Genomic DNA, 112705 nt, shown 5'->3' with positions numbered 1-112705 from the left:
TCGGGATGATTTCCGCCTGGGCATTAAGGCGCTCGAGGATCGCCATCAGCTCTTCGCGCTCGCGGCTGCTGATCAGGTCGATCTTGCTGATCAGGATGACGTCGGCGAACTCGATCTGCTCGATCAATAGGTCAGTGATGGAGCGCTCATCCTCTTCTCCGAGGGTTTGGCCCCGTGAAGCCAGGCTTTCAGCAGCCTGGTAGTCGAGCAGGAAGTTCATGCCGTCGACCACGGTGACCATGGTGTCCAGCCGCGCAATGTCAGCCAGGCTTTGCTCGTTTTCATCGCGAAAGGTGAAGGTTTCGGCCACGGGCAGAGGCTCTGAAATACCGGTGGATTCAATCAGGAGGTAATCGAACCGACCTTCCTTGGCGAGTTTTCCTACTTCTTCGAGCAAGTCTTCACGCAAGGTGCAGCAGATGCAGCCGTTGCTCATCTCCACCAGTTTTTCTTCCGAGCGATTGAGCGTGACGTCGCGCTGTACCTCGCTGCCGTCGATGTTGATTTCGCTCATGTCATTGACGATCACCGCTACCCGCAGGTTGTCGCGGTTACGCAAGACGTAGTTGAGCAGCGTGCTTTTTCCGGCGCCGAGAAAGCCGGATAACACGGTCACGGGGAGACGATTGGGCATCAGGTATTCCTCATCAAGGGTGGCCGGTCAAACTGCCCGTTTATGGCGTTCGCGCAGCTCTTCACGTTCTTTGGCTTCAATGCACAGGGTTGCGGTGGGGCGCAGCAGCAGGCGTTGCAGGCCAATGGGCTCGCCGGTTTCACGGCACCAGCCGTATTCACCGCGGGCCAGCAATTCCAGGGCATCGTCGATCTTGTCCAACAGCTTCTTTTCCCGCTCCAGCAGGCGTAGTTGCCATTGACGTTGCTCTTCGGCACTGCCGATATCCGCCAGGTCGCTATTGGTTTCCTGCTCGCGCAGCGCCTGGAACTCAGCGTCGATACGCGCTTGCAGCTCATCGCGCTGAGCCAGCAGCAGCCCGCGGAAGAAGCGCTGTTGGGTGTCGTTCATGTAGTCGGCAGGCGGTTGGGCCAGAAGGTCTTGTTCGGTCATGGGAAGCGGTTCACGGGTCAGGCTGTGTTTTTATGTTATAGTATAACAATGCAAATAAGCCAACCCCCTTGTTCGACGCGACGAAGGGCGCAATGCTTGATCATCTTCTTAGCCCGAGAAACACGATGAGATACCTGATGTGTGCCCTGCTCGTGGCAGCCGCAGGGCCTGCCTGCGCGCAAGCGCCCAGTCTGTTGGCCAACTGCACGCGCAGCGCCAACCTGCTGGCGTGCGTAGACCCGTTGGGAAACGCCTATAGCGTGGCGACCGTGGGCAGCACCACGTATTTGCGCGGCTTTGAAGTGATCGGTAAACGCTACTGGGCGCAGACCAACAGCCGCTATGGGCAGCTGACGTTCTTTACCGGGTTGGCATCCGATGGCGAGGCGTGGGTCGGTTACACGCGGCGTGTGGGCTGGACCACCCTCAACCGCTTTTCCAGCTCAGGTGGTGCCAGTGCCAAGTTCACTTGCAGCCGAATGACCGGCTGTTAGGCCTGGGCTTTCTTCTGCTCCTGCACCCAGGCCATGTAGCTATTCATCGGTGGGTTCTTCTGGAAGTAATTTTTCAAACCGTCGAAAAGTCCATTCGCCACCGCTTGCTGGTGGCGCGCGGTGACCAGTCGCTGGGCATCCCGCGCATTGGAGATAAACCCGGTTTCCACCAGGATCGAAGGTACGTCCGGTGACTTGAGTACCGCAAACCCTGCTTGTTCCACACGCTTCTGATGCAGGCTGGTGATGCTTTGCAGGCTGCCCAATACCGAGCTGCCCAATTGCAGGCTGGAGGCGATGGTAGCGTTCATCGACATGTCCAGGATCACCCCGGCCAGCATTGGGTCCTTGTCCTTCAGATTGAGCAAGGTGGTGGCGCCCAGCAGGTCGGCGCCGTTTTCGCGCTGGGCCATGAAACGCGCCGTGGCAGAAGTGGCGCCGCCTTCAGACAGCGCATACACCGAAGCGCCCGATGCGCTAAGCCGTGGGGCAGCGTCGGCATGCACCGAGATAAATATATCGGCCTTGTGCTGGCGGGCGATGTCCACGCGTTTGCGCAGCGGCACAAAGAAGTCGTCGTTGCGTACCAGTTTGACGGCAAAGCCCTTTTCACGCTTCAAACGTTTAGCCAGCAATTGGGCGATCGACAACACCACATCCTTTTCGCGCTGGCCCTTGGAGCCGACAGCACCCGGGTCTTTACCGCCATGCCCAGGGTCGACCACCACGATGATGTCGCGTTTGGAATGCCCCTTGCCCACCGGCGTCACTATTGGCGGCGGTTCAGCAGCGATTTGACGGGGGGCGCGAGTGGCGTTGGTCAGGTCCAGCACCAGGCGATGGCCTTGGCCATCCTGAGGCGGCAGCAAGAAACTGTTGAGCTGCATCGGCGCGGCCAGGTCCAACACGATGCGCGTGTCGCTCTTACCAAAATGCCCGGAGCGGATCGACGTGATCCCACTGTTCTTCAATACCAGTTGGGAGAAGTCACCGCTCAGGCCCGCACCGCTTAAGTCGATGATCAAGCGGTCCGGAGCCGTCAGGGAAAAGGTCTTGTATTGCACCGGGCCGCTAAGGTCGAACACCAGGCGCAGCTTGTCGTCCGAGCGCCACAGGCGTGCGTTTCGAATCTGCGTGGCATAGGCCCCCAAAGGCAAGGTGAACAAGGGGCTGACCAGCAGCAGGTTGAGGAGCTGACGTCTGTGCATGACATATACCGCAGATAAAGGAGCGTCCCTGCTCGACATGACTGAACAAAGGCTGGAGTAGAAATTTCATCGTAGCGACTATTGTTATACTATAACATGACGAATTATTTCCAACGATGGACCTGCTTATGAATGCGCTGACTCTGCCGGATATCGCCGCGCAGGCTTCACGCCAAGCCTTGCCACTCGACTGGGTGGGCATGTGCGGCATCGCCCTGCCTATTTTGATTGACGGTCAGCGCCTGACCGCCACTGCCGATGCCGGCGTCAGCCTGGACGACGGCACGGCCCGTGGCATTCATATGTCACGCCTTTACCTGGCCCTGGAAATGCTCGATCAGCAGCCGCTCACATCTGCACTTCTGCGTAATGTACTGCTTCGATTTCTCGCCAGTCATGAAGGTTTATCTAATAACGCCTACCTGCGTATCCACACCGATCTGCTGCTTAAACGCCCGGCGCTGGTCAGCCCCCTGGCGGGCTGGAAAAGTTACCCGGTGAGCATCGAAGCACGCTTGGAAAACCAGATGTTCCACGTGGAACTAAAAATTGACGTTACTTATTCCTCAACCTGCCCATGTTCTGCCGCCCTCGCCAGGCAGTTGATTCAGCAGCAATTTCTGGAGGATTTCGCCAATTCACCGTTGCAGCACGAAGACGTGTTTGCCTGGCTCGGCAGCGCCAATGGGATTGTCGCCACGCCTCATAGCCAGCGCAGCAGCGCGCAGTTACACGTTCACCTACAAGGTAATGAGCTGGCGATAGTCGACTTGATCAACAGTGCCGAAACCGCCCTCGGCACCGCTGTGCAAACCGCAGTGAAACGTGCGGACGAACAAGCCTTCGCCCTGGCTAACGGGCAGAACCTGATGTTTTGCGAAGATGCCGCTCGCCGCCTGAACCTCGCCTTGAAACGCTCGGATGCGGTCAAAGCCTTCCACCTCAAAGTAATCCACGCCGAAAGCCTGCACGCGCATGATGCCGTGGCTGAAAGCCGCTGGACGAGAGACCTGGCATGATCACTTGTAACGCTCTGCGCTGGGGCGCTCCCGGTCAACCACTGACGCCGGCACTGGATTTGACGCTGGAAAAAGGCAGCCTCACCGGCATCATAGGCGCCAACGGCACGGGCAAAAGCAGTTTGCTCAAGGTCATTGCCGGCCTGCAAAAGCCATTGTCGGGAAAGGTCAGCATGGATGTTCCACGCCGTGGTGGCCTGTCGTTCCTGCCCCAGCAACAACATTTGGATCGCCAGTTCCCCATCAGCCTGCAAGAATTGGTCGCCGCCGGTTTTTGGGGCACCCGCCACACCAGCGAGGAACGCAGCCAACGCCTGCAAGCGGTATTGAACGACTGGTGCCTCAGTGGCCTGGAACATCGGCCGTTGATGGCGCTGTCCGGAGGTGAACTGCAACGTGCCCTGCTCGCCCGCATGAGCCTGGCCGATGCGCCGATCCTGTTGCTTGACGAACCCCACGCCGCCCTCGACGAGGACGGCCAGGCCCTGTGCTGGCAACATATCCACGCCTGGCATAGTGAGGGCCGCACGCTGGTCGTTGTCTGTCATGACCTGGCATCTGTGCGCTATCACACCCAGCAGGTGGTGCAGATCAAGAACACCGGCTGCGTCTTCGGCCCCAGCAAAGCGCTGATCCGCCCACAACCACAGATGCAGGTGGCCTGATGCACCTTAGCGCCCACCTGTGGTTGCCGTTCCATGACTTCGTGTTTATGCGCCGTGCACTTATCGGCGGGTTGGTGCTCGCCTGCAGCACCGCGCCGCTGGGGGTGTTTCTGATCCTGCGGCGCATGAGCCTGATCGGTGACGCGGTGGCCCACGGCATCTTGCCCGGCGCCGCCCTGGGCTTCTGGTTCGCAGGCCTGAGCCTGCCCGCGCTGACCATTGGCGGCCTCGGCGCCGGCCTGAGCATGGCCGGCCTGGCCGCGTGGATCACCCGACGCACCGGCCTGCGCGAAGACGCCAGCCTCGCCGCCATCTATCCCATTTCCCTCGCTGCCGGCGTACTGATCCTGGGCCTTGCCGGCAAACGCCTGGACCTGCTGCACCTGCTGTTCGGTTCAGCCCTGGCGGTGGATCAAACCACCCTCACCGGCATGCTCTGGGTCTCAGGTTTCAGTCTGATCGCCATGGCGCTGATCTACAAGCCGCTGCTGCTCGACACCCTTGATCCGCTGTTCCTGCAGACCGTCAGCTGCCTCGGCCCACTGGCCCATGGCGTGTTCCTGACCCTGGTGGTGCTGAACCTGGTGATCGGTTTCCAGGCCATCGGCGCCTTGATGGTGGTGGGCTTGATGATGCTGCCCGCCATCGCTTCACGCTTCTGGAGCCGACGCCTGCCGGTATTGATTGCGGTATCGGCAGTGCTGGGATGCCTGTCGGTATGGCTGGGGTTGTTGCTGTCGTTCTACTACTCACTGCCCAGCGGCCCGGCCATTGTGCTGGTGGCGGGCGCCGGGTATCTGCTGTCCGTGGTGTTCGGTCCGGTGCACGGCTTGTTGCGCCGCCCGCCTTTGCTTTCATCCCAATGAGGTGTTTCCCGATGCGCGCCCTACTCGTGCTGTTCAGTCTGCTACTGCCATTTTCGATGGCCCACGCCGCGGACAAACTCCAGGTGGTCACCAGCTTCAGTATTCTCGATGACATCACCCACCAGATCGGAGGCGATCATATCCAGATCAGCAACATGGTCGGCCCGGACGCTGACGCCCATACCTATGAACCCACCCCTGATGATGCCAAGGCTTTGCTCAAGGCCAAGGTCATCATCAAGAACGGTCTTGGTTTCGAGCCGTGGCTGGATCGCCTGGTCACCAGTACCGAAACCAAGGCCACGGTGGTCACGGCCAGCAAAGGCGTGATTTCCCACACCATGGAAGAAGATGGTGAAACCATTCCCGACCCGCACGCCTGGCACAACCTGGCCAACGCCGAAATCTATGTGAGCAACATCACCAAGGCGCTGGTGGCCGCCGACCCGGCCAACACCGACACCTACCTGCGTAATAGCCAGGCCTACCTGAAACAAATCCACCGTCTGCTGGCCGATGCCAAGGCCAAGTTCGGCGCGCTGCCGCCGGGCAACCGTCGCATCGTCACCTCCCATGACGCTTTCGGTTATCTGGGGCAGGCCTATGGTATTGAGTTCCTCGCGCCCCAAGGCTTATCCACCGAGCGTGACCCCTCGGCCGCCGAAGTCGCAGCACTGATCACCCAAATCCGCAAGGACAAAGTCAAAGCCGTGTTCATGGAAAACATCAAGGATGCGCGCCTGCTCAAGCAGATCGCTGATGAAAGCGGCGCACAGATCGGCGGCACGCTGTACTCCGACGCCCTTGCCGCAGAAGGCCCGGCCAGCACCTTTACCGGGCTGTTCGAATACAACCTCAATACCCTCTGCGCAGCCTTGAGCAAGCCATGATCCGCAAGAACCCTTCCGGCGACCTGCCGGTGATTGCTGAATCGGCCTACGTCGACAAAACCGCGATCATTTGCGGCAAAGTCATCATCGGCGAGAACGTGTTCGTCGGCCCCTATGCCGTGATCCGTGCAGACGAAGTCGACGCCAGCGGCGCCATGGACCCGATTACCATCGGCGCCAACTCCAACATCCAGGACGGCGTGGTCATCCATTCCAAGTCTGGCGCGGCGGTGACCATCGGCGAGTTCACCTCGATCGCCCACCGCTCCATCGTCCACGGCCCCTGCGCGGTCGGTGACCGCGTGTTTATCGGTTTCAACAGCGTGCTGTTCAACTGCGCCGTGGGCGATGGCTGCGTGGTGCGCCACAACTCAGTGGTCGACGGCCGCGACCTGCCCGCCGCCTTCTACGTGCCCTCCACCACCCGCATCGGGCCCAGCACCGACTTGTCGCAATTCCCGCCGGTGAGTGTCAGTGCCTCGGAGTTTTCCGAAGACGTGGCGCGCACCAACGTGGACCTCGTGCGCGGTTACAAAGCCTTGCAAAACGAGTTCTGAGCCACACGCGCTGGTTTCCGGGCACCTGGCCTGTCACAACGGCCAGGGACGTCCCTGCATGTTCTGCGTTAAGCGCGTGGCTTGACTGTTCCGCAATCGTTGCCCAGCCATTGGGCGTGGCTGTCCAGGCTGCCCTTCTGCTGGATGCCGGTGGCATTGAACGTACCGTTGACGGTGGTGGTGAATTCTTTCTGGCTCTGGAACGTCGCTACGCCTGTGCCTTGGGCTTTCGGGCAGCTGAAACGGAATTTCCACTGGTTGCCGCTCTTGTCGGTCACTTCCTGTTTGCAACCCGATTGAGGGTCGGTCAACGGGATGGAGTCGGACGCAACCTGGGCTGGGGTCAGGCACACCTGCACGCCCTTACCGGCCATGTTGATGCCTTGCTTTTCGAGCATGGCGCGCTGTTCAGGGGTCATCTGTTGCTTGAGCTGACCGAGGATCAGCGACAGATCCGGCAGGTCCTGGTTATCGACCTTCATATTGCTGGTGGTCAATTCCCACAAGCCCGGCGCCAACATCTGCGCCTGCGCCGCCACCGGCAGCGACAACCCAACAACCATGGCCAAACCTAGCAGACGAGCATTCATCGGGTAACTCCTGGGTAATTGTCGGCGTTAGACGCCGCAAAGCGGCCAGTGTTGCACGGCAAATAAAATAGCGACATTCGCCGTCGTTCATGGTCTGTTACGCACTGGACTGCCTGGAGTTACGTCGTTCATGGATTTCTTTGGCCCGCACCTGCTCGCCTACTTCATTGCCACGCTGCACGTTCTCGGGAGCCTCGCCGCAATTCACGCGGTACTGACTGTCCGCACCGCTCAAGGCTCGATCGCCTGGGCCTTGTCGCTGATGTTCATGCCTTACCTGACGCTGATCCCCTACCTGATTTTCGGCCGCAGCACCTTCGACGCGTACATCCAGGCCCGTCGCCAGGCCAACCAGGAAATGCACACGGCGATCACCGAACTGAACTGGCGCCCATGGGTAGAGGAAGCCCTAGCGGCACGCAACTCCAGCGCCTATGCCTCCCTGCGCGCCATGCCCAAGCTGGGGCGCATGCCGTGCCTGGCCAATAACGAAGTGCGCTTGCTGATCAATGGTGATGCCACGTTCGGCGCGATCTTCGAGGCCATTGGCAACGCCAAGACCGCCGTGCTGTTCCAATTCTTCATCATTCATGATGATGAACTGGGCCGCCAGTTACAGGCCCTGCTGAAGAAAAAAGCCGCCCAAGGCGTGGCGATCTACGTGCTGTACGACCGCATCGGCAGCCATGCACTGCCTCATCGCTACGTGCAGTCTCTGCGCGACGCCGGGGTGCAGGTCAAAGCGTTCGCCACCCGCAGCGGCTGGCTCAATCGTTTCCAGGTCAACTTCCGTAACCACCGTAAGATCGTGGTGGTGGACGGTCTTACGGGGTTTGTCGGCGGGCATAACGTCGGCGATGAATACCTGGGCAAAAAACCACCGTTGGCGCCATGGCGCGACACCCATGTGCAAGTCACCGGCCCGGTGGTGGCGTGCCTGCAGGAATCGTTTGCCGAGGACTGGTTCTGGGCTGCACGGGAACTGCCGCCACTGATACTGCCGGACGCTTATCCTGAAGACGGCGTGCTTTGCCAACTGCTCGCCAGTGGCCCGGCCGATCCCTATGAAACCTGCTCGCTGTTTTTCGTCGAGGCCATCCACGCGGCGACCGAACGGGTCTGGATCACCAGCCCCTACTTCGTTCCCGACGAAGCCGTGTTTGCAGCCCTGCGCCTGGCAGTGCTGCGTGGGGTGGACGTGCGCCTGCTGCTGCCATCGCGGCCCGACCACCGCATCGTATATGCCGCCTCGAGCCTTTACGCCATCGAAGCGGTGCGCGCAGGCGTGCGGGTCTTCCGCTACACGCCAGGGTTTCTGCATCAGAAGGTGGTGTTGGTGGACAGGGAAATCAGCGCTATTGGCAGCGCAAATATGGACAACCGTTCATTCCGGCTGAATTTCGAAGTGATGTTGCTGACGGTGGACGAAGCCTTCGCCAGCCAGGTTGAACACATGCTGCTGGACGATTTCGCCCTGTCCCATGAGGTCAGCCAGGAGGAAAGCCGTGAGACTCGCCGCCTGCAACAATTGGGGATGCGGGTGGCACGCTTGATCTCACCGATCCTGTAACAGACAAAATAGGGAAAAGTGGGAGGGGGCAAGCCCCTCCCACATTTGGATCTCCAGTATTCTGGAAAGCGGCTTAGCGATAGAGATCTTCCCGCGTCCAGGGCAGTTCATGGCTGCCATCGGCGTGAGGTTTCACCGCCAGGATCTGATGCAGGTTGATCCAACCCCGGGCAAACGCATAGGCGCAACCGGCCAGGTACAGGCGCCAGATGCGCAGTGCCTGCTCCGGTACCATCTTCGCCGCCGCTTCCAGGTTGTCTTCCAGGCGCTCGCTCCAATGGTCCAAAGTGCGTGCATAGTGCAAACGCAAACTTTCGACATCGACCACTTCCAGCCCGACTTCACTGATCTCAGCGGTCATCATCGCCAGGTGCGGCAGCTCCCCATTGGGGAACACGTAGCGTTCGATAAAGTCCCCGGCACCACGGCCTACTGGGCGGCCATCAGTGTGCTTGGCGGTAATGCCATGGTTCATCACCAGGCCACCTTCGCGTACGGCGCCAAACAGGGTTTGGCAATACTGCGCCAGGTTGGCGTGGCCGACGTGTTCGAACATGCCCACGCTCACCACTTTGTCGAAACGACCGTCCTGGGGCAGGTCGCGGTAATCAAGGAGTTGCAGGTCGACCTGATCTTCCAGTCCTTCGGCTTTCACGCGCTCCTTGGCCAGCGCCAGTTGCTCCTTGCTCAGGGTGATGCCAAACACCTTGACCCCGAATTCCCGCGCCGCAAACCGCGCAAGTCCGCCCCAACCACAACCCACATCGAGCAGATACTCACCCGGTTGCAGCCGCAATTTGCGGCACAGGTGGCGGAATTTGTCTTGCTGGGCCTGGTCGATTGATTCGCTGCCGGTTTCGAAATAACCGCAGGAATACGCCATGTCCTGATCCAGCCAGAGCTGGTAGAACTCGTTGGACAAGTCGTAGTGATAGGAAATGGCTGCCGCGTCGGTGGCCTTGTCATGGATCGAGCGCACCGGCCGGCTGCCTTCGTCGTCATCGACCAAGGCGTGACTCAATTCATCACAGACCCGGATTACTTCGGAGATGGAGCCTTCCAGCTCCAGTTTGCCTTCGACGAAAGCTTCGCCCAGAGCGTCGAGCGTTGGATGGCTAAGCTTGGACACGACCGTGGGATCCTTGACCACGATGGTCACACTGGGCTCGGGGCCCAAGTTGAATTCATGGCCGTCCCAGAGTCGAAGACGCAGCGGTAGCTGAAGATTCTGTAAGGCCGGTGGAAGTTGCGCGAGCATGAGTAGTCCCCCCTTGTTTCAGACGTCTGCAGTGAGGGTAGACCATCCCAAACAAAGTAGGAAGCTATCGATCGATAGCACCTTTCTATGGCACTCGTCGCTCGAGCAAACCGTCCTGGATCCACTGTTTCAGCCATGTGACCGCTTGCAGTGGTGCGCCCTCTTCATAAGTGACTGCCAACTGGGCACACAGTTCTGAAAAACTCCAACCGGCGGTCACCATCCCCGCCAGAGCAAAGGCTTCTCCGGGCTCCAGGCTGCGGTAGTGGCACACATTCTCATGGCGCCACACCAGGCAGAGTTGCGCCAGATTCAGAGCTTGGCTGCCGGGGAAATCCGATTCATCCTTGCTGGCCCGCCAGATCGCCACCGTATTGAAACGGCAAAGCAACTGCTGCACTGAAGGCGCGAGGATGACCTGCAACGTCGGCCAGTCTTCCGGCGCCAGTTGCGCCATGTCATTCAGGGTCAGCGGCGCACCCTGGGGCGCATCAAACGCCAGGGTGAACGCCCACTCCAAGCGCGCCATTTCAGCCAGCGGCGCACTTTGTTCTGCGACCAGGTACTCAAGGATAAACACTGCAAAGCGCTCACCCAGCCAGCGCAGGCTGTAGTGGGCCGAGGGATATCGACGGATATAGGCTTGGGTCAGCAAGGCAAACTCATCATCTCCCAGCCAATACCAAATGGCGCCGAAGTCATGGCGCAGCACTTCCTGCAATCGCGACAGGTAGGCGTTGTGATAAATGGCCAGCCCCGTGTCTACGTCCAGCGTCGGCCCACCCAGCAAGGTGGCGGCAAAGCTACTATTGGCGACGGACGTTTCGGATAACAGATGCTGCTCAAAAGCCAATTGCCAGTCGATCAGGCGCATAGCGATCTCCGGGCCAAGGCGCTGGCACCCAGTTCACGGGCCTTGCTCAATTCGGTGAGTAACTCTTCGAACGGCGGGAAATGGTCATCGCGCTCCAAGAGTGTCGACACCGGACCAAAATGCTCCAGGGTCTGCTGATACAGCGCCCATACCGGGTCGCACACCGGATGGTCATGGGTGTCGACCACGTAGTGGCCGTAGTCCATATGCCCCGCCAGGTGCAGTTGGCGGATGCTCTCGGGCGGCAGGTTGCGAATAAACGTCCAGGCATCGAACCCATGGTTACGCGAGCTGACGTAGACGTTATTGACGTCCAACAACAACTGGCAACCGCTCAGGTGGGCCAGGGCGTTGAGGAATTCCCACTCGGTAAAGTCATCGGCCTTGGAGCGCACATAGCTGGAGACGTTTTCCAGTACCAGCGGGCGCTGCAACACATCCTGCACCTGACGCACACGCCCGGCCACCTGGTAGAGGCTTTCTTCGGTGTAGGGCAGAGGCAGCAGGTCATGCAACTGGTGCGCGTTGCCGCGGCTCCAGCACAGGTGATCGGAAATCCACGCCGGCTGGATGCGCTCGGCGAGCTGTTTGATTTGCTCCAGGTATTCGGTATCGAGGGCATGGGGCCCGCCGATGGACAAGGACACCCCGTGCATCACCAAGGGATAGCGCTCGGCTATGGCATCCAGGTAGTACAAGGCTTTGCCGCCCGGCACCAGATAATTCTCGGAAATCACTTCGAACCAATCCACCGCAGGAGATTGCGCCAGGATCTGCTCATAGTATTCGTTGCGTAAACCCAGGCCATAACCCAGGGAGGGGAAGGAACTGCTCATCATGAACTCCCGCAAAAGTGTCCGCAGCGGTGGAGCGGGACCGCTACGGTTGCACTCGGTTGTCGCTTACTCGCCGACTTTGCCGCCAGCCTCGTCGCAAGCAGCCTTGGTCATAGCCTTGAAGCCGTGGCCTTTGCAGACAGCCTGGCCTTTGCAAGCGTTTTCGGCGGTCTTGCAATCGTTCATGCCTTTGCAGGAGGTGACGCCGTAGCAATGAACCGAAGCGTCGGCAGCCTGTACCTGGGTGGCGACACCGGCAAACATGGAAGCGGCAGCGATTGCCAGGGCTGCACCGGAAACGGCTTGTTTGATGTTCATTGTGTAGTCCTCATAAATCGGTAGTGGAGTCGGTCTGAACGGATTGCTCAGTCTCGACACACCACTAGAGTGAGGCCCCCCAACGGCGTTACAGCCGTATGCAAATATTTCTGAAATTACTCATCGAGCTTCAACAGCGGCTCCTGGAAGCGCAATAAACGCCCGGCGTTACCCAGTACCAGCAAGGTACTGAGATTATGCAGCACCGCCGCAATCATGGCGCCCGCCGCACCCAGCCAGCCAAAGGCAGCGAACACTACGATGGCCAGGGTCCAGCCCAAGCCGATGATCACGTTCACCTGCAACGTCTGCCGGCACTGGCGACTCAAGCGCACACAGGTGCCCAGGCGGCGCAAGTCGCTGCCGATCAACACCACGTCCGCCGACGCCAGGGCGATGTCGGCGCCGCCCGCACCCATCGCCACACCGACCACACCGGCCTTGAGCGCCAGGGAGTCGTTGATGCCATCGCCCACCACCATCGGCCGGAAGCCGCTGCTGATTTCTCCCAGCACGCGGTTGAGCTTGTCTTCCGGCAGGGCCTGGGCTTCAACATCACTGATGCCCACATCCAGCGCCAGGCTATCGGCCACGCTTTGGCGGTCACCGGTCAGCAGCAGTTGGCGGCCCAGGCCCAAGTCGCGCAGTTCTTGCAGGGCCTGGCGCGCTTCCGGCTTGACGCTGTCGGCCAGCAGCAACCAGGCCAGGAACTCGCCGTTCAACGCCAGCCCGGCGATCGGGCCGTCATGGGTGGGAACGCCGGTAGTGACGATGCCCAACTGTTCGAACAATTCCGGGCGCCCGAGCGCCGCTTCGCCCTGCTCGGTCTGTGCCATTACGCCCAAGCCTTGGCGCTCGCGAATGTCGGTGAGTGCCAGCATTTGTTCCTGGGTCGCCAACCCCGCTAACGCTCGGCTGACCGGGTGACTGCTCGCAGAACCGAGGCTGGCCGCCAGGTTCAGCAACGCCTGGCGATCCGGCGCGGTGGTGTCGATAGACTGCAGGCGCAAAGTGCCGAAGGTCAGGGTGCCGGTCTTGTCGACCACCAGCGACGTCAGGTCGGCCAGCTCTTCAAGGAACGCCGAGCTACGAATCAGAATCCCGTGGCGCGCCGCCACGGCGATCCCGGCAATCGCGGTGGCCGGCGCCGACAATACCAACGCGCACGGGCACGCTGCCACCAACACGGCAAGCATGGCCTGGGCGTCATTGGTGACAAACCAGGTCACCGCCGCCAGCAACAGCACCAGCACCATATAGCTGCCGGCATAACGCTCCAGCAGCCGGGTGATCGGCGGCTTGGAACGCTCGGCGTTCTGCATCAGTGCGATGACTTTGCCCAGGGTCGACTCATTGCCGGTGCGCGTCACTTCAAGGCGTAACAAACCATCGAGGTTGATCGCGCCTCCAAACACCTGCACGCCGACGTTGGCTTCCAATGGCACCGACTCGCCGGTAATCGGCGCCGTATCCAGGCTCGCCTGGCCGGACAGCACTACACCATCGGCCGGCACGCGGTCACCGGCGCGCACTTCGACGATATCGCCGGTATTCAGGGTGCCGTTATCCACTTCGGTAATGGTGCCGTCCGCCTGCACCAGGCGGGCGTGGCTGCGGGTGAGTTTGCCCAAGGCATGGATCGCTTCCTGGGAGCCGATCACACTGCGCTCTTCCAGCACATGCCCGAAGATCATGATGATCGGCAACAGCGCTGCGGTGAGCAGATCGCCGGTAGCCCAGGCGCCGAGCATGGCCAGGGCAATCAATTGGTCGGTAATGCCGTGCAGGCTCGGGAAGCGCAGGCTGTACCAGGCCGAACGCATCACCGGTACCGCCACCAACAGCGAGGCCACGCCCAGCAGCAACTGGCTCACGCCGTTCTGGTCCGGCGCCAGCCAGCGCCAAACCAGGCCCAGTACCAGCAGCCCCAAGGCGAGCATGGCCAGGGTCAATTGCCGGGCAGCGCTACGCTGCTCGGCGGAAGTCAGCATGGGTGCGCTCATTGTTCGGCTCCCTGGATGATCAAGCGGGAGTCGTCTTTGGGGTCGACGGTGGTGACGGAGCCGGCCTGACCGAGAATCTTCGGCATGCGCTCGCGGTACAGGCGCAACAGCAGGCCTGGGTCTTTTACCTGGGCCAGGCTGGCGACAGTAGCCGTTTGCGCCTGGGCATTGGCCAAGCGTTCGCTGGCCTGGGCGTGGGCGACTTGCACCTGGCGGTCAGCTTCCTGATTAGCGCTCTGGGTGAGTTTTTCCGCTTCGGTGCGCGCATTGGCCACGGCTTTATCGGCTTGCTGGCTGGCGGTCAGTACCGCATTGAAAGCATTCACCGCCGGGCCCGGCAGGCTCGATTGCACATCGACGCGGGTGACTTCGACGCCCAGGCCCAAACCGCTGGCGGTCAACTGCGCCAGGCGTTTGTTAATGCCCTGCACCAGATCGCCGCGCAGCCGCTCGCGGCGTTCGGCGGCGCCATTGTCGCTGCCGATCAGTTCCGGGCGGGCTACCAGGATGGTGTCCAGATCCCGCGCCGCGGTGAGGGCCACAGCGCTGCGGGTCACCAGCCGATCCAGGGCAGGCAACACGTGCTCGCCTTGCAATACGAAAGCGTAGGGCTCGGTCACCTTATAGAAAACCCGCACGTCCAACTGCACTACCCCGGCATCGCCAGTCAGCAGATAACCGGAGCCAGCCAAGGCATCGCTCAACGGCGTAGCGAAACTGGCCACGCGATCAGCCTGCAGCGCCGCGTCGGAACGTAGCAGGTTTTCTACCCGGCGCTCGATCACCCGGTCCGCCGCCGGCAGCAACACCACCTGCTCAAAGGGTTGCGGCCAAGCCAGCAACAGACCGGCGTTCTGAATGCGATCAAGGGCGCCAAAGTGCAAGACCACGGCACGGTTCTGCGGGTCGATCTGACGCACATTGGAAAAGGCCCAGGCCAACGCCGCCAACACGGTGACCGCGTACAGCGCCAGGAAAGTCAGGCGCCCGGCCTGGATCCATGGGCTGTCCGGGCTGTCACGCTCGCTCATGGCTGGATGTCCTTCGGCCCGTCCACCAGGGCGCGAAACGGCGCAGCGTCGGTACGCAGGATGATCTTGGTGCCCGGGGTAACCACAGTACCCAAGGTGTCCAGCGAGCGCAGCAGGTTGTACAGCTGCGGATTACCGGCGTAGGCGCGGCCATAAATCTGCGCGGCTTCGACCCGCGATTGCGCTTCGATATCGGCGGCCTTCACCGTGGCATCGGCCTGCACGATGCGCGCATCACGCTCGGCGGCGGAGCGGATTTGCGCCGCCTCGCGCTTGCCCACGGCAGTGCGTTCAGTGGCGATGGTTTCCCGCTCGGCGCGCATGCGGTCGACCGTGGCGGTGAGGGTCACCGATGGCAACGTCAGGCGCTCGATGCCGACTTGGGCCACACGCACGCCATAAGTGGTGAGCAATTGTTGATCAATCTGCTGGCGCAACTGCGCTTCGAAATCAGCAATGCGCACTTGGCTGGCATCGGTATTGATCAGGCTGGACAAGTCAAAGCTGGCCGCGGTGGTCTCCAGCGCCGAACCGACGAAGGTGCGGATCTGCCGTGCCGCTTCATCCGGCTGGTTCTGCACCGCGCGCATAAAGCGCTGCACATTGTCGGCATCGCCCTGTACCTGCCACGCCACATAGGCCTGCACGATAATCCGCAGGCCATCGCGGGTGCCCACATCCTGCAAGCCGCTGGACGTGGTGCGCAGGCGCAGGTCCACCGGGATCGCCGCTTCGAACGGTGCCGGCCAGCGCCAGCCCAGGCCCGGTTCCAACAGCACTCGTGCGGGGTTGCCGAAGCGGGTAATCACCGTGGCCTCGCCGGAGCGCACCTGCACCAGGCTCGCCGCTGCCGCGGCAAACAGTACCAGCAACACCGCCCAGGCCATGCGGCGCCAAGGAAAAGGCCCGCTCGCCTGCTCATCGCCGTGATGATGATGGTGGTGGCCGTGATGATGGTGATGACCGTGATCGTGAGAATGAGCGCTCAACAGACAGACTCCTTATTGAACGGCTTTGCGCGGCACCGACGGATCGGCGGGCAAAGTAAAAGAACGCAGATCGATCGTCGGCGCGCTGCCGGCGCCCAAACGATGATCCAGAATAAGCAGCTTGGCGTGGGCCAGGCCCTGGCTCAGTTGCCCCAGGTACTGTTCCAGCACAAAAGCCTGGCCGGCAGCGGCATAGGCTTTTTGTTCGGCAGCAAAGCGCAGGTTCGCCGCTTGCGCGCCGGCATTCACTTCACGGGCGCTGGCCTGGGCTTGATCCCGGGCTGTGCTGGCTTGCAACAGCGCCTGGTTGGTCTGCTCGCTGGCTGCACCGCGTTCCCGGGCGATCAGGGCCTGGACGCCGATCTGCGCGGCTTGCACACCGTGGTAAGCGTTGGCGGCACCGGCCGGCGGGTGGATCGCCTCCACCACCGTAGCGAGGATTTCCACACCGCTGTCGAGTGTTTGCAGGTCGGCTTGCACGCCGCGACCAATTTCGTCGGCGAGGCTGGTGCGTTGTTCACCGAGCAATTCGTCAAGGGTGCGCGAGGCGAAGTCATGCACCAGGATGCGGCTGGCGGTGCTGCGGATCAGGGTCGGGATATCAGCGCTGTTATAGGTGGCGGCGAGCGCGGCCTGGTCGGTAAGGCCGATACGGTAGACTAAACGCACGTCCATATTGACGATCTGGAAGCCCTGCTTATCGCCGCTGCTGCTGGCAATGACCTGGGATTTGTCGTTCACATGGCTGGCGTCCCACAGGCGGTTGGCGATCAATGGCGCCGGGCCTTCGGCAGCGGCCAACTCTGGTGTGGCGGCTTCGCTGACGTTGGTCGCCAGCTCGTGCACCACGCCGTTTTCGACGTTCAGCACACGGCCCAACGGCCACGGCAAACCCGCATGCAAGCCGGGGCCGAACACTTCGACCGGTTTGCCAAAGCGCTCATAAATCCCACGCCCTTGCAGGGGCACCTCATGCACGCCGGTCAGCGCCCAGCCGACCGCCAGCACCGCCAGCAGCACCGGCAAAAACGCCCGGCGCATGTAGGTAAAGGCCCAGATCTGGCGCAGATCGATACCGAAACGGTTGTGCAGCTCATGTTGCAACGCCAGCAAGGGTTGTGGCGGCCAACGCAGCAGGCCGGCGATAAAACTCTGCGCCATCAAGCGCGGTTCGAGACGCGGCTGGCGTGGGCTGAACAGCGACAGTACGCCTCTGAGCAAGAACTCCAACGCCACCAGCGTCGGCAACAGGCCGACAAGTGTCGCCAGACGCAGTGGCCAAACCGACTCGGCATTGGCAAACAGCAGGCAGATTGCACTGACCAGCAGGCAGATAATCGCCACCCGGCTCAACTGCGCCAGCTGTGAAGCTTCCGGCCATTGGGCGGCGGTTTCCTGGGCGAGGCGACGTTCAAACACCAGCAGACCGAACGCCAGCGCCAACGCCAGCGCCGCGCCGATGCTTGCCGATTGACCGACGGCCGCCGCGGGCAAGGCCAGGTTCCAGAACTGGGTAACACTGACCAACGCCAGCAGGGCCCAGCCACCCAACCACAATACCGGCGCGCCGACCTGGGCCAGCAGACCATTGCCGAAACGGTTGATCAGGCCCTTGTGCCAAGTGGTGGGCTCGCTGGGTTCTTCGTTCAGTTCGGTGCTTGGCGCCTCCAGCGCCTGGGCGCGCCAATCGGCCACCCACCAGGCCGACTGTAACCCGGCTACCAGCACCAACAGGGCCGAAGCGCAGTTGATCAACACCACCGGCCAGATCGACAGTGGCGCAAACAACGCCACGAACAACGCCAGTACCCAAGCACTGATGGCCAGGGCCGTCAGGCTGATGCCGGCCTGGCGCAGTCGGCGGGCATGGAACAACCCCTGCTGAAAACGTGCAAGGCCCTCAACCGAGGCGCCGTCAGCTTCTAGATCCACTTGCATCCACTCAACGCCCGCTTGTACATAATTCGTTACGATATAACACGAAGCGTGAAATTTTTGTTCGCTTTTGAACCCAGCCTGGATCCCCTGTGGGAGGGGGCTTGCTCCCGATGGCATTGGGTCAGTAAGTAGATGGGTTGGCTGATGCACCGCTATCGGGAGCAAGCCCCCTCCCACATTTGTCTCACGGTGTTCTCTGGATTGTGACTAACCCCCTATAAACACGAGCTATCACTAGTGTCGGCGGCAATAAGTCGGCACACTCCTGAACAGTTTTTCGCGGGCCCACGGACAAGGAAGCGCCACCCCCCATGATTTCCATCTACCAACTCAAACCGCGGTTCCAGAACCTGCTGCGCCCCCTCGTGCAGCGTCTCTACGACAACGGCACCACCGCCAACCAGATCACCGTTCTGGCCGGGGTGATTTCTCTGCTGGTCGGCGCCTTGATTGCCGGCTTTGCCCAGCACCTCTGGCTGTTTGCGCTGATCCCGCTGTGGATGATTGTGCGCATGGCGCTCAACGCCATCGACGGCATGCTCGCCCGGGAGTTCGGCCAGCAGTCACGCCTAGGCGCCTACCTCAATGAACTGTGCGACGTGATTGCCGACAGCGCGTTGATCCTGCCCTTTGCCTTGATCCCCGGCGTGAGCCTGGCGCCGGTACTGCTGGTGACGCTGCTGGCGGTATTCAGCGAGTACGCCGGAGTGCTGGGGCCGATGGTGGGTGCATCGCGCCGCTATGACGGGCCGATGGGCAAGAGTGATCGCGCCTTCGTACTCGGTGTGCTGGCCACCGGTGTGGCGTTGGGCTGGCTCGGCGCGGGCTGGGTCGAGGCGGTGATGTGGCTGGTGGCTGCCCTGCTCGCCTACACCTTGGTCAACCGGGTACGTCAGGGCCTCAAAGAACAACAACACACTCCCCCTTCTGCATAAGGATTTTGCGATGCGCGAACAGCAACAGCACACCTGCAGCACCCATGATGGCGTCGAGCTTTTCTATCGGCACTGGCCGGCGACCGCCACCGCGGGGCCGCGCAAGGCAATCCTGTTGTTCCATCGCGGCCATGAACACTCCGGGCGTATTGCCCACCTGGTAGATGAATTGGGCTTGCCGGAGTTTGATTTTTTCGCCTGGGACGCCCGCGGCCACGGCCAGTCGCCCGGCGAGCGCGGTGACAGCCCCAGCTTTGCCACCAGTGCCCGTGATGCGCAGACCTTCTGTGACCACATCGGCGCCACGTATGGCATCGAAGAGGAAAACCTCGCCGTGATCGCCCAAAGCGTCGGCGCGGTGATAGCGGCCACCTGGGTCCACGACTATGCGCCGAAAATCCGCGCCCTGGTGCTCGCCTCGCCGGCCTTCAAGGTCAAGCTGTACGTGCCCTTCGCCCGCCCAGGCCTGGCCTTGATGCGCAGGTTCCGGGGCAACTTTTTCGTCAACAGCTACGTCAAGGCCAAGTTCCTCAGCCATGACCCGGAGCGCGTAGCGTCCTACGACAGCGATCCGTTGATCACCAAGGCTATCTCGGTGAATGTGCTATTGGGCCTCTACGAAGCAGCGGATAGGGTTGTAGCCGATGCCCAGGCGATCCAGGTGCCAACCCAGCTGCTGATCTCCGGCTCCGATTTTGTGGTGCACCGTAAACCCCAGCAGCAATTTTTCGACCGGCTTGGCAGCCTGAAAAAAGAGCTGCATATCCTCCCCGGTTTTTTCCACGACACCCTCGGCGAACGTGACCGTGCCGTGGCCGTGAACAGCGCCAAGCGCTTTATCCTGCAGAACTTCGCTCTCCCGCTGGATCGCGCCTGTCTGCTGGACGCCGACAAACTTGGCGCCACCTGCGCCGAATCCGAATCCCTTGCCGCACCGTTGCCACGCAATTCCCTGCGCGACCTGTACTGGCGCATGACCCGCGCCAGCATGGGCCTGGGCAAGAATCTGTCGGACGGAGTAAAGCTGGGCTTTGACACCGGTTTCGACTCCGGCAGCACCCTGGACTACGTGTACCGCAACAAACCCACCGGCAAGGGCGGCCTGGGGCGGATGATCGACACCAACTACCTCAATTCCATCGGCTGGCGCGGTATTCGTCAGCGCAAGCTGAACGTCGAAGAGCTGCTGCGCCTGGCGATGGCCAAGCTGCGTGAGGATGATCGCCAAGTACGTATTGTCGATATTGCCGCCGGCCACGGCCGTTACATTCTGGAGGCTTTGCAGGGCGTGTCGCCGTTGCCGGAATCGATCCTGCTGCGCGACTACAGCGACATCAACGTGCGCGACGGTGGCGCACTGATCCTCGAGAAGGGCTTGGGGGACATCGCCCGGTTCGTCAAAGCCGATGCGTTCGACCGCGCCGACCTGGCCGCCCTGGAACCCAAGCCGACCTTGGCCGTGGTGTCGGGCCTGTATGAATTGTTCGCCGATAACGCCATGGTCGGCGGCTCACTGGCAGGCTTGGCCGAAGCCGTGGAACCGGGCGGTTATCTGGTGTACACCGGCCAGCCATGGCACCCGCAACTTGAGCTGATTGCCCGTGCACTTACCAGCCACCGCCAGGGCCAGGCCTGGGTGATGCGTCGGCGCAGCCAGGCGGAAATGGACCAGCTGGTCGAGGCCGCGGGTTTTCGCAAGATCACCCAGCGCGTGGATGACTGGGGCATTTTTACGGTGTCCCTGGCACAGAAGATCTAAACATGCGTGAACCCGGTTTATTGAAACCAGCGGTCCTCTGGCTGCTGCTGTTGGCGCCACTGTTTTTCAGCACCTATGGCTTTGCCAACTGGGTCACCAGCCAGCGCAGCGACGTCGGCACGCTGGTGTTTGGCTGGGAAACCCATATGCCGTTCTGGGCCTGGACTATCGTGCCCTATTGGTCCATCGACCTGCTCTACGGCTTCTCACTGCTGTTGCCCAATACCCGTCATGAGCTGAAACAACATGCGCTGCGCCTGCTGAGCGCGCAGGTCATAGCCGTCGGTTGCTTCCTGATCTGGCCGCTGCGCTTCACGTTCGAACGGCCGGAACTGGACGGCGTGTTCGGCTGGCTGTTCGCGGTGCTGGCCGGTTTTGACAAGCCCTTCAACCAGGCGCCGTCCCTGCATATCGCGCTGCTGGTGATCCTGTGGGTCATGTATCAGCGGCACACCCAGGGGGTATGGCGCTGGCTGGTACACGGCTGGTTCGCGTTGATCGGCATTTCGGTGCTGACCACTTATCAACATCACTTTATCGACTTACCCACAGGCGCCCTCGCAGGATGGTTGTGCGTATGGCTATGGCCAGTAGAACACCCAAGCCCCTTGTTGAATGCGCGACTGACGCGCAATCCCCAACGCTGGCGACTGGGAGTGCGCTATGGGCTAGGCGCATTGATATTGGCGGTGCTTGCCTTCGGCCTCGGCGGCGGCTGGCTGTGGCTGCTGTGGCCGGCGGTTTCCCTGGTGTTGATCAAGGCCAACTACTTCGTGCTAGGCGCGTCAGGCTTTCAAAAACGCGAAGATGGCCGTCTTACTCCCGCCGCGCGCTGGCTATATGCACCCTATCTAGCTGGCGCGTGGATCAATTCACGCCTGTGGACACGCAAACATCCACAGCCCGATGTGATTGTGGATAACGTCTGGCTCGGACGTATCCCCACATCGCGCCAGCAGGGTTCATTCAAGGCCATTGTCGATCTGTGCGCCGAACTGCCGATTAATCCACAGGGCCGTGCTTATGCCTGCGTGCCCGTGCTTGACCTGATCGCACCAACACCCGACGAATGCCTGAAAGCTGCGCACGCTATCGAGCAACTACGCCAGCAAGGCCCTTTGCTGGTGTGCTGCGCCCTTGGTTATTCTCGCAGCGCCACGGCCGTCGCCGCCTGGCTGTTGAACACGCGGCGCGCCGCCACGGTTGATCAAGCACTGACTATCATTCGTACAGCACGGGCCAATGTGGTCCTACACCCCGCACACCGTGAAGCTTTGGAGGGTTTGCCCCATGCCGGCTGATATGGAACTCCAAGTGGTCGCCAGCTTACTGCGCCGTGGCCGTTCGCTGGATCAGTTATCCACAGGCCTGACGCTGCTCGGCGTACTGTTCGGCCTTGCCCAGCTATTGTTGGCGAGTATCTCGACGATCTGCCTGCTGCTCGCCCTGTGGATGATCGTACTGGGCCTGCTGCAAAAATACTGGGCATTGCGCGTGGCCTTCGACGCCGACCTGTTCGCCCTGCTGGCCCGCGACACCACACGCACACCGGATCTCGACCAGGCCCTGCAAACCCTTGGCCTGCAATCGCCCAAACGCGCCGACCGGCCCTGGACCGAACGCCGTCGTGGCGCGCTCAAACTGTTGCGCAAACAAGCCTGGTTGCTGGGCGCACAAGCGCTGCTGACCCTGGGCGTCATCCTCGCCAGCCCTTGGCTGCCTTTCGCCGGATAAGGAATCCCCATGTTCGAACCCGTGGTCGCCACGCTGATTACCTCCATGGCCCGCACCGTCACCGGCGCTCGCAGCCTGTGGCTGGGGTGCGCGCCAGTGCCGGTGCAGCGCATCTATTTCGCCAACCACAGCAGCCACGGCGACTTCGTGCTGGTATGGGCGTCGCTGCCGCAGAACCTGCGCAAGTTCACGCGCCCGGTGGCCGGCAGTGACTACTGGAACAAGAGCGCCTTGCGCCGCTACATCATCAACCGGGTGTTCAACGGTGTGCTGATCGACCGCGAGCGCAAAGAGCCAGTGGATAACCCACTGATGCCCATGCTCGCGGCCCTGGAAAGCGGCGATTCGTTGATCATCTTTCCAGAAGGCACGCGCAATCTGGAGGATGGCTTGCTGCCGTTCAAAAGCGGCTTGTACCACTTGGCAAAGAGTTACCCACAGGCCGAATTGGTCCCTGTGTGGATAGCCAACTTGAACCGGGTCATGCCCAAGGGTCGCGTATTGCCATTGCCGTTGTTATGCACCACCAGCTTCGGTGCCCCCCTGCAACTGGAAGAAGGCGAAGACAAAGCCGCCTTCCTTGCCCGCAGCCGCGACGCCCTGCTCGCCCTTGCCCCGGAGCATTCCTGAGATGGATAGCCAAACCCTGATGTTATTCGGCGGCATCGGCGCGATCCTGGTCATCGCCTCGTTGATTGGCCTGATCCTCAAACTGCGCACCCGTGGAAGCCCCAATGCGGTGATCGACAACCTCAACGCCCGCATCAACGCCTGGTGGGTGATGGTGGTGGTGATCGGCATCGCCTTCTGGCTCGGCACCGGCGCGGTGATCCTGTTGTTCTATGCCGTGTCGTTCTACGCCCTGCGAGAATTCCTCACCCTCACCCCAACCCGCCGCAGCGACTACCCGGCCCTGGTGGCCGCGTTCTACCTCGCCCTGCCGCTGCAATATGTGCTGATCTACGCCGACTGGTATGGGCTGTTCTCGATCTTCATCCCGGTGTACGTGTTCCTGCTGCTGCCGATCCTCGCCTCCCTGGGCGGCGACAGCACACACTTCCTGGAACGCGCCTCGAAGGTGCAATGGGGGCTGATGATCGCGGTGTTCTGCGTGTCCTTCGTCCCCGCCCTGCTGACGCTGGACATTCCTGGCTACGAAGGCCGCAACCTGTTGCTGATCGCCTACCTGGTGATCGTGGTGCAACTGTCAGACGTATTGCAGTACGTATGCGGCAAGCTGTTCGGCAAACACAAGATCGCGCCCAACCTGTCACCGTCGAAAACCGTGGAAGGTTTTGTCGGCGGGATACTGTTGTCGTCACTGATCGGTGCAGCGCTGTGGTGGACCACGCCGTTCAACCCTTGGCAGTCGTTCCTGATCGCGCTGCTGATCAACTTGCTGGGCTTTGCCGGCGGGATTGTGATGTCGGCGATCAAGCGTGACCGCGGCGTGAAGGATTGGGGGCATATGATCGAAGGGCACGGCGGGATGCTGGATCGGCTCGATTCGGTGTGCTTTGCGGCGCCGATATTCTTTCACCTCGTACGCTACTGGTGGACCTGAGCCACCCCTTTCTCAAACCCAATGCCCCATGTAGGAGCGAGCTTGAACTGGTCAAGTAATCTTGGACACTGATTAAGGTTCACGCCGCCAACCTTTCCTTCGAGACCGGCGACCGGTAGTCGTTGTAGCTATGAGGTCTGCTGATGTTGTAGCGCGAGACATAGCGCTGCACGTCTGCTCGGGCCTCATGTTCGAGTTTGTAACCCGCTTCAGGCACCCACTCCGACTTCAAACTGCCAAAGAAACGCTCCATTGGAGCGTTGTCCCAGCACTCGCCTTTACGACTCATGCTTTGCCTAAATCCATGTTTCAGCAGCAAATTTCTGAATTTATGACTGGTGTACTGACAACCTTGGTCAGAATGAAACAACACATCCTGAGGATGGCCACGTAGCTCCACTGCCATGCCTAGTGCTTCGCAGGTCAGGTTGGCATCGGAAATCATCGAGAACGACCAGCCTACGATCCTGCGAGCGTACAGATCCAAAATGGCTGCGAAGTACATCCACCGCTTGCCGACCTTGATGTAAGTCACGTCGCCACACCACACCTGATTAACCGCCGTCACGTCAAATTTCCGCTTGAGCATGTGCGGCGCTACCAAGGCCTCCACGCCCGGCGACTTGTACTTATGGCGCCTGCGCTGACGACTAGCGATGCCAGCTTCACGCATCAAACTGCGAGCCATGTAACGTCCGATACGATGCCCTTTGGCTTGTAGCTCCTTGGACAAAGTACGTGCGCCGGCCGACTCTCTGGACGCCTTGTGGTGCCTGACCAGCGCGGCTTTGAGCTTGTCCCGTTCGGGATTTGCTCTGCCTTTGCGCTGGCGCCAGGCGTAGAAGCTACTGCGGTTGATCCCAAACACCCGACAACACCTTTTAACGCCGTACTGCTCGTCCAGCTCATCGATCAGCGTGAATGATCTTTGGCGTCCAAAAGCAGGAGAGCACTGGCCTTTTTTAGGATTTCGATATCCAGGTCTTTCTCTCTAAGCAGAGCTTTGAGCCTCTGGATTTCTCGTTGATCAGCGGTAATCGCCTTGGCCCCTACCGGAGTCGAGCCCAAGCGTTCTTTTTGCACTTGATCGATCCAGCGGCGTAGGGCTGTGGGGCCGATATCCAGGCTGGCACAGACCTCAGTAACCGGCTGGCCTTCATCCAGCACCATGCTGGCAGCCTTGAGCTTGAACTCACTCGAATAAGATTTACGCATATCCAAACACCTCATATTTGGGCGCTATCATAGCGCCCGATTGAAGTGTCCAAAATCATTAGGCCAGTTCAGCTTGCTCGCGAAAAACTCACAGGCGCCGCGTTTATTCAGAAAGCACGCGTTATTGTTGACGTTTTTCGCGAGCAAGCTCGCTCCTACAGTAAATGCGGCTGCGGGCTCTTTAAACAGTGATCTCGATATAGCTGGACTCGCCGCCGCCTGTCGCACCTGACAGCCAGCCCCAAACGAAACTCAGCGTGGTGCGCCCGGTGTGATCCACACCGACCGTGCCGCGTGACCACCCAGCGAGCAATTCCCCTTCCAAGGTCAGGCAGTGATAGAGCAGCTCGATGGTATCTGGGCCGGTCACCCTTCCGATCTGCGTACCCAGACGAATCCGGCCACCCTGGTAAGTGCTGGAAATCACGCTGTCTTCGACGTGGTAATGAAACACGGTGCCGGTACCGGACAACCCTTGGGCGTTGTTGGCGACCACGAACCGACGATTGTGCAAAAGTGCGTGGACGATAACAGGAGGGTTTTGCATCAATACGCATCCTTGAATTGAGCGAATCCAAAACGTAAAAAAGGGGCTGTTGAAAACAGCCCCTTTTGGGTACGTCAGTAAGGCTTACTCCACTGTCACCGACTTCGCCAGGTTACGCGGCTGGTCAACGTCAGTGCCTTTGAGCACGGCAACGTAGTACGACAGCAACTGCAGCGGGATGGTGTAGAGGATCGGCGACAGGGTGTCGTGGATGTGTGGCATGTTGATCACGTGGGTGCCCTCACCATTGGTCATGCCCGCCTTCTCGTCCGCGAAGACGATCAGTTGGCCGCCACGGGCGCGGACTTCCTGCAGATTGGACTTGAGCTTCTCCAGCAGTTCGTTGTTCGGCGCGACGGTGACCACCGGCATGTCATCATCCACCAGGGCCAATGGGCCGTGCTTGAGCTCGCCGGCCGGGTAGGCTTCGGCGTGGATGTACGAGATTTCCTTGAGTTTCAGCGAACCTTCCATCGCCACCGGGTATTGCGCGCCACGGCCCAGAAACAGGGTGTGGTTCTTGTCAGCGAACAGCTCGGCGACTTTTTCCACGGTGCTGTCCATGGCCAAGGCTTCACCCAGGCGGGTCGGCAGACGACGCAGTTCTTCTACCAGAGTGGCTTCGACGCCCTCGGCGAGGGTGCCGCGTACTTGGCCCAAGGACAGGGTCAGCAGCAGCAGGCCCACCAGTTGGGTGGTGAAGGCTTTGGTCGAGGCTACGCCGATTTCGCGACCGGCCTGGGTCAGCAGGGTCAGGTCGGATTCACGCACCAGGGAGCTGATGCTGACGTTGCAGATGGCCAGGCTGCCGAGGAAGCCGAGTTCCTTGGCGTTGCGCAGAGCGGCCAGGGTGTCGGCGGTTTCGCCGGACTGGGAGATGGTCACGAACAGGGTGTCGGGCTGCACCACCACTTTGCGATAGCGGAACTCGCTGGCGACTTCGACCTGGCACGGAATGCCCGCCAGTTCTTCCAGCCAGTAACGGGCGACCATGCCGGCGTGGTAGCTGGTGCCGCAGGCGACGATCTGCACATTGCGCACTTTGGCGAACAGTTCGGCGGCTTGCGGGCCGAAGGCGTTGACCAGCACTTGGTTCTGGCTTAGGCGACCTTCCAGGGTGCGCTGCACCACCGATGGCTGCTCGTGGATTTCCTTGAGCATGAAGTGGCGGAACTCGCCCTTGTCAGCGGCTTCGGCACCGTCGCGGTATTGCACGGCTTCGCGCTCGACGGACTGGCCGTTAACGTCCCAGATCTGCACGCTTTCACGGCGTATGTCGGCAATGTCGCCTTCTTCCAGGTACATGAAGCGGTCGGTCACCTGGCGCAGGGCCAGTTGGTCGGAGGCAAGGAAGTTCTCGCCCAGGCCCAGGCCGATTACCAGCGGGCTGCCGCTACGGGCTGCCACGACGCGGTCAGGCTGGCTGGCGCTGATTACCGCCAGGCCGTAGGCGCCATGCAACTCCTTGACGGTGGCCTTGAGGGCGGTGGTCAGGTCACTGTGGTCCTTGAGCTTGTGGTTGAGCAGGTGGGCGATCACTTCGGTGTCGGTATCCGAAGTAAATACGTAGCCCAGCCCCTTGAGCTGTTCGCGCAGCACTTCATGGTTTTCGATGATGCCGTTGTGTACCACCGCCAGGTCACCGGAGAAGTGCGGGTGAGCGTTACGCTCGCAGGGCGCACCGTGGGTGGCCCAACGCGTGTGGGCAATCCCTAGGCGACCTACCAGCGGCTCGCCAGCCAGGGCTTGGTCCAGCTCGCTGACCTTGCCCGGGCGGCGCATGCGCTCCAGCTTGCCGGCGTTGGTGAAGACGGCCACACCGGCGCTGTCATAGCCGCGGTACTCCAGACGCTTGAGGCCTTCGATCAGGATGGCAGTAACGTTACGTTCGGCGACTGCGCCAACAATTCCACACATGGTATTTCTCCTAGATGATGGCCGCGCATATCAGCGTAATGCCGCGGGCTTGGATCTGGTCGCGGGCCTCAAGCGGCAGGCGATCATCGGTAATCAGGGTATGGACGCTGCTCCAGGGCAGTTCCAGGTTGGGAATCTTGCGGCCGATCTTGTCGGATTCGACCATCACCACCACTTCACGGGCGACCTCGGCCATGACGCGGCTCAAGCCCAGCAATTCGTTGAAGGTGGTGGTGCCACGCTGCAGATCGATGCCATCGGCACCGATGAATAGTTGGTCGAAGTCGTAGGAGCGCAGCACCTGCTCGGCGACCTGGCCCTGGAACGAGTCCGAATGCGGGTCCCAGGTTCCGCCAGTCATCAACAGCACAGGTTCATGTTCCAGTTCGCTCAAGGCGCGGGCCACGTTCAGGGAGTTGGTCATCACCACCAGGCCGGGCTGATGGCCCAGTTCGGGGATCATGGCGGCGGTGGTGCTGCCGCTGTCGATGATGATGCGTGCGTGTTCGCGCAAACGCACCACTGCCGCACGCGCGATGGCGCGCTTGTAAGCCGAGATGGGTTGTGCGGCGTCGCCTACCAGCTCCTGGGGCATGGTGATTGCGCCACCGTAGCGACGCAGGAGCAGGCCATTGCTTTCGAGGGCGGCAAGATCCTTGCGGATGGTCACCTCCGAAGTTTCGAAACGCTTGGCCAATTCGTCCACACTGACTTCGCCCTGTTCATTGAGCAAAGTGAGGATATTGTGGCGTCGTTGGGGTGTATTTCGTTTCGACATGGTGATGATAAGTTTCGTTTCGAAAGATAACGAAGGCAATCAAAACCTATTGGCGAAAGATCGTCAAGTGAGATCTCTAAATAATGCAGGCAAAATGTGGGAGGGGGCTTGCTCCCGATGGCGGTGTGTCAGCCAATGTATATGTGACTGAACCACCGCTATCGGGAGCAAGCCCCCTCCCACATTGGAGTCTTGCTGCTGGCGAGGCTGTGGATAAATCAGGTCTTCTTGATTTTTACCGGGCGCTTCCAACCGTCGATATTGCGCTGACGGGCACGGGCGACGGCCAACTGAGATTTATCCACATCCTGGTTGATGGTGGAACCTGCCGCAGTGTTTGAACCATCACCAATGGTGACCGGCGCAATCAACGAGTTGTTTGAGCCGATAAATACGTCTTCACCAATAGTCGTCTGGTATTTGTTGGCGCCGTCGTAGTTACAGGTGATTGCACCGGCGCCAATGTTGCTGCGAGCACCGATCACTGCATCACCGAGGTAAGCCAAGTGGCCGGCCTTCGCTTCGTCACCCATTTTCGCGTTTTTCAGCTCGACGAAATTGCCAACGTGCGCTCTCACGCCCATCACAGTACCCGGACGCAACCGTGCAAACGGCCCCGCATCGCTACCCTCGCCCATCACGGCACCGTCGATATGGCTGTTAGCCTTAACCACCACGCCTCTGCGCAAGGTGCTGTCCTTGATCACGCAGTTCGGGCCGATGACCACGTCGTCTTCAATGATCACGCGGCCTTCGAGGATCACGTTGATATCGATCAGCACGTCGCGGCCCACCGACACTTCGCCACGCACATCGAAACGCGCCGGGTCACGCAGGGTCACGCCCTGGGCCATCAGACGCAGGCCTTCACGCAGTTGGTAGTGACGCTCCAGCTCTGCGAGCTGCTTGCGGTCGTTGGCGCCCTGCACTTCCATCGGGTCGTGGGGCTGCTCGGTGGCGACCAGCAGGCCATCACTCACAGCCATTTCGATCACATCGGTGAGGTAGTACTCGCCTTGGGCATTGTTGTTGGACAGACGGCTCATCCAGTCGCCCAGCTTATCGGCAGGCACGGCAAGAATGCCCGTGTTGCCTTCAGTAATGGCGCGCTGGGCTTCGCTGGCATCCTTATGCTCGACGATAGCGGCAACCTTGCCGTCGGCATTACGCACGATGCGGCCGTAACCGGTAGGGTCGTCCAGCTCAACGGTGAGCAGGCCCATCTGCCCAGGCACGACATGCTTGAGCAGACGTTGCAGGGTTTCGACTTCGATCAGCGGTACGTCGCCATATAGGATCAGCACGGTATCAGCTGTGATGAAGGGTACAGCCTGCGCAGTGGCGTGGCCGGTGCCGAGTTGTTTGTCTTGTAGAACGAAATTCAAGTCGTCTGCGGCGAGGCGTTCACGCACCACATCGGCACCGTGACCGATCACCACGTGAATGCGCTGCGGGTCCAGTTGGCGGGCGCTGTGGATAACATGGCCCAGCATGGAATTGCCGGCAACCGGGTGCAGCACCTTGGGCAGGGCCGAACGCATACGAGTGCCCTGGCCTGCGGCGAGAATGACGATTTCAAGAGACATGAATGGCTACCAATCCTGGGCGGTCCGGGTTCAGACCAAAGAAGTGTTTTGCAAAAAAAGAAAAAGGGTAGCCGAGGCTACCCTTTTTAATCAATCACGCATGAAGCGTAACGGCATGGCCGCTTACTTCTTGCGGATCTGCTGGAGCGTGCGCAGCTGAGCTGCAGCCTCGGCCAGACGAACTGCAGCAGCGCTGTAGTCGAAGTCTGCGCCTTTTTCGTTCAGCGCCTTCTCGGCAGCCTTGACGGCTTCCTGAGCGGAGGCTTCATCCAGGTCGCCAGCACGTTGCACGGTGTCGGCAAGTACCTTGACCATGTTCGGCTGAACCTCGAGGAAACCACCAGAGATGTAGAACACCTCCTTTTCCCCGCCTTGCTTGGTCAGAGTGATCGGACCTGGCTTCAAGCTGGTGATCAATGGCGCGTGGCCCATGGCAATACCCAGGTCACCGAGTTCGCCGTGTGCAATCACCATTTCTACCAGACCGGAGAAGATTTCCCCTTCCGCGCTGACGATATCGCAATGGACTGTCATAGCCATCTGATTGCCTCAACCTGATGAGCGCCCGTTTCCGGGCGCCAGGATTACAGTTTCTTGGCTTTCTCGATCGCTTCTTCGATGCCGCCGACCATGTAGAACGCTTGTTCTGGCAGGTGGTCGTAGTCACCGTTGAGGATGCCTTTGAAGCCAGCAATGGTGTCTTTCAGGGAAACGTATTTACCCGAGGCACCGGTGAAGACTTCAGCCACGAAGAACGGCTGCGACAAGAAACGCTGGATCTTACGAGCACGGTTTACCAACTGCTTGTCGGCTTCCGACAGCTCGTCCATACCCAGGATCGCAATGATGTCCTTCAGTTCTTTGTAACGCTGCAGCACGTACTGAACGCCGCGAGCGGTGTCGTAATGCTCCTGGCCGATCACGTTCGGGTCCAGCTGGCGCGAAGTCGAGTCGAGTGGATCGACCGCCGGGTAGATACCCAGGGAAGCGATGTCACGGGACAGAACGACGGTGGCGTCCAAGTGGGCGAAGGTGGTGGCTGGCGACGGGTCGGTCAAGTCATCCGCAGGTACGTATACCGCTTGGATCGAGGTGATCGAACCTTCCTTGGTCGAAGTGATACGTTCTTGCAGAACGCCCATCTCTTCAGCCAGGGTCGGCTGGTAACCTACTGCCGAAGGCATACGGCCCAGCAGTGCGGATACTTCAGTACCGGCCAGGGTGTAACGGTAGATGTTGTCGACGAACAGCAGAACGTCGTTACCTTCGTCACGGAACTTCTCGGCCATGGTCAGGCCAGTCAGGGCTACGCGCAGACGGTTTCCCGGCGGCTCGTTCATCTGACCGTAAACCAGTGCCACTTTGTCCAGAACGTTGGAGTCCTTCATCTCGTGGTAGAAGTCGTTACCCTCACGAGTACGCTCACCAACACCTGCGAACACGGAATAACCGCTGTGCTCGATGGCGATGTTACGGATCAGTTCCATCATGTTTACGGTCTTGCCTACACCGGCACCACCGAACAGACCGACTTTACCGCCCTTGGCAAACGGGCAAACCAGGTCGATAACCTTGATGCCGGTTTCCAGCAGGTCGTTGCCGCCTGCTTGCTCGGCGAACGAAGGCGCGGCGCGGTGAATGCCCCAGCGCTCTTCGGTGGCAATCGGGCCAGCTTCGTCGATCGGGTTGCCCAGTACGTCCATGATCCGGCCCAGAGTCGCTTTACCGACCGGTACGGAGATGGCAGCGCCAGTGTCGACAACGTCCAGACCGCGCTTCAAGCCTTCGGTGGAACCCATCGCAATGGTACGAACTACGCCGTCGCCCAGCTGCTGCTGAACTTCCAGGGTAGTTTCCGCGCCTTGTACTTTCAGCGCGTTGTAGATGCTCGGTACGCTGTCGCGTGGAAATTCCACGTCGATAACGGCGCCGATGATTTGAACGATACGTCCGCTACTCATAGCTGGATCCTCTGAATATTTGAACCGTTAAACCGCGGCAGCGCCGCCGACGATTTCCGAGATCTCTTGGGTGATCGCAGCCTGACGCGCCTTGTTGTAGATCAGCTGCAAATCGCTGATCAGATCACCGGCGTTATCGGTAGCGTTTTTCATCGCGATCATCCGCGCCGCTTGTTCAGCTGCGTTGTTCTCGACCACCGCCTGGTACACCTGCGACTCCACGTAGCGCACCATCAAGCCGTCAAGCAGCTCTTTGGCGTCTGGTTCGTAGAGGTAGTCCCAGTGGTGCTTGAGTTCCTGATCCGGGGTCGCCACCAGTGGAATCAATTGCTCCACGGTTGGCTGCTGGGTCATGGTGTTGATGAACTTGTTGGATACCACGGACAGGCGGTCAATCCGGCCTTCCAGGTACGCATCCAGCATCACCTTCACACTGCCGATCAAATCATTGATCGACGGCTCTTCACCCAGATGGCTGATAGCTGCAACGACGTTACCGCCGAAGTTGCGGAAAAAGGCCGCACCCTTGCTACCAACAACACACAGATCGATCTCGACGCCGTTTTCGCGGTTTACCGCCATGTCCTTGACCAGGGCCTTGAACAGGTTGGTATTCAGACCACCGCACAAACCACGGTCACTGCTCACTACCACATAACCTGCACGCTTTACGGCGCGCTCGATCATGAACGGGTGGCGGTATTCCGGGTTGGCGTTGGCCAGATGCCCAATTACCTGGCGGATACGCTCCGCATAAGGACGGCTAGCAGCCATGCGCATTTGTGCCTTGCGCATTTTGCTGACCGCCACTTTTTCCATGGCGCTGGTAATTTTTTGCGTGCTTTTGATGCTCGCAATCTTACTGCGAATCTCTTTTGCGCCTGCCATGTAACACCTATCAGGTTAGCAAGCGGGAGCCTTGCGGCTCCCGCTGCGGCTTACCAGGTTTGGGTGGCCTTGAACTTCTCGATACCGGCTTTCATGCCAGCGTCGATATCGTCATTGAAGTCACCCTTCACGTTGATCTTCGCCATCAATTCGGCGTGATCGCGGTTGAAGTAAGCAATCAGCGCTTGTTCAAAGCTGCCGACCTTGGCGATTTCAACGTCGGTCAGGAACCCACGCTCAGCGGCATACAGCGACAACGCCATGTCAGCGATCGACATCGGGGCGTATTGCTTCTGCTTCATCAGCTCGGTAACGCGCTGACCATGCTCAAGTTGCTTACGGGTCGCTTCGTCCAGGTCAGAAGCGAACTGGGCGAATGCCGCCAGTTCACGGTACTGAGCCAGAGCGGTACGGATACCACCGGAGAGCTTCTTGATGATCTTGGTCTGAGCGGCACCACCCACACGGGATACCGAAACACCGGCGTTCACAGCAGGACGGATCCCGGAGTTGAACATGGCCGATTCCAGGAAGATCTGACCGTCGGTGATGGAAATCACGTTGGTCGGAACGAACGCGGAAACGTCGCCAGCCTGGGTTTCGATGATCGGCAGTGCGGTCAGGGAACCGGTTTTGCCGGTCACTGCGCCGTTGGTGAACTTCTCTACGTATTCTTCCGAAACGCGGGATGCGCGCTCCAGCAGACGGGAGTGGAGATAGAACACGTCGCCTGGGTAAGCTTCACGGCCTGGTGGACGGCGCAGCAGCAGGGAAATCTGGCGATAAGCCACTGCTTGCTTGGACAGATCGTCATAAACGATCAGCGCGTCTTCACCGCGGTCGCGGAAGAATTCACCCATGGTGCAGCCGGAGTACGGTGCCAGGAATTGCAGCGCAGGAGATTCCGAAGCACTGGCAGCCACGATGATCGTGTTGGCCAGGGCGCCGTTTTCTTCCAGCTTGCGAACTACGTTGGCGATGGTCGATTGCTTCTGACCGATAGCTACGTAGACGCAGAAAATGCCGCTGTCTTTCTGGTTGATGATCGCGTCGATCGCCAGAGCGGTTTTACCGATCTGACGGTCACCGATGATCAGCTCACGCTGGCCACGGCCGACTGGGATCATGGCATCGACAGCCTTGTAGCCAGTCTGTACAGGCTGGTCTACCGACTTACGCCAGATCACGCCTGGAGCAACTTTCTCGACCGCGTCGGTCTCGGTGTTGCCCAGTGGACCTTTACCGTCAACAGGGTTACCCAGTGCGTCGACTACGCGACCCAGCAGTTCCTTACCAACCGGAACTTCCAGGATGCGGCCTGTGCACTTGGCGCTCATGCCTTCAGCCAGACTGGTGTACGCGCCCAATACAACGGCACCTACGGAGTCTTGCTCCAGGTTGAGGGCCATACCGTAGACGCCGCCCGGAAACTCGATCATCTCGCCGTACATTACGTCGGCCAGACCGTGAATCCGCACGATGCCGTCAGATACGCTGACGACAGTGCCTTCGTTACGGGCTTGGGAGGTCACATCGAGCTTGTCGATGCGGCCCTTGATAATTTCACTTATTTCGGAAGGATTGAGTTGCTGCATTGCTCTGCTGCCCCTTCAAACTCAAGATTTCAATGCTTCGGCAAGTTTCGCGATTTTGCCGCGAATCGAGCCATCGATAACCAGGTCGCCGGCACGGATAACAACACCACCAATAAGCGATGCGTCCTCCGAAGCTTGCAGGCGCACTTCCCGATTGAGTCGTGCACTGAGAACCTTGGCGAGTTTGTCTTGCTGTTCTTGGTTCAATGCGAAAGCACTGGTCACTTCAACGTCTACCGATTTCTCTGCTTCGGCCTTGTACAGGTCGAACAGAGCGGCGATCTCCGGCAATAGCGGGAGACGGTCGTTTTCGGCAATGACGTGGATGAAGTTCTGCACCTTCACATCAAACTTGTCGCCGCACACTTCAATAAAAGTGGCGGCCTTGTCTGCGCTCGTCAGGCGCGGGGCCTTGAGCACGCGCTGCATGGTGTCGTCTTGCGACACGGCTGCAGCCAGGCCGAGCATGGCTGACCAAGAGGCCAGCTGCTGGTGGGCCTGGGCGTGCTCGAAGGCTGCCTTAGCGTAAGGTCGGGCCAACGTGGTCAGTTCTGCCATGATCGCCCTCGCTTAAATTTCAGCAGCCAGTTTGTTAACCAGCTCCGCGTGCGCGTTTTGATCGATTGTGGCACCGAGGATCTTCTCAGCACCGCCGACCGCCAGGGCACCCAGTTGGGCACGCAGCGCGTCTTTGACACCGTTCAGTTCCTGTTCGATCTCGGCATGAGCCGAAGCCTTCACACGGTCAGCTTCGACGCGGGCTTTTTCAACAGCCTCTTCGACGATCTGGTTACCGCGTTTCTTGGCTTGCTCAATGATCTCGGCTGCCTGTGCTTTAGCTTCGCGCAGTTGCTGACCCACTTTCTCGTGGGCCAACTCCAGGTCGCGAGCTGCACGGCTGGCAGCGTCCAAACCATCCGCGATCTTCTTCTGACGTTCGTGCAAAGCCGCGATGACCGGAGGCCACACGAACTTCATGCAAAACACTACAAAAATGAAGAACGCAACGGATTGGCCAATCAGGGTTGCATTAATGTTCACGCCAACACCTCGCTCATTCGTTGTCCATCACCCCAATCACTCGAAAATTCGAGTGATTAGCCAGCGAGTTGACCAACGAAGGGGTTCGCGAAGGTGAAGAACAGTGCGATACCAACGCCGATCATGGTCACGGCGTCGAGCAGGCCGGCGACGATGAACATTTTAACTTGCAGCATTGGGACCATTTCTGGCTGACGCGCTGCGCCTTCCAGGAATTTGCCGCCCAGCAGGCCGAAACCAATGGCAGTACCCAGGGCGCCCAGGCCGATCAACAGTGCAACAGCGATAGCGGTTAGACCAACTACAGTTTCCATCTTTCCTCCCGACTTTTACGTCGTATGGTTTAGGTTTTTTAGATTTTAAAGCGGTAAAACAAATCGTTTCATAGCCCTGGTGGGCCACCTTCCCGTTTGACCGGGAAGGACATCAGACTAGTCGAGACTGGTCTTAATGGTTCTCTTCGTGCGCCATCGACAGGTAGACGATGGTCAGCATCATGAAGATGAAGGCCTGCAGGGTAATGATCAGGATGTGGAACACAGCCCACGCCCACTGCAGTACTACGCCCAGGCCGCTAAGCCAGAGCAGGCCGCTGCCGAACATCACAGCGATCAGAATGAACACCAGCTCGCCGGCATACATGTTGCCGAACAGTCGCAAAGCCAGGGAAATCGGTTTGGCGATCAGGGTGACGAATTCCAGCAGGAAGTTCACCGGGATCAGCAGGGCTTGAACGAAGATGTTCTTGCTGCCAAAAGGGTGCAGGGTCAGTTCGCCGATGAAACCGCCGATACCCTTGACCTTGATGCTGTAGAAAATGATCAACGCGAACACCGACAGGGCCATGCCCAGGGTAGCGTTCGGATCAGTGGTCGATACGGCACGGAATGGAATGTGCGCATCGCCGGAGATCAGGATGGCCAACTGAGGAATCCAGTCCACCGGGATCAGGTCGATGGCGTTCATCAGGAACACCCAGACGAAGATGGTCAGTGCCAGCGGTGCAATCACCGGGCTACGGCCATGGAAGCTGTCTTTCACGCTTCCATCGACGAATTCGACCAATACTTCAACGAAGTTCTGCAAAGCACCTGGCTGACCGGAAGTCGCCTTCTTTGCCGCCATGCGGAAAATCAGGACGAAGATCAGACCCAATGCGACCGACCAGCCCAGAGTATCCAGGTGGAAAGCCCAGAACCCCATTTCTTTGGCCTCTGCTGCGGTGTGGGCAAAGCCCCAGCCGCCATTAGGAAGCTGACCGAAGGTCAGGTTCTGCAAGTGGTGCTGGATATAGCCCGAAGCGGTTGTTTCTGCCATGGTTGCCTCAAACGCCCTAAGGTTTCGAAAGTCTTGTTTTCATTAGCAGGGGAGCGAACCAGCTGACCAGTTGGGTCAACACGAAGACGCCGAATACAGCCAGCGGCGCCAATGGCTTCACACCTGCAAAGGTCAGTGCAAACAGCACTGCCGTCAAAATCAGTTTCCCCGCCTCGCCGGCATAAAAAGACCGGACGATAGCCTGGGCTGCTCGGGCGCCGGAAAACCGAAAGGCCCTATGAGCAAAATACATATTGGGCAGCAAGGCTATCAGGCCTCCGCAGAGTCCTGAATATCCGGCTACGACTCCATGCCAATACCAAAGCGCCAAAGCGGCGATCAGCAGAATGACAAGTTGAGCCAATAAAACCGGGAAAACAGCCAAGCGATGGAACGGCAACGTGTTTGGCGTGCGGGTTTCCATCACTCTTGCTCCTCAATGGTCGGCTGCCGGAAATCAATAACTTGGCATAATTTGTGCCGACAAAATGCGCGCAGAGTATAGGGGCGGTTCAGCCCCTATTCAACTGTCGGGTAGTGATTTCCGATCACACGCTACATAAGCAAATGTTTCAGCGGATGTGGGCAAGGACGCCCTGAAGCTCATCCAAAGAGTTATATCCGATGACCAATTGCCCTTTGCCCTTCTTGCCGTGACGAATTTGTACCGCAGAGCCCAGGCGCTCGGCCAGGCGCTGCTCAAGCCGTGCGATATCCGGATCAGGTTTGGCCGCTTCGACCGGTGCAGGTTTGCCGCTGAGCCATTGGCGTACCAAAGCCTCGGTCTGACGCACGGTGAGACCTCGTGCGACAACGTGTCGCGCCCCTTCAACCTGTTGATTTTCCGGCAAGCCGAGCAAAGCACGGGCGTGACCCATTTCCAGGTCACCGTGGGACAACATGGTCTTGATAACTTCCGGCAGTGCGATCAGGCGCAGCAAGTTGGACACGGTGACGCGGGATTTTCCCACTGCGTCGGCCACTTGTTGCTGGGTCAGTTGGAACTCGTGCTGCAAACGTTGCAACGCGATTGCTTCTTCGATCGGGTTGAGGTCTTCGCGCTGGATGTTCTCGATCAACGCCATGGCAATGGCGGTTTCATCCGGCACATCGCGCACCATCGCCGGGATGGTGTCCTTGCCGGCCTGTTGGCTGGCGCGCCAGCGACGTTCACCGGCGATGATCTCAAAGCGGCCACCGCCAATCGGGCGCACCACAATCGGTTGCATCACGCCCTGGGCCTTGATCGAGTTAGCCAGTTCTTCCAGCGCCTGGGGATCCATGTCCCGGCGTGGCTGGTATTTGCCACGCTGGATCAGGTCCAGGGGCAAGTGCTGCAGCTCGCGCTCGTCGGCCTGCACCGCTTGCTCTTCAAGCGATGTGACGGTCGGACCACTCAGGAGTGCATCCAGACCACGTCCGAGACCTCGTTTCTTGACGGCCATGGGGATTCCTTAAGTTGGCTGGGCTGCAGCAGTGCGTGAATTGCGGCGTTGTCGGCGAACCAACTCACCGGCCAGCGCCAGATAGGCAATGGCGCCACGCGAGGACTTGTCGTACGCCAGCGCGGGCATGCCATAGCTTGGCGCTTCGGCCAGGCGGATGTTGCGTGGGATCACGGTGTCATACAGCTGATCGCCAAAATGTTCCTTGAGCTGCGCCGACACATCGTTCATCAGACTCAGACGCGGATCGTACATGGTCCGCAGCAGGCCTTCGACTTTCAGGTTCGGGTTGAGCAGCTCGGCGATACGCTTGATGTTATCCACAAGGTCGCTCAAGCCTTCGAGGGCGAAGTACTCGCACTGCATGGGGATAATCACCCCGTCGGCGGCCACCAGGGCGTTCAGCGTGAGCATCGACAGCGACGGTGGGCAGTCGATCAGAATGTAGTCGTAATTCTCGCGAATGGGCGCCAGGGCGCTGCGCAGACGGCTTTCTTTCATCTGCATTTCCAGCAGCACCACTTCCGCGGCGGTCAAATCGCGGTTGGCCGGCAGCAGTTGGTAACCACCATGCTCGGAATAGTGCATGGCCTGGGCCAGGTCGCATTCGCCAATCAGCAAATCGTAGACCGAGTTTTCCAGGCCGTGTTTATCCACACCGCTACCCATGGTGGCGTTGCCCTGTGGATCGAGATCGATCAACAGCACCCGACGCTTGGTGGCGACCAGGGATGCTGCGAGGTTGATACAGGTGGTGGTCTTACCCACGCCACCTTTCTGGTTCGCAATCGCGAATACCTTAGCCATTCTTGCTTGTGTTCCCAATCATGCCGTGCGGCGCAGTATCAGCAGATGGCGTTGGCCTTGGCAACCGGGTACGGCCAAAGCGTGTTCGCTATCGAGGTGGAAGTCTGCCGGCAATGCTAACAGCTCGTCGCTTGGATGGACGCCCTTCATTGCCAGCCAACGGGTGTCGCGGTCGCCGAGGTGGCGGGTCCAGTTGCTGAAGTTCTCCATGCTGCTGAACGCCCGGGACACAATGCCGTTGAAAGGCTGCTCAGGCGTAAAGGCTTCGACGCGACTGTGGATAACTTGCAGGTTATCCAGCTTGAGTTCGAGTTTGACCTGGGTCAGGAAGCGGGTTTTCTTGCCGTTGCTGTCCAGGCAGGTTACCTGAGACTCGGGAAACAGTATCGCCAAAGGAATCCCGGGCATGCCGCCGCCACTGCCGACGTCGAGCCAACGACCGTTTTCGATGAACGGCATCACGCTGAGGCTGTCGAGTAAATGCCGCGACACCATCTCGTCCGGATCACGCACAGCGGTGAGGTTGTACGCCTTGTTCCATTTGATCAACAGGGCCAGATAGCCCAGCAGCAGCTCATGCTGGGCTTCGGTGAGGACCACGTCCAACTGGCGTGCTCCTGTGGATAACTCTTCGGCGTGTTGCGAGGTGACCAACGAACTCAAGCGCTTTGCTCCAACTGACGGCCCGCGCCGCGTTTTTTCAAATGAATCATCAACAGCGAAATGGCTGCAGGAGTGACGCCCGGGATGCGTGAAGCCTGCCCGAGTGTTTCAGGCCGAGTTATCCCCAGCTTGCTTTGAATTTCTTTCGACAGCCCGGAAATCCCGGTGTAGTCGATATCCACAGGCAACTTGGTATCTTCACTGGCACGCAGGCGGGCGATTTCATCCTGCTGGCGATCAATGTAACCGGCGTACTTGGTCTTGATCTCGACCTGTTCGGCGACCTGTGGGTCTTCTGCACCCTGGCCGGTCACTTCGACCAGACCAGCGTAGTCGATTTCTGGACGGGACAGCAGGTTCAGCAGGTTGTATTCATGGGTCAGCGGCGTGCCGAATTTTTCCGCAATTGCATCTCCCTGCTCGGTGCCCGGGCGAACCCAGGTGCTTTTCAGGCGTTGCTCTTCAAGCGCGATGCTTTCGCGTTTCTTGCAGAACGCAGCCCAACGCGCGTCATCGACCAGGCCCAATTCGCGACCTTTTTCGGTCAAGCGCAGGTCGGCGTTGTCTTCGCGCAGGATCAGACGGTATTCGGCCCGGGAAGTGAACATCCGGTACGGTTCCTGGGTGCCCAGGGTAATCAGGTCGTCGACCAGAACGCCGATGTACGCTTCATCCCGACGCGGGCACCAGCTGTCTTTGCCTTGTGCCCGTAATGCAGCGTTGGTTCCGGCCAGCAAACCTTGCGCGCCAGCTTCTTCGTAACCGGTGGTGCCATTGATTTGCCCGGCAAAGAACAAGCCGCCAATTACTTTGGTTTCCAGGCTGTATTTCAAATCACGCGGGTCGAAGTAATCGTACTCAATGGCGTAGCCCGGCCGCACGATGTGCGCATTTTCCATACCGCGGATCGACTGCACGATCTGGATTTGCACGTCGAACGGCAAGGATGTGGAAATCCCGTTCGGGTACAGCTCGTGGGTGGTCAACCCTTCGGGTTCGATGAAGACCTGATGGCTTTCCTTGTCGGCAAAACGGTGGATCTTGTCTTCGATCGATGGGCAATAACGCGGGCCAATGCCTTCGATCACCCCGGAATACATTGGCGAACGGTCGAGGTTTGCGGCAATGATTTCGTGGGTTCGGGCGTTGGTATGGGTAATCCAGCAGCTGACCTGTTTTGGGTGCTGTTCTTTGGAACCCATGAACGACATGACCGGAATTGGCGTGTCACCGGCTTGCTCGGTCATCACCGAGAAATCCACAGAACGCCCGTCGATACGTGGTGGCGTACCGGTTTTCAGGCGACCAACACGTAAAGGCAATTCACGCAGGCGTTTTGCCAGGGCAATCGACGGCGGATCACCGGCGCGCCCACCGGAATAGTTCTGCATGCCGATGTGGATAAGTCCACCCAGGAAGGTACCGGTAGTCAGCACGACGGATTCTGCAAAGAAACGCAGGCCCATTTGGGTGACCACGCCTTTAACCACGTCCTGCTCGACGATCAGATCATCGGCGGCTTGCTGAAATATCCACAGGTTCGGCTGGTTTTCCAGGGTTTCACGTACGGCCGCCTTGTACAGGATGCGGTCAGCTTGAGCCCGGGTTGCACGCACCGCCGGGCCTTTGCGGCTGTTGAGCACGCGAAATTGAATACCACCTTTGTCGGTGGCCATGGCCATCACACCACCAAGGGCGTCGATTTCCTTGACCAGGTGGCTTTTGCCAATCCCGCCAATAGCGGGGTTGCAACTCATGGCACCGAGGGTTTCCACGTTGTGCGTGAGCAACAGGGTTTTTACGCCCATGCGTGCTGACGCCAGTGCTGCCTCGGTACCGGCATGACCGCCGCCGATGACGATCACTTCAAAACGGGAAGGGAAATCCACCACGCACCTCGTGCCTGCTTATGTAGGTAATCAGGAATTGTTTGTTGAAAGAGTTTTAGAGCTTTGGCGGCAAGTATAGGGACTTCGCCCTTCCTAAAGAACCCTTTGCACAAAATTTAACCAGCTGTGGATGAATCGCAGACAATAGAAATTAAAAGAGAGAAATTTATTAAATCTTTGTTTTTATGTTTATTTCTACTGAACCACTTTTCTGTGGATAGATTGCTATAGGCCTTTATTTACAATATGTACAGAGGTTCAAAAGTCTGTGGTCATGTGCCAATGAGGCCCTTGGATAAGTGCTTTAAGCCTGTGGATTAAACAGGTTGTTATCCACAGAGGGGTTTTTACTCAGGTTTCAGGCCCTGTTATCAACTGGGCACAGGGGCGGTTATTCACAGGGCTTAATCCGTAGAAAACTGCAAATCCGCTGGTATTTCCTCCATTCCGAAGGCAGCCATATCCTCTACCTCGGTGGTGAGCGCTTCAAAAAGAGATCTATTGTGAGAAAACGGCAGGGCAGTTAATAATAGCGATTATCATTAACCTGCCTTGTCATGCCCTATGTCCCTTCCTTCACACACGGCTGCGGTCCAGAACATCTATGAGCAACACCATTGCTGGTTGCACGGGTGGCTCAAAGGTAAGTTGCATAACGCCTGCGATGCCGCCGATGTGGCGCACGATACGTTCGTGCGTATTCTGGGCGGGCGACATGCGGCGCAGATCATTGAGCCGCGGGACTATCTGGCGACCATCGCCAGGGGCCTGGTGATTGATCGTTACCGTCGACACGCCATTGAGCAGGCCTACAAGAAAACCTTGGCCGAACGTCCTGAGGCCAACGCCATTAGCGAAGAAGACAAGGCCGTCATCATTGAGACTCTGGTGGCTGTGGATAAAGCCTTGGCCGCACTCGGCGAGCGAGCACGGCGGATCTTTATGCTGTCGCAGCTCGAGGGGCTGACTTATCAACAGATCGCAGATCAGCTGCAGGTATCACTCACCACGGTGAAGAAGCACATGATCCGTGCATTGACTGAATGCTCGCTGATCGTGGCCAGCCTGTAATGGCGGTGCCGGATCGTAAGACCTTCGAAGCCGCTGCCAGCTGGTATGTACGGTTCCACTCCCAGACACCTACGGCCGCTGACCGCCTGGCCTGGCAACAATGGCTGAACGGCGATCCGTCCCACCAGGCTGCGTGGGACCAGATTGAGCAATTGCAGCGCAGTCTTGGCGCGCTGCCCCAGGATTTCACCCGCCGTGCATTGTCGACCACGCAACAACGCCGCCAAGTACTGAAGTGGATGCTGGTGTTGGGCGGTACCGGCTATCTCGGTTGGAATGTTCAGCAACGCACGCCCCTGGCCAATGTCTGGGCCGATTACCGGACTTCCATGGGTGAGCGCCGGCGTGTCGAGCTGGCTGACGGTACGCGGATAGATCTTAATACCAGCACCGCGATTGACGTGGTTTTTGATGGGCGCCAGCGCTTGATCCGTTTGCGCGAAGGTGAAGTACTTATCCACACCGGCAAGCTCGGCGGGCAAACGCCGTTTTATGTCGAAACCCTTCAAGGCCGCGTCCAGGCATTGGGCACTCGGTTCACGGTGCGCCAGTTGCCAGACTCCACGCGTGTCGGCGTCCTGGAAGACCGGGTGAGCGTGTCTCCAGGTGATCAGCCCAACCACGCGCGGCTGCTAGGGGCTGGTGAGAGCGCTGATTTTGATCGCCAAAACGTGGGTCCCAACACGAGTTATCGCGGCTCCGAAGCTGCCTGGGTCGATGGGCAGTTAATCGTATTGGATGCTCGCCTCGCAGAGGTGATGGACGAACTCGCCCGCTATCGCCCAGGTGTCCTGAAATACGATTCGGCTTCAGCGCGCTTGCGTATCTCCGGGACCTTCCGACTGGATTCAACCGATGCAGTACTGGCCAACCTGCAGGCGACCCTGCCGATTCAGGTGAAGTACTTCACTCGCTACTGGGTTTCGGTAACGCGAATCGGTTGAAAAAAATTCGCACGCGGGGGTTATCTTTTTTTCACCTGATGCGGCCCTACAGGTAATCACGACCACCTTCAGGGCTTACCCACTTATGCGCCTCCCCACCAAGCTCCGCTTGCGACTTTCCTGCCACGCTATGATGTACGGCCTGCTGCTCGGCACAGCAACCATCGCCAGTGTCTTGCTTGCCCCTGGCGCCATGGCCGCCAACGGGGTGCAGCATTTCGTCATCCCGGCTGGCCCACTGGACAATGCCTTGAGCCAATTCGCTGCCAGGGCGAATGTCATTCTGTCTTTCTCGCCTCAGCAAACCGCGCAGCTGACTACAGCAGGGCTGGAAGGCGATTATTCGGTGGAACAAGGCTTTGCACTGTTGCTGCAGAACTCGGGGCTACACGTGCTATCCCAGGCGCCCGGCAGTTATGTTCTGCAGGCCATTCCCACAGGGCAACTGGTGCTCGCCCCTACCACGGTCAGCGGTTATCAACAAGCAGGGTTCAACCAAGACATCGCCGGGGATGTAGGCTACAAGGCGCAAAATAGTCGCATCGGTACCAAGACCAGCACGCCTTTGTCCGAAACACCACGTTCGGTATCGGTGGTCACCGGCCAGCGCATAAAGGACCAGAAGTCACAAACGCTCACTGAGGTGTTGGGCTATGTGCCAGGTATCTTCGCACCCCCTTTTGCTGCCGGTGACAGCCTGGCAGGCGACCTGTTCTTTATTCGCGGTTTCAATGCCACGGATTACGGCTACGGCCTTCTGCGAGATGGGCTACGAGTACAAGGCAATCGCTACGATACGACCAGTGAGCCTTATGGCTTGGAACGCGTCGAAATCTTTCGCGGCCCCTCGTCCCTGCTCTATGGTGAGAATGCGCCTGGCGGCTTGGTGAATCTGGTGAGCAAACACCCCACCGCCACTCCGCAAGGTGAGGTGCAAGTGGGGTATGGCTCGAATAATCGGCGCCAATTGGGTGTGGATATATCGGGTCCGCTCAACGACAGCGACAGCATCCTTGGACGCGTGGTGATGCTGGGCCGTAAATCCGACACGCAAACTGACCATGTTCCAGATGATCGCCTGTATATCGCGCCGTCCCTGACCCTGAATTTCGACGATTACAACAGCCTGACCCTGTTGGCCAATTACCAAAAAGACCACACTAATCTCGAGTTGGGCCTACCCGCCGCTGGCACCTTGCTTACCAACCCCAATGGCAAACTGTCCAAGCACACCATGCTCGGCAACCCGGACTGGAATACGTTCGAACGTGAAGCCTGGAGCACCGGCTACGAGTTCAGCCATAGTTTCAACGACGATTGGCAGTTCCGCCAGAACTCACGCTATATGCAGTCGCGCATCAACCGCCATGAAACCTGGCCTGGCGCGCTGAATAACCGTGGCTTCGGTACTCAGCTGAACATGACTGCCTATGACCGCTACAACAAGTCGATGGTCTATTCCCTGGATAACCAGTTGGAAGGCAAATTCCAGCTCGGTGGTCTCGACAATACTGTGCTGTTTGGCGCCAGTTACGACCGCACCTCGTTCAACCAGGATTGGGACGCTGGCTCTGCCGGCACCATCAATGTGTATAACCCCGTCTACCTGCGTGATCCATTGACCCCGATTGCGGTGCAAAACACTTTGCTCCAACAGCAGATGAAAGGGGTTTATGCACAAATCCAGAGCAAATACGACCATTGGCTGTTCTTGCTTGGAGGCCGTCAGGACTGGGTGCACAGTGATTTTCGCGACAAGGTCAACAAGGCCAGCAATACCGACTCTGATGACCGCAAGTTCACCTACCAGGGCGGGGTGATGTATCAATTCGACAACGGCCTGACGCCCTATGTCAGCTATTCCACTGCCTTCGTTCCCGTGCAGCAGATCTCCAACGCCGGATCCCCCTTAAAGCCGATCACCAGCAGCCAGTACGAAGTGGGTGTGAAGTACGAGCCGATCGGCTGGGATACCGCGATGACCCTGTCGCTGTATGACTTGCGCAAGCAAGACGATACCTACCTGGACGCCACCACCAACAGTTACCGCCAGGTGGGCGAGAGCCGGGCCAAGGGTATAGAAGTCGAGGTGAACAGCAATCTCACGCCCAATCTCAATGTGACGGCGGCTTACACCTATACGGACGCCCGGATTACCAAGGATTCGGCGACCTCATTGGTCGAAGGGCATCAGATGACGGGAGTGCCGCGCAACCAGGCCTCGATCTGGGGCAAGTACCGTTTCCTCGATGGCCAACTCAAGGGTTTATCCCTGGGCGGCGGCGTGCGTTATTTCGACAGTGCCTTTTCTTACACCGCCCCTACGCTGTACGGGAAGTTGGACGCAGGTAGCGTCACCTTGGTGGACGCAGCGGTTGGCTATCAGATCGATAAACACTGGTCAGTCGACCTGAACGCCAAGAACCTGTTCGACAAGGAATATGTAGCCGGCTGCAACGACGCCGGCCGTTGCTACTGGGGGGACAGCCGTACCCTGCTCGGTACGGTGTCGTATAACTGGTGAAGGCCTGTGGATAACCTGGCTATTTGCCGATGCAGAAGCTGGAAAAGATCCTCCCCAATAAATCATCGGAGCTGAATGCGCCGGTGATTTCCCCCAGCAGCTGCTGAGCCTGACGCAGATCCTCTGCCAGCAGCTCCCCGGCTCCCGCCAAGGTCAATTGCGCACGACCGTGCTCCAACGCCGCGCTCGCATGATGCAACGCCTCCAAGTGCCTGCGACGTGCACTGAAGCTGCTTTCCGAGGTCTGTTCGTAGCCCATGCAGGCCTTGAGATGCTCACGCAGCAATTCCAGGCCCTCACCTGCCGATTTCGCGCTCAGGCTGATCGTGACATGCCCGTCCTCACTGGTTTCCAGGGCGATTGCTTCACCTGTCAGGTCGGCCTTGTTACGAATCAGGGTGACTTTGGCCGGGTCCGGGCGTTGCTCAAGGAATTCAGGCCACAGTGCAAAAGGATCTGCAGCTTCCGGTGCGGTGGCATCGACTACCAACAACACCCGATCGGCTTCGCTGATAGCCTTGAGCGCGCGCTCCACGCCGATTTTTTCCACCTGGTCATCGGTGTCGCGTAAGCCCGCGGTATCGACCACGTGCAGCGGCATGCCATCGATGTGGATATGTTCGCGCAATATATCCCGGGTAGTGCCGGCAATCTCGGTAACGATCGCCGCCTCGCGCCCTGCCAGGGCGTTGAGCAGGCTGGATTTTCCGGCATTGGGCCGACCGGCTATCACAACGGTCATGCCATCTCGCAGCAGGGCGCCCTGCCCGGCTTCACGCAGCACTGTGGATAATTCCTCGCGGACTTTATCCAACATGGCCAACACATGGCCATCGGCCAGGAAGTCGATTTCTTCTTCCGGAAAATCAATCGCCGCTTCCACGTAGATACGCAGACTGATCAGTTGCTCGGTCAAGTTATGCACACGCAGGGAAAAAGCCCCTTGCAGTGAACGCAATGCGTTACGGGCAGCCTGTGCAGAACTGGCTTCGATCAAATCGGCGATGGCTTCGGCCTGGGCCAGGTCGAGCTTATCGTTCAGAAAAGCACGTTCGCTGAACTCCCCAGGTCGCGCCAGGCGGCAACCCAGTTGCAGGCAACGCTGCAAGAGCATATCCAGTACGACAGGGCCGCCATGGCCCTGTAATTCCAGGACGTCTTCTCCAGTGAAGGAGTTGGGTCCAGGGAAGTAGATAGCCAACCCTTCATCCAATACGCTTTGGTCGGCATCCAGGAATTGGCCGTAATGGGCATAGCGCGGTTTCAGCTCTCGGCCACTGATAGCCTTGGCTGCTACACCCGCAAGCGGCCCGGAAATTCGAACGATACCCACACCGCCTCGACCTTGAGCGGTGGCCACAGCAGCGATGGTTTCACGGGGAGCACTCATCAGCAGGTTCCAGAACAAAAGTGACGGAAAGCAAAACGCCCCACTAGGGGGCGTCTTGAGTGGTTATCCACAGAGTAAATTACGCCTCGGCTTTTTTGGTAGCCGCTTCGATTTTACGCGTGATGTACCACTGTTGAGAGATCGACAACACGTTGTTGACCACCCAGTACAGTACCAAGCCGGCTGGGAACCACAGGAAGAAGAAGGTGAAGATGATTGGCATCATTTTCATTACCTTGGCCTGCATCGGATCCGGCGGGGTTGGGTTCAGGCGCTGCTGGATGAACATGGTCGCGCCCATGATGATCGGCAGGATAAAGAACGGGTCTTTGATCGACAGGTCAGTTATCCACAGCATGAACGGTGCCTGGCGCATTTCCACGCTTTCCAGGAGTACCCAGTACAGCGACAGGAACACCGGCATCTGCACCAGAATCGGCAAGCATCCACCCAACGGGTTGATCTTCTCTTTCTTGTACAGCTCCATCATGGCCTGCGACATTTTCTGCCGATCATCGCCATGTTGTTCTTTCAGTGCCGCCAGTTTCGGGGCAACAGCACGCATACGCGCCATCGACTTGTAGCTGGCTGCCGACAGTGGGAAAAAGATCCCCTTGATCAGCATGGTCAGGAAGATGATCGACCAGCCCCAGTTACCGACGATGCTGTGGATATGTTGCAGCAACCAGAAGATCGGCTGGGCAATGAACCACAGAATGCCGTAATCGACAGTCAGTTCCAGGCCTGGGGATAACTCTTTCAGCACGGCCTGGCTTTTCGGGCCGGCGTACAGTGTAGCGCTGGTTTCAGCCTTGGCACCCGGAGCGACGTTCAACGCCGGCCCAGTAAAACCAATGATGTAGTTGCCTTGGCTGTCTTTACGGGTCTGAACCAGGTTGGCTTCACCCTTGTTCGGAATCCAGGCGGTCACGAAGTAGTGTTGCAACCAGGCAACCCAGCCGCCTTGTACAGTTTCTTTCAGCGAACCCTTGTCGATATCTTTCATCGACACTTTTTTGTACGGCTCGCCACTTGTCCACAGGGCTGCGCCCAGGTAAGTCGCGGTGCCGGTGGCAGTGCTGGAAGAAGGATCGGAGCTGCCATCACGCTTGAGCTGGGCAAACAGGTTGCCGCTCCAGGGTTTGTCGCTTTCGTTGTCGATCAGGTAAGTGACCTTCAAGTCGTACAAACCACGGGTGAAGCTGAAGCGCTTGATGTAGTTGACGCCATCGAGGCTGAATTTCAGGTCGACGTTCAACTGGTTCTGGCCGTCAGCCAGTTGATAAGTCTTCTGTTCGGTCGAATAAACCGGACGACCGGTAGCACGTGCATCCGGACCGTTGGTGCCGGTCAGGCCACTTTGTGCCAGATAAACACGTTCGCCACCGTTATCAAACAGTTGGAACGGGACATCCGGATGGTCTTGGCGACGTGGATACAGCGGCAGTTTCAACTGCGCAATATCACCACCTTGCGGGTCGATGGCCAGGTCGAGCACATCCGTTTTCACGTGGATGAGGTCTTTGTTGGTGACCACTGGCGTTTCTAAAGGGGCGCTGGTCTCGCCATTCGCGCTGGGAACATCGGCACTCGCGGACGCATTATTATTACCCAGCGGGGCGTCCGGAATAGCCGGCGCGGCCTGATTGGTAGCAACATTCTGAGTCGGCAGGGCAGCTTGGCCGTAGTCCTGGTTCCACTTAAGAACCATGACGTAGGACACGATTGCCAGGGCGACGATCAGGATCGTGCGTTTAATATCCATGATTACTCGGCCATCGAAGAAGAACGGGAGGTAGGGATAGGTGGAACCGGGTCATAACCACCGGGATTCCACGGATGACAGCGACCTAAACGACGAAAGGTCAGCCAGCCACCGCGCAGAAGACCATGATTTTCTATGGCCTCTAACGCGTAGCAGGAACAGCTGGGGTAGAAACGACAGTGACTGGCCATCAGGGGACTAATGGCATAGCGATAAAACTGGATCGGAACGATTGCCAGTTTACGCATCAAGACTGTCTACCCCTACAGTTTCGGTGCTGACTGCTGGTGCTGGCTTGTGGGTACGCGCCAAACGTTTCCAGAGCTTGCCGAAATGCTGAATCAATTCGGGGTTTTCTACATCACCCAAGCCTTTGCGCGCGACGATAACAATATCCCAACCAACCAGAGTGTCCTGGTGGAGGCGAAACGATTCGCGCATCAGACGCTTGAGGCGATTGCGCTCAACGGAGAGCTTTACGCTCTTCTTGCCGATCACCAACCCGAGACGAGGGTGATCAAGATCGTTGTTACGCGCAAGGAGCAGGAGATTTTTCCCCGGAACCTTGCCGGTGGGGGAGTCAAAGACTGCCTTGAAATGCCGGGGGGTTAGCAGACGCTTTTCCCGACTGAAGTCCTGACTCACCACCAGTACCGGATTATCAAACTGCCAGACGCGCACGACCTTTGGCGCGGCGACGCGACAGGACAGCACGGCCGTTCTTGGTAGCCATGCGAGCACGGAAGCCGTGAGTACGGGCGCGTTTGATGGTGCTTGGTTGGAAAGTACGTTTCATGGCGTTGTTACCTGGTTCGTCCACAACGGGCCGGAATGGCCCCCGTTTTAAGAGACCGGCGATTCTAGAGAAAGCAAGCCTCTAGGTCAATTTCCAACCAGCTTTTCCTTTAATTAGTTCTTCATGGCGTCATGACGCGTTTCGGGTCGTCCGGCTTCCATCAGCCTTGGCATAGATATAAAAATAAAGAAGGAAGTTATTTAAAGCTTTTCTGTAAAGCTTATAAAAGCTAGGCACGCGATCCTCTGTGGATAACTACCTTTAGCCCTTATTCCACGTGATGTACAGAGAATGACAACACGGGGGAGAAGCGGTGCTCTGCCTGTGCTGCGCTGTCGGATAAGCTGTGTGTGGAATGGGTTTTTATCCACAGGCCAGTTACCCACAGAGTTTCGACCCCACTTGTACAACGAGCTCAGGGTGGCTTATCCACAGAGCTTATGCACAGACCATTGGTCGCCTTTTTTGCAGTTAAGACATTGTTTTTGGCTGGCCTGTGAGCAACCTACATGTGGATAAGTGGACGTCTGGCCGCTACAATGGCGGCTGTTTTTGCCTCACCGGCTTTCAACTTAGGGGATATCCGTGTCAGTGGAACTTTGGCAGCAGTGCGTGGAGCTTTTGCGCGATGAGCTGCCTGCCCAGCAATTCAACACCTGGATCCGTCCGCTACAGGTCGAAGCCGAAGGCGACGAGTTGCGTGTCTACGCACCTAATCGTTTTGTTCTCGACTGGGTCAACGAGAAATACCTGGGCCGCGTTCTCGAATTGCTCGATGAACATGGCAATGGCCTCGCGCCCGTGCTCTCCTTATTAATAGGCAGCAAACGCAGCTCGGTACCACGGGCTGCGCCGAATGCGCCCTTGGCTGCCGCGGCATCGCAAGCCCAGGCCGCGGCGGCACCGGTTGCCGCCTCCCCTACCCCTGCTATGACGTCTTCCAAATCCTCAGCGCAAAAGAATGCGCCACAGAACGAAGAGCCATCCCGTGACAGCTTCGACCCGATGGCGGGTGCCAGCTCCCAGCAGGCACCGATCCGTGCCGAGCAACGCACCGTTCAGGTTGAGGGTGCGCTCAAGCACACCAGCTACCTGAACCGCACCTTCACGTTTGAAAACTTCGTCGAAGGTAAGTCGAACCAGCTGGCTCGGGCAGCCGCCTGGCAGGTCGCTGACAATCCCAAGCACGGTTACAACCCGCTCTTCCTTTATGGGGGCGTTGGCTTGGGTAAGACGCACTTGATGCACGCCGTGGGTAACCACCTATTAAAGAAGAACCCGAATGCCAAGGTTGTGTACCTGCACTCGGAGCGCTTCGTGGCTGACATGGTCAAGGCTTTGCAGCTCAATGCAATCAACGAATTCAAGCGCTTCTACCGTTCCGTTGACGCTCTGCTGATCGATGACATTCAATTTTTCGCGCGCAAGGAACGTTCCCAGGAGGAGTTTTTCCATACCTTCAACGCCCTGCTCGAAGGTGGCCAGCAGGTCATCTTGACCAGTGACCGTTACCCGAAGGAAATAGAAGGCCTGGAAGAACGCTTGAAGTCGCGCTTCGGCTGGGGCCTGACCGTTGCGGTGGAACCGCCGGAGCTGGAAACCCGCGTCGCGATCCTGATGAAAAAGGCCGACCAGGCCAAGGTCGACCTGCCCCACGACGCAGCGTTTTTCATTGCCCAACGTATTCGTTCCAACGTGCGTGAGCTGGAGGGTGCGCTCAAGCGGGTCATCGCTCACTCGCACTTCATGGGCCGCGATATCACCATCGAGTTGATTCGCGAATCCCTGAAAGACTTGTTGGCCTTGCAGGACAAACTGGTAAGTGTGGATAACATCCAGCGCACCGTGGCCGAATACTACAAGATCAAGATTTCCGACCTGTTGTCCAAGCGTCGGTCGCGCTCGGTCGCGCGCCCCCGTCAGGTAGCCATGGCACTCTCCAAGGAGTTGACCAACCACAGCCTGCCGGAAATCGGTGATGTATTTGGCGGACGCGACCACACCACGGTCCTGCACGCATGCCGCAAGATCAACGAACTTAAGGAATCCGACGCGGATATTCGCGAGGACTACAAGAACCTGCTGCGTACACTGACTACGTGATGACACCAGTGCAGCTTATTAAGGCAAGGGACTAGACCATGCATTTCACCATTCAACGCGAAGCCCTGTTGAAACCCCTGCAACTGGTCGCAGGCGTCGTCGAGCGCCGACAGACCTTGCCGGTGCTTTCCAACGTATTACTGGTGGTCGAAGGCCAGCAGTTGTCCTTGACCGGTACCGACCTGGAAGTTGAGCTGGTGGGTCGCGTACAGCTCGAAGAGCCCGCCGAACCCGGCGAGATCACCGTGCCCGCGCGCAAGCTGATGGATATCTGCAAAAGCCTGCCGAACGACGCGCTGATCGATATCAAGGTCGATGAGCAAAAACTGGTGGTCAAGGCTGGTCGCAGCCGTTTTACCCTGTCGACCTTGCCGGCCAATGATTTCCCTACCGTGGAAGAAGGCCCGGGCTCGCTGACCTGCAGCCTGGAGCAGAGCAAGCTGCGTCGCTTGATTGAGCGTACCAGCTTCGCCATGGCCCAGCAGGACGTGCGTTACTACCTCAACGGCATGCTGCTGGAAGTATCGGAAGGCATCATCCGTGCCGTGGCCACTGATGGCCACCGCCTGGCAATGTGCTCGATGCGCGCCGATATCGGCCAGCCGGATCGCCACCAGGTGATCGTGCCGCGCAAAGGTATCCTCGAGTTGGCGCGCCTGCTCACCGAGCCGGACGGCAACGTCAGCATCGTGTTGGGGCAGCATCACATCCGCGCAACCACTGGCGAGTTCACCTTCACTTCCAAGTTGGTTGACGGCAAGTTCCCGGATTACGAACGCGTGTTGCCTAAAGGTGGTGACAAGCTGGTAGTTGGTGATCGTCAGGCGCTGCGTGAGGCATTCAGCCGTACAGCCATTCTGTCGAACGAAAAGTACCGAGGTATTCGCCTGCAACTGGCCAACGGCCAACTGAAAATCCAGGCCAACAACCCGGAACAGGAAGAAGCGGAAGAAGAAGTCGGCGTCGACTACAACGGCGGTTCACTGGAAATCGGTTTCAACGTGAGCTACTTGTTGGACGTATTGGGGGTGATGACGACTGAACAGGTTCGCTTGATTCTTTCTGACTCCAACAGCAGTGCCCTGGTGCAAGAATCCGACAACGACGACTCGGCTTACGTTGTCATGCCGATGCGCCTGTAACCATGCTCAGCAGAAGCTAGATGTCCCTCAGTCGCGTCTCGGTCACCGCGGTGCGCAATCTGCACCCGGTGACCTTCTCCCCTTCCCCTCGCATCAATATCCTCCATGGCGCCAATGGCAGTGGCAAAACCAGCGTGCTGGAAGCCATCCATTTGTTGGGGCTTGCCCGTTCGTTTCGCAGTGCCCGCCTGTTACCGGTGATTCAATACGAGCAATTGGCATGCACAGTGTTTGGCCAGGTTGAACTGGCTGAAGGCGGTCATAGCAGCCTGGGGATATCCCGTGATCGCGGCGGTGAGTTTCAAATCCGAATTGACGGACAAAATGCTCGCAGCGCAGCGCAATTGGCGGAAATATTGCCACTGCAGCTAATCAACCCAGACAGTTTTCGATTGTTGGAAGGTGCACCGAAAATTCGGCGGCAATTTCTCGATTGGGGCGTGTTCCACGTGGAACCACGCTTTATGGCTACTTGGCAGCGCCTGCAGAAGGCCCTGCGGCAGCGAAACTCATGGCTGCGGCATGGTACACTTGACGCCGCTTCGCAAGCGGCCTGGGACCGGGAACTGTGCCTGGCCAGCGACGAAATAGATGAATACCGCCGTGCCTATATCAAAGCCTTGAAACCAGTCTTTGAACAGACCTTGAGTGAGTTGTTGGATCTCGAGGGGCTGACGCTGAGTTATTACCGCGGTTGGGACAAAGAACGCGAGCTGAGCGCAGTGCTCGCAACGTCCCTGCAGCGGGATCAGCAAATCGGCCACACCCAGGCCGGACCCCAACGCGCTGATTTGCGCCTTAGGTTAGGTGCACACAATGCCGCGGATATCTTGTCCCGCGGCCAGCAGAAGTTGGTGGTCTGTGCCTTGCGTATCGCGCAGGGGCATCTGGTTAGCCAGGCCCGACGCGGTCAATGTATTTATCTGGTGGATGACTTGCCGTCGGAGCTCGACGAGCAGCACCGCCGCTCGTTATGCCGCTTGTTGGAAGACTTACGCTGCCAGGTGTTTATTACCTGTGTAGACCACGAATTATTGAGGGAAGGCTGGCAGACGGAAACGCCAGTCGCTTTGTTCCACGTGGAACAAGGCCGTATCACCCAGACCCACGACCATCGGGAGTGAAGGCATGAGCGAAGAAAACACGTACGACTCGACCAGCATTAAAGTGCTGAAAGGTTTGGATGCCGTACGCAAACGTCCCGGTATGTACATTGGCGACACCGATGATGGTAGCGGTCTGCACCACATGGTGTTCGAGGTGGTCGATAACTCCATCGACGAAGCTCTGGCCGGTCACTGCGACGACATCAGCATTATCATCCACCCGGATGAGTCCATTACCGTGCGTGACAACGGTCGTGGCATCCCGGTAGACGTGCACAAAGAAGAAGGCGTTTCGGCGGCAGAGGTCATCATGACCGTGCTCCACGCCGGCGGTAAATTCGACGACAACTCCTATAAAGTATCCGGTGGTTTGCACGGTGTAGGTGTGTCGGTAGTGAACGCTCTGTCCGAAGAGTTGATTCTCACCGTTCGCCGTAGTGGCAAGATTTGGGAACAGACCTACGTCCACGGTGTGCCACAGGAACCGATGAAAATCGTTGGTGACAGTGAAACCACCGGCACCCAGATCCACTTCAAGCCATCGGCTGAGACCTTCAAGAACATCCACTTCAGCTGGGACATCCTGGCCAAGCGGATTCGTGAACTGTCCTTCCTCAACTCCGGTGTCGGTATCGTCCTCAAGGATGAACGCAGCGGCAAGGAAGAACTGTTCAAGTACGAAGGCGGTCTGCGTGCATTCGTTGAATACCTGAACACCAACAAGACTGCGGTCAACCAGGTGTTCCACTTCAACATCCAGCGTGAAGATGGCATCGGCGTGGAAATCGCCTTGCAGTGGAACGACAGCTTCAACGAAAACCTGTTGTGCTTCACCAACAACATTCCGCAGCGCGACGGCGGTACTCACTTGGTGGGTTTCCGTTCTGCGCTGACGCGTAACCTGAACACCTACATTGAAGCGGAAGGCCTGGCGAAGAAGCATAAAGTCGCCACCACCGGTGACGACGCCCGTGAAGGTTTGACCGCGATCATCTCGGTCAAGGTGCCGGATCCGAAGTTCAGCTCCCAGACCAAAGACAAGCTGGTGTCTTCCGAAGTGAAGACCGCTGTTGAACAGGAAATGGGCAAGTACTTTTCCGACTTCCTCTTGGAAAACCCGAACGAAGCCAAGCTGGTCGTTGGCAAGATGATCGATGCTGCCCGTGCCCGTGAAGCCGCACGTAAAGCCCGTGAGATGACCCGCCGGAAAGGCGCGTTGGACATCGCCGGCTTGCCGGGCAAGCTGGCTGACTGCCAGGAGAAAGATCCTGCCCTCTCCGAACTCTACCTGGTGGAAGGTGACTCTGCTGGCGGTTCCGCCAAGCAGGGTCGCAACCGTCGCACCCAGGCCATCCTGCCGTTGAAGGGTAAGATCCTCAACGTCGAGAAGGCTCGCTTCGACAAGATGATTTCCTCCCAGGAAGTCGGTACTTTGATCACGGCGTTGGGCTGCGGTATTGGCCGTGACGAGTACAACATCGACAAGCTGCGCTACCACAACATCATCATCATGACCGATGCTGACGTCGACGGTTCGCACATCCGTACCCTGCTGCTGACCTTCTTCTTCCGCCAGTTGCCTGAGCTGATCGAGCGTGGCTATATCTATATCGCGCAGCCGCCGTTGTACAAAGTGAAAAAGGGCAAGCAAGAGCAATACATCAAAGACGACGACGCCATGGAAGAATACATGACGCAATCGGCCCTGGAAGACGCCAGCCTGCACCTGAACGACGAAGCCCCGGGTATTTCCGGTGAGGCGCTTGAACGCTTGGTCAACGACTTCCGCATGGTGATGAAGACCCTCAAGCGTTTGTCGCGCCTGTACCCTCAGGAGCTGACCGAGCACTTCATCTACCTGCCCTCCGTGAGCCTGGAACAGTTGGGCGATCATGCGCACATGCAAGATTGGCTGGCCCAGTACGAAGTGCGCCTGCGTACTGTCGAAAAATCCGGCTTGGTGTACAAAGCCAGTCTGCGCGAAGACCGTGAACGTAACGTCTGGCTACCAGAGGTCGAGCTGATCTCCCACGGCTTGTCGAACTACGTTACCTTCAACCGTGATTTCTTCGGCAGTAACGATTACAAGACGGTAGTTACCCTCGGTGCGCAATTGAGCACCCTGCTGGACGACGGCGCTTATATCCAACGTGGTGAGCGTAAGAAGGCAGTCAAGGAGTTCAAGGAAGCATTGGACTGGTTGATGACCGAAAGCACCAAGCGCCATACCATCCAGCGATACAAAGGTCTGGGTGAGATGAACCCGGATCAGCTGTGGGAAACCACCATGGACCCGGCTCAGCGTCGTATGCTGCGCGTGACCATCGAAGACGCCATTGGCGCAGACCAGATCTTCAACACCCTGATGGGTGATGCGGTCGAGCCTCGCCGTGACTTCATCGAGAGCAATGCTTTGGCGGTGTCTAACCTGGACTTCTGATCAGGTAAATCGGCTAAAACGAAAAAGGCCAACGCTTAGCGTTGGCCTTTTTTATTGGACGCATTTTAAAATGCTCCACGTGGAACATCATGAAATTTAACTTTGGGAGTTCGTTGCCACACTCTCCAACCGATACCCGTACCCATAGATCGTCAACAGCTGCCAACCGCGGTCCGCGGTCAGTCCCAGCTTATTGCGCAGACGGTAAATGTGCGTATCCAAAGGCCGAGAAGAAACCATTTCTTCGTGGCTCCAGAATCGCTCATACAGGTACTCGCGAGACAGAGGTCGGGCCAAATTAGCGAACAGGCAACTGGCCAGGCGATACTCTCGCTCGGTCAGGTTGATAGGTTTGCCTGCGCGGGTGACGGTCAATTCAGCATCGTCGAAGGTCAGATCGTTGAAGCTCTGCACTTCCTGAGTAGCCGACTTCTGCAGGCCATGGCGCCGCAAGACAGCACTGACTCGGGCTTTGAGTTCATTCGGCCGAAAGGGCTTGCTGACGTAATCGTCCGCGCCGCTGTTCAATGCTGTGACTATATCGCTCTCGGCATCACGGCTGGTGAGCATGATGACGGCGGGGGGCGATTCCATGTGTTCGCGGGTCCAGCGCAACAATGCAATGCCCGAGATATCCGGCAGTTGCCAATCGAGTATCAGCAGGTCGAAGGTTTCCCGACGCAGTTGGCGTAGCAGATCTTCACCGCGCTCAAAGAAATGCAGGGACCAAGGCTGTTCCGCTTGGCCGGGAATCTGTCGCAGTGTCTGTTCCACCCGTCTCAATTCGGCGGGCTCGTCATCCAGTATTGCGACACGCATGGGTGGGTCCTTCCTACAAAAATACAAGAGCTTGAATGGGAGGCACTGCTGTGCAAATGCCGGCCTCTGAATCTGAATAATTATGGACGGATTCTACACTTCGGGAATCTCTCGATACGCTGATATCAAAGGGCTGTTAATTTGACGCGCTCTCGATGCTCAAAGGAAAGATACCGGCTCCTGTGAATAAGGAAAAGACGCGGTGCCGATAGCCTACCGGGTACGTCTGTTTGGTGGGCCTATACAAAGCCCTCCGATGAGACCGAAATAAGCTTCACTGGTTTCAGAGCATCGTATGTGCTTCATCGTAACCACCTGAGAGGGAGCCTGGGCCTATGGCAGCTTTACCTGCAAACCATCTTCGCTTTTGTCTAAGTGCGGCGGTAGCCCTGTGAAACTATGGCGCAAAGCCGAGAAACGCCAACCTACCCGAGCACAGCTGTTGTTTCATGGGCTGGTGCGGGAATGGCTGCTGATCGGCTTGGTACTGCTGCCCTTCACCGTGTACTTGTCCCTGAGCCCAGGCTTGGCCCTCAATAACCCCCTCTACGATAGCTTGCGTCGGCTGGCACCTTTGCCGGTAGATCCACGGATCCTGCTGGTGACCATTGACGCCCCCAGCCTTGAAGCACTCGGCCCATGGCCTTGGCCGCGTAGCGTGCATGCCGACCTGATCGGACGCCTGAGTGCCGCCCAGCCTGCGGCCATTCTGTTTGATGTCATTTTCAGTGAGTCCGGCAAGGACGCCGATGGCCAGCGATTGGCCGACGCCGTGTGTGAAGCCGGGAATGTATTGCTGCCTATCATTGGTGATAGCAGCGGGAGCCCGAGCCCGCCGCAAGAGCCGTTATCGCCATTGCTCAAATGCGCCAAGGGTGTCGGGCATATCAACGTCGAGGCGGATAACGACGGTGTGGTGCGCAGTGTGTATCTGCGCGAAGGCCCCCCCGGAAGTACGCTTCCACAATTGGCCTGGCTGGCATTCACGTTGAGTGGGCAAGCCCCGACCATGCCTGGATTTTCTCACGCGCCCAGCAATGTGCGATGGCATCAGGAGCATGAGATTCGTGTTCCATTCACCTCTGAGGCCGAGCACTTTCCCAGTGTCTCCTATGTCAGCGTGTTACGCGGTGAAGTACCTCCAGAGTCGCTGCGTGGCCGGCTGATTCTGATAGGTGCCACAGCCTACGGAATGGCTGATCGTTTCGTGACGCCGCTCTCCTCCACGGTTGGTACTACAGCTGGTGTGGAGATCCAAGCCGACGTGCTCAATGGCTTATTGCAGGGCCGCAGCATTGTCGACTTGCCCGGATGGCTGGCAGCGTTGTTGGCAACATCACTGGTAACGCTGCTGTTGGGTCTTTTGCTTTATCGCCCACGTTACGCCCTGTGGATGACGTTGGCAGGCATGGCCGCCGCGTTGCTGGGGTCGTGGGCCTTGTTACGCCTGGGACACTGGTGGTCCCCTGCGGCTTGCTTGATTGGTTTGTTGCTCAGTTATCTGATCTGGAACTGGCGACGCTTGAGCGTGATCCTCGCCTACTTTGGCTGGGAATTGGCCCGTCTGGATAACGAACCGAAGGTGCTTCCTGAACGTCGCCGTGCGCCTGCCAGTAAGGGCGACGTACTGCAGGGAAGGATCTTTGCCCTTGAGCAAGCCGTCAGCCGCACGCGAGATACACGGCGCTTTATGGCCGACGGACTCGAATGCCTGCCGGTCGCGACGCTGATCACCGATCCCCAGGGCAATATTCTGTTGGCCAACCGTGTGGCCCGTGACGTATTCGGCAATGACATGGTCGGCGAAAACCTCGTCGAACAACTCGCCGATTTGGGGTATCCCCCGCTGCACAACGGCGTACGCCCTGCCCTGTCAGCGTTGGAACTGGTGGAGTTCCGCGACATCCACCAACGTAGTCTGCGCATGGAGCTTGCACCTTTGCTTCCCGCCGAAGGTGATTTTGCCCTCGGCTGGTTGCTGAGCCTGACGGATCTAAGCAAAGAGCGCGAAGCCCAGCAGCACCGCGAGACCATGTTGCGTTTCCTTTCCCATGACCTGCGTGCACCACATTCGGCAATCCTCGCCCTGCTGGACGTGCATAACGGCGAATCTCCTGTCTTTGCCCAGATAGAGCAGCAGGTCCGCCGGGCCTTGAGCCTTACCGAATCCTTTGTGCAATTGGCCAAGGCTGAGGCTGACGGTTATCAGTTCCAACCGACCTTGTTCGCCATGCTGGTGATGGACGCCTTTGATCAAGTGGCAGTGATTGCACAACTCAAGGGCATCCATTTGGTCCACGACTTGGATGAAGCCGACGAGGCCATGGTCTACGCCGACCAATCACTGCTCACCCGGGCGTTGTTCAATGTGCTGGAGAACGCGATCAAATATTCGCCATCTGGTACTACCGTGAGACTCAAGCATGCCAGCGAGCAGGGTTGGTTGGAGTGCCGTATCAGCGACCAGGGGCCAGGAATTGCTCCTAAGGATTTACCGGAGCTGTTCAGTCAATACCGGCGCTTCGATTCCGCCCAAGGCAGCGACGGTCTTGGACTGGGTCTGACGATGGTTAAAGCCGTCATAGAACGACACGGCGGGCGCATTACTTGTGAAAGTGAGCTGGGCAAAGGCTCAACATTCATATTGCAACTGCCCCAATTGGCGACTGAAAAGCACCCTTTTCTGTTGTGCATAAAAACCGGTCACAAGGACCGGTTTTTTTATGAAGAAAAAACTTATGCACGTTTTTCCTGGTTTTATGAGGTCCAGAAATATGCAATTAAATCAGCTGCTTATCGAGTAAAACAGTCAATTCGCCAACAAAGCGTACACAGCTTATCCACAGATGCTCAAACCACTGGTGTCTCTACCACTATGGGTTCAGGAGGCAAGGAGCCCATGGCCCTCTGTTGCGCTTCATTCCAAGCCGCTGCGCGGTCGTTCAGTGCGGCAATGGCGCGTGGCCCTTCGCCTTCTGCGTACATCGGTTCGCCGATTACCACGGTGATGGTTCCTGCGCGTTTGGCCCAGCCGGTCTTGGGCCAGAACTTGCCGGCGTTATGCGCAATCGGCAACACAGGCAAGTTGGCATTGACCGCCAGTGCGGTACCGCCACGTGAGAACTTGCCCACCGTACCGAAGGGCACCCGTGTGCCTTCCGGGAAAATCAGTACCCACACGCCATCCTTGAGCAGCTCATCTCCCTTCTTGGCGACATGCTTGAGCGCTGCCTTGGGGTTGTCGCGGTCGATGGCGATCGGCCGGAGCATAGCCATGGCCCAGCCGAAGAACGGCACATATAGCAGCTCGCGCTTGAGCACCTGGCTCAGTGGCGAGAAATAGGCCGAGAGGAAGAACGTCTCCCAGGTGCTCTGGTGGTTCGACAGAATCACACAGGGCTGCTCCGGGACGTTTTCAGCGCCCTTGATCTCGAAACGGATATTGAGGAATACCTTACTCAGCCACAACGCGCAGCGGCACCAATAAACGTTGATGAAACGATAGCGCGCCTTGAAAGGCAGGAACGGTGCGATAAAAAAGCTCAGGGTGCACCAGAGAAACGAACTGGTGCCCAGCAGCAGGTAAAAGAAAAAGGTTCTGATGGCCTGCAAGATCGACATGGCGGCATTTACCGTTGCGGGACACGGCCCGCCTGTTAAAAGCGCACTCCCGAACAATCCTTGGTCAGGAAGTCGAGGGCGGCTAGTTGTTGATAAGTTCTGCGGCAACGGCCGCCAGATCGTCAAAAATCAAGGTGCCTACCGGCAGGTTTTTCACCTGGGTCTTCTCGCCCTTTCCGGTCTTAACCAAAACTGGCTGAGAGTCGACGGCCTTGGCCGCCTCCAGGTCACCGAGGCTGTCCCCGACGAACCATATCCCAGCTAACGGCACCTTGTAATGTTCTGCAATGATTTTCAACATGCCAGGCTTGGGCTTGCGGCAATCGCAGCCCTCATCCGGCCCGTGGGGGCAGTACACCACCAGCCCTACCTCGCCCCCCTGCTCAGCCACCAACCTGCGCATACGCGCATGCATGGCCTCCAGGGTAGGAATGTTGTAGTAACCACGGGCGATGCCGGACTGGTTGGTGGCAATGGCCACCGTCCAGCCAGCTTTGCTCAACTGCGCGATGGCCTCGATCGAGCCGGGCAGTGGGATCCACTCATCCACCGACTTGATGTAAGCGTCGGAGTCGTAGTTGATCACCCCGTCCCGATCGAGAATCAGCAGTTTCAACATGATCAGCCCAGTACGGAAATGTCAGCGATATTGATGAACAGGCCACGCAGGCGCGCGAGCATGGCGTAGCGGTTTTTCCGCACGCCGGCATCGTCGGCATTGATCATCACTGCTTCGAAGAACGCATCCACCGGCTCACGCAACGACGCCAGGCGCGCCAACGCTTCAGCGTAGTTACGCTCGGCGATCAGCGGCTTCACGGCGTTTTCGGCCTTGGCAATGGCCGAGTTCAGCGAGAACTCCTTGGCGTCGGCAAACAGGCCAGGGTCGACTTCGGCATTGCCGAGGTTGTCGGCCTTGCTCAGCAGGTTCGACACGCGCTTGTTCACGGCGGCCAGGGCATCAGCTTCCGGCAGCTTGCGGAATGCCTGTACGGCTTGTACACGCTGGTCGAAGTCCAGGGCCGAACCCGGTTGCAAGGCACGCACCGACAGGTAGACGGAAACGTCCACGCCTTCGTCTTCGTAACGCGCACGCAGGCGGTCGAACACGAACTCCAGCACTTGCTCGGCCAGGCCGGCTTGCTTGACCTTGGCGCCGAACTGGCCGACGGCGAACACCACGGCCTGGGTCAGGTCGAGGTCCAGCTTCTTGTCGATCAGGATGCGCAGTACGCCCAAGGCCGCACGACGCAGGGCATAGGGGTCTTTGCTACCGGTGGGCAGCATGCCGATGCCGAAGATGCCAACCAACGTATCCAACTTGTCGGCAATCGCCACTGCCGCACCGGTCAGGGTGGTCGGCAGCTCTGCACCGGCACCGCGCGGCATGTACTGCTCGTTCAGGGCCAGGGCGACTTCTTGCGGCTCACCGTCGTTGAGGGCGTAGTAGTAACCGGCAACGCCTTGCATCTCGGGGAACTCGCCGACCATCTCGGTGGCCAGGTCGCACTTGGACAGCAAGCCGGCACGTGCGGCCCAGGCCGGGTCGCCGCCAATGCGCGGGGCAATGTACGCCGCCAGTTTGGAAACCCGTGCGGCCTTGTCGTAGACACTGCCGAGTTTTTCCTGGAACACCACGTTCTGCAGGCGCAGGTTGAAGTCTTCGAGCTTCTGCTTCTTGTCTTGCTTGAAGAAGAACTCGGCGTCGGTCAGGCGCGGGCGAACGACTTTTTCGTTACCGGCGATGATCTGCAGCGGGTCCTTGCTTTCGATGTTGGCCACGGTGATAAAACGCGGCAGCAACTTGCCGTCCGCGTCGAGCAGGCAGAAATACTTCTGGTTGTCCTGCATGGTGGTGATCAACGCTTCTTGCGGCACCTCAAGGAAACGCTCTTCGAACGAGCACACCAGCGGCACCGGCCATTCCACCAAGGCGGTCACTTCGTCCAGCAAGCTTGGCGGCACGATGGCGGTGCCTTCCTGCAGGCGCGCCAGCTCTTCGGTGCGCTTGCTGATCAGCTCGCGACGCTCATTGGCATCGGCCAGCACATAAGCAGCGCGCAGGTCGTTGAGGTAGTTGGCCGGTGAGGTGATACGCACGCTTTCTGGATGGTGGAAGCGGTGCCCACGGGAATCACGACCGGCCTTTTGGGCGAGGATGGTGCAGTCGATGACCTGATCGCCGAGCAGCATCACCAGCCATTGGGTCGGACGCACGAACTCTTCCTTGCGCGCACCCCAGCGCATGCGCTTGGGGATGGGCAGGTCGTTCAGGGAGTCTTCAACGATGGTCGGCAACAGGCTGGCGGTCGGCTTGCCGGTGATGACCTGGCTGAAACGCAGTTTTGGACCGCTCTGGTCGATCTCGCTCAGATCTACGCCACATTTCTTGGCAAAGCCAAGGGCGGCCTGGGTCGGGTTGCCTTCGGCATCGAAAGCCGCCTGGCGCGGTGGGCCGTCGAGGTTGATGCTGCGATCCGGCTGCTGGGTTTCCAGCGCGGTCAGCAGCACTGCCAGGCGACGTGGCGCGGCGTAGACTTTCTTGGCTTCAAACTTCAGGCCGGCGGTCTGCAGGCCTTTTTCGATACCGGCCAGGAACGCATCGGACAGGGTATTGAGCGCCTTGGGTGGCAGCTCTTCGGTGCCCAGTTCAACCAGGAAATCTTGAGCACTCATTGTGCAGCCTCCAGCTTAGCCAACACTTCATCACGCAAATCCGGGGTTGCCATCGGGAAGCCCAGCTTGGCGCGAGCCAGCAGGTAGGCTTGGGCGACGGAACGCGCCAGGGTGCGTACACGCAGGATGTATTGCTGACGCGCAGTTACCGAGATGGCACGGCGGGCGTCCAGCAGGTTGAAGGTATGGGACGCCTTCAACACCATTTCATAGCTTGGCAACGGCAGCGGCTGGTCGAGTTCGATCAGGCGCTTGGCTTCGCTTTCATAGAAGTCGAACAGTTCGAACAGCTTGTCGACGTTGGCGTGCTCGAAGTTATAAGTGGACTGCTCCACTTCGTTCTGATGGAACACGTCGCCGTAGGTGACTTTGCCGAACGGGCCGTCAGCCCACACCAGGTCGTAGACCGAATCCACGCCTTGCAGGTACATGGCCAGGCGCTCCAGGCCGTAGGTGATTTCGCCGGTAACCGGGTAGCACTCGATGCCGCCGGCTTGCTGGAAGTAGGTGAACTGCGTCACTTCCATGCCATTGAGCCAGACTTCCCAGCCCAGGCCCCAGGCGCCCAGGGTTGGCGATTCCCAGTTGTCTTCGACAAAACGGATGTCGTGCACCAGTGGGTCCAGGCCGACATGTTTCAGCGAGCCCAGGTACAGTTCCTGGAAATTATCCGGGTTGGGCTTCAATACCACCTGGAACTGGTAGTAGTGCTGCAGACGGTTCGGGTTTTCGCCGTAGCGGCCGTCAGTCGGGCGACGACTGGGCTGCACATAAGCGGCGTTCCAGGTTTCCGGGCCGATGGCCCGCAGGAATGTGGCGGTGTGGAAAGTGCCGGCGCCTACTTCCATATCGTAGGGCTGAAGTACCACACAACCTTGCTCGGCCCAGTATTGCTGGAGGGCGAGGATCAAGTCTTGGAAGGTACGCACGGCTGGCGTAGGCTGGCTCACGAAATTCACCTGTTACTTGGGCTGCGATTTAAAGAGCGGGAGTATACCCGATTCGGCCCTGCCACCACTCCCTGGAGCCTTATGCCACGCTGCTTTTGGTGTTCTGAAGATCCGCTGTACATGGCTTATCACGATCAGGAGTGGGGAACGCCGCTGCGCGATGCACAGGGTTTGTTCGAGTTGCTTTTGCTCGAAGGGTTCCAGGCAGGCCTGTCCTGGATCACCGTTTTACGCAAACGCGAGCATTATCGAAAGGTGTTGTTTGGCTTTGATGCGCAGCGTCTGGCGCAACTGAGCGATGACGAGATCGAGGTGTTGATGCAGGATCCAGGCATCGTGCGCAATCGCTTGAAGCTCAACGCCACTCGGCGCAATGCCGCCGCCTGGCTGGCGTTGGAGGATCCGGTGGGTCTGCTCTGGTCGTTTGTCGGCGGTAAACCCAAGGTCAATCATTTCATGGATCGCAGCGAAGTCCCGGCGATTACCGCCGAGGCCGAAGCCATGAGCCGCGCCTTGAAAAAAGCCGGCTTCACCTTCGTCGGCCCGACCATCTGCTACGCCTTCATGCAGGCCTCGGGCATGGTCATGGACCACACCCAGGACTGCGACCGCTACGCGGACTTGGCCAACGCCGGTTAGAATGCCGGCTTTGCGCACCACACACGATCAGGAGTGACCTGTGGAAAAGTTTAAAGGCGCCTTGCTGGTAGGCGCTCTCCGGTTGTTTGCCCTGCTGCCCTGGCGCGCCGTACAGGCCGTCGGCACGGGCATCGGCTGGATCATGTGGAAAACCCCCAATCGTTCCCGCGACACGGTGCGGATCAACCTCTCCAAATGCTTCCCGGACATGGACCCGGCCGAGCGCGAGCGCCTGGTGGGCCGTAGCCTGATGGACATCGGCAAATCCCTCACCGAAAGCGCCTGTGCGTGGATCTGGCCGGCGCAGCGTTCCATCGACCTGGTCCGTGAAGTCGAGGGCCTTGAGGTGCTGCACGAAGCCCTGGCCTCCGGCAAAGGCGTAGTGGGGATCACCAGCCACCTGGGCAACTGGGAAGTGTTGAACCATTTCTATTGCAGCCAGTGCAAGCCGATCATTTTCTATCGCCCGCCCAAGCTCAAGGCAGTGGACGAATTGTTGCGCAAACAGCGTGTGCAACTGGGCAACCGCGTGGCGGCGTCGACCAAGGAAGGTATTCTCAGCGTGATCAAGGAAGTGCGCAAAGGCGGCCAGGTGGGCATTCCTGCCGACCCGGAGCCGGCTGAGTCGGCCGGCATCTTCGTACCGTTCTTTGCCACCCAGGCACTCACCAGCAAATTCGTGCCGAACATGCTCGCCGGCCACAAGGCGGTGGGCGTATTCCTGCATGCCCTGCGCCTGCCGGACGGCTCGGGCTACAAGGTGATCCTGGAAGCGGCGCCGGAAGACATGTACAGCACAGACACCGCCACCTCCTGCGCGGCGATGAGCAAGGTGGTGGAGCGCTATGTCGGCGCCTACCCGAGCCAGTACATGTGGAGCATGAAGCGCTTCAAGAAGCGCCCGCCGGGTGAGGCGCGGTGGTACTGATTACACCTGACTTAAAGTCGATGCAAAACTAATGTGGGAGGGGGCTTGCTACCGATAGCGGAGGTTCAGTCAACATGCATTGACTGACACACTGCTATCGGGAGCAAGCCCCCTCCCACATTTGGATCTGCCTAAGCCTGGCGGTCGAGTTTTTTCAGGAACACGGTCATCTCTTTTTCGGCTTGTTTGTCGCCATGGGCCTGGGCCGCTTCGATGCCCTTCTCCCAAGCCTGTCGTGCTGCGGCGTTATCACCCAACCCTTGCTGCGCCTTACCCAACAGCTTCCACGCTGCCGAATACTTCGGATCGAACTCGACGCACTTGGCTAGATGCTCGGCCGCCTTGGCATTGTCCTTCAAGTCCAGATAACCCTTGCCCAACCCAAAGCGCAGCAGCGAATTATCCACACCCTTGGCGTGCATTTTTTCCAGGGATTCGAGCATGTCGGCCACTCCGTCTGATCAGAAAAAGCTCAAGCCCACGTGGAACAGTTTCTCCACGTCGCGGATATGTTTTTTATCCACAAGGAACAGAATCACATGGTCACCGGTGGCGATCACCGTGTCGTCGTGGGCAATGATCACTTCTTCATCACGAATAATTGCGCCTATGGTCGTGCCAGGCGGCAAGCCGATATCGCGAATGGCCTTGCCGATCACCTTGCTCGACTTCGAGTCGCCGTGGGCAATCGCCTCGATGGCTTCCGCCGCGCCCCGGCGCAATGAGTGCACGCTGACGATATCGCCACGGCGCACGTGGGCGAGCAAGGTGCCGATGGTGGCCAGCTGCGGGCTGATGGCGATATCGATATCGCCGCCCTGGATCAGGTCGACGTAGGCCGGGTTGTTGATGATAGTCATCACCTTCTTCGCCCCCAGCCGCTTGGCCAGTAGCGACGACATGATGTTGGCTTCGTCATCGTTGGTCAGGGCCAGGAAAATGTCGGCGTCGGCGATGTTCTCTTCCATCAGCAGGTCGCGGTCCGAGGCGCTGCCTTGCAGTACGACGGTGCTGTCGAGGGTGTCGGACAAATGCCGGCAACGCGCCGGGCTCATCTCGATGATCTTCACCTGGTAGCGGCTTTCGATGGCCTCGGCCAGACGTTCGCCAATTTGCCCGCCGCCAGCGATGACAATGCGTTTGTAGCTTTCATCGAGCCTGCGCATTTCGCTCATGACAGCGCGAATATTCGCTTTGGCGGCGATGAAAAAGACCTCGTCGTCGGCCTCGATCACCGTATCGCCCTGGGGCAGGATCGGCCGGTCACGGCGGAAAATCGCCGCTACGCGGGTTTCCACATTTGGCATGTGTTCGCGCAGCTGGCGCAATTGCTGGCCCACCAACGGCCCACCGTAGTAAGCCTTCACTGCCACCAATTGTGCCTTGCCTTCGGCGAAGTCGATCACCTGCAAGGCGCCCGGAATTTCGATCAGGCGCTTGATGTAGTGGGTCACCACCTGTTCCGGGCTGATCAGTACGTCGACGGGAATGGCATCGTTATCGAACAGGCCGGCACGGGTCAGGTAGGCCGCCTCGCGCACACGGGCGATCTTGGTCGGGGTATGGAACAAGGTGTGGGCCACCTGGCAGGCGACCATGTTGGTTTCGTCGCTGTTGGTCACTGCGACCAGCATGTCGGCATCGTCGGCGCCCGCCTGACGCAGCACCGTCGGAAACGATGCGCGGCCTTGCACCGTGCGGATGTCCAGGCGGTCGCCCAGGTTGCGCAGGCGCTCGGCATCGGTGTCGACGATGGTGATGTCGTTGGCTTCACCGGCCAGATGTTCGGCCAGCGTGCCACCGACCTGCCCTGCCCCAAGGATGATGATTTTCATCCGGTCACTCCCTTAAAACCATTCAGCCGCGCGCGGCGGCGATCTTGATCAGTTTGGCGTAGTAGAAGCCATCGTGCCCACCTTCCTGCGCGAGCAGTTGGCGACCGTGAGGCTGCTTGATGCCTGCGGTGGTCGCGAGATCAAGCTCACGCGCGCCGCTGGTGCGGGCGAGGAAGGCTGCGATGACCTCGGTATTCTCGGTGGGCAAGGTGGAGCAGGTGGCGTAAAGCAGGATGCCGCCGACCTCCAGGGTCGGCCACAGCGCGTCGAGCAGTTCGCCTTGCAGCACCGCCAGGGCGGCGATGTCGTCGGGCTGGCGGGTCAGCTTGATGTCCGGGTGCCGGCGTATGACCCCGGTGGCCGAGCACGGCGCGTCCAGCAAGATGCGCTGGAACGGCTTGCCGTCCCACCAAGTGCCGGTGTCGCGGCCATCGGCGGCAATCAGCTCGGCGCTCAAGCCCAGGCGTGCGAGGTTTTCTCGTACGCGTACAAGGCGCTTGGCTTCAAGATCCACGGCCACTACACCGGCCAGGTCTTTTTCGACTTCAAGGATGTGGCACGTCTTACCGCCAGGCGCACAACAGGCGTCGAGTACACGTTGGCCGGGCGCCAGGTCGAGCAAGTCGCCGGCCAATTGCGCGGCCTCGTCCTGCACGCTGATCCAACCGTCAGCAAAACCCGGCAGGCTGCGCACATCGGTGGCGGCTTCGAGCACGATGCCGTCGGTGCTGTACACGCAGGGTGTGGCGTTGATGCCAGCGTCGACCAGCAACTGCAGATACGCATCACGGCTGTGGTGACGACGGTTGACCCGCAGGATCATCGGCGGGTGCGCGTTGTTGGCTACGCAGATGGCTTCCCATTGCTCAGGCCAAAAGGCTTTCAGGGACTTTTGCAGCCAGCGCGGATGGGCGGTGCGCACCACCGGATCATGTTCCAGCTCGGCCAGCAGCGCTTCGCTCTCGCGCTGGGCGCGGCGCAACACGGCATTGAGCAGGGCCTTGGCCCACGGCTTTTTCAGCTTATCGGCGCAACCGACGGTTTCCCCAATGGCGGCGTGGGCTGGCACTCGGGTATAGAGCAACTGGTAGAGACCCACCAGCAACAGCGCCTCGACGTCGGCGTCCGCGGCCTTGAACGGCTTTTGCAGCAGCTTGGCCGCCAGCGCCGACAACCGTGGCTGCCAACGGGCGGTGCCAAAGGCCAGGTCCTGGGTGAAGCCGCGGTCGCGGTCTTCGACTTTATCCAGCTGGGTTGGCAGGGAGCTGTTCAGCGAAGCCTTGCCGTTGAGGACAGCAGCGAGAGCCTTGGCGGCGGCCAGACGCGGGTTCATTGAGCGGCCACCCCAAGGAGGGTGCCCAGGGCAAATTTCTCACGCCGACTGTTGAACAAATCGCTGAAGTTCAGCGCTTTGCCGCCGGGCAATTGCAGGCGAGTCAGACACAGCGCCTGTTCACCACAAGCCACCAGCAGACCATCTTTGCTGGCGCCGATGATCTGGCCGGGAGTGCCTTTGCCGTCGGACAAGGATGCGGCGAGTATTTTCAAGGCTTCGCCGTTGAGGCTGCTGTGGCAGATCGGCCACGGGTTGAACGCACGCACCAGACGCTCCAGCTCCGCGGCGGGGCGGCTCCAGTCGATGCGCGCTTCGTCCTTGTTCAACTTGTGGGCGTACGTGGCCAGGCTGTCGTCCTGTACTTCGCCTTCCAGGGTGCCCGCCGCGAGGCCGCCGATGGCCTGGATCACGGCAGGCGGGCCGAGTTCGGCCAGACGGTCATGCAGGCTGCCGCCGGTGTCTTGGGCGGTGATGGGCGTGGTGACCTTGAGCAGCATCGGGCCGGTGTCCAAACCCGCCTCCATGCGCATCACGGTCACACCGCTTTCCCCATCACCCGCTTCCACGGCGCGCTGGATAGGCGCCGCACCACGCCAGCGTGGCAACAGCGAGGCATGGCTGTTGATGCAACCCAGGCGCGGGATATCCAGCACCGCCTGGGGCAGGATCAAGCCGTAGGCCACCACCACCAGCAGGTCCGGCTTCAGCGCAGCCATTTCGGCCTGGGCCTCGGCATTACGCAGGGTCGGTGGCTGCAGCACTGGGATATTGTGCTCCAGCGCCAATTGCTTGACCGGGCTCGGCATCAGTTTTTGCCCGCGACCGGCCGGGCGATCCGGCTGGGTGTACACCGCGACGATGTCATAAGGGCTGGCAAGCAGTGCCTTGAGGTGTTCGGCGGCGAATTCAGGGGTGCCGGCAAAAACAATGCGCAATGGCTCGGTCATGGGCGTTCTCGGTTAAAAGCAGTCACAAAAGAAAAAGGCTTGCCGCAGCAAGCCTTTGGAAGAAGGGTATCAAGCTTGCTGGCGATGCTTTTTTTCCAGCTTCTTCTTGATCCGGTCACGCTTGAGCGTGGACAGGTAATCGACAAACAGCTTGCCGTTGAGGTGGTCGCATTCATGCTGGATGCACACCGCCAACAGGCCTTCGGCAACCAGCTCGAACGGTTTGCCATCACGGTCCAGGGCCTTGATCTTCACGCGCAGCGGGCGTTCGACGTTCTCGTAGAACTCCGGCACCGACAGGCAGCCTTCCTGGTATTCGCCCATCTCGTCGGTCAGCGGTTCGAACTCGGGGTTGATGTATACCCGAGGTTCGCTGCGATCTTCCGACAGGTCCATGACCACGACGCGCAGATGCACGTTGACCTGGGTGGCGGCGAGGCCGATGCCCGGGGCTTCATACATTGTTTCAAACATGTCATCGACCAACTGACGAACCTTGTCGTCCACTACGGCCACCGGCTTGGCGATCGTGCGCAGGCGCGAGTCGGGAAATTCGAGGATGTTCAAAATAGCCATAAGCGTAATTGCTGCACATGTGAGGTAGAGACCAATCGGCGGTGGGATGGACCCACACGGCCGGTGTGAAACGCTCGGAAGCCGCGAAGGCCATGACATTTCACGCGAACGCACATAATAAAGGAGATTGACCCCATGAGGAAATCGCTACTCGTCTTGCTGCTATGGGCCCCGCTTGCCACGGCACTGATTGCACAGCCCACCGAGCGCCTGGGGCAGGCCATCCAGCACTTCCTGCTGCATAACCGGATTCTCGATTCACCCCAGGACCTGGACAACGCACCTTACATAGTCGCGGTACAAGGCGGTCGTGTGCTGGGCGCCAACGGCGAGCGTATACATGCTCGCGGTAGCCTGGACCCGGCCCAGCCCAGCTACGGGATCTTTCGTCAGGGCAAGGCCTACATCGACCCCGACACCCAGGAGCTACTGGGCATCAATGCCAATGACATCGGCACTGCACGCTTTTTGCTCGCCGACAACCTCACCACCTTGGCGGTGCAAAGGGTTACCCAGGAAATCCGCCCGGGCGACCGTTTGCTCCGTGCCGAACCGCCTGTCGAGCTGGCCAACCTGCAAGCAGGCAAATCAGCACCCTTCATCGAAGGGCACATTATCGATATTCCCAGGGGCATCACTCAGTTCGGCGTGCTGGATGCCGTGACCCTGAACAAGGGACGTCGCGATGGCCTGGTGGAGGGCCAATTGCTCACGGTGATCAAGACTGGCGCCACTGTGCGAGACGCCCTTACCGGCGTGCCGACCCGACTTCCTGATGAGCGGGCCGGCACCCTGCAGGTCTTTCGCACCTATGAAAAGCTCAGTTATGCCCTGGTGCTCAGTGCTTCACGCGCCCTGGCGATAAAAGACCGTTTTGAGACGCCTCAACAATCACAATAAATAGCCTGCTAAATAAGTTACCAACAGAGTTATCCACAGCTTGTTCCGGTCAAGGATGATCAAATGAATCCGATAAACAGTAGTGAAATTTCTCCGGCAGAGCTGGAAGCCCGGCTACGCTTGCACAGGCTGCCGGAACTGGGCCCGAAGCGTTTTCATACGTTGATCGATGCCTTCGGCTGCGCCTCCAAGGCCATCAGTGCGCCTGCCAGTGCCTGGCGTTCCCTCGGCTTGCCCACCATCAGTGCCGATGCCCGACGTAGCCCGCAAATCCGTGATGGTGCCAGTGAGACATTGGCTTGGCTGGGCCACCCGGCCCAGCATTTGCTGATGTGGGACCAGCCTGAATACCCTGCACTGCTCGCCCAGATCGATGACGCGCCGCCGCTGTTATTTGTCGCGGGCAATCCTGGCATTCTGGAAAAACCCCAGTTGGCCATGGTCGGTAGTAGGCGGGCCTCGCGCCCTGGAATGGACACGGCCGCTGCGTTTTCCCGCAGCCTGGCGAGCGCCGGTTTTGTCATCACCAGCGGTCTCGCATTGGGTATAGACGGCGCGGCGCATCAGGCGGCACTGGATGTGGGCGGCCATACAATCGGCGTGCTCGGTACTGGCCTGGAAAATTTTTATCCACAGCGCCATCGCAAGCTCGCGGCGGCGATGATTGCCCAGGGCAGCGCGGTGGTTTCCGAGTTTGCGCTGGATGCGCCGCCTCAGGCCGGCAATTTCCCACGGCGCAATCGGATTATCAGCGGGCTCTCGCTGGGCGTCCTGGTGGTGGAAGCCAGCATGGCCAGCGGTTCGCTGATCACCGCACGGCTGGCGGCGGAACAAGGGCGTGAGGTGTATGCGATCCCGGGCTCCATCCATCATCCCGGAGCCAAGGGCTGTCATCAGCTGATTCGCGATGGCGCAGTGCTGGTGGAAACCATCGAACACATTCTGGAAGGCTTGCGCGGTTGGCAAGCGGTGTCGCGTCCCGCGCCGCTTCCGGTTATCCACCCATTGGTGGCGCTGCTGCATGCGGCGCCGCATAGCAGCGAAGCCCTGGCGATTGCCAGCGGCCGACCGTTGTCCCAGGTGCTGGCAACCCTTACGGAACTGGAGTTGGAAGGCCAGGTGACCTGTGAAAGCGGACGCTGGCTTGCGCGTTGCCAGCTTTTGTAGCCGTCAGTTCTTTGAAGCTAGGTTTTGTAACGAAGATCGGTAAACTGCCCAGAGCTTTAGTTCGGAGAGTAAACAATGGTCAACAGGTGGCGTGTGCTGGAAGCCGCACGAGAAATTCGCGCAGGCGCGGTGATTGCCTATCCGACCGAAGCGGTCTGGGGCCTGGGCTGCGACCCGTGGAATGAAGAAGCGGTGGATCGGCTGCTGGCGATCAAGAACCGGTCAGTGGACAAGGGTCTGATCCTGGTGGCGGACAATATCCGTCAGTTCGACTTTCTGTTTGAAGACTTCCCGGACACCTGGATCGAACGCATGGCCAGCACCTGGCCTGGTCCTAACACCTGGCTGGTGCCCCATCAGGACTTGCTGCCGGAATGGGTCACAGGCTTGCATGACACGGTGGCCTTGCGGGTCACGGACCACCCGCTGGTGCGGGATTTGTGCGCGCAGGTCGGGCCGCTGATTTCCACGTCGGCCAATCCTCAGGGGCGTCCGGCGGCACGCACGCGGATTCGCGTGGAACAGTATTTCCGCGGGCAACTGGATCTGGTATTGGGTGGCGCCCTGGGTGGGCGCAAGAACCCGAGCCTGATTCGTGACCTGGTAACCGGGGATGTTGTGCGGCCCTCCTAAGACCGAGGTGCGGCCATCGCGGGCAAGCCCCCTCCCATAATTTGACCGCGTTGTCATGACGGACGCAGATCAAATGTGGAAGTGGGCTTGCCCGGGATGACTCGCTTAAGGCAACAGGATTGTTGAGCCGGTCGTACGGCGCCCCGACAACTCCGTCTGCGCCTTGGCTGCATCCGCCAACGAAAACCGCTGGTTGATATCAATCCGCACCTTGCCGCTCTTGATCATCGAAAACAGGTCATCGGCCATCGCCTGCAAGGCCTGCGGGTTGCTGGCATAGGTCGCCAGCGTCGGCCGCGTCACGTACAGCGAGCCCTTGGCCGACAGGATGCCCAGGTTCACACCATCCACCGCGCCTGAAGCGTTGCCGAAGCTGACGACCAAACCCCTTGGCGCCGTGCTGTCCAGGGAGGTCAGCCAGGTGTCCTTGCCGACGCCGTCGTACACCACTGGGCACTTCTTGCCGTCAGTTAATTCCAGCACGCGTTGTGCGACATTTTCCTTGCTGTAGTCGATGGTTTCCCAGGCACCGAGGGATTTGGCCAGGGCGGCCTTTTCCGGGGAGCTGACCGTACCAATCAATTTCACCCCCAGGGCCTTGGCCCACTGGCAGGCCAGGGAACCGACGCCACCGGCAGCGGCGTGAAACAGGATAGTCTCGCCGCCTTTCAGCTCGTAGGTCTGGCGCAGCAGGTACTGCACGGTCAGGCCCTTGAGCATGGCGCCGGCGGCCTGTTCAAAGCTGATGTCCTCCGGCAAGTGCACCAGGTTGGCTGCGGGCAGCACATGTAACTCGCTGTAGGCTCCCAGCGGGCCGCTGCCGTAGGCAACGCGGTCGCCGACCTTGAACTGGGTAACTTCACTGCCAACGGCATCCACCACACCGGCGCCTTCCGCGCCCAGGCCCGATGGCAGGGCGGGCGGTGCGTAGAGGCCACTGCGGAAATAGGTATCGATGAAGTTCAGGCCGATCGCCTCGTTACGCACGCGAACCTGCTGCGGGCCAGGCTCCGCCGGCGTGTAGTCCACATATTCGAGAACTTCGGGGCCGCCATGGGCGCTGAACTGGATACGTTTGGCCATCTGCACTTCTCCTGAGGTTGCATTCGCGTAGCCCCCTATCCCACTCCTAAGCTTGATCTTCGTCAACTGCGATGCAATGGAATGCAGTGGTATCCTGTGCGCCCATTTGCCGCCGACGCCCAGTGGCCTCGCGTAGCTTTGCCCGATTCAAGGTGATGCCATGACTACCCGCACCGAGGCTGTTAAAGCCTATCTGCTTGACCTGCAAGATCGCATTTGCAGCGCCCTGGAAACCTTCGAGACGGACACTCGCTTTATCGAAGACGCCTGGACCCGGCCTGCCGGTGGTGGCGGTCGCACCCGTGTGATCGAGAACGGTACGGTGATTGAAAAAGGCGGCGTCAACTTTTCCCACGTGTTTGGCAGTGGCCTGCCACCGTCGGCCAGCGCCCATCGCCCTGAGCTGGCCGGTCGCGGCTTCGAAGCCCTGGGCGTGTCGTTGGTGATCCATCCGCACAACCCGCATGTACCGACTTCCCACGCCAACGTGCGCTTTTTCATCGCAGAAAAAGACGGCGAAGAACCGGTGTGGTGGTTTGGTGGCGGCTTTGACCTGACCCCGTACTATGGCAATGAAGAAGACTGCGTCCACTGGCACCGCGTGGCCGAGCAGGCCTGTGCGCCGTTTGGCCCGGACGTCTATCCGCGTTACAAAGCCTGGTGCGACACCTACTTTCACATCAAGCATCGCAATGAGCCCCGTGGCATCGGTGGCCTGTTCTTCGATGACTTGAACGAATGGGGCTTCGACACCTGCTTTGCCTTCATTCGTGCTATCGGCGATGCCTATATCGACGCTTACCTGCCGATTGTGCAGCGCCGCAAGGCCATGGCCTATACCGAGCAGCAGCGCCAGTTCCAGGAGTTCCGCCGCGGCCGCTACGTTGAGTTCAACCTGGTCTATGACCGTGGCACCTTGTTTGGCCTGCAATCGGGTGGGCGCACCGAGTCGATCCTGATGTCGCTGCCACCCCAGGTACGTTGGAGCTATGACTGGAAGGCCGAGGTCGGCAGCGAAGAAGCGCGCCTTACCGACTATTTCCTGCAAGACCGCGATTGGCTCGGCGTCGTCGCGCCCAAGGCGGCGGTGTGATGGATCGGTATGTCGTGTTCGGCAACCCCATCGGCCATAGCAAATCGCCGCTGATTCACCGTATGTTCGCCGAGCAGACCGGCGAACAACTGGACTACAGCACTTTGCTCGCGCCGTTGGAGGATTTCACCCATTGCGCCCGTGAGTTTTTCCAACAGGGCCGTGGCGCCAACGTCACCGTACCCTTCAAGGAAGAAGCCTGCCGTCTGGCCAACACCTTAACCGAGCGTGCCCAGCGCGCCGGGGCGGTGAACACCCTGAGCAAATTGGCTGACGGCACATTGCTGGGCGACAACACTGATGGCGCCGGCCTGGTGCGCGATCTGACGGTGAACGCAGGGCTTAACCTGCACGGCAAGCGCATCCTGTTGCTGGGTGCCGGCGGTGCGGTGCGCGGTGCACTGGAGCCGTTGCTGGCGCAGCAACCCTCATCCTTGATCATTGCCAACCGCACCGTGGAAAAGGCCGAGTTGCTCGCTGAGCTGTTCGATGACCTGGGCCCGGTGTCTGCCAGTGGTTTCGACTGGTTGCGTGAGCCGGTGGATGTGATCATCAACGCTACCTCGGCCAGCCTGGCAGGCGATGTACCGCCGATTGCCGGCAGCCTGATCGAACCGGGCAAGACGTTCTGCTACGACATGATGTACGCCAAGGAACCCACCGCGTTTTGCCGTTGGGCCACGGAACACGGCGCAGTGGTGGCAATGGATGGCCTGGGCATGCTGGTGGAACAGGCGGCCGAAGCCTTCTTCCTGTGGCGCGGCGTGCGCCCGGATTCGGCGCCGGTACTGGCCGAACTGCGCCGTCAATTGGCCTGATACAGATCTAAATGTGGGAGGGGGCTTGCTCCCGATAGCGGTGTGTCAGTCACATTTTGGTAGCTGACAGGCCGCAATCGGGAGCAAGCCCCCTCCCACAGTTTGATCATGTTCAGTCTTCGAAATGGATGGGGCAGTTATCGGCACCTTCCAATTTTTTCAGTTCTTCAACGACCTGCGGCCTGGCCCGACGCAAGGTCAAGCTGCGTCCCAACCCCGCCAACCGTCGCGCCTCCTGATGCAGCATCTCCACCCCGGAATAGTCGATAAAATTGATCTGCTGCGCCTCGATCACCACTCGCTCGCCCTGCAAGCTTTGCAGTCGCACTTGCAGGTAATGGCTGGCACCAAAAAAGATCGAGCCGCCCACTCGCAACACATCCTCCTCACCGTCGCGCCATTGCTGAACCCGTGGCTGCGAGGTGCGCTTGAGGTAGAAAAACAGCGACGCCAGCACCCCGGCATAAATGGCCGTTTGCAGTTCCAGCAGTAAAGTGGCGACACACGTCAGGCTCATCACCACGAATTCGGCGCGACTGACTCGGAATAATGCTCGAATGGCCCGGTGGTCTATCAGGCCCCAGCAAATCAGCAGGATGCTCGCGGCCATGCTTGGGATTGGAATATGCGCGATTAAAGCCGCGCCAAATAACGCGAATAACGCCACCCACAGTGCCGAAAACACCCCCGCCAACGGCGAGCAGGCGCCCGCCTCGTAGCTGAGGCCCGAGCGGGTGAAGGAGCCCGCCGACAGGTAACCGGAGAAAAATCCGCCGACGATGTTGGATAAACCCTGGGCGCGCACTTCCTGGTTGGCGTCGAGCAACTGTTGCGAGCGGGCTGACAGTGAGCGGGCAATCGACAGGCTGGTCACCAACCCCAGCATCCCTACCGCTACGGCGCTGGGCAGCAAGCGCAAGACCAGGTCCAGGTCCATCGGCAACGGGCTGAACGGCGGCAGCTTGCCGATAAACGCACTGACCAGCGCCACATGCCCGAACATTGTCGGCCACAGCCATACCGCAAGGCTGCCCAGGGTCAGGGCGATGAGCAGCGTTGGCCAGCGTGGCACCAGATACTTGAGCAATGCACCGGCCAGTAAAGTGCCAAGCCCCAGGGCGAGGGAGGCGTGGTCCCATTCTGCGCCATGGTCGATCAGTGCCAGCAAGCTATTGATGGCTGTGGCCTGGCTCGGCAAATCCAGCCCCATCAGGTTGGGCAACTGCCCCAGGGCGATGACCACGGCCGCGCCCAGGGTGAAACCCAGCACCACCGAATGGGATACAAAATTCACCAGTGCGCCGAAGCGCAGCAAGCCAAGCAGCCACTGGAATACCCCGGCGAGCAAGGTCAGTAACAGGATCAGCGTGATGTAGTCCTGGGAGCCCGGCACGGCCAAGGGGCTGATGCTGGCGTAAAGCACAATGGAAATGGCTGCCGTAGGCCCGCAAATCAGGTGCCAGGAAGAGCCCCACAGACAGGCGATCAACACCGGGATGATTGCAGCGTAGAGCCCGTATTCCGGTGGCAGGCCGGCGATCAGCGCGTAGGCAACCGACTGCGGCAAGGCAAGCACGGCGCCACTGAGGCCGACGATGGCATCCCTACCGATGCTGGCGCGGGTTTGACGCGGGAGCCAACTGAGGAAGGGGAAGAGGGTATGGCGGTTGGGCCGGGGCATTTATAACTCGGCTGAAAAGGTTTGACTCAGGGTATCAGTACACACCGGCTCCCTGTGGGAGGGGGCTTGCTCCCGATAGCGGTGTTTCAGCCCATACATTCATAGCTGATAGGCCGTCATCGGGGGCAAGCCCCCTCCCACATTTGGATCGCGGCGCCTCTTAGAGTGTGGCTTTTACCGCCGGTAATGCCTCCTGGCCATCGATGGTTTTCACGCCGTCGAGCCACTTGTCCAGCACCGCCGGGTTGGCCTTGATCCACGCTTTCGCCGCCTCGGCATTGCTGACCTTGTTATTGGCCACTTCAGCCATGATGCTGTTTTCCATCTCTTGGGTAAAACTCAGGTTGGTCAGCAGTTTTCCCACATTCGGGCAGGCCTGCGCGTAACCCTTGCGGGTCAAGGTATACACGCTGCCGGTGTCGCCAAAGTATTTCTCGCCGCCCTTGAGGTAACGCATTTTCAACTGCACGTTCATCGGGTGTGGAGTCCAACCGAGGAAAGTGACGAAACGCTGTCTCTTCACCGCCCGCGAGACTTCGGCAAGCATTGCCTGTTCGCTGGACTCGATCAGCTTCCACTGGCCGAGATCAAAGTCATTTTTCTTGATGATCTCCTGCAGCGAGATATTCGCTGGCGCGCCAGAGCCGATGCCGTAGATCTTCTTGTCGAATTTGTCGGCAAACTTGTTCAGGTCGGAAAACTCATGCACCCCGGCGTCCCATACGTAATCCGGCACGGCGAGGGTGAACTCGGTGCCGTCGAGGTTTTTCGCCAGTTGCACCACATCGCCGTTGGCCACGAACTTGTCATAGAAGCCCTGCTGCGCGGGCATCCAGTTGCCCATGAACGCGTCCACCTGGCCGTCCTTGAGCCCGCCAAAGATAATCGGCACCGCCAGGGTGTCGACCTTGGGCTTGTAGCCCATGCCCGTCAGCAGGAAACCCGTGATGGCGTTGGTGGCGGCAATATCGCTCCAGCCCGGATCGGCCATTTTTACCGTTTCACAACGGGCGTCCGCGTACACATGGGCGCTGCTTAAGGCGAGTACCGCTACGCTTAGCACCACAGTCAACTTTTGCATGGCCTTCCCTCTGTTTATTTATTGGTTTTGGCAGGGTTGTGGATAACGTGCCTTGCGCTCCAGATCGTCGAGGTCGATATGGTTGCGCATGTACTGCTGACTGGCGTCCACCAGTGGCTGGTGGTCCCAGCTCTTCAGCTTGCCTTGGGTCAGCGCCTCGAACACCAGGCGGCGACGGCGTTGGCTGGCGAGCACCTGCTGGTGGATCGCCGGGATGTCCCATTTAGCCCGCGCTTCACGCAAAAACGCTTCGAACAACACCCGGTGTTCCGGTGACTCGCTGAGGTTCTCCCGCTCGTGCGGGTCGTTGTGCACATCGAACAGTAGACAAGGATCGTCTTCGCTGTAGATGAATTTGTAGGCGCCCCGGCGGATCATCATCAACGGGCTGATAGTGCCTTCGGCCATGTATTCGCCAAACACTTCGTCGTGCCCGCCTTGCCCCTGCAAGTGTGGGACCAGCGAACGGCCGTCCAGTGGCAGGCGCGGGTCCAGTTCGCCGCCGGCCAGTTCTACCAGGGTCGGCAACAGGTCAGCGGTGGACACGGCCTGAGTGACGCGGCCAGCGGCGAACTGCCCCGGCGCACTGATCAGCAGCGGTACGCGGGCGGCCATCTCGAACCAGTGCATTTTGTACCAGAGGCCGCGTTCGCCGAGCATATCGCCGTGGTCGCCGGAGAAGATGATGAGCGTGTCGTCGGCCAGGCCGGTGTCTTCCAGGGTTTGCAGGAGTTTGCCGACATTACTGTCGATGTAGCTGCACGCCCCGAAGTAGGCGCGGCGCGCATCGCGGATCTTGTCCACAGGCAGCGGTTTGTCCCACAAGTCATAGACCTTGAGCAGCCGCTGGGAGTGTGGATCCAAATCTCCTTGCGCCGGCGTTGCAGGCAAAGGGATGTCGGCGTCGTCGTACAGATCCCAGAACGGCTTGGGAATGGTGTAGGGGTCGTGGGGGTGGGTCATCGACACGGTCAGGCAGAACGGCTGGTCGCCGTCCTCGCGAATATGATCGAACAGGTACTGCTGGGCCTTGAACACCACCTCTTCGTCGAAATCCAGCTGGTTGGTGCGCACGCACGGGCCGGCTTGCAGCACTGAGGACATGTTGTGGTACCAGGTGGGACGTACGTCCGGTTCATCCCAGTTCACTGCCCAGCCATAGTCGGCAGGATAGATGTCGCTGGTCAGGCGCTCTTCGTAGCCGTGCAATTGGTCGGGGCCGCAGAAGTGCATCTTTCCCGACAGCGCGGTGCGGTAGCCGAGGCGCCGCAGGTAGTGGGCATAGGTCGGCACATCGGCGGGGAAATCGGCGGCGTTGTCGTAGGCGCCTATCTTGCTCGGTAACTGGCCGCTGACCAGGGTGAAGCGCGACGGTGCGCACAACGGGCTGTTGCAGTAAGCGGCGTCGAATACCACGCCTTGGGCGGCGAGGCGACTGAGGTTGGGCAACTTGATCGGGGACGGCCCGTAGAACGGCAGCATGGGTGCGGCCATTTGATCGGCCATGATGAAAAGAATGTTCTTGCGCTTCATGGTTTCTCGGCGTTCCATAGGCGGTGTTTATGCGAATGAGCATGCGGCCTATGAAACATGGGGTAAAGCCCATGCCAAGCAATGTCTAGGATAAGTTGAGCTTATGTATAAAGCGCTGGGTAACCTCTCTCTCGACCTGCTGCGTGCCTTTGAAGCGGCAGCGCGGCATCGTAGTTTCACCGCCGCCGCGATGGAGCTGGGCACTACTCAACCGGCCGTCAGTCAGCAGATCAAGCGTCTTGAAGAGCAATTGGCAATCCGCCTGTTTGACCGCATTTATCGCGGTATCGAACTGACCGACGCCGGCGCGCTGCTGTTCGAGCATGTGCAAAGCGGCTTGCAGAGCGTCAACCAGGGCCTCGTCGCCATCTCCCAACAAGACCAGCACGAAGTGCTGCAAGTGGCCACCGACTTCGCCTTCGCCGCCTATTGGCTGATGCCGCGCCTGCACCGTTTCCACCAGGCCAACCCGCAGGTGGATGTCAGCCTGGTGACCAGTGAGCGCAACCACGCCACCCTGCGCAGCGATATCGATGTGGCGGTACTGTTTGGCGATGGCCGCTTCAAGCAGGGCGACAGCCTGTGGTTGTTCAACGAGGAAGTGTTTCCGGTGTGCAGTCCGCAATGGCTCAAGGACCAGGCAGCACCGCTGACCGTGCAGGCCTTGCAAGACTGCCCGTTGCTGCACCTGCGCCAGGAAAATAACAGCCGGTGGTTCGACTGGAACGGGGTGTTCCGTGAACTGGGTATCACGGCCGCGCCGACCCCTGGCCAATTGCGTTTCGACAACTACACCTTGCTGATCCAGGCCGCGATTGCCGGCCAGGGTGTTGCCATCGGCTGGCGCCACCTGGTGGATAACCTGCTGGAGCAAAACTGGCTGTGTCGACCGATCAGCGACACCGTGACCTCGCGTTTCGGCTATTACGTGGTGCAACCCCAGCGCAAACGCCGTGGGCAGTTGGTCGAGCGCTTTGTCGAGTGGCTGGTCGCTGAACAGGCCAGCAGTGCGCAGTCGTTGACCGGGCTGGCCCTGCCATCGATTGCGGTCTAGGATCGGCGCATATTGGATCCGGAGTCCGTCATGCAACGTATCAAGGGCTACCACGCCCACATCTACTTCGATGCCAGCACTATCGAACAGGCCCGTACCCTATGTGAAGACGCGGCCAGGCTGTTTCCCCTGCGCATGGGCCGTGTGCACGAGAAGCCGGTGGGCCCGCATCCGGATTGGAGCTGCCAGCTGGCGTTCGAGCCGGAATACATCGGCGTGGTATTGCCGTGGCTGGCGCTGCATCGCAATGGTTTGGTGGTGTTCCTGCACCCTGAAACCGGCGATGACTTGAAGGATCACACCGACTACGCGGTCTGGATGGGGGCCATGCGCGAATTGAATTTGTCGGTTTTTTAACCTTCCTTATCAGATAAAGCCTTGCGTCTCCGTCGCGAAAATCCGGGAGAGCTGTAGGACTTATCTTGTCTTGTCTCATTATATGGGATTGATATTTATATATTGAGATGTTCCTTGCCGTAGGTTTATATTCGCCCATCTGCTTTTTTCAGCACCCACTCATTTCAGGTGAAGCGATGCAGGCGCAATTGATCGCGCTCGATTGGGGGACCAGCTCCCTTCGTGCTTACAAACTCGGCTCCGCAGGCGTGGTGCTGGAACAACGCTCGCTGGCCTTGGGCATCATGCATTTGCCCAGCGAACCCCGGAAGATCGCCGGCGTTGACTGTACTGACGGTTTTGAGTTGGCGTTCGATACCGCCTGCGGCGATTGGCTAGAGGCCCAACCGGGCCTGCCGGTGATCGCCTGCGGCATGGTCGGCAGCGCCCAGGGTTGGAGCGAGGCGGCTTATCGCAGTACCCCTGTGGACGTCGCCAGCCTCGGCCAGGCGCTGCACTGCGTGCGTAGCTTGCGCGGGATGGATGTGCATATCGTGCCGGGGGTAATCGAACAGGTTGGCCTGCCCAATGTGATGCGCGGCGAAGAAACCCAAGTGCTCGGCGTGCTGCAAGGCCTTGGGGCCCAGGTGCTGATTGGGTTGCCTGGCAGCCATTCCAAATGGGTCGAGGTGGTCGAAGGTCGCATTACCCATTTCGACACTTTCATGACCGGCGAACTGTTTGCGGTATTGAGCAAGCACAGCATCCTGGGCCGCACCCAGCAACCGTGCGAGCAATTCCAGGCCGAGGCGTTCGATCGCGGTGTGCAGGTGGCGCTTTCGAAAGACGGCGAGCGTGGCGTGCTGTCGACGCTGTTCAGTGCCCGCACCCTGGGGCTGACTGCTGAACTGGCGCCCGAGCAGCAGCCCGACTACCTGTCCGGCCTGCTGATCGGCCACGAACTCGCCGGCTTGCCAGACAGCGCCAAACATAAACCCATCATCCTGGTGGGCGCGGCACCCCTCTGCGTCCGCTATCAACGCGCCCTCGCCCTTTGCGGTTTTGCCCATGTGAGCCTGGCGCAGGAAGCCACCGAACGCGGCCTGTGGCAATTGGCCGTGGCGGCTGGGCTCATTCAACCTGTAACGGAGGCCTGACATGCTCAAGCAAGCACTCGCGCAAAACGGTTTGATCGCAATCCTGCGCGGCATACGTCCGGATGAAGCCCAGGCTATCGGTAAGGTGCTATACGCCGCGGGTTTTCGTGTGATCGAAGTCCCGCTCAATTCGCCCGACCCGTACACCAGCATCCGCACCCTGCGTGACAGCCTGCCCGCCGATTGCCTGATCGGCGCCGGCACGGTGTTGACGCCGGAACAGGTCGAGCAGGTCAAGGCTGCGGGTGGCCAGGTGATCGTCATGCCCCATAGCGATGCCAAAGTCTTGCGTGCCGCCAAGGCGGCGGGCTTGTACTTGTCGCCCGGCGTGGCCACTCCCACAGAAGCTTTTGCTGCACTGGCCGAAGGCGCTGATGTATTGAAGCTGTTCCCGGCCGAGCAAGTCGGCCCGGCAGTGATCAAGGCATGGCTGGCGGTACTGCCGGCGGGCACCTTGTTGCTGCCGGTGGGCGGCATTACCCCGGACAGCATGCAGGTGTTCATCGACGCCGGCGCCAAGGGGTTCGGGTTGGGTTCCGGGCTGTTCAAGCCGGGAATGACAGTGGATCAGGTCGCGAGCCATGCCCAGGCTTATGTCGCCGCCTGGAAAGCCCTGAGCTGATATCAAGTTCCGCGCCTACAGGCGCTGCATCTATAAGAGAGACAAGAGATGAAAATCACCAAACTGACGACCTTTATCGTCCCGCCGCGCTGGTGCTTCCTCAAGGTCGAAACCGACCAGGGTGTGACTGGCTGGGGTGAGCCTGTGGTCGAAGGCCGTGCTCACACCGTCGCGGCTGCCGTCGAAGAACTGTCCGACTACCTGATCGGAAAAGACCCACGCAATATCGAAGACATCTGGACCGTGCTCTATCGCGGCGGTTTCTACCGTGGCGGAGCCGTGCACATGAGTGCCCTCGCCGGCATCGACCAGGCGCTGTGGGATATCAAGGGCAAGGCCCTAGGGGTGTCGGTCAGCGATCTGCTGGGCGGCCAGGTGCGCGACAAGATCCGCGTGTACTCCTGGATCGGCGGTGACCGTCCCGCCGACACCGCCCGCGCCGCTAAAGATGCCGTGGCCCGTGGCTTTACTGCGGTGAAGATGAACGGTACCGAAGAGTTGCAGTTTGTCGACAGTTTTGAAAAAGTCGACCTGGCCCTGGCCAACGTCGCGGCCGTGCGTGATGCGGTAGGCCCTAACGTAGGGATCGGCGTCGACTTCCATGGCCGCGTGCACAAGCCCATGGCCAAGGTTCTGATGAAAGAACTCGACCCGTACAAGCTGATGTTCATCGAAGAGCCGGTGCTCAGCGAAAACTACGAGGCGTTGAAAGAACTGGCACCGCTGACCAGTACACCGATTGCCTTGGGTGAGCGCCTGTTCTCGCGTTGGGATTTCAAGCGCGTGCTCAGCGAAGGCTATGTCGACATCATCCAGCCGGATGCCTCCCACGCAGGCGGTATTACCGAAACCCGCAAGATCGCCAACATGGCCGAAGCCTACGACGTGGCCTTGGCCCTGCACTGCCCGCTGGGGCCCATCGCGCTGGCGGCGTGCCTGCAGTTGGATGCGGTTTGCTATAACGCGTTTATTCAGGAGCAGAGCCTGGGTATTCACTACAATGAGAGCAATGATCTGCTCGATTATGTGCGTGACCCGGGGGTATTCGACTATGACCAGGGCTTTGTGAAGATTCCGAACGGGCCGGGCCTGGGCATCGAGATCAACGAGGAATATGTGGTTGAGCGCGCGGCTATTGGCCATCGCTGGCGCAATCCGATCTGGCGTCATGCCGATGGCAGCTTTGCCGAGTGGTGATTTCTGACTGACGCAACTGCGGTTCAAAAATGTGGGAGGGGCGGTGCGACGATTCGACTTGCCCCCGATAGCGGTGAATCCGCCACCGAAGATGTCGACTGACACTCAGCCATCGGGGGGCAAGCAGCCTCCCACATTTGATCCGGTTCCTTCAGTAAGCCCAATCCTCAATAAACATAAGAAGAGGCAACCCATGCACCCTGAATCCCTTACTGGGCAGGCTTCTTTAGTGACGCCCAGCAGAAAGCGCTACTTCATCATGGTGCTGCTGTTCATTACGGTGGTGATCAACTACCTCGACCGTAGCAACCTGTCGATTGCCGCCCCGGCGCTGACCAGCGACCTGGGCATCGACCCGGTGCAGGTCGGGCTGATTTTTTCGGCGTTCGGCTGGACTTACGCGGCCATGCAAATCCCCGGCGGCTGGCTGGTAGATCGTGTGCCGCCGCGTATTCTCTATACGGTCGCCCTGCTGCTGTGGTCGATCGCCACCGTTATGCTCGGTTTCGCCGCCAGCTTTATCGCGCTCTTCGTGTTGCGCATGGCGGTGGGCGCATTGGAAGCACCGGCCTATCCGATCAACAGCCGTGTGGTCACCACCTGGTTCCCTGAGCGCGAGCGCGCGACCGCGATTGGCGTCTACACCTCCGGGCAATTCGTTGGCCTGGCGTTCCTTACGCCGGTCCTGGCCTGGCTGCAACATCATTATGGCTGGCACATGGTGTTTGTCGTTACCGGTGGCGTCGGTATCCTGTGGGCCGCGATCTGGTACGCGGTGTACCGTGAGCCGAAGGATTTCAAGGGCGCCAATGCGGCTGAAATCCAGTTGATCCGTGATGGCGGCGGCCTGGTGGACATGCAGGCACAAACCGTCAAGGCGCCCTTCAGTTGGGTCGACCTGGGTATCGTGCTGAGCAAGCGCAAACTCTGGGGCATCTACCTGGGCCAGTTCTGTCTGAACTCTACGCTGTGGTTCTTCTTGACCTGGTTCCCGACGTACCTGGTGAAGTATCGCGGCATGGACTTCATCCAGTCAGGCTTGTTGGCATCATTGCCGTTCCTGGCCGCGTTTGTGGGCGTGCTGTGTTCGGGGGTATTTTCCGATTGGCTGATTCGCCGTGGCGCCTCGGTGGGCTTCGCGCGCAAGCTGCCGATCATCAGCGGCCTGCTGATCTCTACGGCGATCATCGGCGCCAACTACGTGGACTCCACGGCGTGGGTCATCGCGTTCCTGGCGGTGGCGTTTTTCGGCAATGGCCTTGCATCGATCACCTGGTCATTGGTGTCGACCCTGGCGCCTGCCCGGTTGCTGGGGCTGACCGGTGGGGTGTTCAACTTCATCGGTAACCTGGCAGCGATTGCCACGCCTATCGTGATTGGTTTTCTGGCCAGCGGCGATTCGTTTGCGCCGGCGATTACCTATATTGCGGTACTGGCATTGCTTGGTGCGCTTTCCTACATATTGCTCGTAGGTAAAGTCGAGCGGATCGAGCTGTAAAAGCGGGCGACCTTAGGGTCGCCCTTTTTTTCGAGCTACGGCACCGACATCTCGTTACGAAAAATATGGTGTGGGTCCCAGCGCTGCTTGGTACGCCTTAATCGGCTTTCGATGATCAGGTCGGGGAAGAAGATTCGGTACCATTGGGGGTTTTTGCCGTTGGGCGGATTGCCACCCACGTACGTCATGTCGAGGTCAGGGTAGTTGATGTAGCAACCTTCGAATTCATTGTTGATCGGTACGCCCTGATCATCGGCAAACGCGTTGAGGTACAGCCCTCGGATCCAGCTGGCGTGGGCGTGGTCCGAAGCGGCGCTGGCATCGCGCCAATAACATTGTGGCTGCCACTTGAGGTAGGAAGAGCGCTGCGCGGCTGAGGATTCCCTGCGCACTGGCGCGCTGACGGCATTGATCTGGCCACCGAAAGACTGAATCTGGATAAGGCTTTGTGTCAGGTGCTTGTCTGGGTCAGGCCAGTTCAATGTGGTCCAGATGGCGTCCAGTACCTGAGGGGTGAATGAACCCTTTTGGTAAGCCGACTTATAGCGCCCCCGCTGGTTGTCCCCTGAGCCATTCAACGTCTGTTGGCACACCAGCCAATCCAGGCGCTGCTCGGCTGCCTTCGCGGCTGAGACTGAGTCGATGGTGCGTCCGGTGGCGCTGCCGGGCGGCAGATGGATGACATGAAACGGCACCAGCGACTCTGTAGCGGGAAGGCCAATGGCTGTGAGCATCCTGCTGACTAAGTCATCGAAGGGCGCCCGGTCGTTCAGTTCGCCATCCTTGTCCACATAGTGAATGCCTAAGGTAACGTTGCCCGTGTGTCGGTGGCGCATCTCAAGCTTGGTCGCCAGCCCCCAGGTGTCCGGGTTGCCTTGATTGCCGGCGAACCATGACTGATAGGCGGCCAGCAGGTTGTCGAGTGCGGGTTTGGTCAGTACTGACCAGTCCCATTCCAGCACCAGCCACAGCACTTCCTTCGGTGCCGCAGGCAGGTCTTTGAAGTAATAGCTGGTGATGATGCCGAACTGTCCGCCACCGGCACCGCAGCACGCTGCGAACAGGTCCAGTTCGTCCTGGCTGGCGCTGTTTCTTGAAACGTGCTGCTTTTCGAGAGCTTTGCCTTCGATATCGGGCACCAGGATATCCACACCGCTGAGCCAATCACACACCAATCCATATTTGCGCGACAGCAGCCCATAGCCGCCCCCGCAAATGTGCCCGCCCAGACCCACCGAATAGCACGACCCCCCTGGCAGGGTCTTGTTGGCCAGTTTGTATAACGCTACGTAGACATCCCAGTTTTGCGCACCGGCTTCGAGGCGAAAGCTATAGCGTTCAGTTGCATCGGGGTCCAGATCGGAACCGATTTGCCCGGCAGCGTCGTAGACCACTCGGTTCAGCGCACTGATATCCAGGATCGACAGCACCTCATCGGGGCTGTCGGGCATCTTGTTGGCGACAAAACCTTCGTAGCAATGGCCCCCGCTGCGCACGGTGATGCGCCCGTTGGGTTGAGCCAATGCCTGCGCGGCGGCGTCTATGATGTCTTGCGGGCTGTGGCAGAGGTAGATCAGGTTGGCGCCATTGGGCGAGGACTGGCCCTGCACGTTGCCGAGTGGCCAGCGCAGGTTGAAACCTTTCTGCAATGTTGAATGACGGCGGTCTGAAGGGGTGACGAGATCAAATGCCATGATGTACTCCTGAAGAGACAAAGATGACTTCTGATGCGGCTAACTTAACGACCGGGGGCAAGGACTGCGTGGCCTGCGAGGGTGGTTAGACGGCAAAGGGCACGAAGCGCGTTAAAAGGAGGCGGGCGACATGCCCGCCTCCCTTGAAGCCTAGCTGATCAGCCGGAAGCCGTTCAGATGGAGGGATTACATTTACTTGCGAGCGTTACGCACACCTTCCGACAGCGCCGCGCACAGGCTCAACACGCCATCAATGGCTTGCTGGTCGTTTTCGGCGTTGGCGATATGGTCGATCAGCGCTGAACCCACCACTACACCGTCGGCCAGGCGCGCAATGGCTGCTGCCTGGTCCGGCGTGCGTATACCAAAGCCGATGCTGATCGGCAGGTCGGTATGGCGACGCAGGCGGGTCACGGCTTCTTCGACGTGCTCCAGGGTGGCGGCACCGGCACCGGTCACACCGGCGACCGACACGTAATACACAAAGCCGGAGCTGCCGTTGAGTACGGTGGGCAGGCGTACGTCATCGGTGGTCGGGGTGGTCAGGCGGATAAAATCGATGCCTGCGGCTTGGGCCGGGTCGCACAGTTCGCCGTTATGCTCAGGCGGCATGTCGACCACGATCAGGCCGTCGACGCCAGCTGCCTTGGCATCGGCAATGAATTGTGGCACGCCGTATTTATGGATCGGGTTGAAGTAGCCCATCAACACCAGTGGGGTATCGTTGTTGTCCTGGCGAAACTCGCGGACCATTTGCAGGGTTTTCACCAGGTTCTGCTTGGCGGTCAGCGCACGGATATTGGCCAATTGAATAGCCGGGCCGTCAGCCATCGGGTCAGTGAAGGGCATGCCCAGCTCGATCACATCAGCGCCGGCTGCCGGCAGGCCCTTGAGGATCGCCAGTGAGGTGTCATAACCCGGGTCGCCGGCGGTGACGAAAGTCACCAGGGCAGCGCGGTTTTGTTCCTTGAGTTGCGCGAAGCGGGTTTGCAGGCGGCTCATTTAGTGTTTCTCCTGCTGAGACTGTTCCATGTGGTGCATCACGGTCTGCATGTCTTTGTCGCCACGGCCGGACAGGTTGACCACCATCAGGTGATCCTTCGGCAAGGTCGGTGCGCGCTTGAATACTTCTGCCAGGGCGTGGGCGCTTTCCAGAGCAGGAATAATCCCTTCGAGACGGCAGCATTTGTGAAAAGCGTCCAAGGCTTCGTCGTCAGTCACCGAGGTGTACTGGACGCGACCGATATCATGCAACCAGGCGTGCTCAGGGCCGATGCCGGGGTAGTCGAGGCCGGCGGAAATCGAGTGGGCGTCGATGATCTGGCCGTCGTCGTCCTGCAGCAGGAAGGTACGGTTGCCGTGCAGCACGCCCGGTACGCCCCCATTGAGGCTGGCGGCGTGCTTGCCGGTTTCGATGCCATGGCCTGCGGCTTCAACACCGATGATCTCGACGCTGGTGTCATCCAGGAACGGGTGGAACAGGCCCATGGCGTTGGAACCGCCGCCGATGCATGCCACCAGGCTGTCCGGCAGGCGGCCTTCCTGGGTTTGCAACTGGGTACGGGTTTCCTTGCCGATCACGGCCTGGAAGTCGCGCACCATCGCCGGGTAAGGGTGTGGGCCAGCCACGGTGCCGATCAGGTAGAAGGTGCTGTCGACGTTGGTTACCCAATCACGCAGGGCTTCGTTCATCGCATCTTTCAGAGTACCGGTGCCGGCGACCACCGGGATCACTTCGGCGCCCAGCAGTTTCATGCGGAACACGTTGGCCTGCTGGCGCTCGATGTCGGTGGTGCCCATGTAGATCACACATTGCAGGCCAAAGCGTGCAGCGACAGTGGCGGTGGCCACGCCGTGCATGCCGGCGCCGGTCTCGGCGATGATGCGTTTCTTGCCCATGCGCCGGGCCAGCAAAATCTGGCCGATGCAATTGTTGATCTTGTGCGCGCCGGTGTGGTTCAGCTCTTCGCGCTTGAGGTAGATCTTGGCGCCGCCACAGAACTCGGTCAGGCGTTCGGCGAAGTACAGCGGGCTGGGGCGTCCGACGTAGTCGCGCTGGAAGTAGGCCAGTTCTTCGTTGAACGCCGGATCAATCTTGGCCGCTTCGTATTCACGGGCCAGGTCGAGAATCAACGGCATCAAGGTTTCAGCGACGTAGCGGCCACCGAACCCACCAAACAGGCCGTTGGCGTCAGGGCCGTTGCGTAGATCGGTCTGGGACTGAGTCATGGGACGCTCCAGGAAAAATGTGTGTGAGAAGCAATGAGGCCCACTCTACCCCTGACGCTGTAGCCTGAAAACCGATAAGATCGCCGCAACCTGTCAGGAAAACTCACAGATGAGCCGCGACCTTCCACCCCTCAACGCCTTACGCGCATTTGAAGCCACTGCCCGCCTCAACAGCGTCAGCCAGGCCGCCGAGCAATTGCATGTGACACATGGTGCGGTGAGCCGCCAGTTGAAAGTGCTTGAAGAACAGTTGGGTGTAAGCCTGCTCGTCAAGGAAGGGCGAGGCCTTAAACTCACAGATGCGGGCGTAAGGCTGCGAGATGCCAGCGCCGAGGCGTTCGAGCGTTTGCGGGATGTGTGCGCTGAGCTCACCCAGAGCAGCGCCGATGCGCCTTTCGTACTCGGTTGTTCGGGCAGTTTGCTGGCGCGTTGGTTTATTCCGCGCCTGGGGCGCTTGAATGCGGATTTGCCGGACTTGCGCTTGCACCTGTCTGCTGGCGAAGGTGACCTTGACCCTCGTCGCCCCGGGTTGGACGCGCTGCTGGTATTTGCCGAGCCGCCCTGGCCGGCGGATATGCAGGTGTATGAACTGGCCAGCGAACGCATCGGTCCGGTCATGAGCCCGCGTTTTGACGGTTATGAACAGTTGCGCCTGGCACCGGCATCGGCCTTGGCTGATGAAGCGCTGCTGCACACCACCTCACGGCCCCAAGCCTGGCCCAGTTGGGCGCGTCAACACGGCATTGAGCCGGGCGCGTTGAAACTCGGCCAGGGATTTGAGCATTTGTATTATTTGCTGGAAGCGGCAGTTGCAGGATTGGGAGTGGCGATTGCGCCAGAACCGCTGGTGGCAGAGGACCTGCGTGCGGGTCGCCTGGTGGCGCCGTGGGGTTTCAGCGAAACCCCGGCGCACCTGGCGTTGTGGCTACCCAAGCGCGCCGCAGACGGGCGCGCCGCGCAGTTGACGCAATGGCTCAAGGCCGAGCTGATGCGCCAACCGCTATAGCCGGTAAATCAGTCGCCGCGCTTGCACAGAAGGTAGGCCGCCAGCAGACCCAGCGCGCCAACGGCGACGCCGGCGGTGGTCCATGGATGCTCTTGTGCGTAGTCCCGGGTGGCAACACCAGTTTCGCGAATTTTGACTTTGCTTTCTTCATAGGCATCGCTGATCAGATGACGAGAGTGCTTGAGGGCGTTCTCGGCATTGCTTTTCAGGGCCTTCAGCGTTTTGCGCGACTCATCGGATGCATCATCCTTGAGGCTCTCAAGGGACTTGAGCAGGCTCGAGATCTCGGCTTCCATGCTTTCCAGCGACGCTTTGCGTAAAGAAGTGTTGGCCATGTGAACATCTCCTGAAGTGATTGAGTGGCGTGTGTAGATACCGACTGCGGCGGTTTCAGAAAGTGCAGTAATTCTGAACTTTCACCTCTCAACGGTCGCCAGAAGCAGTACGAGTATTCACTGCTAGTCTTGATTAACGACCCCTAGGAGAAATGCCATGAGTGATCATCACACCTACAAGAAAGTCGAATTGGTGGGCTCTTCCACTACCAGCATCGAAGACGCGATCAACAATGCCCTGGCCGAGGCCAATAAAAGCATCAAGCACCTGGAGTGGTTTGAGGTGACCGAAACCCGCGGCCACATCAAGGATGGCAAGGCCGCGCATTTCCAAGTCACGCTTAAGGTGGGATTCCGAATTGCCAGTAGTTGATCGGCTGAGTTGAACTTTGACCGCTGGCCGATTGCCATAACCTGCGCTACAAACAACTGGTGCCGACGCGATGAGCGTCGGCACGCTCTTTCGATCAGCGCAAGGAAAGTAACGGATGAAGAAGTTTCTGTTGGCGGTAGGTTTGTTGAGCATTGCGGGCACGGCCCTGGCGGCGGGCAAGCCTTGTGAAGAGCTGAAAAGCGAAATTGCAGCGAAAATCGACGCCAAGGGCGCTTCGGGTTATTCGCTGGAAGTAGTGGATAAAGGCGCTTCGACTGACGCTGAAGTGGTCGGCACCTGCGAAGGTGATACCAAGCAAATCGTCTACAAACGCGGTTAATCCCGTGTTGCAGACATAAAACGACGCACCTGTGGCGAGGGAACTTGCTGCCGCTGGAGTACGCAGCGCTCCCCTTTTCTTGGGGCCGCTACGCAGCCCAGCGGCAGCAAGCTCCCTCGCCACAGGTGCGTCGTTTTTTCGCCTGGGTTCAGCCTTTCATCACCTGCGCCAACAGCTCATAGGAATGAATTCGGTCGGCGTGCTCGTACAGGTCGCTGGTGAAGATCAGCTCATCGGCGCCGGTCTGCTCGATCAACACCTCCAGCTTGGCGCGGATCTTCGCCGGGCCGCCCACCATGGCCAAACCAAGGAAACTGCCGACCGCGTCTTTTTCATGGGGCAGCCACAGGCCGTCCATGCTGTTCACCGGTGGGCGTTGCACCAGGCTCTGGCCGCGCATCAGCGCGAGGATGCGCTGGTACACCGAGGTGGCCAGGTAATCGGCCTGTTCATCGGTATCCGCCGCCACCAGCGGAATGCCGAGCATCACGTAGGGCTTGTCCAACACTGCCGACGGCTTGAAGTGATTGCGGTACACGCGAATTGCCTCATGCATCAAGCGTGGTGCGAAATGAGAGGCGAAAGCGTAGGGCAAACCCCGCTCACCGGCCAATTGCGCGCTGAATAGGCTTGAACCCAGCAGCCACACCGGCACGTTGGTGCCGGTGCCCGGTACGGCGATCACCCGTTGATCGGGCGTACGTGGGCCCAGGTAGGCCATCAATTCGGCCACATCCTCGGGGAAATCATCGGCACTGCCTGAGCGTTCACGGCGCAGGGCGCGGGCGGTCATCTGGTCGGAGCCGGGCGCACGGCCCAGGCCCAGGTCAATACGGCCTGGGTAGAGGCTTTCCAGGGTGCCGAACTGCTCGGCGATCACCAGCGGCGCATGGTTAGGCAGCATGACGCCGCCGGAACCCACGCGAATGGTCGAGGTGCCGCCGGCCAGGTAGCCGAGCAGTACCGAGGTGGCCGAGCTGGCGATGCCGTCCATATTGTGGTGCTCAGCTACCCAGAAACGGTGATAGCCGAACTTTTCCACGTGCTGGGCCAGGTCCAGGGAGTTGCGCAGCGACTGCGCCGGATTACCGTCTGCCCGCACGGGCACCAGGTCGAGGGTCGAGAATTTTACGTCAGACAGCGATTTCATAAGCCTGCTTCTCCAATTGGGGCGCACAGGCTTTCTTTGACGAGCCAAAACCTGCCGCGGCATGTGCATGCCCTATGCAATGAGGGCATATACCCGAGATTCAATAGTACGCGAGAAATTTCCTACTTAAACACTAGGTTTTTCTAACGAGTGAACTTTGCCGTGGCGTCTATCCTCAGAACCCTTACTGACACAAAACCACCGTTCGAGGAGAAAGCTATGAGCATCGTTAAAAAAGCATCCGCGCATTGGGAAGGTGATCTGAAGACTGGACTGGGTTCCATTTCCACGGAAACCGGCGTGCTGCGCGAAGCGCCCTACGGTTTCAAGGCCCGTTTCGAGGGCGGCAAGGGTACCAACCCCGAAGAACTGATTGGCGCGGCTCACGCCGGCTGTTTCTCCATGGCGTTTTCCATGATTCTCGGCGACGCCGGGCTCAAGGCCGACAGCATCGATACCCAGGCTGATGTGACGCTGGACCAGGTCGATGGCGGCTTTGCGATCACTGCGGTGCATCTGACCCTGAAAGCCAAGATCCCAGGCGCCAGCCAGGCACAGTTCGACGAACTGAGCAAAAAGGCCAAGGAGGGATGCCCGGTTTCCAAGGTGCTGAACGCGACCATCACCCTGGATGGCACGCTGGTTAACTAACACAGCGCTTTTTTGTGGGAGGGGGCTTGTCCCGATAGCGGTGGGTCAGCCATAGTTGGATGACGGGCACACTTTTATCGGGCACAAGCCCCCTCATTCATTTAGTTATGCGTTAAATCAGAACTCGTGTTTCCCCTATGTGGTCCTATAGCCTATGCAGCCTTAGGCGCACACTCGTGCGCATGCATTCAGGGAGCTTCACACATGAAACGTTTTGCCTTGGCGATCATCTGCGCTGGATTGGCCACTTCGGCCGTGGCCGCTCCGAAAGATTGTGAAGAGCTCAGGAAGGAAATTGAAGTACAGCTCCAGGCCAAGGCGATTCCGTCCTACACCCTGGAAATCATTACCGCCGAAGAAGCCAAGAATCATGACGAAGCCATGATTGTCGGTTCGTGCGAAAACGGCACCAAGCGCATCATCTATCAGAAGAACAACGACTGATCAGATGCAGTTAACGCTGCGTTCTTCGGCCAGCAACTGCCGTGCTGAGTCATACAGCCGGATATTGGGCGTGAACGCCAGCGAGCGGCCTTCGAGCACATAGCGCTGGCCAGCCTGGAAATGGTCGTACTGCAAGGTCATGAAGCAGGTTCGATACATCATCTGGCTGAGGCCCCCCAAACCACCGCCGGCGGGCACTTCAAAATCAAAGCGCACCATCAGCTCGTGAGGGCCGGGGGGCATCTGGAAAAAGCGCCCGTCGTCGAGGTTCTTCCCATCCAGGCGCTGGGCCATGACCAACTTGGAGCCCGGCGTCGGCGTGGTGAAGTCGACCCAGGCCTGCTGCGGATCAACGGGTGGGATGGGGGTCGAAGCGCAAGCGCTGAGTAACAGGGCGGCGATGGGCAATACAAACTGACGCATGGCAGGTACTCAACACGAGGAGAGTCTTGAGTATAAACATGCAGCATCGTGGAAAAATCCCCTTCAAGCGCGATAGTCTGGCGCATCTATCACCCAGGAGCAGTCGGGGCATGATCAGGCGTTTTCTTCCAGGGTTGATGGTTGTGCTACTCAGCGGTTGTTCCAGCGTCAGTTATTACAGCCAGTTGGCGAGCGGCCAGTGGCATCTATTACGGGCACGGGAGCCGGTTGCCGAGGTCATCGCCGACCCGTCTCGCCCTCAAGTGCTGCGCGATCATCTCGTGCAGTCGCAGAAAGCCCGAACCTTTGCCAGTGAACATTTGCATCTGCCTGACAACCAAAGTTACCGCCTATACGCCGATATCGGCCGGCTCTATGTGGTATGGAATGTCTTTGCCACGCAGGAGTTTTCCCTATCTGCTGAAAACCACTGCTTTCCCATTGCCGGATGCGTCGCCTACCGCGGCTACTACAGCCAGGGTGCGGCACGTGGCGAAGCGGCGCTGTTGCGGCAGCGGGGTATGGACGTATCGATCGGTGGTGTCGAGGCCTATTCCACCTTGGGTTGGTTCAACGACCCGATCATGAGTTCGATGATGAGCTGGGGCGATGAGCGCCTGGCCACGCTGATTTTTCATGAGCTGGCCCACCAACGCTTTTACGTGAAAGACGACACCGAGTTCAATGAGTCTTATGCCAGCTTCGTCGAGCAGGAAGGCACTCGTCAATGGCGGGCGGCACGAGGCCTGGCGCCCGTCAGCGATGCGGCGTTGAAGCAGCGCGATCAGTTTATCCGGTTGATTCTCGAAACCCGCAATCGCCTGGAAGCGCTGTATGCGCAGCCGTTGGCAGCGGACGTGATGCGGCAAGCCAAAGCGGCGCAGTTTGAGCGCTTGCGCAGTGAATACCGACAGATGCGTGATAGCCAATGGGGCGGCGACAAGCGTTATGACGCCTGGATCAACCAGCCGATGAATAACGCACGGCTTTTGCCGTTCGGTCTGTATGACCAGTGGGTGCCGGCGTTCGCGGCGTTATTTGCACAGGAAGGTGGGGATTGGGTGAAGTTTTATGCAGCTGTGGAAAGGCTGGGTGGGCTGCCAGTGGCGCAGCGTAAAGCGGCGTTGAGGCAATTGGAGAGTGGTGGCCGTTAGGGCCTCATCGGGGGCTTGCCCCCGATAGCGATTTCAAGCGCGTTGCAAAAACGCCTGATGCATCTGCGCCAACGTTTCGAAATGCCAGGTCGGTGCCTCGGCATTCAACTCCTCAAAACTGCCAAATCCATACCCCACCGCTGCCGAATCCAGCCCGTTGCTGCGGGCGCCGATCAGGTCATGCTTGCGATCACCGACCATCAAGGTGGTGGCCGGGTCCAGCCCTTCCTCACGCATCAAGTGGGCGATCAACTCGATCTTGTTGGTGCGCGTGCCGTCCAGCTCGCTGCCGTAGATCACCTTGAAGTGTTTGGCGAAGTCGAAATGCCGCGCAATCTCACGGGCAAATTCCCACGGCTTGGAGGTGGCTACGTATAGCTGGCGGCCCTGGCTGTTCAGCTCTTCCAGCAATGGCATGACGCCGTCGAATACGCGGTTTTCATACAGCCCGGTAACCTTGAAGCGTTCGCGATAGAAATTCACTGCGTCCCAGGCCTTGGCCTCGTCGAAGCTATAGAACTGCATGAATGCCTGCAGCAAGGGCGGACCAATGAAGTGTTCGAGCTTGGTCAGGTCGGGCTCGTCGATGCCCAACTTGCCGAGGGCATACTGGATCGACCGGGTAATGCCCTCACGCGGGTCGGTGAGGGTGCCGTCCAGGTCGAACAGCACGGTGGAGTGGTTCAGGATCATTGATCGAATCCTTCAGCCAGGTGCAGGTCCTTGAGCTTCACGTAGTTCGCGGCGCTGTAGGTGAAAAAGACACGCTCTTTGTCAGTCAGCGCACGGACCTGTTTAACCGGGCTGCCCACATACAAAAAGCCGCTGTCGAGTTTCTTGCCGGGCGGCACCAGGCTGCCGGCGCCGATGATCACATCGTCTTCGACCACGGCACCGTCCATCACGATGCTGCCCATGCCGATCAGGATGCGGTTACCCACGGTGCAGCCATGCAGCATGACCTTGTGGGCGATGGTCACGTCGTCACCGATCAGCAGCGGGAAACCGTCAGGATTGAACGGCCCTGCATGGGTAATGTGCAGCACGCAGCCGTCCTGCACGCTGGTACGTGCACCGATGCGGATGCGGTGCATGTCGCCGCGTATCACTGTCAGCGGCCATACCGAGCTGTCGGCGCCGATTTCGACATCGCCGATCACCACCGCCGAAGTATCGACAAAAGCCCCGGCGCCCAGGGTTGGCGTGTGGTTCTGATAGGTGCGAAGGGTCACGATAGCCTCTCTCTCTTCTGCTGATAGCTGCGGTGGGTGTTGATTGTAATTAAGATGGCCCCATCTTTGTTCTTACATGTTTCTTCAGCCAAGGTGCCAACCGTGAGCGCGAACAACCCTCTATTGCAGTCCTACGACCTGCCGCCGTTCTCGGCGATCCGTGCCGAGCACGTCCAGCCGGCCATCGAACAGATCCTCGCCGATAACCGTGTGGCTATCGCAGACATCCTGCAAAGCCAGGGTAAAAATCCGACATGGGCCGGTCTGGTCCTTGCCATGGATGAACTCAATGATCGTCTTGGCGCTGCCTGGAGCCCGGTCAGCCACCTCAATGCCGTGTGCAACAGCGCCGAGCTGCGCGAAGCCTACGAGGCTTGCTTGCCGGCATTGAGCGCCTACTCCACCGAAATGGGCCAGAACCGCGAACTGTTCCAAGCCTTCGAAGCCTTGGCTAACAGCCCAGAGGCCGCCGGTTTCGACGTGGCGCAGAAAACCATCCTGGAACACGCCCTGCGCGATTTCCGCCTGTCGGGCATCGACCTGCCGCCGGAGCAGCAAAAGCGCTACGCCGAAGTGCAGAGCAAGCTTTCCGAGCTGGGCAGCAAATTCTCCAACCAGCTGCTGGACGCCACCCAAGCCTGGACCAAGCACGTCACCGATGAAACCACCCTCGCCGGCCTGACCGACTCTGCCAAGGCGCAAATGGCCGCTGCGGCCCAGGCCAAGGGCCTTGATGGCTGGTTGATCACCCTGGAGTTTCCCAGCTACTACGCGGTAATGACCTACGCCCAGGACCGCGCCTTGCGTGAAGAGGTGTACGCCGCTTACTGCACCCGTGCATCGGACCAAGGCCCGAACGCCGGCCAGAACGATAACGGCCCGGTGATGGAGCAGATCCTCGACCTGCGTCAGGAACTGGCCCGGTTGTTGGGTTTTGCATCCTTCTCCGAGCTCAGCCTCGCAACCAAGATGGCCGAGTCCAGTGACCAGGTGCTGAGCTTCCTGCGTGACCTGGCCAAGCGCAGCAAGCCGTTTGCTACCCAGGATTTGCAGCAGCTCAAGGCTTACGCCGCCGAACAAGGCTGCGCTGACCTGCAGAGCTGGGACAGCGGTTTTTATGGCGAGAAACTGCGCGAGCAGCGCTACAGCGTGTCCCAGGAAGCCCTGCGCGCCTACTTCCCCATCGACAAGGTGCTGGGCGGGCTGTTTGCCATCGTTCAGCGCCTGTATGGCATTGAGATCGCCGAGCTAAAGGGCTTCGACGCCTGGCATCCGGATGTCCGCCTGTTCGAAATCAAGGAAAACGGCGAACACGTGGGGCGCTTCTTCTTCGACCTGTACGCTCGCGCCAACAAGCGCGGCGGCGCCTGGATGGACGGAGCCCGTGACCGCCGCCGCACCGTCGACGGCGTGCTGCAAAGCCCCGTGGCCAACCTGGTGTGCAACTTCACTCCGGCCGACAGCGGCAAGCCTGCCCTGCTGACCCACGATGAAGTCACCACGCTGTTTCACGAATTCGGCCACGGCCTGCATCACCTGCTGACCCGCGTTGAACATGCCGGCGTATCCGGTATCAACGGCGTGGCGTGGGATGCGGTGGAGTTGCCGAGCCAATTCATGGAGAACTGGTGCTGGGAGCCCGAAGGTCTGGCACTGATCTCCGGCCACTATGAAACCGGCGAGCCGCTGCCCCATGACCTGCTGGAAAAAATGCTCGCCGCGAAAAATTTCCAGTCCGGCCTGATGATGGTGCGCCAGCTGGAGTTCTCGCTGTTTGACTTCGAGCTGCACGCCACCCATGGCGATGGCCGCAGCGTGGCGCAGGTGCTCGAAGGCGTGCGTGACGAAGTCTCGGTGATGCGTCCGCCAGCCTACAACCGCTTCCCTAACAGTTTCGCGCACATCTTTGCCGGTGGTTATGCGGCGGGTTACTACAGCTACAAGTGGGCGGAAGTGCTGTCCGCGGACGCATTTTCCAAGTTCGAAGAAGACGGCGTGCTCAACGCCCAGACCGGTCGGGCCTTCCGCGAAGCGATTCTGGCGCGTGGGGGTTCCCAGGCACCGATGGTGCTGTTCGTCGACTTCCGCGGACGAGCGCCGTCGATTGACGCACTCTTGCGCCACAGCGGCCTGAGTGAGGACGCGGCAGCATGAGTGAAGGGCCTGTGATTACCAAAAAGCAATTTATCGCCGGGGCGGTCTGCCCGGCGTGCAGCGAGCCGGACAAGTTGAAGATGTGGACCGAAGACAGCGTGCCGCACCGTGAATGCGTGGCCTGCGGCTATACCGATACGCTGAATGATCAAGGCCTGTCGGTGCCCAAGGAGTTGGGCACGCGGGTCAATACCTCGGCGTTGAAAGCGCCTGCGAATCCAAAAGTGCAAGCCGTGCAGTTCTTTCCCAACCCCAAGTTGAAAAAAGACTAACAACCTGTACGCATACCGAAATGTGGGAGGGGGCTTTCCCCCGATAGCGGCGTTCCAGCCATGCATAGGTTGGCTGACACGACCCTATCGGGAGCAAGCCCCCTCCCACTTTCTATGCGACTTAGGTCGCTGAAACTCTCCTCTACATCCTTAGCCTGCTATCATTTGTAACTATTGATTGCGGCTGCGCTCTATTTCATTGGATCGATTGGTTCCAATGTGCCGCTAAAAAAAGACAAACCGTTCTCAGAAGCGGCTGCCAAACCCGTGCCCACATGATGAGGTGTACCCATGTCTGATCAAGATCAAGACAACCCCCGGCGTGACTTTCTACGCAAATCCTTGACCTTGATCCCGGTGGTCACGGTTGCCAGCACCGGCCTTGGCGGTTCGATGCTGATGGCTACGCCGGAGCCTGCCCAGGCCGCGCCGGCCAAGCCCGCGCCAAACGAAAAGGCCTATGAGCCAAGCTATTTCACGGCTGAAGAATGGGCCTTTATCAATGCCGCCGTGGAGCGCTTGATTCCCGCTGACGCACAGGGCCCTGGCGCCTTGGAAGCTGGCGCACCGGAATACATTGACCGTCAGATGAATACCCCATATGCCAGTGGCGCCCTGTGGTACATGCAAGGCCCGTTTAACGCCGACGCAGCGCCGGAGATGGGTTGGCAGAGCAAATTAGTGCCCAAGGAAATCTACCGCCTGGGTATTGCTGCGACGGATGCATGGTCGAAAGCGTTCAACGGTAAAGCTTTTGCTGCGCAAGACAGCGCTACCCGAGACGATATGCTGCGGCGCCTGGAGGCTGGCGGCAGTGAAGTCGCAGCGCATTTCGAGGCGGTGCCAGCGAAGATATTCTTCAACCTGTTGCTGCAAAACACTAAGGAGGGTTTCTTCTGCGATCCCATCCACGGCGGCAATAAAGGCATGGTCGGTTGGACCATGATTGGCTTCCCGGGCGCCCGCGCCGACTTTATGGATTGGGTGGAACGCAACGAGCAATACCCCTTCCCGGCTGTTTCCATTCGCGGCGAGAGGGCATAAACGTGGCGACCATCATGAAGAAAGTGGATGCGGTGATTGTTGGCTTCGGCTGGACCGGCGCGATCATGGCCAAGGAGCTGACGGAAGCGGGCCTCAACGTGGTAGCGCTGGAGCGCGGCCCGATGCAGGACACTTATCCGGACGGCAACTATCCCCAGGTCATCGATGAATTGACCTACAGCGTGCGTAAGAAGCTGTTCCAGGATATCTCCAAGGAGACGGTGACCATTCGCCATAGCGTGAATGATGTTGCCCTGCCCAACCGTCAGCTCGGTGCTTTTTTGCCGGGTAACGGCGTAGGGGGCGCGGGTCTGCACTGGTCAGGCGTGCATTTTCGCGTCGACCCTATCGAACTGCGCATGCGCAGCCATTACGAAGAGCGCTATGGCAAGAACTTTATTCCCAAGGACATGACCATCCAGGATTTCGGTGTCAGCTACGAAGAGCTGGAGCCATTTTTCGACTATGCGGAAAAAGTCTTCGGCACCTCCGGCCAAGCTTGGACCGTCAAGGGCCAATTGGTTGGCGAAGGCCGCGGTGGCAACCCGTATGCGCCGGATCGCTCCAATCCGTTCCCGCTGGAGGCGCAGAAAAATACCGTCTCCGCACAGCTGTTTCAGAAAGCCGCGGCTGAAGTGGGGTACAAACCCTACAATCTGCCGTCGGCCAATACTTCGGGGCCCTACACCAACCCTTATGGCGCGCAGATGGGGCCGTGCAATTTCTGCGGTTTTTGCAGTGGCTACGTGTGCTACATGTATTCCAAGGCGTCTCCGAACGTGAACATCCTGCCGGCCCTTCGCCAAGTGCCGAACTTCGAGCTGCGACCCAATTCCCACGTGCTCAAGGTCAACCTCGACAGCACCCGGAAAAAAGCCACCGGCGTGACTTATATCGACGCCCAGGGCCGCGAATGCGAGCAGCCGGCAGACTTGGTGATTCTTGGCGCGTTCCAGTTCCATAACGTGCGCCTGATGCTGCTGTCGGGCATCGGCAAACCCTACGATCCGATCACCAATGAGGGTGTGGTGGGCCGCAACTTCGCCTACCAGAACATGGGCACCATCAAGGCGTTCTTCGACAAGGACACTCACACCAACAACTTCATCGGCGCGGGCGGCAATGGCGTGGCCATCGACGACTTCAATGCCGACAACTTCGATCACGGCCCCCACGGCTTCGTGGGTGGCTCGCCGATGTGGGTCAACCAGGCCGGCAGCCGGCCGATTGCCGGTACCTCCAACCCGCCGGGCACGCCTGCCTGGGGCAGCGCCTGGAAGCGCGCCACCGCCGATTACTACACCCATCAGGTGTCGATGGATGCCCACGGCGCCCATCAGTCCTACCGCAGCAACTACCTGGACCTGGATCCGGTTTACCGCGATGCCTACGGTTTGCCGCTGCTACGCATGACCTTCGACTGGCAAGAAAACGACATCAAGATGAACCGCTTCATGATCGAGAAAATGGGCAAGGTCGCCCAAGCCATGAACCCCAAGGCCATCGCGGTGTTGGGTAAAAAAGTCGGCGAGCACTTCAATACTGCCTCGTACCAGACCACCCACCTTAACGGTGGCGCGATCATGGGCACCGATCCAAAAACCAGCGCGTTGAACCGCTACCTGCAGTGCTGGGATGTACACAACGTGTTTGTCCCGGGTGCGTCTGCTTTCCCACAAGGATTGGGCTACAACCCTACGGGACTGGTGGCAGCGTTGACCTATTGGTCGGCTCGAGCGATCCGCGAGCAGTACCTGAAAAACCCCGGCCCACTGGTTCAGGCATAAGGAGCGATGACCATGAAAGCATTCGTAATCGCCTCCTTGGCGCTCTTCAGCAGTTGCTCGGTCAGCGCTGCCGAAACCGACTTGATCAAGCAGGGTGAATACCTGGCGCGTGCCGGTGACTGCGTGGCCTGCCATACCGCCAAGGGTGGCAAACCCTTCGCCGGCGGCCTGCCCATGGAAACCCCCATCGGTGTGATCTATTCGACCAACATCACCCCGGACAAGACCGGCCTGGGCGACTATAGCTTCGAGGACTTCGACAAGGCCGTGCGCCATGGCGTCGCCAAGAACGGTAGTACGCTTTACCCGGCGATGCCCTACCCGTCTTATGCGCGTGTCAGCGACAGTGATATGCAGGCGTTGTATGCGTATTTCATGAAGGGCGTTGAGCCGATTGCCCAAGAAAACAAGGCCAGCGATATTCCCTGGCCATTGAGCATGCGCTGGCCTTTGGCGGCTTGGCGCTGGATGTTCGCGCCTGCGGTCGAGGGCCATCAGGCGCGAGCCGCTGCTGATCCGGTGATCGATCGTGGTGCCTATCTGGTTGAAGGCCTCGGCCACTGTGGCGCCTGCCATACGCCTCGTGCCATGACCATGCAGGAAAAAGCCCTGAGTGCCACTGATGGCAACGCCTTCCTGTCCGGCAGCGCACCGTTGGAAGGCTGGATCGCAAAGAGCCTGCGCGGTGACCACAAGGATGGCCTTGGCAGCTGGAGCGAGGAGCAGTTGGTGCAGTTCCTCAAGACCGGCCGCAGTGACCGCAGCGCGGTGTTCGGTGGCATGAGCGATGTTGTCGTCCACAGCATGCAGTACATGTCGCAAGACGACCTGACCGCTATCGCCCGTTACCTCAAGAGCCTGCCGGCGGTCGATCCCGAGGACCAGCCACACCAGTACGACAAGCAGGTAGCCCAAGCGCTCTGGAAAGGCGATGACAGTAAGCCGGGTGCGTCGGTGTATATCGACAACTGCGCGGCCTGCCACCGTACCGATGGCCATGGCTATACGCGTGTGTTCCCAGCACTGGCGGGTAACCCGGTATTGCAGACGGCGGATGCCACATCGTTGATCAACATCGTGTTGAACGGTGGTACTTTGCCGGCGACCCATACGGCGCCATCGACCTTCACCATGCCGGCGTTCGCCTGGCGCCTGTCGGACCAGGAAGTGGCGGATGTGGTCAGTTTCATCCGTGGCAGCTGGGGCAACAAGGGGGCGCCAATCAACGCCAGTGACGTGGCGGACCTGCGCAAGAGCACAATGCGCACGACCTCGGGGGATGACTTGGGGCAAGTGACGCAAAAGCACTGATCTCTCCCTGGCCGCCGAACGGCACTGGTCAGAAACCTCACGCCTCGATACTGTATATAAAAACAGTATCGAGGCGTTTTCATGTCTACTGCGTTGCCGCCCCGCGGTCGGGGCACGGCCACCAACCTGCACAACCGGTTTGCACCTACGGTCAGCGTGGCTGAGGATGACGGCTGGTATCAGGAGGTGCCCGAGACCCAAGGCACCGAAGTGCGTATTGAAGCGGCCAAGACCATCATCACGCGCAATAACTCGCCGGACTTGCCCTTTGATCGTTCCATCAACCCTTATCGCGGCTGCGAGCACGGTTGCATCTACTGTTATGCGCGGCCCAGTCATGCCTATTGGGACATGTCTCCGGGGCTGGACTTCGAAACCAGGTTGATCGCCAAGACCAACGCGGCTGATGTGCTGGAACAGCAACTGTCCAAGCCTGGCTACGTGTGCGCGCCGATCAACCTGGGCTCCAATACCGATCCGTACCAGCCTATCGAGCGGGAATACAAGATCGCTCGGCAAACTCTGGAAGTGCTGCTGCGCTACCGGCACCCGGTGACTATCATCACCAAGGGGTCGTTGATATTGCGCGATCTCGACCTGCTGACCGAGCTGGCCCGCCAGCGGCTGGTGGCGGTGATGATCAGCCTCACCAGCCTGGACGATGAACTCAAGCGCATCCTGGAGCCACGCACGGCGGCGCCCAAGGCGCGGCTGAGGGCGATTCGGGTTATGCGCGAGGCGGGTATCCCGGTGGGCGTGTTGTGCTCGCCGATGATTCCGATGATCAACGACAGCGAATTGGAGAGCCTGCTCGCCGAGGCACACGCGGCCGGGGCACAAAGCGCGGCGTATATGATGCTGCGCTTGCCGTTGGAGGTTGCGCCGCTGTTCGAGGAATGGCTGGCGGCCCATTATCCTCAGCGTGCCGCCCATGTCATGAGCTTGGTGCGCCAGGTGCGCGGTGGCCAGGTGTATGACAGCCGCTTTGGTGTGCGAATGCGGGGTGAAGGGCCATTTGCGGACCTGCTGGCGCAACGCTTCAGCAAGGCGATCAAGCGCCTGGGGCTGAATCGTCGTGAAGGTTTCAATCTGGATTGCGCGGCGTTCTGTCCGCCGGGCAGGCAAATGGCATTGTTGTAGACTGATGAATAAGACGGCACGATTACTGTATGAGTGGTCGCGTTTTGATATCACTGAAAGCCCCGAGCTAGAGCGGTTCATTCAGTTTGAGTTAAGTTTCGGCGGTTACCTTGTTCAGCGAGTGACTCATTAGTCGCCGCCGTGGATTGTGAGGTCTCAACTATTCCACTCGCCCGGCGTCGAATGGTGGTGAACGCTCCCCTGCATTAATCAAGAGGATGAATCATGAGTGACAAGGATAAACAGCCTTTGGCTGCGTCGGCTTCAGCCCCTGGGGCGGAGTCCGCCGATGCAGCGTTGCAACATATCGTTGACGGCTTTTTGCATTTCCATCACGACGTCTTCCCCCAGCAGGAAGAACTCTTCAAGAAACTCGCCACGGCGCAGAGTCCGCGGGCGATGTTCATTACCTGTGCCGATTCGCGCATCGTGCCTGAGCTGATTACCCAAAGCTCCCCCGGTGACCTGTTTGTAACCCGTAATGTCGGTAACGTGGTGCCTCCCTACGGCCAGATGAACGGTGGCGTATCCACGGCCATCGAGTACGCGGTGCTCGCCCTTGGTGTACAGCACATCATCGTGTGCGGGCACTCCGACTGTGGCGCCATGCGCGCGGTACTCAACCCCGACAGCCTGGAAAAGATGCCGACGGTCAGGGCATGGTTGCGTCACGCCGAAGTCGCCAAGGCCATGGTCCATGACAACTGCGACTGCGCCAATGAAGGCGAGAGCATGAAGGTGTTGACCGAAGAAAACGTCATCGCCCAGTTGCAGCATTTGCGCACCCACCCCTCAGTGGCTTCGCGCATGGCCAATGGTCATCTGTTTATCCATGGCTGGATCTACAACATCGAGACCAGCGAAATTCGGGCCTACGATGCGGAAAAGGCAGCGTTTCGACCGTTGAACGGCACCGAGCCGATCCCGTCCGCGACGCCTAGAGCGCGCTTCTAAAACACTTCCCCGCCGGGTAAAGCGGTGGCTGCCATGGATGCAGCCAGGCTTTGCCGTGCCCGGCGAATGCCTCGGGAGAGCCATAATGCGTGCTGCTCAATTGAAAGCTGTACTGCCGCGGGAGCTGCTCGCCTCCGTGGTTGTGTTTCTGGTCGCTCTGCCCCTGTGCATGGGGATCGCGATCGCGTCCGGCATGCCGCCGGCCAAAGGGCTGATCACCGGTATCATCGGCGGCCTGGTGGTGGGCTGGTTGGCAGGGTCGCCGCTGCAAGTCAGCGGCCCGGCAGCGGGTCTGGCGGTGCTGGTGTTCGAGCTGGTGCGCCAACACGGCATGCTGATGCTGGGGCCGATCCTGTTGCTGGCGGGTTTCCTGCAACTGGTGGCTGGACGTTTACGCCTGGGCTGCTGGTTTCGTGTCACGGCACCGGCTGTGGTCTACGGCATGTTGGCGGGGATCGGCGTATTGATCGTGTTATCGCAGATCCATGTGATGCTCGATGGGGCGCCCAAGCCGTCTGGGCTGGATAATCTTGCAGGTTTCCCGGCGGCTGTCGCTGAAGCAATTCCGACCCTCGGCGGCGGGCTGGGTTGGCAAGCCGGTCTGCTCGGCCTGTCGACCATGTTGGTGATGTACCTGTGGGATAAATTCCGTCCGCAACGGCTACGGTTCGTGCCGGGCGCCTTGCTCGGCGTGGGCCTTGCGACCGTCACCAGCCTGGTGCTGGCCTTACAGGTCAAGCGTGTGGAAGTCCCGGAAAATCTCGCGGATGCCATCGACTGGCTGCGCCCCAGCGACCTGCTCAACTTGGCGGATCCACAGCTGTTGATCGCGGCATTTGCCGTCGCGTTTATTGCCAGTGCCGAAACCCTGCTGTCTGCCGCCGCGGTTGACCGTATGCACAGCGGCCAGCGCTCCGATTTCGATAAGGAGTTGTCTGCCCAAGGTGTCGGCAACATGCTTTGCGGCCTGGTGGGCGCCTTGCCGATGACCGGCGTGATTGTACGCAGCTCAGCCAACGTCCAGGCCGGTGCTACCACGCGTTTATCGGCGATGTTCCACGGCCTGTGGCTGCTGGGCTTTGTACTCTTGCTGTCTAGCGTGCTGCAAAGCATTCCGGTCGCGAGCCTCGCGGGTGTGCTGGTGTACACCGGGATCAAGTTGGTGGACGTCAAGGCGTTCAAGGCACTGGGGCGCTATGGGCGGATGCCGATGTTTACCTATGCGGCCACGGCGCTGGCGATTATCTTCACTGACCTGCTGACCGGCGTATTGGTGGGCTTCGGACTGACTCTGGTCAAGCTGGCATTCAAGGCGTCACGATTGAAAGTCAGTCTGGTCGACCTGCCTCAGGACGGTGAAATGGAGTTGCGCCTGACCGGTGCCGCGACCTTTCTCAAAGTGCCAGCGCTGACTCAGGTGCTGTCGGCGGTGCCTGCGGGGACCACGTTGCACGTGCCGCTGAGTAACTTGAGTTATATCGACCACTCTTGCCTGGAGTTACTGGAGGAGTGGGGCCGGGCCAATGCGGCCAAGGGCTCGACGCTGGTGATCGAGGCGCGTGGGCTCAAGCGCCGGTTGGAAGGCCGGGTACGCACAACGGTGGGGATAGGTTCGGCGCCGTCCGTTACCTGACGAAACCCGATCAGAAAATGTGGGAGGGGGCTTGCTCCCGATAGCGGTGGACCAGTCAAAATCTCTTTGGCTGATACACCCCAATCGGGAGCAAGCCCCCTCCCACATTTGATCGCCGTAAAATGGCAGTTTTATGCAGGCTGATCCAGCGTCAGTTCAACCCCAAGCTGGCGCGACAGGCACGGCCAGCGTTTCCATGCCGCTTCGGTGCTCGGGCTCTTCAGTGTCTCGCGGTACGCCTCGACCGACTCCAGCGCAAAGCTGTCTTCGTTAAGCATTTCATCTACCGCGTGGTGTACAGCTTCATCCAATTGGTTGGCGAATGTTTCGCCGATCAATCGATGAGCAATCACATTGGCTACGGTGGTATCTGCGGGAATCAACGGCTGGCCGAAATGCTTGATATACAGATCGTTGACCTCCTCCACCAGACGATGGGCCAGGTAAGCCTCGTCCAGCAGGCCGTCGAGGCCCTCGTGCCCAGCCATGATCGCGGGCGGCTGCAGGAAAAAGTGTTCGGCGATTTTCAGCACCGGCTTGATTTGGCTTTCAATTCCGGCCTCGCGGGCCACATCATTGGCGGCGTCCAGCAAATCGGGAACCAGATCGATATAAGCGGTGACAAAGCGGGTCATGACAATGTTGCTATCACCGTCAGCCAAGGAAATGGCCGAATGCAGGTGCGGCAATTGTTTTTCCAGCTGTGTGGCAAGCTGGCCAGTGCTGGCTTCGTGTTGATGGGCACGGGAAATCTGCTCGCGCAATGCGGCGGTGTTCATGAAGGCTCCAGTGAAGCAGGTGTAGGAAAAGGGAGAGGATAAGGTAGCTCGTTTAAACGAGCTCCTAAGACGCATTTGTCATAATTATTTCATGGTTATACGTGTGTGTTATATCGAAATGCCATCGTTCGTCGGATAAACGTTTGCGTCCCCGGTTTTATTGGCCCCACCGGTCTGTTTTCGCTCATTTGCCCCTACACATTGCGGGGTTGCCCTGGCTGTCTATACTCGGTTTTGTACGCAATTAGCTGATGACGCCCAACTGCATGACGCAGGCAAGGCTTGGCGGTTGTAAGCAGTATGGAAGCCGCTCCCTTCGCCGCAGGTGCAAACCGGCGGGATAACAAGAAACATAAAGGGGAACCCGCAATGACGCGACATCCACACGTTTGGATGGGCCTACTGTTGTGGTCGGTATTCGGCCAGGCGCACGCCGCCTGGACAACGAATATGGCGCCAGGGGCTACTGAAGTCAGTCACGCCGTGTTTGACCTGCACATGACCATCTTCTGGATCTGTGTGGTGATCGGCATCGTCGTGTTTGGCGCCATGTTCTGGTCGATGATCCTGCACCGCCGGTCCACGGGCCAGGTTGCGGCCAAGTTCCACGAGAGCACTACCGTGGAGATTCTCTGGACCGTGGTGCCCCTGCTGATCCTGGTGGCCATGGCCATTCCGGCGACCAAGACCCTGATCAACATCTACGACAGCAGTGAGTCGGATATCGATATCCAGGTCACCGGCTACCAATGGAAGTGGCACTACAAGTACCTGGGCCAGGATGTGGAGTTCTTCAGCAACCTGGCCACGCCCGCCGAGCAGATCCATAACCAGGCGACCAAAGGTGAGCATTACTTACTGGAAGTCGACCAGCCGCTGGTGTTGCCGGTGGGCGCCAAGGTGCGCTTCCTGGTGACCGCCGCCGATGTGATCCACTCCTGGTGGGTGCCGGCCTTTGCGGTCAAGCGCGACGCCATCCCAGGCTTTGTCAACGAGGCTTGGACCCGCGTCGAGAAACCCGGCATCTACCGTGGCCAATGCGCGGAGCTGTGCGGCAAGGACCACGGCTTTATGCCCATCGTGGTCGAGGTCAAATCCAAGGCCGACTACGACACCTGGCTCGGCGAGCGCAAGGAAGAGGCCGCCAAGCTCAAGGAACTGACCTCCAAAGAGTGGACGCTGGATGAGCTGGTAGCCCGTGGCGACAAGGTCTATCACACCACCTGCGTGGCGTGTCACCAGGCGGAAGGCCAAGGTTTGCCGCCGATGTTCCCGGCGCTCAAGGGCTCGAAAATCGCCACCGGCCCCGCAGCCGATCACTTGGGTATCGTCTATCACGGCAAGCCCGGTACCGCGATGGCAGCCTTCGGCAAACAACTCTCGGAAGTGGATATCGCCGCTGTCGTGACCTACGAGCGTAACGCCTGGGGCAATAACAAAGGCGACATGGTTACGCCCAAAGACGTGCTGGCTCTGAAACAGGCGGAAAGCAAATGACTACTTTCGTTGCGAATGCCCTGAATCGCCCCGCTGACTCGCTTGCAGGAGAACGGCCATGAGCACTGTGATCGACCATGGTCATGCTGACCATGCCCACGGCCCTGCCAAAGGCTTGATGCGCTGGGTGCTGACCACCAATCACAAAGACATCGGCACGATGTACCTGTGGTTCGCCTTCACCATGTTCCTGCTCGGCGGCTCGTTCGCCATGGTGATCCGCGCCGAGCTGTTCCAGCCGGGCCTGCAGATCGTCGAGCCGGCGTTCTTCAACCAAATGACCACCATGCATGGCCTGATCATGGTGTTCGGCGCGGTGATGCCGGCCTTCGTCGGCCTGGCCAACTGGATGATCCCGTTGATGATCGGCGCGCCGGATATGGCCCTGCCGCGCATGAACAACTTCAGCTTCTGGCTGCTGCCGGCGGCATTCCTGCTGCTGGTGTCCACCCTGTTCAGTCCCGGTGGCGGGCCGAACTTCGGCTGGACCTTCTACGCCCCGCTCTCCACCACCTATGCGCCAGAGAGCGTGACGTTCTTCATCTTCGCCATCCACCTGATGGGCATCAGTTCGATCATGGGCGCGATCAACGTGGTCGCCACCATCCTCAATCTGCGCGCGCCGGGAATGACCCTGATGAAGATGCCACTGTTCGTGTGGACCTGGCTGATCACCGCGTTCCTGCTGATTGCGGTGATGCCGGTGTTGGCGGGCTGCGTGACCATGATGCTGATGGATATTCACTTCGGCACCAGCTTCTTCAGTGCTGCCGGCGGCGGTGACCCGGTGCTGTTCCAGCACGTGTTCTGGTTCTTCGGCCATCCGGAGGTATACATCATGATCCTGCCGGCCTTCGGTGCCGTCAGCTCGATCATCCCGACCTTCTCGCGCAAGCCATTATTCGGCTACACCTCGATGGTCTACGCCACGGCAAGTATCGCGTTCCTGTCGTTCATCGTGTGGGCGCACCACATGTTCGTGGTCGGTATCCCGCTGGTGGGTGAGCTGTTCTTCATGTACGCGACCCTGCTGATCGCGGTGCCCACGGGGGTGAAGGTGTTCAACTGGGTCAGCACCATGTGGCAGGGCTCGCTGACGTTCGAGACGCCGATGCTGTTTGCCGTGGCGTTCGTGATCCTGTTCACCATTGGCGGTTTCTCCGGGCTGATGCTGGCGATTGCCCCGGCGGACTTCCAGTACCACGACACCTACTTCGTGGTGGCGCACTTCCATTACGTACTGGTGCCCGGCGCGATCTTCGGGATCTTCGCCTCGGCCTACTACTGGCTGCCGAAATGGACCGGCCACATGTACGACGAAACCTTGGGAAAATTGCACTTCTGGCTGTCCTTCGTGGGCATGAACCTGGCGTTCTTCCCCATGCACTTCGTGGGACTGGCCGGCATGCCGCGCCGGATACCGGACTACAACCTGCAGTTCGCCGACTTCAACATGGTCTCATCCGTGGGCGCCTTCATGTTCGGTGCCACGCAGATCTTCTTCCTGTTCATTGTGATCAAGTGCATCCGTGGCGGCACACCGGCACCCGCCAAGCCGTGGGATGGCGCCGAAGGGTTGGAATGGAGCGTGCCCTCGCCCGCCCCATATCACACATTCACCACACCGCCGGAGGTCAAATGAATACCTCTGTGCCCCTCAAACGCCTGGTCACCCGCCTGCTGATCCTGGTGCTGGCGATGTTCGCCTTCGGCTTCGCCCTGGTGCCGATCTACGACGTGATGTGCAAGGCATTTGGCATCAACGGCAAGACCGCCGGGCAGTACGAGGGTGAGCAAATCGTTGACCCTTCACGCCAGGTGCGGGTGCA

The 112705-nt window shown here is 59.3% G+C and carries 109 protein-coding genes and 1 pseudogene (2 of these 110 only partly in view); 51 read left to right on the top strand and 59 right to left on the bottom strand.

All coding sequences use genetic code 11. From position 1 onward, the window contains the following. Both zigA and dksA read right to left on the bottom strand, forming a co-directional pair. Window positions 1-634, bottom strand: the 5' portion of a protein-coding gene (zigA, locus tag KVH01_RS05310) for a zinc metallochaperone GTPase ZigA (protein WP_217880695.1). It extends 572 nt beyond the left edge of the window; only the first 634 of its 1206 coding nucleotides appear in the window; it begins with the start codon at window positions 632-634; its stop codon lies off the left edge, out of view. A 27-nt stretch (window positions 635-661) separates the two neighbouring features. Then, on the bottom strand, window positions 662-1066 hold the full coding sequence (gene dksA, locus KVH01_RS05305; protein ID WP_217880694.1) for an RNA polymerase-binding protein DksA: 405 nt from the start codon (window positions 1064-1066) through the stop codon (window positions 662-664). A 125-nt stretch (window positions 1067-1191) separates the two neighbouring features. On the opposite strand from dksA, the gene KVH01_RS05300 reads away from it, so the two are divergent. Further along, on the top strand, window positions 1192-1560 hold the full coding sequence (locus KVH01_RS05300) for a glutamine synthetase (RefSeq protein WP_217880693.1): 369 nt from the start codon (window positions 1192-1194) through the stop codon (window positions 1558-1560). Here KVH01_RS05300 and KVH01_RS05295 read toward each other — a convergent pair. After that, a complete protein-coding gene (locus KVH01_RS05295; RefSeq protein ID WP_217880692.1) occupies window positions 1557-2768 on the bottom strand; it encodes an N-acetylmuramoyl-L-alanine amidase in 1212 nt (403 codons plus the stop codon). The two genes, KVH01_RS05300 and KVH01_RS05295, sit on opposite strands and share 4 nt — an antisense overlap. Window positions 2769-2896: 128 nt before the next feature. Here KVH01_RS05295 and folE2 point away from each other — a divergent pair, with 128 nt between their 5' ends. Genes folE2 through KVH01_RS05270 form a run of 5 tightly spaced genes read left to right on the top strand, consistent with a single transcriptional unit; the run spans window position 2897 to window position 6765 of the window. After that, window positions 2897-3787 (top strand): GTP cyclohydrolase FolE2, encoded by an 891-nt coding sequence (gene folE2, locus KVH01_RS05290; protein WP_217880691.1) that lies wholly within the window; start codon window positions 2897-2899, stop codon window positions 3785-3787. Then, window positions 3784-4452, top strand: a complete 669-nt coding sequence (locus KVH01_RS05285; protein WP_217880690.1) for a metal ABC transporter ATP-binding protein — start codon at window positions 3784-3786, stop codon at window positions 4450-4452. Before folE2 ends, KVH01_RS05285 begins: the two co-directional genes overlap by 4 nt. Beyond that, window positions 4452-5318 (top strand): metal ABC transporter permease, encoded by an 867-nt coding sequence (locus KVH01_RS05280; RefSeq protein WP_217880689.1) that lies wholly within the window; start codon window positions 4452-4454, stop codon window positions 5316-5318. The genes KVH01_RS05285 and KVH01_RS05280 overlap by 1 nt, the downstream gene beginning before the upstream one ends. Before the next feature lie 11 nt (window positions 5319-5329). Continuing rightward, window positions 5330-6208 (top strand): metal ABC transporter substrate-binding protein, encoded by an 879-nt coding sequence (locus KVH01_RS05275; protein ID WP_217880688.1) that lies wholly within the window; start codon window positions 5330-5332, stop codon window positions 6206-6208. Next, window positions 6205-6765 (top strand): gamma carbonic anhydrase family protein, encoded by a 561-nt coding sequence (locus KVH01_RS05270; RefSeq protein WP_217880687.1) that lies wholly within the window; start codon window positions 6205-6207, stop codon window positions 6763-6765. Before KVH01_RS05275 ends, KVH01_RS05270 begins: the two co-directional genes overlap by 4 nt. A 68-nt stretch (window positions 6766-6833) precedes the next feature. On the opposite strand, the gene KVH01_RS05265 is transcribed toward KVH01_RS05270, so the two are convergent. Further along, complete coding sequence (locus KVH01_RS05265; RefSeq protein ID WP_034116524.1) at window positions 6834-7355, bottom strand: DUF3617 domain-containing protein; 522 nt, start codon at window positions 7353-7355, stop codon at window positions 6834-6836. 130 nt (window positions 7356-7485) lie between these two features. On the opposite strand from KVH01_RS05265, the gene cls reads away from it, so the two are divergent. Then, window positions 7486-8925 (top strand): cardiolipin synthase, encoded by a 1440-nt coding sequence (gene cls / locus KVH01_RS05260; RefSeq protein WP_217880686.1) that lies wholly within the window; start codon window positions 7486-7488, stop codon window positions 8923-8925. A gap of 73 nt (window positions 8926-8998) precedes the next feature. Here the strand turns inward: cls and cfaB are convergent, their stop codons facing one another. The 8 genes from cfaB to hflK (KVH01_RS05220) form a co-directional block, all read right to left on the bottom strand. Then, entirely contained in the window at window positions 8999-10183 is a 1185-nt protein-coding gene (cfaB, locus tag KVH01_RS05255; RefSeq protein WP_217880685.1) for a C17 cyclopropane fatty acid synthase CfaB, read from the bottom strand. Between the two features lie 85 nt (window positions 10184-10268). Next, window positions 10269-11057, bottom strand: a complete 789-nt coding sequence (locus KVH01_RS05250) for an HvfC/BufC N-terminal domain-containing protein (protein ID WP_217880684.1) — start codon at window positions 11055-11057, stop codon at window positions 10269-10271. Next, the gene (gene bufB / locus KVH01_RS05245; protein WP_217880683.1) at window positions 11048-11893 is read right to left on the bottom strand and encodes an MNIO family bufferin maturase; all 846 of its coding nucleotides are present in this window, start codon (window positions 11891-11893) and stop codon (window positions 11048-11050) included. Before bufB ends, KVH01_RS05250 begins: the two co-directional genes overlap by 10 nt. A 66-nt stretch (window positions 11894-11959) precedes the next feature. Then, complete coding sequence (bufA2, locus tag KVH01_RS05240; RefSeq protein WP_124402396.1) at window positions 11960-12211, bottom strand: BufA2 family periplasmic bufferin-type metallophore; 252 nt, start codon at window positions 12209-12211, stop codon at window positions 11960-11962. A 116-nt stretch (window positions 12212-12327) separates the two neighbouring features. Beyond that, window positions 12328-14214 (bottom strand): cation-translocating P-type ATPase, encoded by a 1887-nt coding sequence (locus KVH01_RS05235; RefSeq protein WP_217880682.1) that lies wholly within the window; start codon window positions 14212-14214, stop codon window positions 12328-12330. Continuing rightward, on the bottom strand, window positions 14211-15245 hold the full coding sequence (gene hflK, locus KVH01_RS05230; RefSeq protein ID WP_217880681.1) for a protease modulator HflK: 1035 nt from the start codon (window positions 15243-15245) through the stop codon (window positions 14211-14213). Before hflK (KVH01_RS05230) ends, KVH01_RS05235 begins: the two co-directional genes overlap by 4 nt. Then, the gene (hflC, locus tag KVH01_RS05225) at window positions 15242-16237 is read right to left on the bottom strand and encodes a protease modulator HflC (RefSeq protein ID WP_164486431.1); all 996 of its coding nucleotides are present in this window, start codon (window positions 16235-16237) and stop codon (window positions 15242-15244) included. Before hflC ends, hflK (KVH01_RS05230) begins: the two co-directional genes overlap by 4 nt. A 9-nt stretch (window positions 16238-16246) precedes the next feature. Beyond that, window positions 16247-18172 carry a protease modulator HflK gene (hflK, locus tag KVH01_RS05220; protein WP_217880680.1) on the bottom strand — a complete coding sequence of 642 codons (1926 nt, stop codon included), beginning with the start codon at window positions 18170-18172 and terminating at the stop codon, window positions 16247-16249. A gap of 311 nt (window positions 18173-18483) precedes the next feature. Between hflK (KVH01_RS05220) and KVH01_RS05215 the strand changes: the two genes are divergently transcribed. From KVH01_RS05215 to KVH01_RS05190, 6 genes are read left to right on the top strand one after another with little or no spacing between them, the layout of a single operon-like run. Then, window positions 18484-19107, top strand: coding sequence for a CDP-alcohol phosphatidyltransferase family protein (locus KVH01_RS05215; protein WP_124413343.1), 624 nt, complete (start codon window positions 18484-18486; stop codon window positions 19105-19107). Between the two features lie 10 nt (window positions 19108-19117). Next, the gene (locus tag KVH01_RS05210) at window positions 19118-20866 is read left to right on the top strand and encodes a bifunctional alpha/beta hydrolase/class I SAM-dependent methyltransferase (protein ID WP_217880679.1); all 1749 of its coding nucleotides are present in this window, start codon (window positions 19118-19120) and stop codon (window positions 20864-20866) included. Window positions 20867-20868: 2 nt separating this feature from the next. Further along, a complete protein-coding gene (locus KVH01_RS05205) occupies window positions 20869-22167 on the top strand; it encodes a phosphatase PAP2/dual specificity phosphatase family protein (RefSeq protein WP_217880678.1) in 1299 nt (432 codons plus the stop codon). After that, the gene (locus tag KVH01_RS05200; RefSeq protein WP_217880677.1) at window positions 22157-22600 is read left to right on the top strand and encodes a hypothetical protein; all 444 of its coding nucleotides are present in this window, start codon (window positions 22157-22159) and stop codon (window positions 22598-22600) included. The genes KVH01_RS05205 and KVH01_RS05200 overlap by 11 nt, the downstream gene beginning before the upstream one ends. Window positions 22601-22609: 9 nt before the next feature. Then, complete coding sequence (locus tag KVH01_RS05195; RefSeq protein ID WP_217880676.1) at window positions 22610-23230, top strand: lysophospholipid acyltransferase family protein; 621 nt, start codon at window positions 22610-22612, stop codon at window positions 23228-23230. Between the two features lies 1 nt (window position 23231). Then, complete coding sequence (locus KVH01_RS05190) at window positions 23232-24164, top strand: phosphatidate cytidylyltransferase (protein WP_043048213.1); 933 nt, start codon at window positions 23232-23234, stop codon at window positions 24162-24164. Window positions 24165-24243: 79 nt separating this feature from the next. Here KVH01_RS05190 and KVH01_RS05185 read toward each other — a convergent pair whose 3' ends face one another. The 19 genes from KVH01_RS05185 to mnmG all read right to left on the bottom strand — a co-directional run bounded on the left by KVH01_RS05185 (window position 24244) and on the right by mnmG (window position 41813). Continuing rightward, window positions 24244-25068: an IS3 family transposase gene (locus KVH01_RS05185; RefSeq protein WP_404822012.1), complete on the bottom strand. Its 825-nt coding sequence runs from the start codon at window positions 25066-25068 to the stop codon at window positions 24244-24246. Between the two features lie 8 nt (window positions 25069-25076). Beyond that, window positions 25077-25379: a transposase gene (locus KVH01_RS30530; protein ID WP_060549947.1), complete on the bottom strand. Its 303-nt coding sequence runs from the start codon at window positions 25377-25379 to the stop codon at window positions 25077-25079. Between the two features lie 181 nt (window positions 25380-25560). Beyond that, window positions 25561-25926 (bottom strand): hypothetical protein, encoded by a 366-nt coding sequence (locus tag KVH01_RS05180; protein WP_217880675.1) that lies wholly within the window; start codon window positions 25924-25926, stop codon window positions 25561-25563. Window positions 25927-26010: 84 nt separating this feature from the next. Then, window positions 26011-27843 carry a glutamine--fructose-6-phosphate transaminase (isomerizing) gene (gene glmS / locus KVH01_RS05175; protein WP_032894388.1) on the bottom strand — a complete coding sequence of 611 codons (1833 nt, stop codon included), beginning with the start codon at window positions 27841-27843 and terminating at the stop codon, window positions 26011-26013. Window positions 27844-27853: 10 nt separating this feature from the next. Then, on the bottom strand, window positions 27854-28621 hold the full coding sequence (locus KVH01_RS05170) for a DeoR/GlpR family DNA-binding transcription regulator (protein WP_043048216.1): 768 nt from the start codon (window positions 28619-28621) through the stop codon (window positions 27854-27856). 218 nt (window positions 28622-28839) lie between these two features. Further along, window positions 28840-30207 (bottom strand): bifunctional UDP-N-acetylglucosamine diphosphorylase/glucosamine-1-phosphate N-acetyltransferase GlmU, encoded by a 1368-nt coding sequence (gene glmU, locus KVH01_RS05165; RefSeq protein WP_217880674.1) that lies wholly within the window; start codon window positions 30205-30207, stop codon window positions 28840-28842. Window positions 30208-30330: 123 nt separating this feature from the next. Then, window positions 30331-30747 (bottom strand): F0F1 ATP synthase subunit epsilon, encoded by a 417-nt coding sequence (locus KVH01_RS05160; protein WP_003177061.1) that lies wholly within the window; start codon window positions 30745-30747, stop codon window positions 30331-30333. Between the two features lie 44 nt (window positions 30748-30791). Beyond that, entirely contained in the window at window positions 30792-32168 is a 1377-nt protein-coding gene (atpD, locus tag KVH01_RS05155) for a F0F1 ATP synthase subunit beta (RefSeq protein ID WP_003195827.1), read from the bottom strand. Window positions 32169-32195: 27 nt separating this feature from the next. Beyond that, window positions 32196-33056, bottom strand: coding sequence for a F0F1 ATP synthase subunit gamma (atpG, locus tag KVH01_RS05150; protein WP_005792602.1), 861 nt, complete (start codon window positions 33054-33056; stop codon window positions 32196-32198). Window positions 33057-33106: 50 nt separating this feature from the next. Next, window positions 33107-34651 carry a F0F1 ATP synthase subunit alpha gene (atpA, locus tag KVH01_RS05145; protein ID WP_003195831.1) on the bottom strand — a complete coding sequence of 515 codons (1545 nt, stop codon included), beginning with the start codon at window positions 34649-34651 and terminating at the stop codon, window positions 33107-33109. 21 nt (window positions 34652-34672) lie between these two features. Beyond that, window positions 34673-35209 (bottom strand): F0F1 ATP synthase subunit delta, encoded by a 537-nt coding sequence (locus KVH01_RS05140; RefSeq protein ID WP_003195833.1) that lies wholly within the window; start codon window positions 35207-35209, stop codon window positions 34673-34675. Between the two features lie 12 nt (window positions 35210-35221). Next, window positions 35222-35692 (bottom strand): F0F1 ATP synthase subunit B, encoded by a 471-nt coding sequence (locus KVH01_RS05135; protein ID WP_003195835.1) that lies wholly within the window; start codon window positions 35690-35692, stop codon window positions 35222-35224. Between the two features lie 56 nt (window positions 35693-35748). Further along, window positions 35749-36006, bottom strand: coding sequence for a F0F1 ATP synthase subunit C (gene atpE, locus KVH01_RS05130; protein ID WP_002555987.1), 258 nt, complete (start codon window positions 36004-36006; stop codon window positions 35749-35751). 133 nt (window positions 36007-36139) lie between these two features. Further along, window positions 36140-37009, bottom strand: coding sequence for a F0F1 ATP synthase subunit A (atpB, locus tag KVH01_RS05125; RefSeq protein ID WP_043048219.1), 870 nt, complete (start codon window positions 37007-37009; stop codon window positions 36140-36142). Window positions 37010-37025: 16 nt separating this feature from the next. Further along, the gene (locus tag KVH01_RS05120; RefSeq protein ID WP_043048220.1) at window positions 37026-37433 is read right to left on the bottom strand and encodes a F0F1 ATP synthase subunit I; all 408 of its coding nucleotides are present in this window, start codon (window positions 37431-37433) and stop codon (window positions 37026-37028) included. A gap of 148 nt (window positions 37434-37581) precedes the next feature. Beyond that, window positions 37582-38454: a ParB/RepB/Spo0J family partition protein gene (locus KVH01_RS05115; protein WP_217880673.1), complete on the bottom strand. Its 873-nt coding sequence runs from the start codon at window positions 38452-38454 to the stop codon at window positions 37582-37584. Between the two features lie 9 nt (window positions 38455-38463). Beyond that, window positions 38464-39261 (bottom strand): ParA family protein, encoded by a 798-nt coding sequence (locus KVH01_RS05110; RefSeq protein WP_057011547.1) that lies wholly within the window; start codon window positions 39259-39261, stop codon window positions 38464-38466. Between the two features lie 18 nt (window positions 39262-39279). Next, the gene (rsmG, locus tag KVH01_RS05105) at window positions 39280-39924 is read right to left on the bottom strand and encodes a 16S rRNA (guanine(527)-N(7))-methyltransferase RsmG (RefSeq protein ID WP_217880672.1); all 645 of its coding nucleotides are present in this window, start codon (window positions 39922-39924) and stop codon (window positions 39280-39282) included. Beyond that, window positions 39921-41813, bottom strand: coding sequence for a tRNA uridine-5-carboxymethylaminomethyl(34) synthesis enzyme MnmG (gene mnmG / locus KVH01_RS05100; RefSeq protein ID WP_043048378.1), 1893 nt, complete (start codon window positions 41811-41813; stop codon window positions 39921-39923). Before mnmG ends, rsmG begins: the two co-directional genes overlap by 4 nt. A 564-nt stretch (window positions 41814-42377) precedes the next feature. Between mnmG and KVH01_RS05095 the strand changes: the two genes are divergently transcribed. The 3 genes from KVH01_RS05095 to KVH01_RS05085 all read left to right on the top strand — a co-directional run bounded on the left by KVH01_RS05095 (window position 42378) and on the right by KVH01_RS05085 (window position 46352). Next, window positions 42378-42884, top strand: coding sequence for a sigma-70 family RNA polymerase sigma factor (locus KVH01_RS05095; protein WP_217880671.1), 507 nt, complete (start codon window positions 42378-42380; stop codon window positions 42882-42884). After that, window positions 42884-43828: a FecR domain-containing protein gene (locus KVH01_RS05090; protein WP_217880984.1), complete on the top strand. Its 945-nt coding sequence runs from the start codon at window positions 42884-42886 to the stop codon at window positions 43826-43828. The genes KVH01_RS05095 and KVH01_RS05090 overlap by 1 nt, the downstream gene beginning before the upstream one ends. Before the next feature lie 130 nt (window positions 43829-43958). Then, entirely contained in the window at window positions 43959-46352 is a 2394-nt protein-coding gene (locus KVH01_RS05085; RefSeq protein ID WP_404822003.1) for a TonB-dependent siderophore receptor, read from the top strand. A gap of 19 nt (window positions 46353-46371) precedes the next feature. On the opposite strand, the gene mnmE is transcribed toward KVH01_RS05085, so the two are convergent. The 5 genes from mnmE to rpmH all read right to left on the bottom strand — a co-directional run bounded on the left by mnmE (window position 46372) and on the right by rpmH (window position 50303). Further along, a complete protein-coding gene (gene mnmE, locus KVH01_RS05080; protein ID WP_217880669.1) occupies window positions 46372-47742 on the bottom strand; it encodes a tRNA uridine-5-carboxymethylaminomethyl(34) synthesis GTPase MnmE in 1371 nt (456 codons plus the stop codon). A 79-nt stretch (window positions 47743-47821) separates the two neighbouring features. Further along, window positions 47822-49507, bottom strand: coding sequence for a membrane protein insertase YidC (gene yidC / locus KVH01_RS05075; protein WP_043048230.1), 1686 nt, complete (start codon window positions 49505-49507; stop codon window positions 47822-47824). A 2-nt stretch (window positions 49508-49509) separates the two neighbouring features. Beyond that, window positions 49510-49755 (bottom strand): membrane protein insertion efficiency factor YidD, encoded by a 246-nt coding sequence (yidD, locus tag KVH01_RS05070; RefSeq protein ID WP_019816912.1) that lies wholly within the window; start codon window positions 49753-49755, stop codon window positions 49510-49512. After that, complete coding sequence (gene rnpA, locus KVH01_RS05065) at window positions 49748-50155, bottom strand: ribonuclease P protein component (protein WP_020302575.1); 408 nt, start codon at window positions 50153-50155, stop codon at window positions 49748-49750. Before rnpA ends, yidD begins: the two co-directional genes overlap by 8 nt. A 13-nt stretch (window positions 50156-50168) precedes the next feature. Further along, window positions 50169-50303, bottom strand: a complete 135-nt coding sequence (rpmH, locus tag KVH01_RS05060) for a 50S ribosomal protein L34 (protein WP_003213577.1) — start codon at window positions 50301-50303, stop codon at window positions 50169-50171. Window positions 50304-50888: 585 nt separating this feature from the next. Between rpmH and dnaA the strand changes: the two genes are divergently transcribed. The 4 genes from dnaA to gyrB are packed head-to-tail and all read left to right on the top strand — an operon-like array spanning window position 50889 to window position 57094. Next, a complete protein-coding gene (gene dnaA / locus KVH01_RS05055) occupies window positions 50889-52406 on the top strand; it encodes a chromosomal replication initiator protein DnaA (RefSeq protein ID WP_217880668.1) in 1518 nt (505 codons plus the stop codon). A gap of 38 nt (window positions 52407-52444) precedes the next feature. Then, window positions 52445-53548 carry a DNA polymerase III subunit beta gene (gene dnaN / locus KVH01_RS05050; RefSeq protein ID WP_057701849.1) on the top strand — a complete coding sequence of 368 codons (1104 nt, stop codon included), beginning with the start codon at window positions 52445-52447 and terminating at the stop codon, window positions 53546-53548. Window positions 53549-53568: 20 nt separating this feature from the next. Further along, window positions 53569-54672, top strand: a complete 1104-nt coding sequence (gene recF / locus KVH01_RS05045; RefSeq protein WP_003187251.1) for a DNA replication/repair protein RecF — start codon at window positions 53569-53571, stop codon at window positions 54670-54672. Between the two features lie 4 nt (window positions 54673-54676). After that, on the top strand, window positions 54677-57094 hold the full coding sequence (gyrB, locus tag KVH01_RS05040; RefSeq protein WP_043048232.1) for a DNA topoisomerase (ATP-hydrolyzing) subunit B: 2418 nt from the start codon (window positions 54677-54679) through the stop codon (window positions 57092-57094). A 96-nt stretch (window positions 57095-57190) separates the two neighbouring features. Here the strand turns inward: gyrB and KVH01_RS05035 are convergent, their stop codons facing one another. Next, window positions 57191-57913, bottom strand: coding sequence for a response regulator transcription factor (locus KVH01_RS05035; RefSeq protein WP_217880667.1), 723 nt, complete (start codon window positions 57911-57913; stop codon window positions 57191-57193). A gap of 391 nt (window positions 57914-58304) precedes the next feature. On the opposite strand from KVH01_RS05035, the pseudogene KVH01_RS05030 reads away from it, so the two are divergent. Beyond that, a pseudogene (locus tag KVH01_RS05030) lies at window positions 58305-60575 on the top strand (CHASE2 domain-containing protein); the annotation flags it as partial. Between the two features lie 188 nt (window positions 60576-60763). Here KVH01_RS05030 and KVH01_RS05025 read toward each other — a convergent pair. From KVH01_RS05025 to glyQ, 4 genes are all read right to left on the bottom strand, one after another. Next, entirely contained in the window at window positions 60764-61534 is a 771-nt protein-coding gene (locus KVH01_RS05025) for a lysophospholipid acyltransferase family protein (RefSeq protein ID WP_217880983.1), read from the bottom strand. An 82-nt stretch (window positions 61535-61616) separates the two neighbouring features. Further along, window positions 61617-62156 carry a D-glycero-beta-D-manno-heptose 1,7-bisphosphate 7-phosphatase gene (gmhB, locus tag KVH01_RS05020; protein WP_200893568.1) on the bottom strand — a complete coding sequence of 180 codons (540 nt, stop codon included), beginning with the start codon at window positions 62154-62156 and terminating at the stop codon, window positions 61617-61619. Beyond that, window positions 62156-64210 (bottom strand): glycine--tRNA ligase subunit beta, encoded by a 2055-nt coding sequence (glyS, locus tag KVH01_RS05015; RefSeq protein ID WP_217880666.1) that lies wholly within the window; start codon window positions 64208-64210, stop codon window positions 62156-62158. The genes gmhB and glyS overlap by 1 nt, the downstream gene beginning before the upstream one ends. Then, window positions 64207-65160: a glycine--tRNA ligase subunit alpha gene (glyQ, locus tag KVH01_RS05010; protein ID WP_003187265.1), complete on the bottom strand. Its 954-nt coding sequence runs from the start codon at window positions 65158-65160 to the stop codon at window positions 64207-64209. Before glyQ ends, glyS begins: the two co-directional genes overlap by 4 nt. Before the next feature lie 81 nt (window positions 65161-65241). On the opposite strand from glyQ, the gene KVH01_RS05005 reads away from it, so the two are divergent. Both KVH01_RS05005 and KVH01_RS05000 read left to right on the top strand, forming a co-directional pair. After that, on the top strand, window positions 65242-65799 hold the full coding sequence (locus KVH01_RS05005) for a DNA-3-methyladenine glycosylase I (RefSeq protein WP_217880665.1): 558 nt from the start codon (window positions 65242-65244) through the stop codon (window positions 65797-65799). Between the two features lie 40 nt (window positions 65800-65839). After that, complete coding sequence (locus KVH01_RS05000; protein WP_014716285.1) at window positions 65840-66727, top strand: lysophospholipid acyltransferase; 888 nt, start codon at window positions 65840-65842, stop codon at window positions 66725-66727. A 131-nt stretch (window positions 66728-66858) separates the two neighbouring features. On the opposite strand, the gene KVH01_RS04995 is transcribed toward KVH01_RS05000, so the two are convergent. The 5 genes from KVH01_RS04995 to def form a co-directional block, all read right to left on the bottom strand. After that, entirely contained in the window at window positions 66859-67170 is a 312-nt protein-coding gene (locus KVH01_RS04995) for a hypothetical protein (RefSeq protein ID WP_217880664.1), read from the bottom strand. 18 nt (window positions 67171-67188) lie between these two features. Next, the gene (gene trkA / locus KVH01_RS04990; protein ID WP_043048258.1) at window positions 67189-68562 is read right to left on the bottom strand and encodes a Trk system potassium transporter TrkA; all 1374 of its coding nucleotides are present in this window, start codon (window positions 68560-68562) and stop codon (window positions 67189-67191) included. A gap of 22 nt (window positions 68563-68584) precedes the next feature. Then, complete coding sequence (gene rsmB, locus KVH01_RS04985; RefSeq protein ID WP_217880663.1) at window positions 68585-69895, bottom strand: 16S rRNA (cytosine(967)-C(5))-methyltransferase RsmB; 1311 nt, start codon at window positions 69893-69895, stop codon at window positions 68585-68587. After that, window positions 69892-70845: a methionyl-tRNA formyltransferase gene (gene fmt / locus KVH01_RS04980; RefSeq protein ID WP_217880662.1), complete on the bottom strand. Its 954-nt coding sequence runs from the start codon at window positions 70843-70845 to the stop codon at window positions 69892-69894. Before fmt ends, rsmB begins: the two co-directional genes overlap by 4 nt. Window positions 70846-70914: 69 nt before the next feature. Continuing rightward, on the bottom strand, window positions 70915-71421 hold the full coding sequence (gene def / locus KVH01_RS04975) for a peptide deformylase (protein ID WP_034116599.1): 507 nt from the start codon (window positions 71419-71421) through the stop codon (window positions 70915-70917). Between the two features lie 135 nt (window positions 71422-71556). Between def and KVH01_RS04970 the strand changes: the two genes are divergently transcribed. The 3 genes from KVH01_RS04970 to KVH01_RS04960 all read left to right on the top strand — a co-directional run bounded on the left by KVH01_RS04970 (window position 71557) and on the right by KVH01_RS04960 (window position 74121). Next, a complete protein-coding gene (locus tag KVH01_RS04970) occupies window positions 71557-72321 on the top strand; it encodes a peptidoglycan-binding protein (protein WP_217880661.1) in 765 nt (254 codons plus the stop codon). A 63-nt stretch (window positions 72322-72384) separates the two neighbouring features. Then, window positions 72385-73488 carry a DNA-processing protein DprA gene (gene dprA / locus KVH01_RS04965; RefSeq protein ID WP_217880660.1) on the top strand — a complete coding sequence of 368 codons (1104 nt, stop codon included), beginning with the start codon at window positions 72385-72387 and terminating at the stop codon, window positions 73486-73488. A 75-nt stretch (window positions 73489-73563) separates the two neighbouring features. Beyond that, entirely contained in the window at window positions 73564-74121 is a 558-nt protein-coding gene (locus KVH01_RS04960; protein WP_217880659.1) for an L-threonylcarbamoyladenylate synthase, read from the top strand. A 105-nt stretch (window positions 74122-74226) separates the two neighbouring features. Here KVH01_RS04960 and KVH01_RS04955 read toward each other — a convergent pair whose 3' ends face one another. Beyond that, window positions 74227-75204, bottom strand: coding sequence for an NADPH:quinone reductase (locus KVH01_RS04955; protein ID WP_043048266.1), 978 nt, complete (start codon window positions 75202-75204; stop codon window positions 74227-74229). Between the two features lie 160 nt (window positions 75205-75364). Between KVH01_RS04955 and hemF the strand changes: the two genes are divergently transcribed. Further along, the gene (gene hemF, locus KVH01_RS04950; RefSeq protein ID WP_217880658.1) at window positions 75365-76297 is read left to right on the top strand and encodes an oxygen-dependent coproporphyrinogen oxidase; all 933 of its coding nucleotides are present in this window, start codon (window positions 75365-75367) and stop codon (window positions 76295-76297) included. Beyond that, window positions 76297-77115 carry a shikimate dehydrogenase gene (aroE, locus tag KVH01_RS04945; RefSeq protein ID WP_217880657.1) on the top strand — a complete coding sequence of 273 codons (819 nt, stop codon included), beginning with the start codon at window positions 76297-76299 and terminating at the stop codon, window positions 77113-77115. The genes hemF and aroE overlap by 1 nt, the downstream gene beginning before the upstream one ends. A gap of 112 nt (window positions 77116-77227) precedes the next feature. On the opposite strand, the gene KVH01_RS04940 is transcribed toward aroE, so the two are convergent. The 3 genes from KVH01_RS04940 to betC all read right to left on the bottom strand — a co-directional run bounded on the left by KVH01_RS04940 (window position 77228) and on the right by betC (window position 81410). Further along, window positions 77228-78796, bottom strand: coding sequence for a SulP family inorganic anion transporter (locus KVH01_RS04940; RefSeq protein ID WP_217880656.1), 1569 nt, complete (start codon window positions 78794-78796; stop codon window positions 77228-77230). A gap of 160 nt (window positions 78797-78956) precedes the next feature. Continuing rightward, the gene (gene choX / locus KVH01_RS04935) at window positions 78957-79877 is read right to left on the bottom strand and encodes a choline ABC transporter substrate-binding protein (protein WP_217880655.1); all 921 of its coding nucleotides are present in this window, start codon (window positions 79875-79877) and stop codon (window positions 78957-78959) included. An 18-nt stretch (window positions 79878-79895) separates the two neighbouring features. After that, entirely contained in the window at window positions 79896-81410 is a 1515-nt protein-coding gene (betC, locus tag KVH01_RS04930) for a choline-sulfatase (protein WP_217880654.1), read from the bottom strand. 103 nt (window positions 81411-81513) lie between these two features. Between betC and KVH01_RS04925 the strand changes: the two genes are divergently transcribed. From KVH01_RS04925 to KVH01_RS04900, 6 genes are all read left to right on the top strand, one after another. Beyond that, window positions 81514-82464, top strand: coding sequence for a choline sulfate utilization transcriptional regulator (locus tag KVH01_RS04925; protein ID WP_217880653.1), 951 nt, complete (start codon window positions 81514-81516; stop codon window positions 82462-82464). Window positions 82465-82494: 30 nt separating this feature from the next. Further along, complete coding sequence (locus tag KVH01_RS04920) at window positions 82495-82821, top strand: DOPA 4,5-dioxygenase family protein (protein ID WP_043048273.1); 327 nt, start codon at window positions 82495-82497, stop codon at window positions 82819-82821. 176 nt (window positions 82822-82997) lie between these two features. Next, on the top strand, window positions 82998-83957 hold the full coding sequence (locus KVH01_RS04915; RefSeq protein WP_217880652.1) for a 2-dehydro-3-deoxygalactonokinase: 960 nt from the start codon (window positions 82998-83000) through the stop codon (window positions 83955-83957). A gap of 1 nt (window position 83958) precedes the next feature. Continuing rightward, window positions 83959-84579, top strand: a complete 621-nt coding sequence (locus KVH01_RS04910) for a 2-dehydro-3-deoxy-6-phosphogalactonate aldolase (RefSeq protein ID WP_217880651.1) — start codon at window positions 83959-83961, stop codon at window positions 84577-84579. Window positions 84580-84627: 48 nt separating this feature from the next. Further along, window positions 84628-85776: a galactonate dehydratase gene (gene dgoD / locus KVH01_RS04905; protein ID WP_217880650.1), complete on the top strand. Its 1149-nt coding sequence runs from the start codon at window positions 84628-84630 to the stop codon at window positions 85774-85776. A 193-nt stretch (window positions 85777-85969) separates the two neighbouring features. After that, window positions 85970-87274: an MFS transporter gene (locus KVH01_RS04900; RefSeq protein ID WP_217880649.1), complete on the top strand. Its 1305-nt coding sequence runs from the start codon at window positions 85970-85972 to the stop codon at window positions 87272-87274. Window positions 87275-87309: 35 nt separating this feature from the next. Here KVH01_RS04900 and KVH01_RS04895 read toward each other — a convergent pair whose 3' ends face one another. The 3 genes from KVH01_RS04895 to trpB form a co-directional block, all read right to left on the bottom strand. Continuing rightward, on the bottom strand, window positions 87310-88968 hold the full coding sequence (locus KVH01_RS04895) for an FAD-dependent oxidoreductase (protein ID WP_217880648.1): 1659 nt from the start codon (window positions 88966-88968) through the stop codon (window positions 87310-87312). A 192-nt stretch (window positions 88969-89160) separates the two neighbouring features. Continuing rightward, window positions 89161-89970 carry a tryptophan synthase subunit alpha gene (trpA, locus tag KVH01_RS04890; RefSeq protein ID WP_043048279.1) on the bottom strand — a complete coding sequence of 270 codons (810 nt, stop codon included), beginning with the start codon at window positions 89968-89970 and terminating at the stop codon, window positions 89161-89163. Then, window positions 89971-91197 carry a tryptophan synthase subunit beta gene (trpB, locus tag KVH01_RS04885; protein ID WP_217880647.1) on the bottom strand — a complete coding sequence of 409 codons (1227 nt, stop codon included), beginning with the start codon at window positions 91195-91197 and terminating at the stop codon, window positions 89971-89973. A gap of 109 nt (window positions 91198-91306) precedes the next feature. Between trpB and KVH01_RS04880 the strand changes: the two genes are divergently transcribed. Continuing rightward, entirely contained in the window at window positions 91307-92203 is an 897-nt protein-coding gene (locus KVH01_RS04880; RefSeq protein WP_217880646.1) for a LysR family transcriptional regulator, read from the top strand. Between the two features lie 8 nt (window positions 92204-92211). On the opposite strand, the gene KVH01_RS04875 is transcribed toward KVH01_RS04880, so the two are convergent. Continuing rightward, a complete protein-coding gene (locus KVH01_RS04875) occupies window positions 92212-92538 on the bottom strand; it encodes a DUF883 family protein (protein WP_003170746.1) in 327 nt (108 codons plus the stop codon). A gap of 157 nt (window positions 92539-92695) precedes the next feature. Between KVH01_RS04875 and KVH01_RS04870 the strand changes: the two genes are divergently transcribed. Both KVH01_RS04870 and KVH01_RS04865 read left to right on the top strand, forming a co-directional pair. Then, entirely contained in the window at window positions 92696-92911 is a 216-nt protein-coding gene (locus KVH01_RS04870; RefSeq protein ID WP_005783406.1) for a dodecin, read from the top strand. Between the two features lie 115 nt (window positions 92912-93026). After that, window positions 93027-93251 carry a DUF1161 domain-containing protein gene (locus tag KVH01_RS04865; RefSeq protein ID WP_217880645.1) on the top strand — a complete coding sequence of 75 codons (225 nt, stop codon included), beginning with the start codon at window positions 93027-93029 and terminating at the stop codon, window positions 93249-93251. A gap of 148 nt (window positions 93252-93399) precedes the next feature. Here KVH01_RS04865 and KVH01_RS04860 read toward each other — a convergent pair whose 3' ends face one another. After that, complete coding sequence (locus KVH01_RS04860) at window positions 93400-94401, bottom strand: LLM class flavin-dependent oxidoreductase (RefSeq protein WP_217880644.1); 1002 nt, start codon at window positions 94399-94401, stop codon at window positions 93400-93402. Window positions 94402-94620: 219 nt separating this feature from the next. Here KVH01_RS04860 and KVH01_RS04855 point away from each other — a divergent pair, with 219 nt between their 5' ends. Continuing rightward, window positions 94621-95052 (top strand): OsmC family protein, encoded by a 432-nt coding sequence (locus tag KVH01_RS04855; RefSeq protein WP_043048284.1) that lies wholly within the window; start codon window positions 94621-94623, stop codon window positions 95050-95052. Between the two features lie 204 nt (window positions 95053-95256). Beyond that, window positions 95257-95496 carry a DUF1161 domain-containing protein gene (locus KVH01_RS04850; RefSeq protein ID WP_043048286.1) on the top strand — a complete coding sequence of 80 codons (240 nt, stop codon included), beginning with the start codon at window positions 95257-95259 and terminating at the stop codon, window positions 95494-95496. On the opposite strand, the gene KVH01_RS04845 is transcribed toward KVH01_RS04850, so the two are convergent. Beyond that, entirely contained in the window at window positions 95497-95919 is a 423-nt protein-coding gene (locus KVH01_RS04845) for a PA0061/PA0062 family lipoprotein (RefSeq protein WP_217880643.1), read from the bottom strand. It lies immediately after the preceding gene. Window positions 95920-96029: 110 nt separating this feature from the next. On the opposite strand from KVH01_RS04845, the gene KVH01_RS04840 reads away from it, so the two are divergent. Further along, window positions 96030-97073 carry an aminopeptidase gene (locus tag KVH01_RS04840; protein ID WP_217880642.1) on the top strand — a complete coding sequence of 348 codons (1044 nt, stop codon included), beginning with the start codon at window positions 96030-96032 and terminating at the stop codon, window positions 97071-97073. 33 nt (window positions 97074-97106) lie between these two features. Here KVH01_RS04840 and KVH01_RS04835 read toward each other — a convergent pair whose 3' ends face one another. Continuing rightward, window positions 97107-97766: an HAD family hydrolase gene (locus tag KVH01_RS04835; RefSeq protein ID WP_217880641.1), complete on the bottom strand. Its 660-nt coding sequence runs from the start codon at window positions 97764-97766 to the stop codon at window positions 97107-97109. After that, window positions 97763-98305, bottom strand: a complete 543-nt coding sequence (locus KVH01_RS04830) for a gamma carbonic anhydrase family protein (RefSeq protein ID WP_217880640.1) — start codon at window positions 98303-98305, stop codon at window positions 97763-97765. Before KVH01_RS04830 ends, KVH01_RS04835 begins: the two co-directional genes overlap by 4 nt. A 102-nt stretch (window positions 98306-98407) precedes the next feature. Between KVH01_RS04830 and prlC the strand changes: the two genes are divergently transcribed. From prlC to KVH01_RS04790, 8 genes are all read left to right on the top strand, one after another. Further along, window positions 98408-100459 carry an oligopeptidase A gene (gene prlC, locus KVH01_RS04825; RefSeq protein ID WP_318836566.1) on the top strand — a complete coding sequence of 684 codons (2052 nt, stop codon included), beginning with the start codon at window positions 98408-98410 and terminating at the stop codon, window positions 100457-100459. After that, window positions 100456-100731, top strand: a complete 276-nt coding sequence (locus tag KVH01_RS04820) for a YheV family putative zinc ribbon protein (protein WP_217880638.1) — start codon at window positions 100456-100458, stop codon at window positions 100729-100731. Before prlC ends, KVH01_RS04820 begins: the two co-directional genes overlap by 4 nt. A gap of 291 nt (window positions 100732-101022) precedes the next feature. Beyond that, complete coding sequence (locus KVH01_RS04815; RefSeq protein WP_043048297.1) at window positions 101023-101775, top strand: gluconate 2-dehydrogenase subunit 3 family protein; 753 nt, start codon at window positions 101023-101025, stop codon at window positions 101773-101775. A gap of 2 nt (window positions 101776-101777) precedes the next feature. Beyond that, window positions 101778-103562 (top strand): GMC family oxidoreductase, encoded by a 1785-nt coding sequence (locus KVH01_RS04810; RefSeq protein ID WP_043048299.1) that lies wholly within the window; start codon window positions 101778-101780, stop codon window positions 103560-103562. 12 nt (window positions 103563-103574) lie between these two features. Continuing rightward, window positions 103575-104873 (top strand): cytochrome c, encoded by a 1299-nt coding sequence (locus tag KVH01_RS04805; protein WP_217880637.1) that lies wholly within the window; start codon window positions 103575-103577, stop codon window positions 104871-104873. A gap of 81 nt (window positions 104874-104954) precedes the next feature. Then, window positions 104955-106013, top strand: a complete 1059-nt coding sequence (locus tag KVH01_RS04800; protein ID WP_217880636.1) for a PA0069 family radical SAM protein — start codon at window positions 104955-104957, stop codon at window positions 106011-106013. Between the two features lie 225 nt (window positions 106014-106238). Continuing rightward, window positions 106239-106967: a carbonic anhydrase gene (locus KVH01_RS04795; protein WP_043048302.1), complete on the top strand. Its 729-nt coding sequence runs from the start codon at window positions 106239-106241 to the stop codon at window positions 106965-106967. Window positions 106968-107052: 85 nt separating this feature from the next. Beyond that, on the top strand, window positions 107053-108600 hold the full coding sequence (locus KVH01_RS04790) for a SulP family inorganic anion transporter (protein WP_217880635.1): 1548 nt from the start codon (window positions 107053-107055) through the stop codon (window positions 108598-108600). A 131-nt stretch (window positions 108601-108731) separates the two neighbouring features. Here the strand turns inward: KVH01_RS04790 and KVH01_RS04785 are convergent, their stop codons facing one another. Next, the gene (locus KVH01_RS04785) at window positions 108732-109379 is read right to left on the bottom strand and encodes a hypothetical protein (protein WP_043048304.1); all 648 of its coding nucleotides are present in this window, start codon (window positions 109377-109379) and stop codon (window positions 108732-108734) included. A gap of 369 nt (window positions 109380-109748) precedes the next feature. Between KVH01_RS04785 and coxB the strand changes: the two genes are divergently transcribed. The 3 genes in view from coxB to KVH01_RS04770 are tightly spaced (at most 58 nt apart) and all read left to right on the top strand, a layout consistent with a single transcriptional unit that may run on beyond the window. Continuing rightward, window positions 109749-110876, top strand: coding sequence for a cytochrome c oxidase subunit II (gene coxB, locus KVH01_RS04780; RefSeq protein ID WP_124398840.1), 1128 nt, complete (start codon window positions 109749-109751; stop codon window positions 110874-110876). Between the two features lie 58 nt (window positions 110877-110934). Then, window positions 110935-112518, top strand: a complete 1584-nt coding sequence (gene ctaD / locus KVH01_RS04775) for a cytochrome c oxidase subunit I (RefSeq protein WP_043048306.1) — start codon at window positions 110935-110937, stop codon at window positions 112516-112518. Beyond that, window positions 112515-112705, top strand: partial view of a cytochrome c oxidase assembly protein gene (locus tag KVH01_RS04770; RefSeq protein ID WP_217880634.1) — the start only. The gene runs 361 nt beyond the window's last position; only the first 191 of its 552 coding nucleotides appear in the window; the start codon lies at window positions 112515-112517; its stop codon lies off the right edge, out of view. The genes ctaD and KVH01_RS04770 overlap by 4 nt, the downstream gene beginning before the upstream one ends.

Source organism: Pseudomonas khavaziana (assembly GCF_019145205.1).
Classification (GTDB): domain Bacteria; phylum Pseudomonadota; class Gammaproteobacteria; order Pseudomonadales; family Pseudomonadaceae; genus Aquipseudomonas; species Aquipseudomonas khavaziana.
This window is presented reverse-complemented; position numbering and strand designations above follow the sequence as displayed.

What these genes read in the sequence shown, in the direction of transcription:
- dksA (WP_217880694.1), bottom strand. Translation starts at nt 1,066, where the DNA reads ATGACCGAACAAGACCTTCTGGCCCAACCGCCTGCCGACTACATGAAC.
- KVH01_RS05300 (WP_217880693.1), top strand. Translation starts at nt 1,192, where the DNA reads ATGAGATACCTGATGTGTGCCCTGCTCGTGGCAGCCGCAGGGCCTGCC.
- KVH01_RS05295 (WP_217880692.1), bottom strand. Translation starts at nt 2,768, where the DNA reads ATGCACAGACGTCAGCTCCTCAACCTGCTGCTGGTCAGCCCCTTGTTC.
- folE2 (WP_217880691.1), top strand. Translation starts at nt 2,897, where the DNA reads ATGAATGCGCTGACTCTGCCGGATATCGCCGCGCAGGCTTCACGCCAA.
- KVH01_RS05285 (WP_217880690.1), top strand. Translation starts at nt 3,784, where the DNA reads ATGATCACTTGTAACGCTCTGCGCTGGGGCGCTCCCGGTCAACCACTG.
- KVH01_RS05280 (WP_217880689.1), top strand. Translation starts at nt 4,452, where the DNA reads ATGCACCTTAGCGCCCACCTGTGGTTGCCGTTCCATGACTTCGTGTTT.
- KVH01_RS05275 (WP_217880688.1), top strand. Translation starts at nt 5,330, where the DNA reads ATGCGCGCCCTACTCGTGCTGTTCAGTCTGCTACTGCCATTTTCGATG.
- KVH01_RS05270 (WP_217880687.1), top strand. Translation starts at nt 6,205, where the DNA reads ATGATCCGCAAGAACCCTTCCGGCGACCTGCCGGTGATTGCTGAATCG.
- KVH01_RS05265 (WP_034116524.1), bottom strand. Translation starts at nt 7,355, where the DNA reads ATGAATGCTCGTCTGCTAGGTTTGGCCATGGTTGTTGGGTTGTCGCTG.
- cls (WP_217880686.1), top strand. Translation starts at nt 7,486, where the DNA reads ATGGATTTCTTTGGCCCGCACCTGCTCGCCTACTTCATTGCCACGCTG.
- cfaB (WP_217880685.1), bottom strand. Translation starts at nt 10,183, where the DNA reads ATGCTCGCGCAACTTCCACCGGCCTTACAGAATCTTCAGCTACCGCTG.
- KVH01_RS05250 (WP_217880684.1), bottom strand. Translation starts at nt 11,057, where the DNA reads ATGCGCCTGATCGACTGGCAATTGGCTTTTGAGCAGCATCTGTTATCC.
- bufB (WP_217880683.1), bottom strand. Translation starts at nt 11,893, where the DNA reads ATGAGCAGTTCCTTCCCCTCCCTGGGTTATGGCCTGGGTTTACGCAAC.
- bufA2 (WP_124402396.1), bottom strand. Translation starts at nt 12,211, where the DNA reads ATGAACATCAAACAAGCCGTTTCCGGTGCAGCCCTGGCAATCGCTGCC.
- KVH01_RS05235 (WP_217880682.1), bottom strand. Translation starts at nt 14,214, where the DNA reads ATGAGCGCACCCATGCTGACTTCCGCCGAGCAGCGTAGCGCTGCCCGG.
- hflK (WP_217880681.1), bottom strand. Translation starts at nt 15,245, where the DNA reads ATGAGCGAGCGTGACAGCCCGGACAGCCCATGGATCCAGGCCGGGCGC.
- hflK (WP_217880680.1), bottom strand. Translation starts at nt 18,172, where the DNA reads ATGCAAGTGGATCTAGAAGCTGACGGCGCCTCGGTTGAGGGCCTTGCA.
- KVH01_RS05215 (WP_124413343.1), top strand. Translation starts at nt 18,484, where the DNA reads ATGATTTCCATCTACCAACTCAAACCGCGGTTCCAGAACCTGCTGCGC.
- KVH01_RS05210 (WP_217880679.1), top strand. Translation starts at nt 19,118, where the DNA reads ATGCGCGAACAGCAACAGCACACCTGCAGCACCCATGATGGCGTCGAG.
- KVH01_RS05205 (WP_217880678.1), top strand. Translation starts at nt 20,869, where the DNA reads ATGCGTGAACCCGGTTTATTGAAACCAGCGGTCCTCTGGCTGCTGCTG.
- KVH01_RS05200 (WP_217880677.1), top strand. Translation starts at nt 22,157, where the DNA reads ATGCCGGCTGATATGGAACTCCAAGTGGTCGCCAGCTTACTGCGCCGT.
- KVH01_RS05195 (WP_217880676.1), top strand. Translation starts at nt 22,610, where the DNA reads ATGTTCGAACCCGTGGTCGCCACGCTGATTACCTCCATGGCCCGCACC.
- KVH01_RS05190 (WP_043048213.1), top strand. Translation starts at nt 23,232, where the DNA reads ATGGATAGCCAAACCCTGATGTTATTCGGCGGCATCGGCGCGATCCTG.
- KVH01_RS30530 (WP_060549947.1), bottom strand. Translation starts at nt 25,379, where the DNA reads ATGCGTAAATCTTATTCGAGTGAGTTCAAGCTCAAGGCTGCCAGCATG.
- KVH01_RS05180 (WP_217880675.1), bottom strand. Translation starts at nt 25,926, where the DNA reads ATGCAAAACCCTCCTGTTATCGTCCACGCACTTTTGCACAATCGTCGG.
- glmS (WP_032894388.1), bottom strand. Translation starts at nt 27,843, where the DNA reads ATGTGTGGAATTGTTGGCGCAGTCGCCGAACGTAACGTTACTGCCATC.
- KVH01_RS05170 (WP_043048216.1), bottom strand. Translation starts at nt 28,621, where the DNA reads ATGTCGAAACGAAATACACCCCAACGACGCCACAATATCCTCACTTTG.
- glmU (WP_217880674.1), bottom strand. Translation starts at nt 30,207, where the DNA reads ATGTCTCTTGAAATCGTCATTCTCGCCGCAGGCCAGGGCACTCGTATG.
- KVH01_RS05160 (WP_003177061.1), bottom strand. Translation starts at nt 30,747, where the DNA reads ATGGCTATGACAGTCCATTGCGATATCGTCAGCGCGGAAGGGGAAATC.
- atpD (WP_003195827.1), bottom strand. Translation starts at nt 32,168, where the DNA reads ATGAGTAGCGGACGTATCGTTCAAATCATCGGCGCCGTTATCGACGTG.
- atpG (WP_005792602.1), bottom strand. Translation starts at nt 33,056, where the DNA reads ATGGCAGGCGCAAAAGAGATTCGCAGTAAGATTGCGAGCATCAAAAGC.
- atpA (WP_003195831.1), bottom strand. Translation starts at nt 34,651, where the DNA reads ATGCAGCAACTCAATCCTTCCGAAATAAGTGAAATTATCAAGGGCCGC.
- KVH01_RS05140 (WP_003195833.1), bottom strand. Translation starts at nt 35,209, where the DNA reads ATGGCAGAACTGACCACGTTGGCCCGACCTTACGCTAAGGCAGCCTTC.
- atpE (WP_002555987.1), bottom strand. Translation starts at nt 36,006, where the DNA reads ATGGAAACTGTAGTTGGTCTAACCGCTATCGCTGTTGCACTGTTGATC.
- atpB (WP_043048219.1), bottom strand. Translation starts at nt 37,009, where the DNA reads ATGGCAGAAACAACCGCTTCGGGCTATATCCAGCACCACTTGCAGAAC.
- KVH01_RS05120 (WP_043048220.1), bottom strand. Translation starts at nt 37,433, where the DNA reads ATGGAAACCCGCACGCCAAACACGTTGCCGTTCCATCGCTTGGCTGTT.
- KVH01_RS05115 (WP_217880673.1), bottom strand. Translation starts at nt 38,454, where the DNA reads ATGGCCGTCAAGAAACGAGGTCTCGGACGTGGTCTGGATGCACTCCTG.
- KVH01_RS05110 (WP_057011547.1), bottom strand. Translation starts at nt 39,261, where the DNA reads ATGGCTAAGGTATTCGCGATTGCGAACCAGAAAGGTGGCGTGGGTAAG.
- KVH01_RS05095 (WP_217880671.1), top strand. Translation starts at nt 42,378, where the DNA reads ATGTCCCTTCCTTCACACACGGCTGCGGTCCAGAACATCTATGAGCAA.
- KVH01_RS05090 (WP_217880984.1), top strand. Translation starts at nt 42,884, where the DNA reads ATGGCGGTGCCGGATCGTAAGACCTTCGAAGCCGCTGCCAGCTGGTAT.
- KVH01_RS05085 (WP_404822003.1), top strand. Translation starts at nt 43,959, where the DNA reads ATGATGTACGGCCTGCTGCTCGGCACAGCAACCATCGCCAGTGTCTTG.
- mnmE (WP_217880669.1), bottom strand. Translation starts at nt 47,742, where the DNA reads ATGAGTGCTCCCCGTGAAACCATCGCTGCTGTGGCCACCGCTCAAGGT.
- yidC (WP_043048230.1), bottom strand. Translation starts at nt 49,507, where the DNA reads ATGGATATTAAACGCACGATCCTGATCGTCGCCCTGGCAATCGTGTCC.
- yidD (WP_019816912.1), bottom strand. Translation starts at nt 49,755, where the DNA reads ATGCGTAAACTGGCAATCGTTCCGATCCAGTTTTATCGCTATGCCATT.
- rpmH (WP_003213577.1), bottom strand. Translation starts at nt 50,303, where the DNA reads ATGAAACGTACTTTCCAACCAAGCACCATCAAACGCGCCCGTACTCAC.
- dnaN (WP_057701849.1), top strand. Translation starts at nt 52,445, where the DNA reads ATGCATTTCACCATTCAACGCGAAGCCCTGTTGAAACCCCTGCAACTG.
- recF (WP_003187251.1), top strand. Translation starts at nt 53,569, where the DNA reads ATGTCCCTCAGTCGCGTCTCGGTCACCGCGGTGCGCAATCTGCACCCG.
- gyrB (WP_043048232.1), top strand. Translation starts at nt 54,677, where the DNA reads ATGAGCGAAGAAAACACGTACGACTCGACCAGCATTAAAGTGCTGAAA.
- KVH01_RS05035 (WP_217880667.1), bottom strand. Translation starts at nt 57,913, where the DNA reads ATGCGTGTCGCAATACTGGATGACGAGCCCGCCGAATTGAGACGGGTG.
- KVH01_RS05025 (WP_217880983.1), bottom strand. Translation starts at nt 61,534, where the DNA reads ATGTCGATCTTGCAGGCCATCAGAACCTTTTTCTTTTACCTGCTGCTG.
- glyS (WP_217880666.1), bottom strand. Translation starts at nt 64,210, where the DNA reads ATGAGTGCTCAAGATTTCCTGGTTGAACTGGGCACCGAAGAGCTGCCA.
- KVH01_RS05005 (WP_217880665.1), top strand. Translation starts at nt 65,242, where the DNA reads ATGCCACGCTGCTTTTGGTGTTCTGAAGATCCGCTGTACATGGCTTAT.
- KVH01_RS04995 (WP_217880664.1), bottom strand. Translation starts at nt 67,170, where the DNA reads ATGCTCGAATCCCTGGAAAAAATGCACGCCAAGGGTGTGGATAATTCG.
- trkA (WP_043048258.1), bottom strand. Translation starts at nt 68,562, where the DNA reads ATGAAAATCATCATCCTTGGGGCAGGGCAGGTCGGTGGCACGCTGGCC.
- rsmB (WP_217880663.1), bottom strand. Translation starts at nt 69,895, where the DNA reads ATGAACCCGCGTCTGGCCGCCGCCAAGGCTCTCGCTGCTGTCCTCAAC.
- fmt (WP_217880662.1), bottom strand. Translation starts at nt 70,845, where the DNA reads ATGACCGAGCCATTGCGCATTGTTTTTGCCGGCACCCCTGAATTCGCC.
- def (WP_034116599.1), bottom strand. Translation starts at nt 71,421, where the DNA reads ATGGCTATTTTGAACATCCTCGAATTTCCCGACTCGCGCCTGCGCACG.
- KVH01_RS04970 (WP_217880661.1), top strand. Translation starts at nt 71,557, where the DNA reads ATGAGGAAATCGCTACTCGTCTTGCTGCTATGGGCCCCGCTTGCCACG.
- dprA (WP_217880660.1), top strand. Translation starts at nt 72,385, where the DNA reads ATGAATCCGATAAACAGTAGTGAAATTTCTCCGGCAGAGCTGGAAGCC.
- KVH01_RS04960 (WP_217880659.1), top strand. Translation starts at nt 73,564, where the DNA reads ATGGTCAACAGGTGGCGTGTGCTGGAAGCCGCACGAGAAATTCGCGCA.
- KVH01_RS04955 (WP_043048266.1), bottom strand. Translation starts at nt 75,204, where the DNA reads ATGGCCAAACGTATCCAGTTCAGCGCCCATGGCGGCCCCGAAGTTCTC.
- hemF (WP_217880658.1), top strand. Translation starts at nt 75,365, where the DNA reads ATGACTACCCGCACCGAGGCTGTTAAAGCCTATCTGCTTGACCTGCAA.
- aroE (WP_217880657.1), top strand. Translation starts at nt 76,297, where the DNA reads ATGGATCGGTATGTCGTGTTCGGCAACCCCATCGGCCATAGCAAATCG.
- KVH01_RS04940 (WP_217880656.1), bottom strand. Translation starts at nt 78,796, where the DNA reads ATGCCCCGGCCCAACCGCCATACCCTCTTCCCCTTCCTCAGTTGGCTC.
- choX (WP_217880655.1), bottom strand. Translation starts at nt 79,877, where the DNA reads ATGCAAAAGTTGACTGTGGTGCTAAGCGTAGCGGTACTCGCCTTAAGC.
- betC (WP_217880654.1), bottom strand. Translation starts at nt 81,410, where the DNA reads ATGAAGCGCAAGAACATTCTTTTCATCATGGCCGATCAAATGGCCGCA.
- KVH01_RS04925 (WP_217880653.1), top strand. Translation starts at nt 81,514, where the DNA reads ATGTATAAAGCGCTGGGTAACCTCTCTCTCGACCTGCTGCGTGCCTTT.
- KVH01_RS04920 (WP_043048273.1), top strand. Translation starts at nt 82,495, where the DNA reads ATGCAACGTATCAAGGGCTACCACGCCCACATCTACTTCGATGCCAGC.
- KVH01_RS04915 (WP_217880652.1), top strand. Translation starts at nt 82,998, where the DNA reads ATGCAGGCGCAATTGATCGCGCTCGATTGGGGGACCAGCTCCCTTCGT.
- KVH01_RS04910 (WP_217880651.1), top strand. Translation starts at nt 83,959, where the DNA reads ATGCTCAAGCAAGCACTCGCGCAAAACGGTTTGATCGCAATCCTGCGC.
- dgoD (WP_217880650.1), top strand. Translation starts at nt 84,628, where the DNA reads ATGAAAATCACCAAACTGACGACCTTTATCGTCCCGCCGCGCTGGTGC.
- KVH01_RS04900 (WP_217880649.1), top strand. Translation starts at nt 85,970, where the DNA reads ATGCACCCTGAATCCCTTACTGGGCAGGCTTCTTTAGTGACGCCCAGC.
- KVH01_RS04895 (WP_217880648.1), bottom strand. Translation starts at nt 88,968, where the DNA reads ATGGCATTTGATCTCGTCACCCCTTCAGACCGCCGTCATTCAACATTG.
- trpA (WP_043048279.1), bottom strand. Translation starts at nt 89,970, where the DNA reads ATGAGCCGCCTGCAAACCCGCTTCGCGCAACTCAAGGAACAAAACCGC.
- trpB (WP_217880647.1), bottom strand. Translation starts at nt 91,197, where the DNA reads ATGACTCAGTCCCAGACCGATCTACGCAACGGCCCTGACGCCAACGGC.
- KVH01_RS04880 (WP_217880646.1), top strand. Translation starts at nt 91,307, where the DNA reads ATGAGCCGCGACCTTCCACCCCTCAACGCCTTACGCGCATTTGAAGCC.
- KVH01_RS04875 (WP_003170746.1), bottom strand. Translation starts at nt 92,538, where the DNA reads ATGGCCAACACTTCTTTACGCAAAGCGTCGCTGGAAAGCATGGAAGCC.
- KVH01_RS04870 (WP_005783406.1), top strand. Translation starts at nt 92,696, where the DNA reads ATGAGTGATCATCACACCTACAAGAAAGTCGAATTGGTGGGCTCTTCC.
- KVH01_RS04865 (WP_217880645.1), top strand. Translation starts at nt 93,027, where the DNA reads ATGAAGAAGTTTCTGTTGGCGGTAGGTTTGTTGAGCATTGCGGGCACG.
- KVH01_RS04860 (WP_217880644.1), bottom strand. Translation starts at nt 94,401, where the DNA reads ATGAAATCGCTGTCTGACGTAAAATTCTCGACCCTCGACCTGGTGCCC.
- KVH01_RS04855 (WP_043048284.1), top strand. Translation starts at nt 94,621, where the DNA reads ATGAGCATCGTTAAAAAAGCATCCGCGCATTGGGAAGGTGATCTGAAG.
- KVH01_RS04850 (WP_043048286.1), top strand. Translation starts at nt 95,257, where the DNA reads ATGAAACGTTTTGCCTTGGCGATCATCTGCGCTGGATTGGCCACTTCG.
- KVH01_RS04845 (WP_217880643.1), bottom strand. Translation starts at nt 95,919, where the DNA reads ATGCGTCAGTTTGTATTGCCCATCGCCGCCCTGTTACTCAGCGCTTGC.
- KVH01_RS04840 (WP_217880642.1), top strand. Translation starts at nt 96,030, where the DNA reads ATGATCAGGCGTTTTCTTCCAGGGTTGATGGTTGTGCTACTCAGCGGT.
- KVH01_RS04835 (WP_217880641.1), bottom strand. Translation starts at nt 97,766, where the DNA reads ATGATCCTGAACCACTCCACCGTGCTGTTCGACCTGGACGGCACCCTC.
- KVH01_RS04820 (WP_217880638.1), top strand. Translation starts at nt 100,456, where the DNA reads ATGAGTGAAGGGCCTGTGATTACCAAAAAGCAATTTATCGCCGGGGCG.
- KVH01_RS04815 (WP_043048297.1), top strand. Translation starts at nt 101,023, where the DNA reads ATGTCTGATCAAGATCAAGACAACCCCCGGCGTGACTTTCTACGCAAA.
- KVH01_RS04805 (WP_217880637.1), top strand. Translation starts at nt 103,575, where the DNA reads ATGAAAGCATTCGTAATCGCCTCCTTGGCGCTCTTCAGCAGTTGCTCG.
- KVH01_RS04800 (WP_217880636.1), top strand. Translation starts at nt 104,955, where the DNA reads ATGTCTACTGCGTTGCCGCCCCGCGGTCGGGGCACGGCCACCAACCTG.
- KVH01_RS04795 (WP_043048302.1), top strand. Translation starts at nt 106,239, where the DNA reads ATGAGTGACAAGGATAAACAGCCTTTGGCTGCGTCGGCTTCAGCCCCT.
- KVH01_RS04790 (WP_217880635.1), top strand. Translation starts at nt 107,053, where the DNA reads ATGCGTGCTGCTCAATTGAAAGCTGTACTGCCGCGGGAGCTGCTCGCC.
- KVH01_RS04785 (WP_043048304.1), bottom strand. Translation starts at nt 109,379, where the DNA reads ATGAACACCGCCGCATTGCGCGAGCAGATTTCCCGTGCCCATCAACAC.
- coxB (WP_124398840.1), top strand. Translation starts at nt 109,749, where the DNA reads ATGACGCGACATCCACACGTTTGGATGGGCCTACTGTTGTGGTCGGTA.
- ctaD (WP_043048306.1), top strand. Translation starts at nt 110,935, where the DNA reads ATGAGCACTGTGATCGACCATGGTCATGCTGACCATGCCCACGGCCCT.